General features: G+C 75.3%; 94 protein-coding genes and 3 pseudogenes (2 of these 97 running past the window's edge). 51 read left to right on the top strand and 46 right to left on the bottom strand.

Features of this window, described 5'->3' with window-relative positions:
- The 3 genes from efeO to efeU all read left to right on the top strand — a co-directional run.
- A protein-coding gene (gene efeO, locus ACIQVD_RS19175) for an iron uptake system protein EfeO (RefSeq protein ID WP_400681027.1) crosses the window boundary here: on the top strand, positions 1 to 516 show its final stretch. Its footprint begins 648 nt before the window's first position; the window shows 516 of its 1,164 coding nt (coding positions 649–1,164); its start codon lies off the left edge, out of view; the stop codon is at positions 514 to 516.
- A gap of 149 nt (positions 517 to 665) precedes the next feature.
- On the top strand, positions 666 to 1,958 hold the full coding sequence (efeB, locus tag ACIQVD_RS19170; protein WP_402290535.1) for an iron uptake transporter deferrochelatase/peroxidase subunit: 1,293 nt from the start codon (positions 666 to 668) through the stop codon (positions 1,956 to 1,958).
- A 34-nt stretch (positions 1,959 to 1,992) separates the two neighbouring features.
- Positions 1,993 to 2,838, top strand: a complete 846-nt coding sequence (gene efeU, locus ACIQVD_RS19165; protein ID WP_402290532.1) for an iron uptake transporter permease EfeU — start codon at positions 1,993 to 1,995, stop codon at positions 2,836 to 2,838.
- A 111-nt stretch (positions 2,839 to 2,949) separates the two neighbouring features.
- Here the strand turns inward: efeU and ACIQVD_RS19160 are convergent, their stop codons facing one another.
- The 3 genes from ACIQVD_RS19160 to ACIQVD_RS19150 form a co-directional block, all read right to left on the bottom strand.
- Positions 2,950 to 3,513, bottom strand: a complete 564-nt coding sequence (locus tag ACIQVD_RS19160; protein WP_400681033.1) for an EF-hand domain-containing protein — start codon at positions 3,511 to 3,513, stop codon at positions 2,950 to 2,952.
- A 32-nt stretch (positions 3,514 to 3,545) separates the two neighbouring features.
- A complete protein-coding gene (locus ACIQVD_RS19155) occupies positions 3,546 to 5,150 on the bottom strand; it encodes an aldehyde dehydrogenase family protein (RefSeq protein ID WP_402290529.1) in 1,605 nt (534 codons plus the stop codon).
- A gap of 265 nt (positions 5,151 to 5,415) precedes the next feature.
- On the bottom strand, positions 5,416 to 5,841 hold the full coding sequence (locus ACIQVD_RS19150; protein WP_400681036.1) for a cupin domain-containing protein: 426 nt from the start codon (positions 5,839 to 5,841) through the stop codon (positions 5,416 to 5,418).
- Positions 5,842 to 5,976: 135 nt separating this feature from the next.
- Between ACIQVD_RS19150 and ACIQVD_RS19145 the strand changes: the two genes are divergently transcribed.
- Positions 5,977 to 6,849 (top strand): helix-turn-helix domain-containing protein, encoded by an 873-nt coding sequence (locus ACIQVD_RS19145; RefSeq protein WP_402290526.1) that lies wholly within the window; start codon positions 5,977 to 5,979, stop codon positions 6,847 to 6,849.
- Between the two features lie 43 nt (positions 6,850 to 6,892).
- On the opposite strand, the gene ACIQVD_RS19140 is transcribed toward ACIQVD_RS19145, so the two are convergent.
- The 4 genes from ACIQVD_RS19140 to ACIQVD_RS19125 all read right to left on the bottom strand — a co-directional run bounded on the left by ACIQVD_RS19140 (position 6,893) and on the right by ACIQVD_RS19125 (position 15,086).
- Positions 6,893 to 7,879, bottom strand: a complete 987-nt coding sequence (locus tag ACIQVD_RS19140) for a sigma-70 family RNA polymerase sigma factor (RefSeq protein WP_402290656.1) — start codon at positions 7,877 to 7,879, stop codon at positions 6,893 to 6,895.
- A gap of 59 nt (positions 7,880 to 7,938) precedes the next feature.
- Positions 7,939 to 8,889: an ABC transporter ATP-binding protein gene (locus tag ACIQVD_RS19135; RefSeq protein ID WP_400681040.1), complete on the bottom strand. Its 951-nt coding sequence runs from the start codon at positions 8,887 to 8,889 to the stop codon at positions 7,939 to 7,941.
- 43 nt (positions 8,890 to 8,932) lie between these two features.
- Entirely contained in the window at positions 8,933 to 11,671 is a 2,739-nt protein-coding gene (locus ACIQVD_RS19130) for a hypothetical protein (protein ID WP_402290524.1), read from the bottom strand.
- A gap of 142 nt (positions 11,672 to 11,813) precedes the next feature.
- Entirely contained in the window at positions 11,814 to 15,086 is a 3,273-nt protein-coding gene (locus tag ACIQVD_RS19125) for an FtsX-like permease family protein (protein WP_402290521.1), read from the bottom strand.
- 407 nt (positions 15,087 to 15,493) lie between these two features.
- Here ACIQVD_RS19125 and ACIQVD_RS19120 point away from each other — a divergent pair, with 407 nt between their 5' ends.
- Genes ACIQVD_RS19120 through ACIQVD_RS19110 form a run of 3 tightly spaced genes read left to right on the top strand, consistent with a single transcriptional unit; the run spans position 15,494 to position 19,078 of the window.
- A complete protein-coding gene (locus ACIQVD_RS19120) occupies positions 15,494 to 16,783 on the top strand; it encodes a cytochrome P450 (protein ID WP_402290519.1) in 1,290 nt (429 codons plus the stop codon).
- A gap of 53 nt (positions 16,784 to 16,836) precedes the next feature.
- Positions 16,837 to 18,597: an MFS transporter gene (locus tag ACIQVD_RS19115; RefSeq protein WP_402290517.1), complete on the top strand. Its 1,761-nt coding sequence runs from the start codon at positions 16,837 to 16,839 to the stop codon at positions 18,595 to 18,597.
- Position 18,598: 1 nt separating this feature from the next.
- Positions 18,599 to 19,078 carry a MarR family winged helix-turn-helix transcriptional regulator gene (locus tag ACIQVD_RS19110; protein WP_400681052.1) on the top strand — a complete coding sequence of 160 codons (480 nt, stop codon included), beginning with the start codon at positions 18,599 to 18,601 and terminating at the stop codon, positions 19,076 to 19,078.
- Between the two features lie 217 nt (positions 19,079 to 19,295).
- Here ACIQVD_RS19110 and ACIQVD_RS19105 read toward each other — a convergent pair whose 3' ends face one another.
- Positions 19,296 to 20,081: a TetR/AcrR family transcriptional regulator gene (locus tag ACIQVD_RS19105; RefSeq protein ID WP_402290514.1), complete on the bottom strand. Its 786-nt coding sequence runs from the start codon at positions 20,079 to 20,081 to the stop codon at positions 19,296 to 19,298.
- Positions 20,082 to 20,237: 156 nt separating this feature from the next.
- Between ACIQVD_RS19105 and ACIQVD_RS19100 the strand changes: the two genes are divergently transcribed.
- On the top strand, positions 20,238 to 21,431 hold the full coding sequence (locus tag ACIQVD_RS19100; RefSeq protein ID WP_402290512.1) for an FAD-dependent oxidoreductase: 1,194 nt from the start codon (positions 20,238 to 20,240) through the stop codon (positions 21,429 to 21,431).
- 55 nt (positions 21,432 to 21,486) lie between these two features.
- Here the strand turns inward: ACIQVD_RS19100 and ACIQVD_RS19095 are convergent, their stop codons facing one another.
- On the bottom strand, positions 21,487 to 22,875 hold the full coding sequence (locus ACIQVD_RS19095; RefSeq protein ID WP_402290509.1) for a serine hydrolase domain-containing protein: 1,389 nt from the start codon (positions 22,873 to 22,875) through the stop codon (positions 21,487 to 21,489).
- Between the two features lie 148 nt (positions 22,876 to 23,023).
- Entirely contained in the window at positions 23,024 to 24,496 is a 1,473-nt protein-coding gene (locus tag ACIQVD_RS19090; protein ID WP_402290506.1) for an MFS transporter, read from the bottom strand.
- Positions 24,497 to 24,629: 133 nt separating this feature from the next.
- Here ACIQVD_RS19090 and ACIQVD_RS19085 point away from each other — a divergent pair, with 133 nt between their 5' ends.
- Positions 24,630 to 25,109 carry a winged helix-turn-helix transcriptional regulator gene (locus ACIQVD_RS19085; RefSeq protein ID WP_402290505.1) on the top strand — a complete coding sequence of 160 codons (480 nt, stop codon included), beginning with the start codon at positions 24,630 to 24,632 and terminating at the stop codon, positions 25,107 to 25,109.
- Between the two features lie 102 nt (positions 25,110 to 25,211).
- Here ACIQVD_RS19085 and ACIQVD_RS19080 read toward each other — a convergent pair whose 3' ends face one another.
- Complete coding sequence (locus ACIQVD_RS19080; RefSeq protein WP_402290503.1) at positions 25,212 to 26,222, bottom strand: helix-turn-helix domain-containing protein; 1,011 nt, start codon at positions 26,220 to 26,222, stop codon at positions 25,212 to 25,214.
- A gap of 638 nt (positions 26,223 to 26,860) precedes the next feature.
- Between ACIQVD_RS19080 and ACIQVD_RS19075 the strand changes: the two genes are divergently transcribed.
- The 5 genes from ACIQVD_RS19075 (at position 26,861) to ACIQVD_RS19055 (ending at position 32,624) form a co-directional block, all read left to right on the top strand.
- Entirely contained in the window at positions 26,861 to 27,805 is a 945-nt protein-coding gene (locus ACIQVD_RS19075) for an esterase/lipase family protein (RefSeq protein WP_402290501.1), read from the top strand.
- Positions 27,806 to 28,321: 516 nt separating this feature from the next.
- Positions 28,322 to 29,728: a family 2B encapsulin nanocompartment shell protein gene (locus tag ACIQVD_RS19070; RefSeq protein ID WP_400681069.1), complete on the top strand. Its 1,407-nt coding sequence runs from the start codon at positions 28,322 to 28,324 to the stop codon at positions 29,726 to 29,728.
- A 259-nt stretch (positions 29,729 to 29,987) separates the two neighbouring features.
- Positions 29,988 to 30,893, top strand: coding sequence for a hypothetical protein (locus tag ACIQVD_RS19065; RefSeq protein WP_402290498.1), 906 nt, complete (start codon positions 29,988 to 29,990; stop codon positions 30,891 to 30,893).
- A gap of 163 nt (positions 30,894 to 31,056) precedes the next feature.
- Positions 31,057 to 31,821 carry a hypothetical protein gene (locus tag ACIQVD_RS19060; protein WP_402290496.1) on the top strand — a complete coding sequence of 255 codons (765 nt, stop codon included), beginning with the start codon at positions 31,057 to 31,059 and terminating at the stop codon, positions 31,819 to 31,821.
- Between the two features lie 188 nt (positions 31,822 to 32,009).
- Positions 32,010 to 32,624 carry a hypothetical protein gene (locus tag ACIQVD_RS19055; protein WP_400681076.1) on the top strand — a complete coding sequence of 205 codons (615 nt, stop codon included), beginning with the start codon at positions 32,010 to 32,012 and terminating at the stop codon, positions 32,622 to 32,624.
- Between the two features lie 48 nt (positions 32,625 to 32,672).
- On the opposite strand, the gene ACIQVD_RS19050 is transcribed toward ACIQVD_RS19055, so the two are convergent.
- Entirely contained in the window at positions 32,673 to 33,428 is a 756-nt protein-coding gene (locus tag ACIQVD_RS19050) for an alpha/beta hydrolase (RefSeq protein WP_400681079.1), read from the bottom strand.
- Between the two features lie 270 nt (positions 33,429 to 33,698).
- Between ACIQVD_RS19050 and ACIQVD_RS19045 the strand changes: the two genes are divergently transcribed.
- The 7 genes from ACIQVD_RS19045 to ACIQVD_RS19015 all read left to right on the top strand — a co-directional run bounded on the left by ACIQVD_RS19045 (position 33,699) and on the right by ACIQVD_RS19015 (position 40,853).
- On the top strand, positions 33,699 to 34,247 hold the full coding sequence (locus ACIQVD_RS19045) for a MarR family winged helix-turn-helix transcriptional regulator (RefSeq protein WP_402290493.1): 549 nt from the start codon (positions 33,699 to 33,701) through the stop codon (positions 34,245 to 34,247).
- Positions 34,248 to 34,373: 126 nt separating this feature from the next.
- Positions 34,374 to 35,807, top strand: coding sequence for an MFS transporter (locus tag ACIQVD_RS19040; RefSeq protein WP_402290491.1), 1,434 nt, complete (start codon positions 34,374 to 34,376; stop codon positions 35,805 to 35,807).
- 203 nt (positions 35,808 to 36,010) lie between these two features.
- The gene (locus ACIQVD_RS19035; protein WP_400681086.1) at positions 36,011 to 36,550 is read left to right on the top strand and encodes a GNAT family N-acetyltransferase; all 540 of its coding nucleotides are present in this window, start codon (positions 36,011 to 36,013) and stop codon (positions 36,548 to 36,550) included.
- A 590-nt stretch (positions 36,551 to 37,140) separates the two neighbouring features.
- Positions 37,141 to 38,397, top strand: coding sequence for a cytochrome P450 (locus tag ACIQVD_RS19030; protein WP_400681575.1), 1,257 nt, complete (start codon positions 37,141 to 37,143; stop codon positions 38,395 to 38,397).
- 216 nt (positions 38,398 to 38,613) lie between these two features.
- Entirely contained in the window at positions 38,614 to 38,961 is a 348-nt protein-coding gene (locus ACIQVD_RS19025) for a PRC-barrel domain containing protein (protein WP_402290489.1), read from the top strand.
- 178 nt (positions 38,962 to 39,139) lie between these two features.
- A complete protein-coding gene (locus ACIQVD_RS19020; protein ID WP_402290487.1) occupies positions 39,140 to 39,844 on the top strand; it encodes an HAD-IA family hydrolase in 705 nt (234 codons plus the stop codon).
- A gap of 70 nt (positions 39,845 to 39,914) precedes the next feature.
- Positions 39,915 to 40,853, top strand: coding sequence for a GNAT family N-acetyltransferase (locus ACIQVD_RS19015; RefSeq protein WP_400681104.1), 939 nt, complete (start codon positions 39,915 to 39,917; stop codon positions 40,851 to 40,853).
- Positions 40,854 to 40,886: 33 nt separating this feature from the next.
- On the opposite strand, the gene ACIQVD_RS19010 is transcribed toward ACIQVD_RS19015, so the two are convergent.
- From ACIQVD_RS19010 to ACIQVD_RS19000, 3 genes are all read right to left on the bottom strand, one after another.
- Complete coding sequence (locus ACIQVD_RS19010) at positions 40,887 to 41,741, bottom strand: phosphotransferase (RefSeq protein WP_402290485.1); 855 nt, start codon at positions 41,739 to 41,741, stop codon at positions 40,887 to 40,889.
- A 43-nt stretch (positions 41,742 to 41,784) separates the two neighbouring features.
- Positions 41,785 to 42,834, bottom strand: a complete 1,050-nt coding sequence (locus tag ACIQVD_RS19005; protein ID WP_402290483.1) for a 2-dehydropantoate 2-reductase — start codon at positions 42,832 to 42,834, stop codon at positions 41,785 to 41,787.
- 241 nt (positions 42,835 to 43,075) lie between these two features.
- Positions 43,076 to 44,212 carry a PP2C family protein-serine/threonine phosphatase gene (locus ACIQVD_RS19000; RefSeq protein ID WP_402290481.1) on the bottom strand — a complete coding sequence of 379 codons (1,137 nt, stop codon included), beginning with the start codon at positions 44,210 to 44,212 and terminating at the stop codon, positions 43,076 to 43,078.
- 227 nt (positions 44,213 to 44,439) lie between these two features.
- Here ACIQVD_RS19000 and ACIQVD_RS18995 point away from each other — a divergent pair, with 227 nt between their 5' ends.
- From ACIQVD_RS18995 to ACIQVD_RS18980, 4 genes are all read left to right on the top strand, one after another.
- Positions 44,440 to 45,768 carry an alpha/beta hydrolase family esterase gene (locus ACIQVD_RS18995; RefSeq protein WP_402290479.1) on the top strand — a complete coding sequence of 443 codons (1,329 nt, stop codon included), beginning with the start codon at positions 44,440 to 44,442 and terminating at the stop codon, positions 45,766 to 45,768.
- A 200-nt stretch (positions 45,769 to 45,968) separates the two neighbouring features.
- Positions 45,969 to 47,507: an APC family permease gene (locus ACIQVD_RS18990; protein ID WP_402290477.1), complete on the top strand. Its 1,539-nt coding sequence runs from the start codon at positions 45,969 to 45,971 to the stop codon at positions 47,505 to 47,507.
- Positions 47,504 to 47,878: a cupin domain-containing protein gene (locus tag ACIQVD_RS18985; RefSeq protein ID WP_402290475.1), complete on the top strand. Its 375-nt coding sequence runs from the start codon at positions 47,504 to 47,506 to the stop codon at positions 47,876 to 47,878. Before ACIQVD_RS18990 ends, ACIQVD_RS18985 begins: the two co-directional genes overlap by 4 nt.
- A gap of 70 nt (positions 47,879 to 47,948) precedes the next feature.
- Complete coding sequence (locus tag ACIQVD_RS18980; RefSeq protein ID WP_400681116.1) at positions 47,949 to 49,340, top strand: NAD(P)/FAD-dependent oxidoreductase; 1,392 nt, start codon at positions 47,949 to 47,951, stop codon at positions 49,338 to 49,340.
- A gap of 93 nt (positions 49,341 to 49,433) precedes the next feature.
- Here ACIQVD_RS18980 and ACIQVD_RS18975 read toward each other — a convergent pair whose 3' ends face one another.
- The 3 genes from ACIQVD_RS18975 to ACIQVD_RS18965 all read right to left on the bottom strand — a co-directional run bounded on the left by ACIQVD_RS18975 (position 49,434) and on the right by ACIQVD_RS18965 (position 51,563).
- A complete protein-coding gene (locus ACIQVD_RS18975) occupies positions 49,434 to 50,057 on the bottom strand; it encodes a hypothetical protein (protein ID WP_402290472.1) in 624 nt (207 codons plus the stop codon).
- A gap of 84 nt (positions 50,058 to 50,141) precedes the next feature.
- The gene (locus ACIQVD_RS18970) at positions 50,142 to 50,834 is read right to left on the bottom strand and encodes an IMP cyclohydrolase (RefSeq protein WP_402290470.1); all 693 of its coding nucleotides are present in this window, start codon (positions 50,832 to 50,834) and stop codon (positions 50,142 to 50,144) included.
- A 105-nt stretch (positions 50,835 to 50,939) separates the two neighbouring features.
- Positions 50,940 to 51,563, bottom strand: a complete 624-nt coding sequence (locus tag ACIQVD_RS18965; RefSeq protein ID WP_400681123.1) for a DinB family protein — start codon at positions 51,561 to 51,563, stop codon at positions 50,940 to 50,942.
- A 78-nt stretch (positions 51,564 to 51,641) separates the two neighbouring features.
- Here ACIQVD_RS18965 and ACIQVD_RS18960 point away from each other — a divergent pair, with 78 nt between their 5' ends.
- A complete protein-coding gene (locus ACIQVD_RS18960; RefSeq protein WP_402290468.1) occupies positions 51,642 to 52,094 on the top strand; it encodes a cytidine deaminase in 453 nt (150 codons plus the stop codon).
- A 225-nt stretch (positions 52,095 to 52,319) separates the two neighbouring features.
- Here the strand turns inward: ACIQVD_RS18960 and ACIQVD_RS18955 are convergent, their stop codons facing one another.
- Together ACIQVD_RS18955 and ACIQVD_RS18950 are read right to left on the bottom strand one after the other, a co-directional pair.
- On the bottom strand, positions 52,320 to 52,751 hold the full coding sequence (locus tag ACIQVD_RS18955) for a hypothetical protein (RefSeq protein WP_402290465.1): 432 nt from the start codon (positions 52,749 to 52,751) through the stop codon (positions 52,320 to 52,322).
- A 34-nt stretch (positions 52,752 to 52,785) separates the two neighbouring features.
- Positions 52,786 to 55,301: pseudogene (locus ACIQVD_RS18950) on the bottom strand (lectin).
- Positions 55,302 to 56,156: 855 nt separating this feature from the next.
- Here ACIQVD_RS18950 and ACIQVD_RS18945 point away from each other — a divergent pair.
- From ACIQVD_RS18945 to ACIQVD_RS18930, 4 genes are all read left to right on the top strand, one after another.
- Positions 56,157 to 58,556 carry a ricin-type beta-trefoil lectin domain protein gene (locus ACIQVD_RS18945; protein ID WP_402290463.1) on the top strand — a complete coding sequence of 800 codons (2,400 nt, stop codon included), beginning with the start codon at positions 56,157 to 56,159 and terminating at the stop codon, positions 58,554 to 58,556.
- Positions 58,557 to 58,846: 290 nt separating this feature from the next.
- Positions 58,847 to 59,203: a ricin-type beta-trefoil lectin domain protein gene (locus tag ACIQVD_RS18940; RefSeq protein WP_402290460.1), complete on the top strand. Its 357-nt coding sequence runs from the start codon at positions 58,847 to 58,849 to the stop codon at positions 59,201 to 59,203.
- 169 nt (positions 59,204 to 59,372) lie between these two features.
- Positions 59,373 to 60,557, top strand: coding sequence for a ricin-type beta-trefoil lectin domain protein (locus ACIQVD_RS18935; RefSeq protein ID WP_402290457.1), 1,185 nt, complete (start codon positions 59,373 to 59,375; stop codon positions 60,555 to 60,557).
- Between the two features lie 252 nt (positions 60,558 to 60,809).
- Entirely contained in the window at positions 60,810 to 61,859 is a 1,050-nt protein-coding gene (locus ACIQVD_RS18930; RefSeq protein ID WP_402290455.1) for a substrate-binding domain-containing protein, read from the top strand.
- A 130-nt stretch (positions 61,860 to 61,989) separates the two neighbouring features.
- On the opposite strand, the gene ACIQVD_RS18925 is transcribed toward ACIQVD_RS18930, so the two are convergent.
- The 3 genes from ACIQVD_RS18925 to ACIQVD_RS18915 all read right to left on the bottom strand — a co-directional run bounded on the left by ACIQVD_RS18925 (position 61,990) and on the right by ACIQVD_RS18915 (position 64,366).
- On the bottom strand, positions 61,990 to 62,259 hold the full coding sequence (locus tag ACIQVD_RS18925) for an acylphosphatase (RefSeq protein ID WP_402290452.1): 270 nt from the start codon (positions 62,257 to 62,259) through the stop codon (positions 61,990 to 61,992).
- Positions 62,260 to 62,361: 102 nt separating this feature from the next.
- Complete coding sequence (locus tag ACIQVD_RS18920) at positions 62,362 to 63,642, bottom strand: MFS transporter (protein ID WP_402290450.1); 1,281 nt, start codon at positions 63,640 to 63,642, stop codon at positions 62,362 to 62,364.
- Between the two features lie 118 nt (positions 63,643 to 63,760).
- Complete coding sequence (locus ACIQVD_RS18915; protein ID WP_402290447.1) at positions 63,761 to 64,366, bottom strand: GNAT family N-acetyltransferase; 606 nt, start codon at positions 64,364 to 64,366, stop codon at positions 63,761 to 63,763.
- Between the two features lie 138 nt (positions 64,367 to 64,504).
- Between ACIQVD_RS18915 and ACIQVD_RS18910 the strand changes: the two genes are divergently transcribed.
- The 3 genes from ACIQVD_RS18910 to ACIQVD_RS18900 all read left to right on the top strand — a co-directional run bounded on the left by ACIQVD_RS18910 (position 64,505) and on the right by ACIQVD_RS18900 (position 69,074).
- Positions 64,505 to 66,469, top strand: a complete 1,965-nt coding sequence (locus tag ACIQVD_RS18910) for an FUSC family protein (protein WP_402290443.1) — start codon at positions 64,505 to 64,507, stop codon at positions 66,467 to 66,469.
- 280 nt (positions 66,470 to 66,749) lie between these two features.
- A complete protein-coding gene (locus tag ACIQVD_RS18905; protein ID WP_402290440.1) occupies positions 66,750 to 67,964 on the top strand; it encodes an MFS transporter in 1,215 nt (404 codons plus the stop codon).
- A 120-nt stretch (positions 67,965 to 68,084) separates the two neighbouring features.
- A complete protein-coding gene (locus ACIQVD_RS18900) occupies positions 68,085 to 69,074 on the top strand; it encodes an LLM class flavin-dependent oxidoreductase (protein WP_402290437.1) in 990 nt (329 codons plus the stop codon).
- Positions 69,075 to 69,170: 96 nt separating this feature from the next.
- Here the strand turns inward: ACIQVD_RS18900 and ACIQVD_RS18895 are convergent, their stop codons facing one another.
- Genes ACIQVD_RS18895 through ACIQVD_RS18880 form a run of 4 tightly spaced genes read right to left on the bottom strand, consistent with a single transcriptional unit; the run spans position 69,171 to position 74,632 of the window.
- Positions 69,171 to 70,487 (bottom strand): MFS transporter, encoded by a 1,317-nt coding sequence (locus ACIQVD_RS18895; RefSeq protein WP_402290435.1) that lies wholly within the window; start codon positions 70,485 to 70,487, stop codon positions 69,171 to 69,173.
- Positions 70,484 to 72,208 carry a condensation domain-containing protein gene (locus ACIQVD_RS18890; RefSeq protein WP_402290432.1) on the bottom strand — a complete coding sequence of 575 codons (1,725 nt, stop codon included), beginning with the start codon at positions 72,206 to 72,208 and terminating at the stop codon, positions 70,484 to 70,486. Before ACIQVD_RS18890 ends, ACIQVD_RS18895 begins: the two co-directional genes overlap by 4 nt.
- Positions 72,209 to 72,242: 34 nt before the next feature.
- Positions 72,243 to 73,562, bottom strand: coding sequence for a DUF6271 family protein (locus ACIQVD_RS18885; RefSeq protein WP_402290429.1), 1,320 nt, complete (start codon positions 73,560 to 73,562; stop codon positions 72,243 to 72,245).
- Entirely contained in the window at positions 73,544 to 74,632 is a 1,089-nt protein-coding gene (locus ACIQVD_RS18880; RefSeq protein ID WP_400681154.1) for a phytanoyl-CoA dioxygenase family protein, read from the bottom strand. The genes ACIQVD_RS18885 and ACIQVD_RS18880 overlap by 19 nt, the downstream gene beginning before the upstream one ends.
- Positions 74,633 to 75,238: 606 nt before the next feature.
- On the opposite strand from ACIQVD_RS18880, the gene ACIQVD_RS18875 reads away from it, so the two are divergent.
- Positions 75,239 to 76,087, top strand: coding sequence for a hypothetical protein (locus ACIQVD_RS18875; protein WP_402290426.1), 849 nt, complete (start codon positions 75,239 to 75,241; stop codon positions 76,085 to 76,087).
- 84 nt (positions 76,088 to 76,171) lie between these two features.
- The gene (locus ACIQVD_RS18870; protein ID WP_400681158.1) at positions 76,172 to 76,399 is read left to right on the top strand and encodes a phosphopantetheine-binding protein; all 228 of its coding nucleotides are present in this window, start codon (positions 76,172 to 76,174) and stop codon (positions 76,397 to 76,399) included.
- On the opposite strand, the gene ACIQVD_RS18865 is transcribed toward ACIQVD_RS18870, so the two are convergent.
- Together ACIQVD_RS18865 and ACIQVD_RS18860 are read right to left on the bottom strand one after the other, a co-directional pair.
- On the bottom strand, positions 76,362 to 78,716 hold the full coding sequence (locus ACIQVD_RS18865; RefSeq protein WP_402290423.1) for an ATP-binding protein: 2,355 nt from the start codon (positions 78,714 to 78,716) through the stop codon (positions 76,362 to 76,364). The genes ACIQVD_RS18870 and ACIQVD_RS18865 overlap by 38 nt on opposite strands.
- Before the next feature lie 305 nt (positions 78,717 to 79,021).
- Entirely contained in the window at positions 79,022 to 80,221 is a 1,200-nt protein-coding gene (locus ACIQVD_RS18860; RefSeq protein WP_402290420.1) for a hypothetical protein, read from the bottom strand.
- Between the two features lie 134 nt (positions 80,222 to 80,355).
- Between ACIQVD_RS18860 and ACIQVD_RS18855 the strand changes: the two genes are divergently transcribed.
- Positions 80,356 to 80,856, top strand: coding sequence for a peptidylprolyl isomerase (locus tag ACIQVD_RS18855; protein ID WP_100834482.1), 501 nt, complete (start codon positions 80,356 to 80,358; stop codon positions 80,854 to 80,856).
- Positions 80,857 to 80,941: 85 nt separating this feature from the next.
- Here ACIQVD_RS18855 and ACIQVD_RS18850 read toward each other — a convergent pair whose 3' ends face one another.
- The 4 genes from ACIQVD_RS18850 to ACIQVD_RS18835 all read right to left on the bottom strand — a co-directional run bounded on the left by ACIQVD_RS18850 (position 80,942) and on the right by ACIQVD_RS18835 (position 86,872).
- Positions 80,942 to 83,422, bottom strand: coding sequence for a glycoside hydrolase family 3 C-terminal domain-containing protein (locus ACIQVD_RS18850; RefSeq protein WP_400681168.1), 2,481 nt, complete (start codon positions 83,420 to 83,422; stop codon positions 80,942 to 80,944).
- Entirely contained in the window at positions 83,419 to 84,324 is a 906-nt protein-coding gene (locus ACIQVD_RS18845; RefSeq protein ID WP_400681170.1) for a carbohydrate ABC transporter permease, read from the bottom strand. The genes ACIQVD_RS18850 and ACIQVD_RS18845 overlap by 4 nt, the downstream gene beginning before the upstream one ends.
- On the bottom strand, positions 84,321 to 85,283 hold the full coding sequence (locus ACIQVD_RS18840) for a carbohydrate ABC transporter permease (RefSeq protein ID WP_400681172.1): 963 nt from the start codon (positions 85,281 to 85,283) through the stop codon (positions 84,321 to 84,323). The genes ACIQVD_RS18845 and ACIQVD_RS18840 overlap by 4 nt, the downstream gene beginning before the upstream one ends.
- Positions 85,284 to 85,558: 275 nt before the next feature.
- Positions 85,559 to 86,872, bottom strand: coding sequence for an extracellular solute-binding protein (locus tag ACIQVD_RS18835; RefSeq protein ID WP_400681175.1), 1,314 nt, complete (start codon positions 86,870 to 86,872; stop codon positions 85,559 to 85,561).
- Positions 86,873 to 87,174: 302 nt separating this feature from the next.
- Here ACIQVD_RS18835 and ACIQVD_RS18830 point away from each other — a divergent pair, with 302 nt between their 5' ends.
- The 5 genes and pseudogenes from ACIQVD_RS18830 to ACIQVD_RS18810 all read left to right on the top strand — a co-directional run bounded on the left by ACIQVD_RS18830 (position 87,175) and on the right by ACIQVD_RS18810 (position 94,103).
- A complete protein-coding gene (locus ACIQVD_RS18830) occupies positions 87,175 to 90,666 on the top strand; it encodes a discoidin domain-containing protein (protein WP_402290414.1) in 3,492 nt (1,163 codons plus the stop codon).
- A 138-nt stretch (positions 90,667 to 90,804) separates the two neighbouring features.
- Positions 90,805 to 91,227 (top strand): annotated as a pseudogene (locus ACIQVD_RS18825) (discoidin domain-containing protein); the annotation flags it as partial.
- 96 nt (positions 91,228 to 91,323) lie between these two features.
- Positions 91,324 to 92,202 (top strand): annotated as a pseudogene (locus ACIQVD_RS18820) (DUF1996 domain-containing protein); the annotation flags it as partial.
- A gap of 102 nt (positions 92,203 to 92,304) precedes the next feature.
- Positions 92,305 to 92,898 (top strand): hypothetical protein, encoded by a 594-nt coding sequence (locus ACIQVD_RS18815; protein WP_402290412.1) that lies wholly within the window; start codon positions 92,305 to 92,307, stop codon positions 92,896 to 92,898.
- 155 nt (positions 92,899 to 93,053) lie between these two features.
- Entirely contained in the window at positions 93,054 to 94,103 is a 1,050-nt protein-coding gene (locus ACIQVD_RS18810) for a LacI family DNA-binding transcriptional regulator (RefSeq protein ID WP_100834475.1), read from the top strand.
- Positions 94,104 to 94,122: 19 nt separating this feature from the next.
- Here the strand turns inward: ACIQVD_RS18810 and ACIQVD_RS18805 are convergent, their stop codons facing one another.
- Positions 94,123 to 94,392 carry a hypothetical protein gene (locus ACIQVD_RS18805; RefSeq protein ID WP_400681184.1) on the bottom strand — a complete coding sequence of 90 codons (270 nt, stop codon included), beginning with the start codon at positions 94,390 to 94,392 and terminating at the stop codon, positions 94,123 to 94,125.
- Positions 94,393 to 94,576: 184 nt separating this feature from the next.
- Here ACIQVD_RS18805 and ACIQVD_RS18800 point away from each other — a divergent pair, with 184 nt between their 5' ends.
- A complete protein-coding gene (locus ACIQVD_RS18800; RefSeq protein WP_402290408.1) occupies positions 94,577 to 95,065 on the top strand; it encodes a GNAT family N-acetyltransferase in 489 nt (162 codons plus the stop codon).
- Positions 95,066 to 95,176: 111 nt separating this feature from the next.
- On the opposite strand, the gene ACIQVD_RS18795 is transcribed toward ACIQVD_RS18800, so the two are convergent.
- From ACIQVD_RS18795 to ACIQVD_RS18775, 5 genes are all read right to left on the bottom strand, one after another.
- A complete protein-coding gene (locus ACIQVD_RS18795; RefSeq protein ID WP_111554634.1) occupies positions 95,177 to 95,413 on the bottom strand; it encodes a ferredoxin in 237 nt (78 codons plus the stop codon).
- Positions 95,410 to 96,660 (bottom strand): cytochrome P450, encoded by a 1,251-nt coding sequence (locus tag ACIQVD_RS18790; protein ID WP_400681190.1) that lies wholly within the window; start codon positions 96,658 to 96,660, stop codon positions 95,410 to 95,412. The genes ACIQVD_RS18795 and ACIQVD_RS18790 overlap by 4 nt, the downstream gene beginning before the upstream one ends.
- Before the next feature lie 267 nt (positions 96,661 to 96,927).
- Positions 96,928 to 97,350 (bottom strand): RidA family protein, encoded by a 423-nt coding sequence (locus tag ACIQVD_RS18785; protein ID WP_400681193.1) that lies wholly within the window; start codon positions 97,348 to 97,350, stop codon positions 96,928 to 96,930.
- Between the two features lie 80 nt (positions 97,351 to 97,430).
- On the bottom strand, positions 97,431 to 97,937 hold the full coding sequence (locus ACIQVD_RS18780; protein ID WP_400681199.1) for a GNAT family N-acetyltransferase: 507 nt from the start codon (positions 97,935 to 97,937) through the stop codon (positions 97,431 to 97,433).
- 57 nt (positions 97,938 to 97,994) lie between these two features.
- Positions 97,995 to 99,470 carry a DUF2252 domain-containing protein gene (locus ACIQVD_RS18775; protein WP_402290653.1) on the bottom strand — a complete coding sequence of 492 codons (1,476 nt, stop codon included), beginning with the start codon at positions 99,468 to 99,470 and terminating at the stop codon, positions 97,995 to 97,997.
- A gap of 232 nt (positions 99,471 to 99,702) precedes the next feature.
- Between ACIQVD_RS18775 and ACIQVD_RS18770 the strand changes: the two genes are divergently transcribed.
- The 3 genes from ACIQVD_RS18770 (at position 99,703) to ACIQVD_RS18760 (ending at position 101,411) form a co-directional block, all read left to right on the top strand.
- Positions 99,703 to 100,104 (top strand): TIGR03618 family F420-dependent PPOX class oxidoreductase, encoded by a 402-nt coding sequence (locus ACIQVD_RS18770; protein ID WP_100834468.1) that lies wholly within the window; start codon positions 99,703 to 99,705, stop codon positions 100,102 to 100,104.
- A gap of 153 nt (positions 100,105 to 100,257) precedes the next feature.
- Positions 100,258 to 100,998: a hypothetical protein gene (locus tag ACIQVD_RS18765; protein ID WP_402290402.1), complete on the top strand. Its 741-nt coding sequence runs from the start codon at positions 100,258 to 100,260 to the stop codon at positions 100,996 to 100,998.
- The gene (locus ACIQVD_RS18760; RefSeq protein WP_402290399.1) at positions 100,995 to 101,411 is read left to right on the top strand and encodes a winged helix-turn-helix domain-containing protein; all 417 of its coding nucleotides are present in this window, start codon (positions 100,995 to 100,997) and stop codon (positions 101,409 to 101,411) included. Before ACIQVD_RS18765 ends, ACIQVD_RS18760 begins: the two co-directional genes overlap by 4 nt.
- A gap of 80 nt (positions 101,412 to 101,491) precedes the next feature.
- Here the strand turns inward: ACIQVD_RS18760 and ACIQVD_RS18755 are convergent, their stop codons facing one another.
- Both ACIQVD_RS18755 and ACIQVD_RS18750 read right to left on the bottom strand, forming a co-directional pair.
- Entirely contained in the window at positions 101,492 to 102,268 is a 777-nt protein-coding gene (locus tag ACIQVD_RS18755) for a methyltransferase domain-containing protein (RefSeq protein ID WP_400681206.1), read from the bottom strand.
- Between the two features lie 178 nt (positions 102,269 to 102,446).
- Positions 102,447 to 104,078, bottom strand: a complete 1,632-nt coding sequence (locus ACIQVD_RS18750; protein WP_402290396.1) for an ADP-ribosyltransferase domain-containing protein — start codon at positions 104,076 to 104,078, stop codon at positions 102,447 to 102,449.
- 164 nt (positions 104,079 to 104,242) lie between these two features.
- Between ACIQVD_RS18750 and ACIQVD_RS18745 the strand changes: the two genes are divergently transcribed.
- On the top strand, positions 104,243 to 104,920 hold the full coding sequence (locus tag ACIQVD_RS18745; RefSeq protein ID WP_400681212.1) for a macro domain-containing protein: 678 nt from the start codon (positions 104,243 to 104,245) through the stop codon (positions 104,918 to 104,920).
- 91 nt (positions 104,921 to 105,011) lie between these two features.
- Here the strand turns inward: ACIQVD_RS18745 and ACIQVD_RS18740 are convergent, their stop codons facing one another.
- A complete protein-coding gene (locus ACIQVD_RS18740; protein WP_400681215.1) occupies positions 105,012 to 105,485 on the bottom strand; it encodes a MarR family winged helix-turn-helix transcriptional regulator in 474 nt (157 codons plus the stop codon).
- 127 nt (positions 105,486 to 105,612) lie between these two features.
- Here ACIQVD_RS18740 and ACIQVD_RS18735 point away from each other — a divergent pair, with 127 nt between their 5' ends.
- Positions 105,613 to 106,704, top strand: coding sequence for an epoxide hydrolase family protein (locus ACIQVD_RS18735; RefSeq protein ID WP_402290392.1), 1,092 nt, complete (start codon positions 105,613 to 105,615; stop codon positions 106,702 to 106,704).
- A gap of 44 nt (positions 106,705 to 106,748) precedes the next feature.
- On the opposite strand, the gene ACIQVD_RS18730 is transcribed toward ACIQVD_RS18735, so the two are convergent.
- The gene (locus ACIQVD_RS18730) at positions 106,749 to 107,273 is read right to left on the bottom strand and encodes a 2'-5' RNA ligase family protein (protein ID WP_402290390.1); all 525 of its coding nucleotides are present in this window, start codon (positions 107,271 to 107,273) and stop codon (positions 106,749 to 106,751) included.
- Between the two features lie 131 nt (positions 107,274 to 107,404).
- Between ACIQVD_RS18730 and ACIQVD_RS18725 the strand changes: the two genes are divergently transcribed.
- A complete protein-coding gene (locus ACIQVD_RS18725) occupies positions 107,405 to 107,860 on the top strand; it encodes a DUF2809 domain-containing protein (RefSeq protein WP_402290388.1) in 456 nt (151 codons plus the stop codon).
- A 195-nt stretch (positions 107,861 to 108,055) separates the two neighbouring features.
- On the top strand, positions 108,056 to 109,153 hold the full coding sequence (locus ACIQVD_RS18720; protein ID WP_400681222.1) for a chemotaxis protein: 1,098 nt from the start codon (positions 108,056 to 108,058) through the stop codon (positions 109,151 to 109,153).
- Positions 109,154 to 109,295: 142 nt separating this feature from the next.
- Here ACIQVD_RS18720 and ACIQVD_RS18715 read toward each other — a convergent pair whose 3' ends face one another.
- The 3 genes from ACIQVD_RS18715 to ACIQVD_RS18705 form a co-directional block, all read right to left on the bottom strand.
- A complete protein-coding gene (locus ACIQVD_RS18715) occupies positions 109,296 to 110,039 on the bottom strand; it encodes a VIT family protein (protein WP_402290386.1) in 744 nt (247 codons plus the stop codon).
- A gap of 114 nt (positions 110,040 to 110,153) precedes the next feature.
- A complete protein-coding gene (locus ACIQVD_RS18710) occupies positions 110,154 to 110,732 on the bottom strand; it encodes an EF-hand domain-containing protein (protein WP_400681226.1) in 579 nt (192 codons plus the stop codon).
- A gap of 73 nt (positions 110,733 to 110,805) precedes the next feature.
- On the bottom strand, positions 110,806 to 111,498 hold the full coding sequence (locus tag ACIQVD_RS18705) for a lytic transglycosylase domain-containing protein (protein ID WP_400681228.1): 693 nt from the start codon (positions 111,496 to 111,498) through the stop codon (positions 110,806 to 110,808).
- 624 nt (positions 111,499 to 112,122) lie between these two features.
- Here ACIQVD_RS18705 and ACIQVD_RS18700 point away from each other — a divergent pair.
- Both ACIQVD_RS18700 and ACIQVD_RS18695 read left to right on the top strand, forming a co-directional pair.
- On the top strand, positions 112,123 to 112,485 hold the full coding sequence (locus tag ACIQVD_RS18700; RefSeq protein WP_402290383.1) for a DUF6542 domain-containing protein: 363 nt from the start codon (positions 112,123 to 112,125) through the stop codon (positions 112,483 to 112,485).
- A protein-coding gene (locus tag ACIQVD_RS18695) for an LCP family protein (protein ID WP_402290381.1) crosses the window boundary here: on the top strand, positions 112,478 to 113,041 show its start. 1,074 nt of this gene lie beyond the right edge of the window; 564 of the gene's 1,638 nt are visible here — the first part of the coding sequence; it begins with the start codon at positions 112,478 to 112,480; its stop codon lies off the right edge, out of view. Before ACIQVD_RS18700 ends, ACIQVD_RS18695 begins: the two co-directional genes overlap by 8 nt.

The following is a 113,041-nucleotide window of genomic DNA, read 5'->3' as shown; positions in this document are numbered from 1 at the left end:
CTGGAGGAGGGCCAGGCGTGGACCGGCTGGCACCGCCTGGAGAAGTCGCTCTGGGAGGACGGAAAGATCGGCGACGAGGAGAAGACCCTCGCCACCCAGCTGGTCACCGACCTGAAGGACTGGCAGACCCGCATCCCCAGCGCCGAGATCACCCCCACCGGCATGGCCAACGGCGCCAAGGAGCTGCTGGACGAGGTCTCCAAGAACAAGATCACCGGTGAGGAGGACCGCTACAGCCACACCGACCTCTCCGACTTCGCCGCCAACGTCGAGGGCGCCCGCCAGGCGTACGAGCTGCTCAAGCCGGTCGCCTCCGAGAACGACCCGGAGCTGTCCAAGACCCTGGACGGCGAGTTCGAGAAGATCACCGCGCTGCTCGGCAAGTACCGCAACGCCGACGGCACCTACACCACGTACGACAAGGTCACCGAGGACGAGCGCAAGACCTTCTCGGATGCGGTCAACTCGCTCGGCGAGCCGCTGTCCAAGCTGGCCGCCGCCGTGGTGGTCAAGTAGCCGCGTCCGCCCGGTCAAGTCCAGGTCAAACGGGGTGCCCGGGGGCCGGACGCGAGGTAAGGGCAGCGTAAGCTAAGCCTCCGTCAGGGTGCTGTCGCAGCAGCGGCAGCACCCGCACCCGGTTTCACGTCCGAGAGGGAACGCCAGAGATGGACGCCGAGAACGAGCAGCAGGCGCCCCCCGCCGAGAGCGGCGGGCCCGCGCCGCGCGCCGGGCTCAGCCGGCGCGCCGTCATAGGCTGGGCGGGAGCCGGCGTCGCGCTCGGCGCGGCCGCGGTGGGCACGGTGGCCGCCGCGACCATGTCGGACGGGGACGGCGGCCCCGCCCCGCAGGCCCCCGACGTCCCGTTCTACGGGGAGCACCAGGCGGGCATCTCCACCCCGGTCCAGGACCGGCTGCACTTCGCCGCGTTCGACGTCATCACCGACGACCGCGACGCCCTGGTGAAGATGCTCAAGGAGTGGACGAAGGCGGCCGCCTCGCTCACCGGCGGGCGCGAGGTCGGCGGCGGCGCGGTCGGCGTCGTCCCCGAGTCCCCGCCGGACGACACCGGCGAGGCGCTGGGCCTGCCCCCCTCCCGCCTCACCCTGACCATCGGCTTCGGGCCGACGCTGTTCGAGAAGGACGGCGCCGACCGCTTCGGACTCAGGGCCAGGCGCCCGGAGGCGCTGGTCGACCTGCCGAAGTTCAGGGGCGACCGGCTCGATCCGGCCCGCAGCGGCGGCGACCTGTGCGTCCAGGCCTGCGCCGACGACCCGCAGGTCGCCGTGCACGCGATCCGCAACCTGGCCCGGATCGGCATGGGCGTGGTCAACGTCCGCTGGTCGCAGCTCGGCTTCGGCAAGACCTCCTCCACCACGCCCGACAGCCAGACCCCGCGCAACCTGATGGGCTTCAAGGACGGCACCCACAACATCGCCGGGACCGACGCCGACGCGCTCGCCCAGCACGTGTGGGCCGCCCCCGGCGACGGCGCCGACTGGATGACCGGCGGCTCCTACCTGGTCGCCCGCCGCATCCGGATGACCATCGAGACCTGGGACCGCGCCTCGCTCAAGGACCAGGAGGACACCTTCGGCCGCACCAAGATCGAGGGCGCCCCCTACGGCAAGCAGAAGGAACGCGACACCCCCGACCTGTCCGCGATGCCCGCCGACTCGCACGTCCGCCTGGCGCACCCCGACAGCAACGACGGGCTGATGATCCTGCGCCGCGGCTACTCCTTCACCGACGGCACCGACGGCCTCGGCCGCCTGGACGCCGGCCTGTTCTTCCTGGCCTACCAGCGCGACACCCGCAAGGCGTTCGTCCCGCTGCAGACCAAGCTCGCGGCCAACGACGCGCTCAACGAGTACATCACCCACGTCGCCTCCGCCCACTTCGCCTGCCCGCCCGGTGTCCGCAAGCCCGGCGAGTGGTGGGGCCAGACCCTCTTCGGCTGACCCCCGCCCCCCACTTCACCCTGGAGAGAACGCCGTGTTCGCCAACTACCTGATCGGCCTGCGCGAGGGCCTCGAAGCCAGCCTGGTGGTCTGCATCCTGATCGCCTACCTGGTCAAGACCGACCGCAGGGACCGCCTCGGCCCGGTGTGGACCGGCGTCGGCAGCGCCGTCGTGCTGGCGATGGCCTTCGGCGCGCTGCTCCAGTTCGGCTCCAACCAGCTGTCCTTCGAGGCCCAGGAGGCGCTCGGCGGCAGCCTGTCGATCATCGCGGTCGGCCTGGTGACCTGGATGGTCTTCTGGATGCGCCGCACCGCGCGCCACCTGAAGAGCGAACTCCAGGGCAAGCTGGACGCCGCGCTCGCCATGGGCACCGTCGCCCTGGTCGTCACCGCGTTCCTGGCCGTCGGCCGGGAGGGCCTGGAGACCGCGCTGTTCATCTGGACCGCCGTCCAGGCCACCGGCGACGGCTGGAACCCGCTGGTCGGCGCGACCCTCGGCCTGCTCACCTCGGTGGTGCTCGGCTGGCTGTTCTACCGCGGCGCGCTGAAGATCAACCTGGCGAAGTTCTTCACCTGGACCGGCGGCATGCTGGTCGTCGTCGCCGCGGGCGTCCTCGCCTACGGCGTGCACGACCTCCAGGAGGCCGACTGGATCCCCGGCCTGAGCGCGCTGGCCTTCGACATCTCCTCCACCATCCCGGCCGACAGCTGGTACGGGACGCTGCTCAAGGGCGTCTTCAACTTCCAGCCGAACCCGACCAAGGTCCAGGTCTGGGTCTGGGCGCTCTACCTGGTGCCGACGCTCTACTTCTTCTTCCGCAAGCCCGCGGGCTCCCCGCCCGAGCCCGCGCAGGTCTCGGCGGAGGCGAAGGCCGCCTGAGGGACGGGCCCGGGGGACGAGCCCGAGGAACGACGGGGACGGGAACCGCCCGGGTGCCGCGACGCGCGGCACCCGGGCGGTTCCCGTTCTCCGGCCCGGAGGCCGGGCCGGTCAGGTGAGCGGGCCGTAGAGCCAGTTGCCCGGGGCGTCGGGGTCGGGGCTGAGGTAGAACTCCTGGAGGGCGGTGAGCAGTTCGTCCACGCTGAGCCTGCCGCTGGCGTCGGTGTCGAGGTGCCGGAAGGCGGCGGCGCGGTGTTCGGGGGCGGTGCGGAAGACCTGCTGCCAGGACTGGAACTCCCGCTCGTCGACCTCGCCGTCGCCGTCGGTGTCGAGCAGGGCGACGACCGCCTCGGTGAGCGGGCGCAGGGCGGTGCGGAAGCCGTCGGGGGAGGTGAGGAAGGCGCCGGTCATGCCCGCGCGGTACTCCTCGGGGGTCAGCCGCCGGTCGCCGTCGGCGTCGGCGGCCGCGGCGAGGGCCTCCCAGTAGCGGGCCATGCCCGCCATCAGGGCGGTGCCCTTGGGGGAGGTCGGCGGCTCGCCGAACTCGGAGAGCAGCCGGGCGCCCAGGGTGAGCAGGTCCTCGCGGTCGACGGTGCCGTTGCCGTCGGCGTCGAGGTGGCCGAAGCAGAGGGCGATCTTGCGGTCGAGCAGCGGCGTGCCGGAAAGCGCGGTCATGGGGGGTGCCTCTCTCTCGCGGGTGGTGCGGATCACGCGTCGGACGGTTCGGGGGAGCGGGGGCCGATGCTGATGCCCTGTAGGCGGGTGGTGCGCAGGATCGGGATGTTGGCCTCGCCGTGCGCGCCGCCGGAGAGCCCGGTGCCGCCGATGACGGGCAGGACGGGGAGGGTGCCGATGTGGCTGTCGTTGACCTTCAGCACGCCGCCGTTGACGACCTCGTCGGTGAACCGGTCGACGACGTCCGGGTCGCGGGCCCACAGCGAGTTGCGCAGGCCGTAGGGGTTGGCGTTGACGAAGGAGATCAGCGCGTCGAGCAGGGCGCCGTCCGGCTCCGGCCCGGTCGGCACGACCAGGCACATCAGCGGGAAGAAGGTCTCCTCGGCGACCGCCCGCATCGTCGCGGCCACGGCCAGCCCGTGGGCCCGCAGCAGGACGGGGCGGACGAACGGGCCCCGGGCCGTCGGGACGCCGTCCACGTCGACGCTCTCGCCGCCGCAGAGGAGTTCGGCGCCCTTGGCCACGGCGTCGGCCAGCACGTCCGCGCACTGGGCGCGCTTGACCACGGGGGTCAGCACGACGTCCGGGTCCTCGGGCGGGCCGATCCGCAGCGCGGCCACCCGCTCCTGGAGCAGGGCGGTGAAGCGGTCGGCCACGGCCGGGTGGACCAGGGCGAACTTCGGGGCGAAGCAGAGCTGGCCCGAGCCGTGGTAGCGCTCCGCCGCGGCGTCGGCGGCCCGGGGCAGGTCGGCGTCTCGCCACACCACCAGGGCGTCGTTGCCGGCCAGTTCCAGGACGGGCTTCTTGCCCTGCTCCAGGCAGCCGCGGGCGAGTTCCGCGCCCTGCTTCGGGCCGCCGAAGAAGAACACGTCGTCGCAGTCGGGCGAGGCCAGCCAGGTGCGCAGGGTGGGCCGGTCGGGGGCGCAGAGCACGCTGAGCGCGCCGGGCGGGGCGCCGTGCGCGGCCAGCAGCGGGGCGACCAGCTCGTGGAAGACGAACGCGGTGCTCAGCGGCGCCGTGGGCGGGGCGTTGACCACCACCGCGTTGCCGCCGGCCAGCACCGGGACGGCGGCCGTCGCGGTGAGCATCGGGGCGTTGCGGGCCGGGCTGAGGCCGACCACCCCGTCCGGTTTGCGCACCAGCCGCACCAGGCGGCCGTCCTGCTCGCCCTCCCAGCGCATGGCGGCCCGGGTGTGGGCCAGCGTGTCGGGGTGGGTGAGGTCCAGCGCCGCGGCCAGCGACCAGCGGGCCACCCGCACCGGGTACCCCTCGGACACCAGTGCCCCGACCACCTCCTCGGCGCGCTCCCGCAGCAGGCGGTGGAAGGCCGCGACGAACTCCAGCCGCCGCTCCAGCGGCACCCGGGCCCAGAGCGGCTGGGCCGCGCGGGCCCGGGCCAGCGCGGTGGCGGCCTGCTCCGGGGTCGAGCGGGCCACCCGGCCGACCAGCCGCGGGTCCGCGTGGTCGGCCGGGTCGGCGCGGCCGTGGTCGAGCCGGGCCTTCAGCGCGAGCACCTCGTACGGCTCGCGGAGCATCGCGCTGCTGCGGGGCCAGTGCACCCAGCCGTCGCCAGCGGCGGGGACGCCGCCGACCAGGACCGGGTAGGCGGACTGCGGTGGGGCGGGAGCGAGTTCCACGTCCCCGATGATGGGGGGCGCGGGGCGCGCGGGCCGGGGGAGAGGACGGGCTTCCCCTCCAACGGGTGATTCTCCGATCGGCTGGAAAGCGTCTTGTCGTGCGGACGCGGTGGGGGAGGGCGGGGCGGGGTCGGCGCTGCGGGGCGTGGGCGGCGGTCCGGTGCGGCTGCTCCGGGCAGGCGGCGAGGGCGGCCGGGGCGGTGCCCGGTGGGAACTCGCCGTCCCGGGCGGCCGGTTCGAAGCGGGCGCGGCACGGCCCCGGACGTCACCGCGCGGCCGGATCGCTCCGGTGCCGGGGCGCGCCGTACTGCTCGGGGGTGACGGGCTCGGCCCAGACGGTCTCGGGCGTGCCGTCGGCAGTGGCCTCCCAGAGCGCCAGGTGGGCCGTGAAACGGTCGGGGGCGGCGCCGTGCCAGTGCGTCTCGCCCGGCGGGCAGACCACGCTCTCGCCCGGGTGGGCCTCCAGCACGGTGCCGTCCCGGGTGCCGACCAGGGCGGTGCCGGAGACCACGTGCAGGGTCTGGCCGAGCGCGTGGGTGTGCCAGTGCGTCCGCGCGCCCGGCGCGAAGCGGACCAGGTTGGCGCGCAGCCGGGACGGCTCCGCGCCGGCCGCGAGGACGTCCCACCAGACGTCGCCGGTGAACCACTCGGCCGGGCCCCGGCCGGTGGGCTGCTGCGGGAGGAATTCCATCGGGTGCTCCTGAGGAAGGGGTGGGAAGTGCGTCCCCTCCAGCCAAGCGCGCCGCCCGGCGCGGGGCCAGGCACCGCGGAGGGGTGCACCGGTGGTGCACCCCTCCAAGCGGCGCGGGCGCGTACTGTCGGAGGGGTGGACAACAGCCAGGAGGTCCGCGAGTTCCTGACCTCGCGGCGCGCCAAGATCACCCCCGACCTGGTCGGACTGCCCGCCGGGCCGCGCCGCCGGGTGCCCGGGCTGCGGCGCAGCGAGGTCGCCGCGCTCGCGGACCTCAGCGTCGAGTACTACGCCCGGCTGGAGCGCGGCCACCTGGCCGGTGCCTCCCCGGCCGTGCTGGAGGCCGTCGCCCGGGCCCTGCGGCTCGACGACGCCGAACGCAGCCACCTGCTGCACCTGGCCCGGGCCGCCGACGGCTCCGACGCGCTGACCCGCCCGCGCCGCCGCGCGGACCGGACCCCGGCCCCGCACCGCAGCCTCCAGTGGACGCTGGACGCGATCACCGGCGGCCCGGCGTTCGTCCGCAACGGCCGGACCGACCTGGTCGCCGCCAACCCGCTCGCCCGCGCCTTCTACGCCGACGTCTACGCGGGCGCCGGGCCGCACCCGCCGAACTTCGCCCGCTTCCAGTTCCTCGACCCCGCCGCCCGCCGCTTCCACCCCGGGTGGGACGGGCACGCCGACATCACCGTCGCCCTCCTGCGCACCGAGGCCGGCCGCAACCCCCACGACCGCCGGCTGCACGACCTGGTCGGCGAACTCTCCACCCGCAGCGACGAGTTCCGCACCCGCTGGGGCGCGCACGACGTCCGGCACCACGGCACCGGCACCAAGCACTTCCACCACCCGGCGGTCGGCGACCTCACCCTCGCCTACGAGGGGATGCGGCTGACCGCCGACCCCGACCTCGTCCTCACCGTCTACACCGCCGAACCCGGCTCCCCGTCCGAGGAGCGCCTGCGGCTGCTCGCCTCCTGGGGCGCCACCCGCGAGACCGCCCGGGCCTGACGGCGCGTCAGGCTGCGGCGGGGCGTCAGACCCCGGCGGTGCGTCAGGCGTCGGCGGTGTGCGGGTCGGTGGTCAGGCGCATCGGCAGGCCCCAGAGCGGGAACAGCCGCTCCACGTCCATGTGATTGGTCATGGTGGCGATCCGGCCGTCGACGATCTCCAGCAGGGTGATGCCCCACGGCGTCCACCCCGCGCCGTCCTCCGCCGGGCGGTACTGGGCGAACGCCGGCGTGCCGTTCGCCTCCACCGGCAGCAGCCGCGACCCCGCGCAGCCGCAGCCCGCGCCCTGCCACCACTCGCCGAGCTCGGTCACGCCCCGCACCCACATCTGGAACGGCGGCATGTTCAGCACCGCGTCCTCGTGCAGCAGCCGCTTTAGGGCCTCGATGTCGAACGACTCGAAGGCCCGCACGTACCGGGCAAGCAGGGAGCGCTGGGTCTCGTCCAGCGGGTCGAAGGCGTCACCGGCCGGGCCCTGCGCGGCCATCGTGGCCCGGGCCCGCTGCAGCGCGCTGTTCACCGAGGCCACCGAGGTCTCCAGCAGCTCCGCCGTCTCCGCCGCCGACCAGGCCAGCACCTCCCGCAGGATCAGCACCGCCCGCTGCCGGGCCGGCAGCTTCTGGAGCGCCGAGACGAACGCCAGCCGGATCGACTCCCGGCCCACCGCGACCTCCGCCGGATCCCCCGACAGCACCCGCGCGTCCGGCACCGGGCCCACCCAGACGTTCTCCTCCAGCTGCGCCAAGTCCGGCGCGGCGGCCGGGCAGGGCGAGCTGAGGTCCATCGGGCGGGCCCGCCGCTGCGGGGCCGGGGCCATGTCCAGGCAGACGTTGGTGGCGATCCGGTACAGCCACGTCCGCAGCGCGGCGCGGCCCTCGAAGCCGTCGAACTTCGACCAGGCGCGGACCAGCGTCTCCTGCACCGCGTCCTCCGCCTCGAAGGCCGAGCCCAGCATCCGGTAGCAGTACGCCGTCAGCTCCCGCCGGAACGGCTCCAGCCGCTCCGCCACCCCGTCACGATCCATGATCATTGGCACGGGGCCAGCCTAGTGCGCGGGTCCGACAGCCGGGAGGGGCGCCGGAGCGCCGGTCAGCGGGTGTCGTCCGGGCGCAGCTCGATGTGGTCGGCCGCCAGGTCCGCCGCCACCCGGTGCTCCATGCCCAGGGCGGCCAGGAAGGCGGCGGGCAGCTGGACGCGGCCGGTGCGGTCGAGCATCACGTACTCGCGCTCGGAGACGGTCTCGGTGCCGTGCTCGTCGACCTCGGTGCGGCGCAGGACCTCGCTGCTGGTGCGGCCGTCGCGGATCGCCACCGTGCGGCGGACCTCGCCGGCGACCATCGGGTCGTGGGTGACGATGACGACGGTGCTGCCCAGCTCGCGGTTGACGGTGCGGAAGGCCTCGAAGATGCCGGCGGCGGTGTCGGTGTCCAGCTCGCCGGTGGGTTCGTCGGCGAGCAGGACGGCGGGCTCGTTGGCGAGGGCGACCGCGATGGCCACCCGCTGCTGCTGGCCGCCGGAGAGTTCGGCCGGGCGGCGGTGGGCGAGTTCGGGGACGCCGAGGGCCTCCAGCAGCTCGGTGGTGCGGGCGCGCTGCCGCCGGGCGGCCCGGTGCCCGGAGCGCAGCTGCATCGGCAGGGCCACGTTCTGGGCGGCGGTCAGGAAGGGCAGCAGGTTGCGCGCGGTCTGCTGCCAGATGAAGCCGACCGTCTCGCGGCGGTAGCGCAGCCGGTCCTTCGCGGTCATCGCCAGCAGGTCGTGGCCGTCGACGGTGGCGGTGCCGGCGGTGGGGGTGTCCAGGCCCGCCAGCACGTTCAGCAGCGTCGACTTGCCACTGCCGGACGCGCCGACCAGGGCCACCAGGTCGCCCCGGTCCACCGTCAGGTCCAGGCCCTGCAACGCCTGCACCTCGATCCCGTCGGCGCTGAAGATCCGCACCAACCGCTCGCAGCTGATCGCCAGTTCGGCGCCGACGGTGCGCGGCGCGGCGGCGGCCAGCGCCCTGCGCCGCAGCTCGTCCAGGCTCGGTGCCGGAGTGCTCATCGGGTGGTCCCTCCTGCGGGGGGCTCGGTGGTGGACGTGCGGTTCATCGGGCGTCCCCCGCCCGCAGCTCGGTGGTGATCTGCCGGCGGGCGGTCACCGCGGCCTCGGCCAGCACCGCGAGCACCGCCAACAGGGCCAGCCCGACGGCCTGTTCGGCGATCGGGGCGGCCAGCGGCCGCAGCCCCGCCGCGACACCCGAGCCGACCAGCGGGGAGAGGTCGACGGCCGGGCCCAGCAGCAGCACGCAGCACACCGCCGTCAGCGCCCCGCCCAGGGCCGCCACCAGCGACTGCGGCAGCACCTCGGCCAGGATCAGCGCCAGCCCCTGCCGGGGCCGCAGCCCCATGGTGCGCAGCCGGGCCAGCACCGCCGCCCGCTCCGGCCCGGCCCGCAGCAGCGTCAGCAGCACCGACAGCAGCGCGGACAGCGCCGTCGCGCCGACCGAGACCCAGAACAGCCGGACGGCCGACGCCTGCAACGGGTCGGCACCGAGCGCCGCGACCTCCGAGGCGACCGTCCGCACCCGGTGGCCCGTCCCGGCCCCGGCCGCCGGCGGGCCGAGCAGCCGCCCGGCCAGCGCGCGCAGGGCGGCGTCGTCGGGCCGCCCGGCCGCCAGCCACTTGGCCGGGCCCCCGATCCGGGCCACCAGGTCGGCGGCCGGACCGGCGGGCAGCACCACGGTCGGACCGGCCGAGCCGACCAGCGCCGGCGTGCCGTCCGCGTGCCCCACCACGCGGATCCGGGCCGCGTCGCCGCCCGCCAGCCGCAGGCTGAACTCGCCCTCCGGGACACCGCCGCCGGCCAGCGCGGGCAGCGGCCCGCCGCCCGGGTCGCCGGCCAGCAGCGCCGGATCGAACCGGCCCCGCCCGGCCGCCTCGGCCAGCCTCGCGTACGGGACCGGATCGGCCACCACCACGTTCACCCGGACCGAGGCGCCGCCGCCGAGCGAGAGCACCACGTCCTCGTCGATCCACACCGGCAGCGCGGCCGTCACCCCCGGCAGCCGGCCGGCCTCCGTGACGAACGACTGCGGCAGCGAGGTGTTCGACCCGGCGCTGACCACGGCGTCCCCGCCCAGGGCGTACCGGGCCACCTCGGCCCGATCGGCGGCCACCGACGCCAGTACCGTCGCCCCGACCGCGCCGCACGCCACCGCCAGCACCAGGGCCAGCAGCGGCAGCACCGAGGGCCGCGACCGCCCGCCCCCGCCGCCCCGGGCCGCCCGGGCCAGCCCGAGGAAACCCACCACCCCCGGACGCCGCCCGGCCCGGCGGGCCAGCAGCCCGATCAGCGGCGGCTGCAACCGGGCCAGCAGCAGCGCGCCCGTCAACGACAGCAGCAGCGGCGCCGCCACCAGCAGCGGGTCCACCCCCTCGCCCAGCGGTGCCACCCCGCGCCGGACCACCTGCGCCACCGCCGCCGCGGTCACCGCCAGCACCGCGAACTCGCCCACCAGCCGCCGCCGCCCGCGCCCCGCCCCCGCGGCCGCACCGCGCAGCAGCAGCGCCGCCCGCACCGGGAAGGCCAGCAGCGCCAGCAGCGCCACCGCACCGGCCGCGCCCGCCGCCGGCAGCCGGCGCGGGGTCGGCAGCAGCGCGAAGGCCAGCAGCGCGCCCAGGGCCGCCGCGGGCAGCACGGTCGCCGCGCCCTCGCCCAGCAGCCGCCGGAAGACCCCGCCGATCCCGGCCCCGCGCGCCCGCAGCAGCAGCAGCTCCGCCGTCCGCCGCTCGGCGGCCAGCGCCGCCGCCAGGCACAGCACCACGGCGGACACCCCCGCCGCCCCGGCCGGGCCGACCGCGGTCAGCGAGTCGATCGCGCTCTGCCGCTGCCGGGCGGTGTCGATCGCGGACCGCAGCCCGGAGTCGATCCGCACGTCGGGCCGCCCGCTGCCGGACACCACCTCGACCGCGAGCGGCCCCGAGGTGACCGCCGCCAGGCCGAAGGAGGTCTGCCGCAGCCGGTCCGCCCGCAGCGCCTCCACCCGCACCGGCAGCCGCCAGTAGTCCAGCGCCCCGTCGCTCCAGACGCCCAGCCGGGACACCGACTCCGGGCCGGTCAGCGCGACGGCGTACCAGTACGCCACCGGGGGGTCCCCCGGACCGTGCGAGGGCGTCATGTTCCGGCACGCCCCGATCGCGCACCCCAGCTCGGCCCAGAACGGGTCGGCCGGGTCGTCGACGGCGTACAGGCCCACCACCTCGACCTGCTGCGGGCTCAGCCGCGCGGTGGGGGACAGCACCGAGGCACCGCCGTCCAGCACCGCGCCCGGCCGCACCTTCATCGCCTCGGCCGCCGCCGCCGACAGCACGACCGGCACCGGCCCCCCGGCCGCCCCGGCGTCCGGCCACCGACCGGCCGTCAGGTGGACGTGCTCGCGCGCCCCGTGCTGGTACACCAGGGCCAGCTCGGGCGCGACGGACTCCGGCCGGTCCAGCCCCGGGTCGGGCAGCGAACGCGCGGCCAGACCCCGGCGCCCGTACACCGGGCCGCCCGGCTCCAGCGGCAGCACCGGCCCGATCAGGTCGGTCAGCCGGGCCGCGGTCGCGTCCAGCTTCCGCTCCGGCTCGCCGCCCGCGGGCGGGCCGGACGTCACCACCACACTGGTCGCCACCGGGCCGGACCCGCGCAGGAAAGCGTGCAGCGCGCCGTCCGCCCCCCGGTCCAGCGCCCGGGGCAGCGCGGCCGCCAGGAAGACCAGGACCAGCGTCAGGGCGGCGGTGAGCAGGGCGGCGAGCGGCGCGGTGCGCAGCCGGGTGCGGACCCAGGGGGCGGGGGTGCTCATCTCTCCTCCGCGGGGCGCGGCGCGACGGCGCGGGGTCCGGTGGCGGCCGGCGCGGGGGCGGGCCGGACGGTCGGGTGGGCTGCGGCGGGCCGGACGGCGGTGCACGGCCGGGCGGGGGTGCGGGCCCAGGGGGCCGGGGTGCTCATTTCTCCTCCGCGGACCGGAGTCGGGCGGCCAGGTTCCGGCGGTTGCCGCCGAACAGGAAGGCGGACAGCAGGGGCAGGGCGGCGGTTCCGGCGGCCAGGGCCAGGACCTGGGCCGGGGGCAGGCCGACCAGGACGTCGGGGACCGGGGGCCGGGCGGCCGGGGTGAGCACCACCAGCGGCACCACCAGGTGGACCAGGACGGTGCCGAGCAGCAGCCCCGTACCGGTGCCGATGCCGACCAGCACCAGCCGTTCGGCGGCGGCGCTGCGGGTCAGCAGCCGCCGGGGCGCGCCGAGCGCCAGCAGCACCGCGGACTCACCGGCCCGTTCGCTCGCCGAGGCGGCCGAGGCGGCGGTGAAGCCGATCGCGGCCAGCACCGCCGCGGCCACCGCCAGCGCGGCCAGCGCGCTCTGCGGGGCGGCGCTCAGCGGGTCGCCGAGCCGGGCCGCGGCGTCCTCCTCGCGCAGCGTCAGCTGCTGGGCGGTCGGCCCCGCGCGCAGCGCCGCCGCCGCCTCGGCCGGGGTGCGGTCGCCGGGTCCGGCGGCGGGCAGCCACCACTCGGAGACGGCCGGGGCGTCGAAGCCCCGGTCGCTCAGCCACCGGTCGGCGGCGGCCAGGTCGAGCAGCAGCGCGCTGGTGCCGTACACCGGCAGCGCCTCGACCGCGCCGGTGATCCGGACCGGCACCGAGGTGCCGGCGAGCTGCACCTTGACCAGGTCGCCGACCCGGGCGCCGACGGCCGCCAGGTACGCGCGGGTGGCCAGGCCCCCGACCTCGCCGCCGGAGCGGACGGCGCCCGGGGCCAGCACCAGGGCCCGGGCCCCGTCGTGGTCCGCCGCGCCGGGGGTGTACTCGACGGTCGGCAGCCGGTCCGGTCCCGCACCGTCGGCCACCCGCACCGGGACGCCGTCCCCGGCCTGCACGCTCCAGGCGCCCGCGGGCACCGGGACGGGCACCGCCGCCCCGCCCGCGCCGTCGGCCACCGCCACCCGGCGCACCGTCAGCTCGGTGCGGCTCTCGCCCCAGCCCGCCGGGTACGTCAGCCCGAGACCGGTCAGGGACAGCGGCGCGGCCACCGAGCCCAGCGGGGCGGCGGCCAGCGCGCCCAGGTCCACCGGGACGGTCAGCTCGCCCCGGACCGGCAGCTGCGGCACCAGGACCCGGTGCACCGCCCCGAAGCCGTCGCGCAGCTGGAGCCACAGGTCGGGCGCCTGGAGCGGGCTGCCGTCCTCCCCGGGACGGTCGTCCACCTGCACCGCGACGGTCAGCTCGATCCGGGCCGGGCTCCCCGGCAGCGGCACCCCGGGCGACTGCGGCTCGGCCAGCGGCGCCAGCAGCTCCCCGGGCGGCCGGTGGTCGAACAGGTCGGGCCGCACCCGCAGTTCGGCGCCCGCCCGGGCGGTGGCGGTCAGCAGGACGCGGCCCTGCCGGTCGCCCGGCAGCGACAGGTCGGCCCGGGCCACCGGCAGCAGCCGGTCGCCGCCCGGCAGCGCCGCGTACCGGCCGCCCTGGCCCAGCGCGGGCAGCGCCGAACCCTGGATCCGCAGACCGCCCGCGGCGGCGAAGTCGGCCTGGTCGCGCTGCGAGTCGCGCCACGCGGCGTGCTGGCCGATCGCCAGCACGCCGGTGGCCACCGCCAGCACCAGCAGCAGCACCGGGCCGTTCGCCCGGCCCGGGCGGCGGGCCAGCTGCCAGCCGCCCAGCGCCGCGCCCAGCCCGCGCCCCCGGGCGGCCAGCCGGGCCCCCAGCCGGGCCGCCAGCGGCAGCACCCGCAGCACCAGCAGCGTCCCCGCGCACAGCGCCAGGGTGGGCGCCGCGACCAGCACCGGATCGATGCCCAGCCGGCCGTCGGAGGCCACCGACAGGCCGCCGGACCGGGCGGAGAGCTGCCGGTAGGCGACCACGGCCAGCGCCAGCAGGGTCAGGTCGGCGCCGGAGCGCACCACCGTGCCGACCACCGCCTGACGGCGCGCCACCAGCTGCCCGCCGCGCCGCAGGACCGCGGGCAGCGCCGAGAGCAGCACGCACACCAGCGCGCACAGCGCCGCCGCCGGCCAGCGCACGGCCGTGTCGGTGTGCTCCAGCGGCAGCCCGGCCAGCGGGCCGTAGCCGGTCAGCAGCCGCAGCAGCGGCCCGGCCAGCAGCGGGGCCAGCAGCGCGGCGGGCAGCGCCAGCAGCAGCGCCTCCAGGCAGGCCCAGGCGGCCAGTCGGCGCCGGGTCGCGCCCCGGGCGGTGAGCAGCGCGTCCTCCCGGGCCTGCCGCTCCGCGACCAGGTGCACCACCAGCAGCAGGGCCGCGCCCGCGAGCACCGACAGCTGGAGCGCCCCGATCAGCAGACTGGACTCGGTGACCAGCGTCGCCGAGTGCAACTCGGCCAGCAGGGCGGGCAGTTCGGTCTGCGACTGGAAGCCCGGGCTGTCCTGCTTGAGCAGCTCGGGCAGCCGGGCCGCCAGCTCCCCGACCCGCTCGACCCGGGCCCGGTCGGCGGTGGTGAAGTCGGCGGTCAGCAGCGCGCCCCGGCTGCCCTGCGGCAGCAGGCCGGAGGTGAAGGCGCCGTCGTCCACCAGCATCGGCCCGTACGTGGTGAAGCCCTGGACCTGGATCTCCCGGCCGCCCAGCGGGTCCAGCCGCCAGTACGGGGCGTCCCGGTCCAGGGCCCGGTAGACGCCGGTGACCCGGACGGTCAGCGGCAGGCCGCCGTACCGGTCGGAGAGCACCAGCTGCGCGGGCAGCGCGTCCGCGGTCAGGCCCAGCCGGGACAGCGCGCCGCCCGGCACCGCGACCTGCACCGTCCCGGCCGTCCCCGGGCCCGCGGCGGCGCCCTCGGCGGTGGGCCAGTGGCCGGCCGTCAGGCGGACCCGGTCGTGGTCCAGCGCGGCCAGCACGGTCAGGTCCACCTCGTGGGCCGGCGCCTTGGCCGGGGCCGGGGTCGAAGGCGGGGCCGTGGTCGGGGCCGTCGAGCCGGGCAGCCCGTACGCCCGGCTGCGGGCCAGCGTCCGGGTGTCGACCGGCAGTCCGTCGAACAGCCGGGCGCCCAGCGCGGCCGTCCCGGCGTCGTCCGCGGACCTGCCGTCCAGCCCGTGGTCGGCGTTCAGCAGCACCGTCACCCGGCCGCCGCCGGCCAGGTCGCGCCGCAGGCCCGCCTCGGCGACGGTGCGGTCGAAGGCCACCAGCGCGGTCAGCACCGTGGTGGCGGTCAGCACCGTGAACAGCACCGCAGCCGCCAGCGGCAGCCGTCCGCGCAACCGGCGCAGCACAAAGCCCAGCATGATCAGGTCCCCCCGTTCCGGCCCCGTGCACCGGATATCGGACGACTCTGGCAGAGTCGAACAGGAATCGGAAGTGGTCGGCGCGAATCGTGCGCGGTCTGCGCGCCGCCCGGGCGCGGTGGGGCTCCGGCCGCGCCGCCGGCGGACCGCGGTGGGCGGTGGAGGGGTGTCCGGCCGGTCGTCCGGCCGGATCGTTCGGTGGCGGAGCGGGGCCGGGCGGCGCGGGCCGTTCGACGGCGGAGCGGGAGGACACGGCAGAACCGGAGGGAGGCGGGGGAGGTCGGAAAACCCGGCCCGGCGAAGGAAACTGACAGGTACAGTCCGAAACGATCACGCGATCGGGCCGTCCGGACGGGCGGCCCGATCGGCCTGCCCAGGACCGACACCCGTACCGGAGAAGCCCCCTGATGGACACTCAGCGCTGCCCGTACCGACTCGACCCCGCCGGCGCCGACCTGCACGCCGAGACCGCCGCCCTGCGCGCCGCCGGACCGGCCGCGCCGATCGAACTCCCCGGCGGCGTCCCCGCTTGGTCCGTCACCGACCCCGCCCTGATCAAACGCCTGCTCACCGACCCCCGGATCTCCAAGGACGCCCGCCGGCACTGGAGCGCCGACCTGGCCGGCGAGATCCCCGCCGACTGGCCGCTGCGGATGTGGACCGACGTCCGCAACGCGCTCACCGCCTACGGCGACGAGCACGGCCGACTGCGCCGCCTGATCGGCCCCGCCTTCACCGCCCGCCGCATCCGCGCCCTCACCCCCCGGATCGAGGCCATCGCCGCCGACCTGCTCGACCGCCTCGCCGCCCACCCGCCCGGCCGGGTCGTCGACCTGCGCGCCGAGTTCACCTGGGTCCTGCCGCTGATGGTGGTCAACACCCTGCTCGGGGTGCCCGATTCGATGCACGACGCGTTCCGCTCCACGATCGGCCGGCTCTTCGAGACCGCCACCGGCCCCGAGGAGGCGCTGCGCAACGCCGAGGCCGTCTACGCCCAACTCGCCCTGCTGGTCGAGGCCAAGCGCGCGGAACCCGGCGAGGACGTCACCACCGCGCTGATCCAGGCCCGCGACGAGGAGACCGGCACCGGTCTGGACGAGCGCGAACTCCTCGACAGCCTGCTGCTGCTCATCGGCGCCGGCCACGAGACCACCGTCAACCTGCTCGGCAGCGCCGTCGTCCAGCTCCTCACCCACGCCGGGCAGCTCGACGCGCTCCGCACCGACCCGGCCCGCTGGCCCGACGCCGTCGAGGAGACCCTGCGGCTCCAGCCGCCCGTGGCCAACATCCTCCCGCGCTTCGCCGTCGAGGACGTCCACGACGAGGCCACCGGCCTGACCTTCGCCCGCGGTGACCTGCTGGTGGTCAACTTCCTCGCCACCGGCCGCGACACCGCCCTGCACGGCGAGGACGCCGCCCGCTACGACCACACCCGGGCCACCCGGCGCGACCACCTCTCCTTCGGCCACGGCGTCCACTACTGCCTGGGCGCCGAACTCGCCCGCCTGGAGTCCCGGATCGCGCTCGCCGCCCTCTTCGACCGCTTCCCCCGCCTCACCCTGGCCGTCCCCGCCGACGGACTGCGCCCGCTGGAGTCCTTCATCTCCAACGGCCCCCGCGAACTCCCGGTCCTGCTGCACGGCGGCCCCGGGTCCACCATCCGGGACGGGTGGCGGGGGGAGGCGGTCGCGCAGTAATTTAGTTCACATCAGCTAACTATCATCACGGCTTCCCAGGGGGCGGGCAGGAGATGGCGGACGTGGACACGAAGAAACGGTGGATCGGCGCGGAACACCCGCGCTACAAGTGGGTGGCGCTCTCGAACACCACCCTCGGCATGCTGATCGCCACGATCAACTCCTCGATCGTGCTGATCTCGCTGCCGGCGATCTTCAACGGCATCCACCTCAACCCGCTGGAGCCGGGCAACGTCAGCTACCTGCTCTGGATGCTGATGGGCTACATGCTGGTCACCGCCGTCCTGGTGGTGACGCTCGGCCGGCTGGGCGACATCTGGGGGCGGGTGCGGATCTACAACGCCGGCTTCCTGATCTTCACGGTCACCTCGGTGATCCTCTCGCTCGACCCGATGGGCGGCGGCGGTGGCGCGCTGTGGCTGATCGGCTGGCGGGTGGTGCAGGCGGTCGGCGGCGCGATGCTGATGGCGAACTCCGCGGCCATCATCACCGACGCCTTCCCGGCCCGGCAGCGCGGCATGGCGCTCGGCGTCAACATGGTCGCCGCGATCGCCGGCTCGTTCATCGGCCTGGTCCTCGGCGGCGTCCTCGCCGAGTGGAACTGGCGGTCGATCTTCTGGGTGAACGTCCCGATCGGCATCATCGGCACCGTCTGGGCCTACCGCTCGCTGCACGAGACCGGCGTCCGCCGCCCCGGGAAGATCGACTGGTGGGGCAACGTCAGCTTCGCCGTCGGCCTCACCGCGCTGCTCGCCGCGATCACCTACGGCATCCAGCCGTACGGCGGCCACACCATGGGCTGGACCAACCCCTGGGTGCTGACCGGCCTGATCGGCGGCGCGGCCGTGCTGGTCGCGTTCTGCGCGATCGAGGCGAAGGTCGCCGAGCCGATGTTCCCGCTGCGCCTGTTCCGCGACCCGGTGTTCGCGGGCGGCAACCTGGCGACGCTGCTCGGCTCGATCGCCCGCGGCGGCCTCCAATTCATGCTGATCGTCTGGCTGCAGGGCATCTGGCTGCCGCTGCACGGCTACGAGTACGAGCAGACCCCGCTCTGGGCGGGCATCTACCTGGTGCCGCTGACCATCGGCTTCCTGGCCGCCGGCCCGATCGCCGGCTACCTCTCGGACCGCTTCGGGGCCCGCCTGTTCGCGGCCGGCGGCCTGGTCGTGATGGCCGCCTCGTTCGCCGGGCTGCTGGTCCTCCCCACCGACTTCGGGTACGTGTGGTTTGCTCTGCTGGTGTTCCTCAACGGCCTCGGCGGCGGACTGTTCGCCGCACCCAACACCGCCCTGGTGATGTCCAGCGTGCCGGCCGCCGACCGCGGCGCCGCCTCCGGCATGCGGGCGACCTTCCAGAACGCCGGCATGGTGCTCTCCATCGGCGTGTTCTTCTCGCTGATGGTGGCCGGCCTGGCCGGCTCGCTCCCGCAGACCCTCAGCGACGGGCTCACCGGCCAGGGCGTCTCCCCGGCGGACGCCCACGCGGTGGCCCAACTGCCGCCCGTCGGAACGCTGTTCGCGGCCTTCCTCGGCTACAACCCGATCCACGAACTGCTCGGCCCGCAGGTTCTCTCCGGCCTGCCCGCCGCCAACGCGCAGACCCTCACCGGCCGGGAGTTCTTCCCGCACCTGATCTCCGGCCCGTTCCACGACGGCCTGATGGTGGTCTTCTCGCTCGCCATCGCGATGTCCCTGGTCGCCGCGGCGGCCTCGCTGCTGCGCGGCCGCAAGGCCGTCCCGGCCGCCCCCGCGCCCGAGGACGGCGCCGCCGCCGCGCCGGACGGGGACACCGCGGTGTCCCGGCGAACGGCCTGACGTGAACGAGACGGCGCGGCAGGGGAGTGCGGGCGTGGGGCAGGGCGGCGAGGGCGGGCTCGACCCGGCCGAGGTGGTGCGGCTGCGGCTGGTGATCTCCCGGCTGCACCGGCAACTGGTGCAGGCCTCCGACCGGCAGGAGTTCACCTTCGCCCAGCAGTCCGCGCTGGCCCGGATCGAACAGCACGGCCCGATCCGGCTCGGCGAACTCGCCGCGCTGGAAGGGGTCGCCGCCCCGTCGATGACCCGCACCGTCGCCCCCCTGGTCGAGTCCCGGCTGGTCAGCCGGGTACCCGACCCCAACGACGGCCGCTCCGTCCTGGTCGAACTCTCCCCGGAGGGAACCGAACTGCTGGCCCGCATCCGCCGCCAGCGCTCCGAGGTGCTGGCCCGCCGCACCGCCGAACTCACCGACGGGGAGCGGCGGACGCTGATGGCGGCGCTGCCCGTGCTGGAACACCTGGTGTCGTTCGACCTCTGACCGCTGCCGACCGCCGCCGATCGCTGCCGCCCGCTGCCGATCGCTGCCGCCCGCCCCCGGAGGCCCCGGTGGTCTCCCGAGCGGGCGGGGCGGCGGGCGGCGGCGGGGAGCGGAGGCGGGGAGCGGCCGGAGCGCGACCGTTCCGGGGGCACGGTGGCCGGGGGCGTTCGCGGGTCCGCTCGGACCGCGTCTCGCGTCTCGCGTCTCGCGTCCCGGATCAGGACGCCCGGGCGGCGATCCCGTCCAGCACCAGCTCCAGCCCCGCCGCGAACTCCTCGCCCGGGGCCAGGTGGTCGGCCGCCGCCATCACCTCCGCCATCACCGGGTGCCGTCCCGCCGCCAGCACCCGCATCACGTACGGCCCCATCGCCCGCTGCCACTCGTCGTCCGACTGCCCGTGCGCCCGCTCCGCCCGGCGCTGCGCCACCTCCACCCGCAGTCGGCCCGCCAGGTAGGCGTGGAACGCACCCGACGCCTGCTGCACCTCGGTCGGCCGCCCGGCGAAGCCCGGCGCGCTCCACACCACGGCCAGCGCCGCCTCCCGCGCGGCCAGCGCGTTCGGGCCCAGGTGCGGCCGTCCGCCCAGCAGGTCGATGAACCACTCGTGCCGCAGCGCGGCCGCCCGGTACCGTCCGGCGATCGCCCGCAGCTCCTCCCGCCACTCCCCGGAACGGGTCGACCGGACGGGACGGGCGGGCCGCCCGGTCCGGCCAGGCCGGTCGTCGGCCGGGTCCGGGGCGATCTCCGCGTACACCGCGTCCACCATCAGTTCCAGCAGCTCGGCCTTGGTCTCCACGTACCCGTACAGCCGCATCGGGCCGACCTCCAGCGCCGCCGCGACCCGGCGGATCGACACCCCCTCCAGCCCGTCCGCGTCGGCCAGTTCGAGCGCCGCCGCGACGATCAGCGCCCGGCTCAGCGGCCCCGGCGTCCGCCGCGCCGGCGGCTCCGGGCGCTCCCAGACCAGTCCGGCTCCGGCGGCGTCGTCGTGACGGGAGGGCATGGGGCGGTCTCCGATCGGAAGGAGCGGGGGCGGGGCAGGGAGGGGAGGGGACGGGACGGCGGTGATCACGATACGGCGAACGCTGGTGATACACCGTATCGACACGATACGGTGTATCGGACGGACGAGCGGACACGTGAACGGGGAGAGCTGGACATGGCGGGTACGGCAGGCGGGGTGGACGTGGCGATCGTCGGAGGCGGGCCGGGCGGGCTGACGCTGGCCCGGCTGCTCGCCGTGCGCGGCATCCGGACCACGGTCTACGAACGCGACGCCGGACCGGCGGCCCGCACCCAGGGCGGCACGCTCGACCTGCACGCCGACACCGGCCAACTCGCCCTGCGCGCGGCCGGCCTGACGCGGGCGTTCCGCCGGTACGCCCGCCCGGAGGGCGAGGACATGCGGCTGCTCGACCACACCGGCACCCTGCTGCACCGCGACGACACCCCCGACGGCGCACCCGCGCTCCGCCCCGAGATCGACCGCGCCGACCTGCGCGACCTGCTGCTCGACTCCCTCCCGTCCGGAACGGTCGCCTGGGGCCGCGCCCTGCGCACCGCCACCCCGGTCCAAGAGGGCTCCGGCGGCTGGCAGTTGGAGTTCACCGACGGCAGCCGGGCCGACTGCGACCTGCTGATCGGCGCGGACGGCGCCCGCTCCCGGGTCCGGCCGCTGCTCACCCCGGCCGTGCCGGACCACCTCGGCGTCAACACGGTGGAGGGTGCCGTCCCCGCCATCGACCTGACCCACCCCGAGCTGGCCGCCGTCGTCGGCCGCGGCAGCTACTGGGTGATCGGCCAGGGCCGCTCGCTCGCCGCCCAGCGCTGCGGCGACGGCTCCGTCCGGGTCGGCCTGTCCTTCTACGGCCCCGCCGACGGTGCCGCTGACTGGCTCACCACCTGCGGCATCCCGTTCGACCGCCCCGACGCCGCCCGGGCCGCGCTGCTCCCGCTGTTCGCGGACTGGACGCCCGAGTGCCGCGCCCTGATCGCCGCCTGCACCGGCCCGCTCACCCCCCGCCCGCTGACCGCCCTCCCGGTCGGCCTGCGCTGGCCGCACCGCCCCGGCCTCACCCTGCTCGGCGACGCCGCCCACCTGATGCCCCCCGTCGGCGTCGGCGCCAACGCCGCGATGCGCGACGCGCTGGAACTGGCCACCGCGCTCACCGGCGAGACCGGTGACGCCGGCGACACCGGTGGCGCCGAGGACGCCGACGCCGCGCTGCGCGCCTACGAGGAGGAGATGTTCACCCGGACGGCCCGGGCCGCCGACGGGGCGGCCCGGATCCTGGCGATGATGACCGCTCCGGGGGGAGCGCAGGCCGTCGCCGCGTTCTTCCGCGGGGAGTGAGGTGCGGGGAGCACGGGGGAGCGCGGGCAGTTCGGGCAGTTCGGGGAGTGAAGTGTCAGGCCGCGCGGCGCAGTTCGCAGGGGTGGGGGAGGTAGGGGCCGAGGAAGCCCTCCCGGTCGCCGCCCTTGAAGGCGGTCGCCCGGCCGGTCAGGTCGCCGTCCCGCAGCCGTAGTTCGAGCCCGGTGGCGGGGCTGTTGAACAGGGCGTCGGGGGTGGGGAGTTGGAGCGGGGTGACGAGGCGGACGTCCCAGCGGGCGGAGGCCACGGCCGGGACGGTCACCGGCGGGTGGTCGGCCAGCCGGACCTCGACCCGCCCTTCCGGCAGCACGGCGACCGTCAGCGGGACGGTGGCGCCTGGAGCGCTGACCTGCCCGGACCAGGTGCCCGGGGCCAGGGTGAGGGGCAGGTCCGGTTCGACGCCCGGGGCGCAGTGGCGGGGATCGAACTCGGGGGCCAGCGCGCCCATCAGGTACGCGACCACGGCGTCCCGGGCGGACTTGTCGGTCGAGTTGGCGAGGACGGCCACCGAGAGCCCCCGCCCGGGCAGGTCGATCATCATCGACGCGACACCGCCCATCCCGCCGCCGTGGCTGCTGATCACCGCCCCGTCCGCCGTCCGCTGGACGACCCGCCCCAGCCCGTACCCGAGGCTCCCGGCACCGAGGATCGCGGGCGCGTCGTGCACCGCCGCGGCCGTCCCGGGCGCCGGCAGCCCGAGCGAGCGACGGGCGAACAGCGCGACGTCAGCGGCGGTCGCCCAGCCGGCGGTCGCCGCCGGATGCCCGGTGTGGCAGGTCGGGTAGACCCGCCCGTCCGGGGTGTACCGCACCGCGGCCGGCCCCGGCCCGGGGTGGGCGGCGCCGAAGGCGAAGCCGTCCAGCCCGAGCGGCTCGGCGATCCACTCCCGCAGCAGCGCGCCCACCTCCCGCCCGGTGACGGCCGTCAGCAGCCGGCCCAGCTCGTGGTAGCCGAGGTTGGCGTACTCGAACTCGCCGCCCGGCTCGTGCAGTTGCCTGCGGTAGCGGTCGATGTCGATCGGCCCGTACCCGGGGGCGGGCGCGGCGTCGGGGGAGCCGGGGGTGTAGCGGAAGTCGTAGTAGGCGGGGAAACCGCCGCGGTGCCGGAGCAGTTGACGGGCGGTCGGGGCCGTGCGCTCGAACCGGCCCGGCAGCGGCGCGTCCAGGTCGAGCAGGCCCCGGTCCGCGGCCAGGCAGACCGCGAGCGCCGTGAACGCCTTGGTCGTCGAGGCCAGCCCGTACGCCGTCCCGGGCGTCGCCGCCCGCCCCGCCGCCACGTCCGCCCACCCGTACGCCCGGGCGAGCACCAGCTCCTCGCCCGCCGCGACGGCCACGCTCACCGACGGGCAGCCGGTCTCCGCCAGCACCCGCCCGCACACCTCGTCCAGCGAATCCAGCGACTCCAGCGACTCCAGCCCGTTCAGCATCCTGTGGCCCCTCCCGCCGTGCCGGTCGGCCCGATGGTAGTGCTGCGCCGACGAACGGTCGGCGGCGGGGGCGGGTCGGCCGCCTGCGCGCGGCTCGGGCACCCGACCTGACGGCAGGTCGGGTGCCCGACCGGGCGTCGGACCCGGGTCAGCGGGTGTCGGTCGGTCCGGACGCCGTCGCTGCCCGCGGGCCGCCCGCGTCCGACGCGGCGCGCGCGTCCCCGCTGGTGTCCTGGCCCGTGCCCCCACCCGCCTCCGTGCCGGCGCGGGCGGTGGCACGGGCGAGTTGCAGACCGATGCCGGCCGTGACGAGGGCGAGGGCCGCGGCGACGAGCCAGGCGAGGCGGAAGTCCTGGCGCTGGGCGGGGCCGGTCTCGGCTCCGACGACGGCGACCAGCAGGGCGACGCCGACGGTCGCGGATATCTGCCGCACCGAGTTGACCAGGGCGGACCCGGTGGCCGCCCGGTGGGCGGGCAGCGAGGCGACACCGGCGGCCACCAGCGTGCCCAGGGCCAGCCCCACCCCGATCCCGCTCAGGACCATGCTCGGCAGCAGGTCCCTGCCGTAGTCGGGGGTCAGCGAGGCGAAGGCGGCGCGCCAGAGCATGGCGGCGGCGAAGAGCACGCCGCCGGCGGCGACCAGCGGGCCGTGGCCCAGGCGCTGCGCGGCGCGGGCGGTGAGCAGGGTGACGACGGGCACCAGGGCGGGGCCGGGCACCATGGCCACGCCGGTGCGCAGCGCGCTCCAGTGCCAGACCTCCTGGCACCACAGCACGTTGGACAGCAGCATGACGGCGAAGGCGACGCCGAAGACGAAGGTGCCGGCGCCGGCCGTCCCGAAGCGGGGCAGCCGGAGCAGGTGGAGTTCGAACAGCGGGTGGCTGTGGCGCAGCGAGCGGTGGGCGAACGCGGCCCCGGCGGCCAGCGCGGCGGCGGCGAGCAGCAGGGTCCTCGCGTTCGTCCAGCCCCAGTCGGGGCCCTGGACGAGGGCGCCGGACAGGGCGGCGACGGCGAGGGTGACCAGCAGCGCGCCCAGCAGGTCGGGCAGGCGTCCCTCCTCCCGGCGGGTGGCGGCCGGCAGGGCGCGCAGGCCGGCCAGGGCGGTGGCGACGCCGATGGGGACGTTGATCACGAAGATCCAGCGCCAGTCGACCTGGACCAGCAGTCCCCCGGCCACCGGCCCGGCGGCCGCCGCGAGGCCGCCGATGGCGGCCCAGTTGCGGGTGGCGCGGGTGCGCCGCTCGGCCGGGACGGTGGCCAGCAGCAGGGCCAGCGAGGTGGGCAGTTGGGCGGCGGCGCCGACCGCCTGCAGGACGCGGGCCGCGACCAGCCAGCCGAGGCTCGGCGCGAGGGCGCAGGCCAGCGAGGCGAGGGTGAAGACGGCGACCCCGGCGAGGAACACCGGCCGCTGGCCCAGCCGGTCCCCGAGCCGCCCGGCGACGACCAGGAGCGCCGCGAGGACGATGGCGTAGGCGTTGAGGACCCAGGACAGGGAGCCCAGGGTGACGGCCTGGCCCTGGGCCGTGCTGAACGAGGTGCCCATGGCGGGCAGGGCCACGTTGACGATCCACAGGTCCAGGTTGGTCATGAAGACCGCCAGCAGGACCACCGTCGACGCCACATGGCGCTTTGAAAACCAAACCGACCGAGTCATGGGGCTCAGGTAAGCACGAGTCGGTTTGATATTCAAACCGCAATGGTCGGGCCGCCGCCTAGACTTTGATTGTCAAACCGATCCGAGGGAGGCTGGTCCCATGACCACACCGCACGTCGACCCCTACGGCGTACCCGGCCGCCCCTGCTCGATCGCCGCCTCCCTCCAGGTCGTCGGCGACCGCTGGTCGCTGCTCGCCGTCCGCGAGGTCTCCCTCGGCAACCACCGCTTCCGCCAGATCGCCAAGAACACCGCCGCCCCCACCGACCGCCTCTCCGCCCGGCTGAAGAGCCTGGTCGCCGACGGCATCCTCGAACGCCGCCCGCTGCCCGACGACCCCCGGCACGACGGCTACTACCTCACCGAAGCCGGCCGCGACCTGCTCGGCGTCATCCGCGAACTGCTGCGCTGGGGCGACCGCTGGCTCACCACCGAGCCGCCCATGCGGCTGCGCCACCACGAGCACGACTTCGCCCTGCGCCGGGTCTGCGACCACTGCGGCGAAACCGTCGACCCCGACGACATCCACCCCGAGGTCGCCGCCGCGGGCTGGACCCTCCAGGGGCCCGCCGCCGACTGACCGCCGCGTCCCGGGCCGGAGCCGGGGGGCGGCCCTGGGCCAAGGGGCGGCCCGGGGCCAAGCGGCCCGGGGCCAAGGGACGGGCCGTCAAGGAGCGGGCCGTCAAGGGGTGGTGGCGGTGGCGCGGAGGGCGATCTCCAGTTCGAGGCGGGTGTCGGGGGAGGCGAGGGCGGGCCCGAAGAGCTGGTGGACCCGGTGCAGCCGCTGCCGGGCGGTCTGCGGGTGGATGCCCAGGCGGGCGGCGACCTCGGGGGCGGTGCCCCGGCCGGTCTGGAGCCAGGCCAGCAGGGTGGCGGCGAGCCGGTCGCGCTGCTTGGGGGTGAGCGGGGCGAGCGGGGCCAGCCGGCGTTCGGCGATCAGGCGGACCAGCGCGGGGTCGGTGAGCAGCAGCAGGTCCGCGTAGCGCTCGCGGCAGTCGACCGGGCGCTGCGGCGGCTCCGGCAGGGAGGCCCGGACCAGCCGGGCCCAGCGCAGCGACTGCGCGGCGAGGGCGGGCGGCACCGCCGGGCCGATCACCGCGCCGCGCCCGTGCAGCGCCGCCGCGAGCTGCGGGTCGGCGAGCGGGGCGGCCGGATCGGGCAGCAGCAGGTGCGGCTGCGGGACGTCCAGCCCGGCCAGCACGTACTCGGGCAGCCGGGCCGGCGGCGCGGACGGCTGCCGGTGCACCGGGCCCGGGTCGAGCGAGACGGCGGCGACCTGCGCGGGCAGCGGCCAGTCCGCGAGCCGGGCGGCGGCGGCGAGTTCGGCCGGGTCGGCGCCCGCCAGCAGCAGGTCGTGCAGGCGGTGGCGGGCCCGGCCGAGCGCACCGGCCCGGTCGGTGCGGGCGTCCACGTAGCCCTGGACGCTGGCCGCGGCGACCTCGTCGATGTGCGCGAACACCGCCTCGGCGAGGGTGACCAGCTGCTCCGCGGCCAGCCCGCGGCGTCGGGCCACCCGGGCGTACCGGCGCCAGGCGATCCGGGCCCCGAGCCGGAACGCGGCCTGCAGGGCGTCCAGGCTGCGGCCCTCGGAGAGTTCGCCGCGCCCGAGCGAGCGGTACACCCGCAACTGGCGCGGACCGGGCGCGGGCAGCCCGGCGACCCGGTCGGTGAACTCGGCCAGCGCGGTCTCCACGCCCTGCTGGATTCCGGTGCCGAATTTCCCGGAGAGCGGTCGGGAGAATTCCGGGACGGCGGATCTGATCTCCCGGATGATCTCGGTCGCGAGGGATTGCTGTTCGGCTCTGAGTTCGGTGGAGAAATCGCGTGGCAGCCCCTCCCACGGTCCGCCCAATTCCGCTCCTCGGGGTAGCGATAATCCGTCCGTCCGGCGTCCGTCCGGCGTCCGTCCGGCGTCCGTCCGGCGTCCGTCCGTTGGTGTTCCGGCGGCGTTCCGGCGGAGGCGCGGCCGGTTCCGCCGGGACAGGGGGAGTATGCGGCGGGGTTACCGGCCGGTCAATAGGTTCGGCACAAGCTTGCGTCCCCGTACGGCACCCGGCGCGCGCGGAAACACTGACCCGGATGACAGTTCCGCCGGAGGGGGGACGGAATTCCTGGCACCTTCGGATGGACTTTCCGGGAACGCGTGCGTCGTGTGTTGACGACGCGTCAAGCCGCTCCTAGCTTCATGGCGACCCGGGAAAGCCCGGGGGCGGCCGACCGAATTCCGGCACCGAAACGGACGGCGGCGCGCACCGGAGCCGGCCGGAGCGAACCGCGGTGCGGACGGCGGGGCGGGCGACCGAGCGGACGACCAGGCGGAGGGTGTACGGAATGCGGAGAAAGAGCGTACGGGCGGCCGTGCTCGCGGCACTCGCGGCGACGGCACTGCTGGCCGCCGGAGCCCCGCCCGCGGCGGCGAGCGGCAACCGGCCGGTGGAGACCCACTTCTCGATCGGCTTCGTCAAGGGCTTCCTCTTCCCCGGCGCGAGCCCGGACGGCGCCAACGACTGGTCCTGCCGGCCGTCCGCGGCCCACCCGGACCCGGTGGTGCTGGTGCACGGCACGCTGGAGAACCAGAACGACAACTGGGGCGGCGCGGCCCCGCTGCTGGCCAACCAGGGGTACTGCGTCTACGCCTTCAACTACGGTGGCCCGTCGGCCGGTTCACCGGTCCAGGGCACCGGCTCGATCGCCGACGGGGCCCGGACGATGGCCGCCTTCGTGGACCGGGTGCTGGCCGCGACCGGCGCCGCCAAGGTCGACGTGGTCGGCCACTCGCAGGGCGGGATGCTCCCGCGCTACTACCTGAAGAACCTCGGCGGCGCGGCGAAGGTCGGCAAGCTGGTCGCCCTGGCCCCCAGCAACTACGGCACCACCCTGGACGGCCTCACCGAACTCGGCCGCCAGCTGCGCATCCTGGAGCCCGCCAACGACTTCCTGTCCGGCCCCTGCCCGGCCTGCGTGGAGCAGGAGATCGGCTCGCCGTTCCTCACCGCGCTGAACGCCGGCGGCGGGACCGTCCCCGGCGTCGAGTACACGGTGATCGCCACCAGGTACGACGAGGTGGTCACCCCGTACACCAACTCCTTCCTGCCGCCCGGCCCGCACGTCACCAACATCCTGGTCCAGGACCAGTGCGCGCTGGACGCCACCGAGCACCTGGAGATCGGCTACGACCCGGTCGCGCTGACGGACGTGCTGAACGCGCTGGACCCGGCGCACCCGCGGCCGGTGCCGTGCCAGGTGGTGCTGCCGGTGACGGGGCCGCTGCTCTAGGCCGGACCGCTGCCCCGCAGCCGCAGCCGCAGCGGTAAGCGGTAAACGGCGGCGACAGCGGTAGGCGGTGGCGGTGACGGTGGGGCCCGGCGGCTCGGAAGCCGGGCCCCACCGCGCGCCCGGCGGGCGGTGGTGAACGCCGCCGCCGTCGTGCGCCCTCCCGAGCCCCCGGCACCCCCGCCCGCCGGGGGCGTTCGCGCGTCCGGCCCCGCGGGCGGGCAGCGGCGCAGGCCGGAGCCGGTCCGGACCCGGGCGCGCGGCCTGACGCAGTGTCAGCTCGGCCAACCCTCCGCGGGCCAAGGTTCACCTAATCGGGTGCACGATGGGCCGCACGGGCGATCCGCGGGCCGGAACGATCTAGTGTTCCGGAGGCGGCGGTGAGCGCGCTGGACAGCGCGGTTCCGAACCCCGCCGACACTTTCCGCTTTCTCTGCCCATACCCCGCCCATGCCCCAGCACACTCACGGATCTGACGGACCGTCAGTTTCCGTGCGAGACGAAGGAGAGCCCGGCCCGATGTCCGTGGACAGCAGCCCGGAGACTCAGCAGGCGCAGCGCCAGCAGACCAGCCTCACCACCGCCGCGGCCCGCAACCTGGCCACCACGACCAAGTCCGCGCCCCAGATGCAGGAGATCACCTCCCGCTGGCTGCTGCGGATGCTCCCGTGGACGCAGACCTCCGGTGGCACCTACCGGGTCAACCGCCGACTGACCTACACGGTCGGCGACGGCCGGGTCGAATTCATCCAGACCGGCGGCGACGTCCGGGTCATCCCCCGGGAGCTCGGCGAACTCGCCCTGCTGCGCGGCTACGAGGACGACGAGGTGCTCACCGCCCTGGCCGACCGCTGCCAGCAGCGCGACTTCCGGGCCGGCGAGGTGCTGGTCGAGCGCGGCGCCGCGTCCGACAAGATCCACCTGGTCGCGCACGGCAAGATCAACCAGGTCTCCACCGGCAAGTACGGCGACGACGCCGTGGTCGGCGTCCTCGGCGACGGCGACCGGTTCGGCGAGAACGCCCTGCTCGACGCCGACGCCACCTGGGACTACACCGCCACCGCCAAGACCGCCGGCACCCTGCTGACCCTCAGCCGGGCCGACTTCGAGGCCGTCCTCGCCCAGTCCGACACCCTCCAGGCCCACATCCGGGACTTCGCCAGCCTCCCGCTCCAGCGGCAGAACGAGCTGGGCGAGGCCGAGATCGCGATGTCGGCCGGGCACGAGGGCGAGCACCTGCTGCCCACCGCGTTCGTCGACTACGAGCTCAAGCCGCGCGAGTACGAGCTCTCCATCGCGCAGACCGTGCTCCGCGTCCACTCCCGGGTCGCGGACCTGTACAACCAGCCGATGAACCAGATCGAGCAGCAGCTCAAGCTCACCGTGGAGGCGCTGCGCGAGCGCCAGGAGCACGAGCTGATCAACAACCGCGAGTTCGGCCTGCTCTCCAACTGCGCCTTCAACCAGCGCATCCAGACCCACTCCGGCCCGGCCACCCCCGACGACCTCGACGAGCTGCTCAGCCGCCGCCGCGACTCCGAGTTCTTCCTCGCCCACCCCAAGGCCATCGCCGCCCTCGGCCGCGAGTTCAACGCCCGCGGCCTGTACCCCGACACCGTCGACCTCCAGGGCCACAAGGTCCCGGCCTGGCGCGGCGTCCCGATCCTGCCCTGCAACAAGATCCCGATCACCCCGGAGAACACCAGCTCCATCCTGGTGCTGCGCACCGGCGAGGACAACCAGGGCGTCATCGGCCTGCACCAGACCGGCATCCCGGACGAGTACCAGCCCAGCCTGTCGGTCCGCTTCATGGGCATCGACGAGAAGGCCGTGATCAACTACCTGGTCACCGCGTACTACTCGGCGGCCATCCTGGTCCCGGACGCGCTCGGCGTGCTGGAGAACGTGGAGATCGCGCACCGCTGAGCGGCCGCCCGACCACGGCTGCCGCCGGCCGTAACCAAACGGCGGCGCACCACGTTGAGGGTGCGTCGGATTGATCATGCCGATCCGTTTCTGCACAAGCAGCGCACGCTGCCGCCGCAGCCGGAACGGTCCGGTCCTCCGACGCGCCCTCGACTGCGCTCCGGCCGGACCGGCCGTTCCGCGACGGGGCGCGACGCACCGGAACCCCGCAGTTCAGACGCCCATCGCGCACAGCCACTCGGAAGGTTGGACCACGCCCATGCAGCGCAACGACCGGCCGCCCGCGGACGGCGGAACGGAGGCGGCGGCCTTACGCACCCGGGCGGCTACCGGCGCTCGGGCCGGGGCCGACGCCCGGGCGGGCACCGGCAACCCGCGGGCGCACCGGCAGCGGCACCCCCGCCCGCAGATGCGGCGCGGCGCGCGCACCGCCGCGGCCCTGGCGGGCGTCGCCGTGGTCTGCGCGGTGCTCACCGGCGCCACCCAGGCCGCGTCCGCCGCCCGCGGCCCCGGCGGGCACGGGGACGGTCGGCTCGACATCTGCATCAAGGTGCACACCTCGGTCGACGCCGCCGGTGTGCACGTCGAGGTGAACGTCGGTGCCGGGGTCGACGTCCCGCTCCACCCGCAGGGCGGGAACGGCCAGGGCCACGGCGGGGGAGGCGACCACTGGGAGGACGGGCACGGGCACCACTGCCACCCCAAGCCCACGCCCACCCCGACGCCGAAACCCACCCCGACACCTACGCCGACGCCGACGCCCAGCCCGAAGCCCACGCCCACGCCGACGCCGACCCCCACGCCGAAGCCGAAGCCCACCCCCGCGCCCACCCCGAAGCCGGTGCCGACGCCCACGCCGACCCCGCCCCGGGCGGTGGTCCCCGTGAAGCCCGCGCCCGTCCCGGTCCGGCCCACCCCCGAGGTGCCACCGCCGCCCGCGCCGCCGCCGAGCCCCGCGCCGACACCGCCCGCCCCGAGCCCGGCACCCGCCCGGCCCGCGCCGGTCGTGCACCTGCCGCCGCCACTGGCCGCCGAGGCGCCCAAGCGCCGCGGCACCCCGACCACCACCCGGATGCTGGTGGTCACCGTCCCCGCCGTGCTCGCGGCGGCCGCGCTGCGCCCGCGCGGGAAGTCCGGCGGCGCCGGACGCCGCGGCCGTTCCTGACGCACCGCCAGGGCGGCGGGCGGACAGCTCCCGTCGATCCCCGTCGGCCCGCGCCGACCACCGTCGGCCCGCGCCGACCACCGTCGGCCCGCGCCGACCCCGTTCACCCTCCGGACCGGACCTGCCGGGCCGGACGGTCCAACTGTTCAGGAGAGGACCCGTCATGTCCGAATGGCTGGCACTCGCCCTCGCGATGGCCGGGGCGTGCCTGGTCGTCGTCGCGGTCGTGCTGGTGAGACACCGCAAGGCCGACCAGGACGAGGACACCTCGGAGACGCCGGACGTCATCGAGTACATCACCATGATGATCGGCGTGGTCTACGCGATCGTGCTGGGCCTGGCGATCGCCGGCGTCTGGGAGTCCCGTTCCGCCGCGCAGGACGACGTGCAGACCGAGGCCCAGTCGCTGCACGAGGTCAGCGCCCGGGCCGAGGTGTTCCCCGCCGACTACCGCGCCGTGGTCCGGAAGGACGTCGACGCCTACGTCTCGTTCGTGGTGGACACCGAGTGGCACTACATGCGCACCCACGGGGAGATCAGCCCCCAGGGCACCGAGCTGCTGGGCAAGCTGCGCACCGACGTCGCCGAGCGGGAGCCGCAGAACGACATCGAGGCGCAGGCGTACCAGGCGATGATGGACAAGATCGCGGTCGCCGACGAGGCCCGCACCTCGCGGGGCGGCAACGTCGGCCCGACCATGCCGGGGGTGGTCTGGTTCGGCCTCGGCGTCGGCGGGCTGGTCACCGTCGGGATGCTGTTCGCGCTCCAGATCCGCCGCTCGCGGCGCGAGTTGGTCCTGGCCGGCACGTTCAGCGCGCTGATCGGGTTCCTGCTGTTCCTGATCTGGGACTTCGACGACCCGTTCGGACGCGGGGTGTCCGTGACCACGGACCCCTTCGTCAACCTGTTCCCGTTCCTGGGCAACTGACCGGTCGGTGTCCGGTTCGGTGCGTCAACCGTCCGTCCGGTGAACGGAACCGACCGGAGCCCGGGAACACCGGGTGGCGCGCGCCGTACCGGAGCGGCACGCGCACTACGCTGGAGACGACCGCCCGCGACGCCGACGGGGGCCTGGTGCGGGCGATCGACGGGGAGAGCCCGAGGGGGAAGCACGACATGGGGAAGCACAGCGCGACGAGCACGCCGACGGCGGCGGACGGGCGTGGCGGGGCCGTTCCGGACGGGTGCGGCGGTGCGGCGGCGGGGAAGTACGCCAGGGTCGAGCGGGAGCGCCGCTTCCTGCTCGCCCGGGTGCCCGCCCCCGGCGCCGTCACCGTCGCCCGCCGGATCACCGACCGGTACGTCGAGGGCACCCGGCTGCGGCTGCGCCGGGTCGAACGGCTCGACACCGGCGAGTGCACGTACAGGCTCACCCAGAAGGTCCCCGTCCCCCCGGGCGAACCCGGCGCGGTCCAGGGCCTGATCACCAACCTGTACCTCTCCGAGCAGGAGTACGCCCGACTGCGGGCGGCCCTGCCCGGCCCCGAGCTGACCAAGACCCGGCTGAGCGTCCCCCCGCTCGGGGTCGACGTCTTCGAGGGACCGCTGCTCGGACTGGTGCTGGCCGAGGCGGAGTTCGACACCGCCGAGGATGCAGAAACGTTCGTCCCGCCGCCCGGCTGCGTCGCCGAACTCACCGACGACCGCCACTTCACCGGCGGCCGGCTGGTCCGCACCGACCGCGAGGAACTCCGCGACGGCCTCGCCGGATACGGCGTGGCCCTCCCCTGAGGCCCGGGGAGGGGCGGCGCCCCGGCGGCCGGGGCGCCGCAGTGCGGGCTACCTCAGGTGGCGGGCGAAGAAGCGGGCCCCGGCGTCGAGTTCGAACGCGGGGACGCCGGTGTGGCCGCCCAGGTTGGCGTGCAGGGTCTTCTCCCGGGAGCCGAAGGCGTCGAACAGGTCGAGCGCGGCCTGCCGGTCGTTGCCCTCGTCGTCCCACTGGAGCAGCACCTGGAGCGGGACGGTGACCCGGCGGGCCTCCTCGAACACGGCGGCGGGGACGAAACTCCCGGCGAACAGGACGGCCGCCGCGATCCGCGGGTCGGCCAGGGCGAGCCGGATGCCGACGGAGATCACCCCGCCCTCGTACCCGACCGGCCCGTCGATGCCGGGCAGGGCGAGCAGGGCGTCCAGCGCGGCCCGCCACTCCGGGACGGCCCGCTCGACCAGCGGGAGGACCAGCGCGTCGACGATCTCGCCGCTGACGGGCTCGCCGGCCTCCAGCACCCGGCGCAGCTCGGCGCGGGCCTGCTCGACGGCCTCCCAGCGGGGCCGCTCGCCGCTGCCGGGGAGTTCGAGGGTGGCGGAGGCGAAGCCGTGCCGCGCCGCGTAGTACCGGGCCCGGCCCGCCAGGCGCGGGTGCATCCGGCGCAGCCCGAGCGGCGGGTGGCCGATCAGGATCAGCGGGGTGGTGCCGTCGGCGGACGGCGCGGACCCGGGGGTCCACAGCAGGCCGGGGACGTCGCCGAGGGTGAAGGCGCGCTCCAGGACGCCGTCCTCGAGACGCCGTTCGGAGGTGAAGCGGAGGGTGCTCATGGCGGTGGTGCCTTTCGGGAGTGCTCAGGTAACGGCGCTCCCGGACGACCTACTGACGCCCGACCGTGGCCCCGGAGGGGAGCACCCATGTCGATACTGCGTTCACGGGTACCACCTCCTCGGTCTCTCGCACGGCCTCCGGCAACCTAGCAGCGGCCGTGGCGGCCTGCCAAACGGCCCCGCGCGGGGGCCGGGGGCCGGGGTCGGGGACCGGCCGGAAACCTACAGGGAAACTGTACATTCGGCGGGCGGAAACCTAGGGTGGGAAGCATGAGCGAAGCCCCCGAGCCGGACGCCGCGCCCGACTCCGACCCCGCGCCCGACTCTGACCCCCCGCCCGCGCCCGCGCCCGCGCCCGCGCCCGCGCCCGCGCCTTCGCCCGGGCCCGAGCCGTCCGCCGTGCGCGCCTCGCAGCAGGTGCGGTCGGTGATCGGGAAGCTCCGCCGCCGGCTCCGGGCCGCCGCCGGCACCGGGGACTTCACCCTCACCCAGGCGTCCACCGTGGGACGGCTGCTGGACAGCGCGGGCGCCGGCCTCACCACCAGCGACCTCGCCGCCGCCGAGGGGATGCGGCACCAGTCGATGGCCACCACCATCGCCGCCCTGGCGGCCGAGGGCCTGGTCGAACGGCGGCGCGACCCCGAGGACGGCCGCCGGCTGCTGATCGCCCTCACCGCCGAGGGCCGGCGCCGCGGCGAGGAGGGCCGCCGGGCCCGCAGCGAGTGGCTGGCCGCCGAACTCCAGCGCAAGTGCACCGAGGAGGAGCGGCAGACCGTGATCGCGGCCATGGCCGTCCTCGAACGGCTGGTGCACGACTGACCCGACCGCGCCGACCCGATCGCGCCGACCCGGCCGCGCCGACCCGGCCGGAAGGCACGCCTCCCCGCGTCCCTACTCACCTCCCCCTCCCCCCACACTCCACCCCCAGCGAGCGGCAGAAGCACCATGACCGACCACAAGACCGTCGCGAGCACCCCCGCCGTACCGGCCGAGGCGCCCGCGATCGACCGCCGGCTCGTCCCCCCGATGGTGCTCGGCTCCGTCCTCAACCCGATCAACTCCACCATCATCGCCGTCGCCCTCGTCCCGATCGGGGCCGCCCTCGGGGCCTCGCCCGCCCAGACGGCCTGGCTGGTGTCCGCGCTGTACCTGGCCACCGCGCTCGGGCAGCCCGTGGTGGGACGGCTGATCGACCTGTTCGGGCCGCGCCGGCTGTTCCTCGCCAGCACCAGCCTGGTCGGCGTCGCCGGGGTGGTCGGCACCCTCGCCCCCAACCTCGGGACGCTGATCGCCGCCCGGGTGGTCCTCGGCTTCGGCACCTGCGCCGGCTACCCCGCCGCGATGGCCCTGCTGCGCGCCGAGGCCCGGCGCACCGGACGCGACAGCCCCGCCGGGGTGCTCACGCTGCTCGCCGTCGCCAACCAGACCGTCGCCGTGGTCGGCCCGCTGCTCGGCGGACTGCTCACCGGCCTCGGCGGCTGGCGCAGCACCTTCGCGCTGAACATCCCGCTGTCGCTGCTCGCCGTCACCCTCGGCGCGCTCCGGCTGCCCCGGCAGGAACCGCAGGAGCGGCCGGAGCGGCGACCCGGCGACCCGGGCCCGCTGCGGCGGATCGACCTGCCCGGGATGGCGCTGTTCGCGGTCCTGCTGCTCTCGCTGCTGCTGTTCCTGATGCACCCGCACACCGACCGCTGGTACCTGCCGCTGCTCACCCTGGCCGCCGCCGTCGCCTTCACCGTCCGCGAACGCCGCGCCGAACACCCGTTCATCGACGTCAAGGTGCTCGGCGGCAACACCCCGCTGCTCACCACCTACGCCCGCGCCCTCGCCGCGTACGTCGTCGCGTACGCCTTCCTGTACGGCTTCGCGCAGTGGACCGAGGAGGGCTTCGGCCTCTCCCCGATCCAGGCCGGGCTGGTGCAGGCGCCGACCTTCCTGGTCGGCATCGGGGTCTCGGTCCTGGCCGGGCGGCGCGGCGGCATCCGGGCCATGCTGCTGACCGGCGCCGTCGGCCAGATCGCCGCCTGCCTGCTGATGCTCGCCCTCGGCGTGCACAGCCCGCTGTGGGCGCTGCTGCTGCTGGCCGTGGTCTTCGGCATCCCGCAGGGCGCCAACGGGCTCGCCCTGCAGAACTCCGTCTTCCTGCAGTCCGACCCCGCCCGCACCGGCTCCTCCGCCGGGCTGCTGCGCACCTTCGCCTACCTCGGCTCGATGGTCGCCTCCGCCGGGACCGCCGCCGCGTACGGCCCGCACGCGGGCACCGCGGGCATGCACCAGCTGGCCTGGATCATGCTGGTCGCCGCCGTGCTCTTCCTGCTCCTCACCGCCTTCGACCGCACCCTGCGCACCCTGCGCACCCCCGCGTCCGCCGCCCGCTGACTCCCCGCCGTGGCGGCGGTCCCACTCGGGCGGGCGGGCGGCGGAGCGGGCCTGGCCGTCCCGCACGCTGGTGTCGGACGGGGCGGAGACGGTCGCGGCGGACTCCCGGGCGGATGGGACGGTCGGTGTGCGGACGAGCCCGGTGCGGGAACGGGCCCGGGCGGACGGGAACCGTGGACCTCCGGTGCGGCAGGATGGCGGGCATGGAACTGCCCCGGACGATGCCCGACCTCCCGGCCGCGCACGGGTTCCGGCTGCGCCGCTGGAGCCGGGACGACACCGGCCTGATCCGGGAGGCGTCCACCGACCCGTACATCCCGCTGATCACCACCGTCCCGGCGCCGTACACCGAGTCGGGCGCGGCGGCGTTCGTGGAACGCCAGTGGCGGCGCACCGAGATCGGGACGGGCTACCCGTTCGTGATCGTCGACCCGGCGGGCCGGGCGGTCGGCCACGTCGGCCTCTGGGTCGGCGAACTGCCGCTGCGCGGCTGGGCGACGGTCGGCTACTGGGTGGCCGCCCCGGCCCGCGGCCGGGGCACCGCCAAGGTGGCGCTGGACGCCGTCGTCGGCTGGGCGCTCGACGAACTGGGCGTGCCAGGGCTGGAGTTGTCCGTGGAACCGTGGAACACCGCATCGATCCGCACCGCCGAACGCGCCGGCTTCCGGTGCACCGGCCTACGACCCGCCCACCAGGTGGTGGACGGGCGCCCGCGCGACATGTGGCGCTACGTCAGGCCGTAGCCGGGCCGACACCGGGTCCGCCCGGCGCCCGCGGTCCGTCGGCGGCCGGCGAGCTGCCCGCCCCGCTCGCCGGCTCGCTACGTCCGCGCGGTCGAGAGCGCCCGGGGACCCGGAACCGCGCGAGATCCTCTTCCCCCGCGAGAACGCCGGCCGCCGGGCGGGCCGCCGCTTCCCCGCCCAGCACGGGGCCACCGCCCCGGACGACCGCACCCACGCCCTGCCGACCCGCTTCGACGGGCTGGTCGCCGCCGCCCCGCGCCGGCGCCGCCCGCGCCCCCCGTTCCTGCCCCTGTCTCTGCCTCGCTCTGCCCCTCGTCCCTCACGAGGCCGTGGCCGGGGTTCGGAGGCGGGCGCGAGTACCGGCGGGCGCCGGGGCGGCGCTCCTGGTCGGGCACGTACGAGGTAGTCGGGGTACGTCGGAGCGCCGGATCGTTGGCCGAGGTGCGTCGCCGACCACTGTCGCGTACGTGTTCGTGTCCCGTCGCTTCGGCCCGCGTGAAGGAGCCCTCGTGGAAAGCCAGTCGGAGAACCGCTCGGAGAGCCAGCCGACCCCGTCGGACCACCCGTCGGACCACTCGTCGAACCGTCCGCTGAACCGGCCGTTGAAGTGCCCGGTCGACCACTCCGTGCTCGTCCTGGACCCCACCGGGCGGGCCCGGGACGCCGAGACCGCCGAGCTGATCGCGCGCGGGCCCGCCACGCCCGCCGACATCCTCGGGGTGCAGGCGTGGGCGGTGTCCGACCCCGACCTGCTGGAGGAGCTGCTCAAGGACCCGAGGGTCGCCAAGAACGGCCCGCAGCACTGGCCCGACTACCCGCAGGTGGCGGCCGGTTGGCCGCTGGCCCTATGGGTGACGGCCCGCAACATGTCGACGACGGACGTCGAGCACCACCGCCGGCTGCGCCGCCTGGTGAGCGCGGCCCTCACCCCCCGTCAGGTCGCCGCCCTGGCCGACCGGATCGAGCGGATGACGGCCGGGCTGCTCGACGCGGTCGCCGCCGAAGGCGCCGGCGGGGTGCCGGTCGACCTGCGGCAGCACCTGGCCCGCGCGCTGCCGATCCTGGTCATCTCCCACCTGCTCGGCCTGCCCGACGAGCTGCGCGACGGCTTCTGCCGGTACGCCGAGGGGGTCTTCGACACCACACTCACCCCGGAGCAGTCCCAGGCCAACAACGCCGCCCTGTACGCGGTGATCGCGACGCTGGTCGCCGCCAAGCGCGAACGGCCCGGCGAGGACATGACCTCCCTGCTGATCGCCGCCCGCGACACCGAGGGCGACGGCGGCGCCCTCACCGAGGACGAACTGCTCGACACCCTCATGCTGGTGATCGCCGCGGGCTACGAGACCACCGTCAACCTGATCGACAACTCCGTCGCCCTGCTGCTCACCCACCCCGACCAGCTCGGCCTGGTGCGCGCGGGCAGGGCGGGCTGGGACGACGTGGTCGAGGAGTCGCTGCGCCGGGAGGCACCCCTGGCGCACCTCCCGATGCGCTACGCCCTGGAGGACATCGCGCTGCCGGGCGGGCTGACCGTCCACCGCGGCGAGGCGATCCTGGCCTCCTACGCCGCCGCCGGCCGCCACCCCGCCCGGCACGGCGACAGCGGCGCGGAGTTCGACGTCACCCGGCAGGCCAAGGACCACCTCGCCTTCGGCCACGGCCCGCACTTCTGCCTCGGCGCCCCCCTGGCCCGCCTGGAGGCCCGCACCGCCCTGCGCGCCCTGTTCGAGCGCTTCCCGCGCCTGGCCCTCGCCCCGGGCACCGCGCTGGAGCCGGTCGAATCGCTGATCTCCAACGGCCACCGCACCCTGCCGGTCCTCCTGGAGGGCCCGGCCGAGGTCTAGGAGATGCCCGTGCGACCGGGGCTGCCGCCCGGGCGGCAGCCCCGGTCCGCCGACGGTGCCGCGCGGTGGGGGAGTCCGAGGTCGGCCGGGGCGCGGAGGGCGCGTGCCGCACTCGCCCGATCGGGGGGAACGAGGACGGGACGGGCATCGCGGCAGCGGCCGGGGGTAGCCGGTGGCAGCAGGAAACGGAACCACCGACGAGGGAGGAAGGCCGTCATGGCCGAGGGGATCTGGGACTGGGAGAACGCCGAAGGGTACGCCACCGGCGTCGACCTGACGGACTACCGGGTGGAGGCGGCGGACGGCCGCATCGGCAAGGTCGACAAGCACAGCGAGGACGTGGGCGACGCCTACCTGTTGGTCGACACCGGCCCGTGGATCTTCGGCCGCGTGGTGCTCGTCCCGGCGGGCACCGTCACCCGGATCGACCACGACGACAGGTCGGTCTGGCTGAGCCGGATGACGGACGAGATCAAGAACTCACCCGACTTCGCCCCGGGCGCACCGGCCGACGACCACGACCACCGCCGCAGCGTCGGCGCCTACTACCTCGGCACCGCCTGACCGCCCCCGGGCGTCGCGGACGGCTGCCCGGGCGCTTCGCGCCGGGCAGTACTACCGCGCCGCAGCGGTGGTACCGCATCGCAGCGGTGGCGGATCGAGAACCGGTCCGCCTTCATCCGTGGCCCGTTCCGCACCGGGCGGCGGTCCGGGCCGGGCGGGCACGCACTAGGCTGCCGGGATGGGGAGCGTGCACAGGGCGGGGAAGCCCGTCGAGCCGGTGGTGTTCGACTGCTACGGGATGCCGGTGGACAGCGGGCGGATCGCGGTGCGGGTGCAGGTGGAGGTCGGGGCGCAGCTCGGGTGGGCGCTCGGGGCGGGGGAGGTGGTGGAGCGGTTCATCGGGCGCAGCCACGCGGCGATCCGGGCCCAGGTCGGCGAGCGGCTGGGGCCCGTCGCCGCCGCCGAGTGGGAGCGCCGGTTCGAGCGGCGCCACCGGGAGCCGGTGGACGCCGAACCGGAGCCGGTGGACGGCGTCGTGGCGGCGCTGGACGCGTTGGACGCGCGCGGCCTGCCGTACTGCGTGGCCTCCAGCGGCAGCCACGGGAAGACGCGGCACACGCCGGGGCGCACCGGGCTGTACGAGCGGTGCGCCGGACGGATCTTCAGCGCCACCGAGGTCGCCCGCGGCAAGCCCTTCCCCGACGTCTTCCAGCATGCCGCCGCCCGGACGGGGTACGCCCCGGAGGTCTGCGGCGTCGTCGAGGACAGCCCCGCCGGGCTGCGCGCCGCCCGCGCGGCGGGCATGCGCCGCTTCGGCTACACCGGCGGGCCCACCGGCGACGCGCTCACCGGCGGGGAGTTCCGGGACGGGGCGGACGACACCGTGCCGTTCGCGGACATCCGGCAGCTGCCCGCCCTGCTGGACCCGCCCGCCACCGGCTGACCGCGCACCGCGCACCGCGTCCCGGTCCGTCGCCCTCCGCCCGCCGTCCACCAGGAAGGACCCTCCGCCGATGGCCCAGCCCCTCGTCCTGCCCGCCGGCTACACCGCCCGGGCGCTCGATCCTGAGCGCGACCTGCTCGACGTCCTCGACCTGCTGACCACCTGTGAGTGGGCCCTGCACGGCGCCGGGGCGACCGAGGCCGACCGCGGCGAGGTCGCGGCGGTGTTGGCCCGCCCCGGCTTCGACCCCGCCGCCGACACGCTGCTGGTGCACGCCCCGGACGGGCGGCTGGCCGCCTGGGCGTGGAGCGACCGGCGCTGCGAGTGCCGGGTGCACCCCGCGCACCGCGGCCGCCGGATCGGCACCGCGCTGCTGGGCTGGATGGAGAGCCGGGCCGTCGAACAGGGCGTGGGCAAGCTCGTCCAGGTCGTCGCCGACCTCGACCCGGTCGGCCTGACCATGCTGCGCACCTACGGCTACCGGCCCAAGGGCGCCAGCTGGCTGCTGGAGATCCCCCTCGCCGACCTGCCCGAACCCGGGCCCGCCCCCGCGGGCATCGCCGTCCGCCCGTTCCGCCCCGACGACCCGCGGGACGCGCGCGCGGCGCACCGGGTCGTCGAGGACGCCTTCGCGGACTGGAAGGCGCGCCGGATGGACTTCGCGGAGTGGGCCCAACACACCGTCCACCGCGAGACGTTCACCCCCGAGCGCTCCCCGCTCGCGGTCGCGGAGGCCGACGGCCGGGTGGTCGGCGCGGCCCTGTCGCTGGACCAGCCCGGCAGCGGGGACGGGTACGTGGAGAGCCTCGCCGTCGACCGCGACCACCGCAACCGCGGCATCGCCCGCCACCTGCTGCAGCACGCCTTCCGGGCCTGCCGGGAGGCCGGGCTGAGCCACTGCACGCTGTGGACGCACTCCGGCACGGGCGCGCTCGACCTGTACCTCAAGGTCGGCATGACGGTCCGTTACACCTCGGTGGTGCTGGAGAAGACCCTCCCGCTGTCGTGAGGCGGGGAGGCGGGCAGACCGGGAGGGTCCCGTTCAGCCGGACGGCTCGGCGGCGTCCAGCAGGGCGAGCAGGCGCCGCGCCTGGCGGGCGGGCGTGTCCGGCGGGTCGCGGAGCGTGGTGGCGGGGTCGCCGGCGAGGAAGACCAGCCAGAGCAGGGCCAGCAGGCGGCGGCACTCCAGCAGGCGGCGGTCCTCGGCGGGGGAGAGGTCGAAGCGGGACAGGAAGGCCGCCGCGTCCAGGTCGGTGTCCACCCAGGACGAGACGTGCTCGACCACCTCGGCCAGCTCGTACGGGTGGTCGGAGCGCCCGGAGTCCTCGAAGTCGACCAGCCGGACGCCGGTGCCGTCCCAGAGGAAGTTGGCCAGGTTGCCGTCGGCCTGCCCCAGTACGGGCGCCGCCGCCGGGCCGTCCGCGCACAGCCCGGCCTGCGCGCGGTCCAGCCAGCGCAGGCCCGCCGTCAGGGCCCGCAGCACTTCGGGGGCGTCGCCGCCCACCGCCGCGGCCCCGGCGGCCCGGTCCCGGATCGTCTCGGCGGACTGCCGGACGTCCCAGCGCCGGTTCGGCAGCCGGGCGACCAGCTCGGCGGGCACCGCCCGGTGCAGCCGCCGCACCGCGCGGGCCAGCGCGTCCAGGTGCTCGTCCGTCAGCACGGTGCCGCGCAGCGCGCGGCCCGGCAGCCGCGACATGGTGAGCGTGCCGTCCTCGCGGGCCAGCGGCCGGGGCGCCAGCCCGGGGGCGTACCGGTCGAGCAGCGTCAGCGCCCGCCACTCCCGTTCCGGTTCGCAGCCCGGGTCGCCGGGCGGGGCGCCGGGCGGGGCGGTCCGGAAGCGTTTGCGCACGGAGCCGGGCAGCAGGTCGACGCCGTGGGTGGTCCACCGGGTGGTCATGGCGGCGGGTCAACTCCCTCGGGTGGGAAGGGGGGAGACGAGACTACGGCAGCGCGTCCAGGGCCGCGAGCAGTTCGGCACCGGACCATGCGGGCGGCGTACCGGCGGCCTCGGCCGCGTGGACCAGGTCGAGCAGGCACCGGTTGGCGGGGGCCGGCAGCCGGTGGCGCCCGGCCAGCGCGACGACCTCGCCCTGGAGCTCGTCCACCTCGGTGGGACGGCCGCGTTGGAGGTCCTCCCACATCGAGGAGCGGGCCCGCGCGTCCACCCGCAGACTCGCCGCCGCGACCCGGCGGAACACCGCGTCCGGCAGGCCCAGGACGGACGGCATCCACTCCGGCGGGACGGGCGTCAACCGGGCCGGGGACAGCCCCGCCGCCGCGAACACCGCCAGCGCCTCGCGCTGGCAGCGGGCCAGCACCAGCCGGTACGGGCGGCTGCCGAGCTGCTCGCGCAGCGGCCGGCCGGAGAGCGCGTTGACGGCGTTGTTGAGGTTCATCAGCAGCTTCGCGGCCTGCACCCGCGGCATGTCCGCGCGCAGCCCCACCGGCAGCCCGGCCGACCCCGCCACCGCCGCGAACCGCCGGGCGGCGTCCGCCCGTTCGAGCACCAGCTGGCCGCCGGTGCCCTGGTGGAACGAGGCCGGACCGGTCCGCACCACGTTGTACGGCACCATCCCGGCCAGCACCGTCCGGCCGGGCAGCGCCTCGCGCAGCACCCGCGCGTTGTGCAGGCCGTTCTGGAAGCTGACCACGGTGGTCCGGCCGTCCAGGTGCGGGTCGAGCAGCCGGGCCGCGGCCGCGGTGTCCGCGGACTTGACGGTCACCAGCACGTAGTCGGCGCCCGCCGCGGCCGAGGCGTCGGTGGCGGTGCGCGGCCGGGCGTGCAGCCGGCGGTCGCCCGGCCCGGTCAGGGTCAGCCCCGCCCGGTCCAGCTCGGCCATCGCGGCGGGCCGCCCGATCAGCGTCACGTCGGCCCGGGCGGCCAGCGCCCCGCCCAGCCGGCAGCCGATGCTGCCGGCCCCGAACACGGCGATCCGCAGCGGCAGCGCGGGATTCACGGAATTCGCGGGATTCACGGGATTCTCGGACACCGGCGGCTCCTTCGACAACGGCGTCAGCGACAGAGCCCAGAGGGTACCGCCCGCCGACTGCGGACCGGACCGGGGGGACGGCCCGGGGCCCGGCAGGTGGTCGGGTGTCGAGGGATGGGGGGAAGACTGCGGAACCTGACGGATGATCGGGTGTCGGTGTCGGTGTCGGTGTCGGCGTCGGCCCGGGGCACCGGCAGGCGCTCGGGCGTCGACGGCGGTCGCGGGCCCCGACGGGCGGCGGTCAGGCGTCCGGGACGGCCGTGCCGGTGGGCGGGGGCAGGCGGGTGGCCAGCAGGGCGGCCACGTCGTCGTCGGCGGGGCCGCCCGCGTAGCGGCGCAGGTCGCCGCGGAGGTGTTCCAGCAGCACCGTGCCCGGTTCGGCGCTCCAGCGGGCCAGCCGTTCGGTCAGCGGGTAGAACTCGCCGCGCCGGTCCCGGCTCTCGCTGACGCCGTCGGTGTACAGCAGCACCCGGTCGCCCGGCCCGAACGGCAGGGTGCGGGCCCGGTAGTCGCTGGCCAGCAGCGCCGACAGGTTCAGCGGCGGCAGCGGCACCTCCGGCTCGACCGGCAGCACCGCGCCGTCCGCCCGCAGCAGCACCGGCGGCGGGTGGCCGCAGTTCAGCAGGTGCGCCTCCGGCCGGTCGGCCGGGATCTCCAGCAGCAGGGCGGTGGCGAACCGCTCCGCCGCGTCCGGCGAGGAGGCCCGTTCGGCGTACCGTTGCAGGCCGGTCTCCAGCCGGCGGGCCAGCGCGGGCAGGTCCTTCGCGTCGTACGCGGCCTCCCGGAACGAGCCGAGCAGCGCCGCCGCCATCTCCACCGCGGGCAGGCCCTTGCCCTGCACGTCGCCCAGGATGATCCGCACCCCGAACGGCGTGCGCACCGCCTCGTACAGGTCGCCGCCGATCTGCGCCTGCTCCGCCGCCGCGCTGTAGTACAGCGCCAGGTCGACGTCGTTCAGCCGGTCCGGCAGCGGGCGCAGCACCACCTGCTGGGCGGTCCGCGCCACCGAGCGCACCAGCGCCAGGTCGCGTTCGCGCCGCACCCGCATCCCGGAGGTGTACGAGGCGGCCAGGGTGACCGTGACGGTGGCGGCGATCACCGAGGCCGCCGCCGCGCCGACCTGGTCGTCCCGGATCAGCGCCAGCACCACCTCGGCGACCACCGCGAGCAGGCCGATCAGCAGCGTCCCCAGCGGGCCCCAGGTCGCCGCCGCGAGGGCGGGCGCCGCCACCACGAACCGGTCGTAGCGCTGCCCGGCCGGGGTCTCGGCGTCCGCCGCCGCCGACAGCGCGATCAGCAGGAACGGCGACAGCCGGACGACCGTGCCGAGCATCGGACGGGACCGGTGGGAGTCGGAGTCGTCGGTGATGGTGGGCATGACCAGGTGCACGCTACCCGCGCGGGCCGCCCCGGTGTGGGAGGCGCGGGCGGGTGCGTGATCATCGTCGGGCGCCCGTTCAATGGTCGCCGCCGCCATGCCCCGGGCCCCGCCGGTGGTGCACCGCCCCATGGGCCGTCGCCGGACCCGCGCCGATGATTCACCGCGAACGGTGCTCGGCCACCCCCACCCGGCACGCGAGCACCCGAAGAGAGCGGAGCCCCCACATGGCACTGGCAGGACTGACAGGACTGGTACGGGCAGGACGGCGGACGGCGGCGGACCCCGGGCGGCCCGGGCGGCGCGCGGGCCTCGGACGCCGGGCGGGCGCGGCGCTGGCGGGCGCGCTGATCGCCGGCGGGCTGCTCACCGGGGCGCCGCAGGCGTCCGCGGCCGGGCTCGGGCAGGTCACCGGCTTCGGCACCAACCCCGGCAACCTGGCGATGTACAGCTACGTCCCGACCGCGCTGCCCACCGGGAAGCCGCTGGTGGTGGCGCTGCACGGCTGCACCCAGACCGCCACCGACTACTACAACAACTCCGGCTGGGCGCAGCTCGCCGACCGCTGGGGCTTCGCGGTGGTCTTCCCGCAGACCAGCTCCTCCAACAACGCGCTGTCCTGCTTCTCCTGGTTCGACAGCGGCAAGGACACCCGCGGCAAGGGCGAGGCGCTGTCGGTCAAGCAGATGGTCGACAAGGCCGTCGCGCTGTACGGCAGCAACCCGTCCCGGGTGTACGTGACCGGCCTGTCCGCGGGCGCCGGCATGGCTGCCGACCTGCTCGCCGACTACCCGGACGTGTTCGCGGGCGGCTCGATCGCCTCCGGCCTGCCCGCGCAGTGCGCCACCACCCAGGCCGCCGCCTCCGGCTGCCAGAACTCCCACCAGAACCTGACGCCCGCCCAGTGGGGCGACAAGGTGCGCGCCTCCTACCCCGGCTACACCGGCCCGTGGCCGCGGGTGGCGATCTGGCACGGCAGCTCCGACACCACCGTCGCCCCGGTCAACGCCACCGAGCTGCGCGACCAGTGGACCAACGTGTGGGGCATCGGGCAGAGCGCCTCCGCGACCCAGTCGCTGCCCGGCAACACCACGCTCAGCGTCTACAACGACAGCGCGGGCAGGCCCGCCGTCCAGCTGTACAGCGTCTCCGGCATGGGCCACGGCCTGCCGGTCAGCCCCGGCAGCGGCACCGCGAACTGCGGGCAGAGCGGGGCGTACTTCCTGAACACCATCTGCTCCTCGTACTACACCGGCCTGTTCTGGGGCCTGGACGGCTCCTCCGCGTCCCCGTCCCCGTCCGGTTCCCCGTCGCCGTCCCCGTCCCCGTCCTCCTCGCCCTCGCCCTCCGCCTCCCCGTCGACCCGGCCGCTGGGGTGCTGGACGGACAACAACTACAACCAGGTCGCCGCGGGCCGGGCGCACCAGAGCGGCGGGTACGCGTACGCGAACGGGTCGAACCAGAACATGGGGCTGTGGAACCTGTTCGTCACGCACACGCTGAAGGAGACCTCGGCCGGTTACTACGTGGTCGCCGACACCGGTTGCAGCACCTGAAACCCGCCCGGCAACGGGTGAGAACCGTCTGACCTGGCACGATGTGGGCCCCGCCGATCCGTCGGCGGGGCCTGCACTGTGTCAGAGGGGCAACAAGACGGCTGACAGATTGAATGATTGCCCTACGTCAACGGGACGACAAGACTCGTGCACCTCAACCCCCGACGCATCCGTGCCGACACCCGATTGTCAAGGTGAAAATGACCGCCATCCCCGTGGCCCCGCCGGAGAACCGGTGGGCGACGCCCAAGCGCGTGAGCCTGGTCCCGCTGGTCGCGCTGATCTTCTTCAGCGTCTCCGGCGGCGCCTACGGCATCGAGCCGCTGTTCTCGACCTCGGGCCCCGGCATGGGCATCCTGCTGATCCTGGTCGCCCCGCTGATCTACAGCGTGCCGCACGCCCTGGTCTGCGCCGAGCTCGGCACCGCCATCCCCGTCGAGGGCGGCTACTACCACTGGGTCAAGCGCGGTCTCGGCCGGTTCTGGGCCTTCCAGCAGGGCGTGCTCCAGTGGGTGTGCAGCTTCGTGGACATGGCGCTGTACCCGGTGATGTTCACCTCGTACCTGTCGAGCCTGATCAGCGCCGTCGCCCCCGGCAAGCACGTGCTGTTCGAGCTCCTGGGCGTCCAGGTCGACCTGAACTGGGTGATCTGCGTCGGCGTCATCGTGCTGTTCACGCTGCTGAACCTGATGGGCGCGGGCTGGGTCGGCGACTCCTCGGTGGCGTTCGCGGTCATCTGTCTGACCCCGATGCTGATCCTCACCGCCATCGGCGGCTGGCACCTGATCACCGACGGCACCAACCCGGTCTCCTCGATGACCGCCGAGCAGGGCCAGTCCACCTGGAACGCCTTCGGCTCCGGCCTGTTCATCGTGATGTGGAACTACTCGGGCTGGGACTCGGTCTCCACCGTGGCCGGCGAGATGGAGAACCCGAAGAAGCACCTGCCCAAGGCGCTGTTCTGGTCCGTCCTGCTGATCATCGTCGGCTACCTGCTGCCCTCGCTGGCCGCCCTCGCGGTCGGCGCGGACGGCGACAACGGCTGGCGGAAGTGGGAGGACGGCTCGTTCTCCGACATCGCCGGCGAACTGGCCGGCCCCTGGCTCCAGTACACCGTCACCATCGGCGGCCTGTTCGCCTCGGTCGCGATGTTCTCCGCGCTGCTCGCCTCCTACTCGCGGCTGCCCTCCTCGCTCTCGCACGACGGCTACCTGCCCAAGTGGGTCTCCAAGGAGAGCAAGCGCTACAAGATGCCGATCGCCTCGATCATCGGCTCCTCCGTCATCTACGCGCTGTTCTGCTTCTCCAGCTTCGCCAACCTGGTGATCTTCGACGTCTTCCTCACCAACATCGGCATCCTGCTGGAGGTCGCCGCGCTGATCGCGCTGCGGGTCCGCGAACCCGAGCTGGAGCGCCCCTACAAGATCCCCGGCGGCTGGTGGAGCATCAGCCTGATCACCGTCTGCCTGACCGCCGTCAGCGCCTGGGCCGCCATCGAGCAGTACAACGAGGAGGGGACCAAGGCAGTCGTCTACTGCCTGATCGTGGTCGGCGCCTCCCTGCTGCTCTACCCGCTGCTCGCCGCCCGCAAGGCCGCCCGGGAGAAGGCCGACGCCGAACGGGCCGTCGCGATCGCCGCGGCCGGGACCAAGGCGTACGGGCTGTCAGAGTGGCGGCCGGACTCGGCACACAGTGACAGGGCCGCCACCGGCACCGGAACGGATAGCGTCGAGGCATGATCAACAGCTTCGCCCTGCACGTCCCGGACGCCGAACTGGAGCCCGAGCCGCTCGACCCCGGGCAGATCGTCTCCGGCACGCCCGAGGTCACCGGCAAGGTGGTCTGGGAGTCCGCCGACGGGCGCCAGATCCGGGGGATCTGGCAGATCACCCCCGGCGTGGTCACCGACACCGAGGCCGACGAGATGTTCGTCGTGCTCAGCGGCCGGGCCACCGTCGCCTTCCAGGACGGGCCCGTCCTGGAGCTCGGCCCCGGCGACCTCGCCGTGCTCCGCGAGGGCGACCGCACCACCTGGACCGTCCACGAGACGCTCCGCAAGGTCTACACCATCAACCTCGGCCCGGAGGCGGCCGAGGGCGAGGACCGATAACCCGGACACACCCGACGGCCCGGCCGCCCCCACGGCCGGGCCGCACCCCCCGAGGCAAGGAACCGAGAGCATGGACCCCGTACACGCCCTGCGGGACGCCAAACCCACCCCGTTCTGGCTGGAGGACCCGGGCCGACCCGCCGCCAACTCCGCCCTCACCGGCGACGTCCGCTGCGACCTGCTGGTCGTCGGCGGCGGCTACAGCGGCCTGTGGACGGCCCTGATCGCCAAGGAGCGGGACCCCGGGCGCGACGTGGTCCTGATCGAGGCCGAGCAGACCGGCTGGGCCGCCTCCGGCCGCAACGGCGGCTTCTGCGCCGCCAGCCTCACCCACGGTCTCGGCAACGGCCTGGAGCGCTGGCCCGACGAGCTGGCCGCGCTCGAACAGCTCGGCGCCCGCAACCTGAGCTCCATCGAGGACGCGGTGTCGACGTACGGGATCGACTGCGACTGGGAGCGCACCGGCGAACTCGACGTCGCCACCGAGCCGCACCAGGTCGAGGAACTCGCCGAACTGTACGAACTCGCCAAGGAGTACGGCGACTACGAACTCCTGGACGCCGACGCCGTCCGCGCCCAGGTCGACTCGCCGACCTACCTCGGCGCGCTCTGGGACAAGGACGGCGTGGCGATGCTCCACCCCGCCAAGCTCGCCTGGGGCCTCAAGCGGGCCTGCGAGCAGCTCGGCGTGCGGGTCTTCGAGCACACCAAGGCACTCGACATCGCCGAGTCCGGCTCCGGCATGGCCGTGCGCACCCCCTACGGCCGGGTCTTCGCCCGCCAGGTCGCCCTCGGCACCAACGTCTTCCCCTCGCTGGTCAAGCGGATCCGCCCCTACACCGTGCCGGTGTACGACTACGCGCTGATGACCGAACCGCTCGACGACGAGCAGCTCGCCGCGATCGGCTGGCAGGGCCGGCAGGGCATCGGCGACAGCGCCAACCAGTTCCACTACTACCGGCTGTCCGCCGACAACCGGATCCTGTGGGGCGGCTACGACGCGATCTACCACTACGGGGCCAAGGTCCGCGCCGAGTACGACCAGCGGCCGCAGACCTACCAGACCCTCGCCCGGCACTTCTTCCAGACCTTCCCCCAGCTGGAGGGCCTGCGCTTCACCCACGCCTGGGGCGGTGCGATCGACACCTGCACCCGGTTCTCCGCCTTCTTCGACACCGCCTACCACGGCAAGGTCGCCCTCGCCGCGGGCTACACCGGCCTCGGCGTCGGCGCCACCCGCTTCGGCGCCGAGGTGATGCTCGACCTGCTGGCCGGGAAGCCCACCGAGCGCACCGCGCTGGAGATGGTCCGCCGCAAGCCGCTGCCCTTCCCGCCCGAGCCGGTCCGCTGGGCCGGCATCGGCATCACCAAGTGGTCCCTGGACCGCGCCGACCGCAACGCCGGCCGCCGCAACCTGTGGCTCAAGACCATGGACAAGCTCGGCCTCGGCTTCGACAGCTGACCCCGGCCGACCGGCCGCCGCTGCCGCTCGCCCGCACGGTGTGCGGACGGGCGGCAGCGGCGCGTGGTCGTCGGTGGCGTCGGTGGCCGGGGGTCAGGAGCCGCCCGCGCACTGCCGGTCCAGGACCGGCAGGTCGGCGTTGATGTCGGCGACCACCTCGTTCGGGTCCGCCAGCACCATGCCGCTCAGCCGGAAGCCCAACTCCTGGAACTCCTGCGCCAGCCGCACGATCGTCGGCCGCACCGGCGGGTCCGCGTCGGCGCCCGCCCGCATCAGCCCCTGGTAGGCGAGGTTCGCCGCGTCCGCCTGGGCGCCCCGGGTCGACCCCTGGTCACGCCGGTACCCGGCCACCGCCGCCGACGCCTCCCGGCACCCCGCCGGCACCACCGCGGGCAGCGGGGCCGGAACGTCGGCCGTCCGCGAGGACCCCGGCGCGGGATCGGGCTCCGGTTCCGGTTCCGGTTCCGATGACTCGGTCGGCGTCGGCGTCGGCGCGGGGCTGTGCGGACGCGCCGACGTCCGCTCCGGCGAGGACTCCGCCACCGGAACGGGCAGCGGGCTCGGCGCGGGACGGGGCGCGTCCGGCGGCAACAGGTACGCCACCAGCGCCACCAGCGCCGCCACCACCCCCGACAGGGCCGCCACCGCCCCCCAGTCGAGCGCCCGGCGCCCGCTCCCCGCCTCCGGCGGCTCTTCTGTCCGACCACTCTCCGACATACCGCCATCGTGAGCGGCCGACTCGCCGTTCGTCCAGCGTTCCTCCGGTGAACAGCCGTGCGGTGCGCCGGAGTTCCCCTCGGCTCAGTCCGCGGCGTGCCGCAGCAGCACCTCCGGGAAGGCGGCCGGGTCGAAGACCGCGGCGGCCACCCGGTACGCGGGCGGCAGGGCGGACCAGAGGCGGTCGAGCAGGGCGGCGGCGTCCGGGTACGGAGTGGACACCTCCAGGTAGGGGGCGCCGGTGGCGGGGGCGGACGGGGCGCCCCGGTAGGTCGTCAGGAGGACGCCCTCGCCGGGCGGCAGGGCGTCCAGCCGCAGGAAGAGGCGATCGGTGGCGGTACGGGCGGCGGCACCGCGCCGGGCCGCGCCGAACCAGGTCGGGCCGTCCGGGCGGACGTCCGCGACCACCGTCAGGCGCGGGGTGAAGACCGGCGGGTCCGGCTCGTAGTCCAGCCCGTCCAGCGCCTCCAGCGGAGACAGCCCCGCGTCCAACCGGTCCGCGACCGTGGCCACCTGCTCGCCGTTGCCGTACACCACCCGTCCGCCGCCGCGCCGCACCGCCGGATAGTGCCGCAGGTCGTCGTGGGCGCGGACGTCGGTGGGGACGACGGCCAGGGTGCCGTCCGCGCCCGGGCGCAGCGCGCGGGCCCGGGAGGCGGGGCTGCGGCCGGTCAGGAAATAGGCGGCCGCCGACGCGCCGTCGGCGGTGCGGCAGCGCAGCACGCCCCGGCCCGGGTACGGGTGGGCGGCCAGGGCCTCGGCGAGGTCGATCGACACGGAGACGGATTCCCTTCGGCGGGGTGGGCGTCCGGGGGACGGTCACCGACCCCCGGAAGATCATTCCAGAGGCGGTGGCCGTCCGGCACGGCGGCCGTCGTCCGGTCAGCCGGGGACGGACTCGCCGGCGGCGGTGGCCGCCGTGCGGGCGGCCCGTTCGACCCGGGCGCGGTGGGCCGACCACCAGGAGGCGTCGCCCTCCGGGAGGACCGCGCCGGTCGGGCGCAGGCCGGTGGCGCCGTCGAGCAGTTCGCGGACCAGGTCGGCGTGGCCCGCGTGGCGCTGGGTCTCCGCGACCACGTGCAGCAGGACCCGGCCCAGCGTCAGTTCGCCGTGCGGGGGCCACGGGACCTTCCCGGGCGCGTCCAGCGGCAGCGCGTCGACGGTGGCGTCCGCGTGCGCCCAGACCCGGCGGTACTCGGCGAGCAGGAACTCCCGGCCCTCCTCCGGCCGGGCCCACAGGTCGGCGTTCGGCTCGGCCGCGCCCGCCACCCACAGCCCCGGACCGCCCTCGAACGGCCGGCCGAAGGTGGCGCCGAAGTACGCCGCCTCCGCGCCCGTCAGGTGTTTGACCAGCCCCAGCAGGTTCGTCCCGGTCGGGGTCAGCGGGCGCCGGACGTCGTACTCCGACAGGCCCTCCAGCTTCCACACCACCGCGTCCCGCGCGTCCTGCAGGTACAGCTTCAACTCCCGCTTGGTCGCGGCGAGCCGGTCGTCCGTCTCCGTCATGCGCGGAGTCTGGCCGCCGTCCGGGCCGGTCCGCAAACCGTTTTCGCCGCCCCGGCCCGGGCCGGTAGCGTCCCGGCCATGGCCATCGACCCCGCCCTCGTGGACGCCGCGATCGAACTGACCCGCCGCCGCTTCCCCGGCCGGGACTGGGCGGGCGCGGCCGCCCTGCGGCTGGACGACGGCACCGTCCTCACCAGTACCGCGCCCGAAGCCCCCAACGGCGCCGTCCGGCTGTGCCACGAGACCGGCGCGATCTGCGAGGCGCACAAGCTCGGCCGCCGTGTCGTCGCCTCGGTCTGCGTCACCGCTGCCGACGGCGACCGCGGCTTCTGGGTGCTCGCCCCCTGCGGCGTCTGCCAGGAACGGCTGTTCGCGCACGGACCCGACGTCGAGGTCGGCGTCCCGCTCCCCGAGGACCCGCGCCGCTGGCGCACCCTGCGCCTGCGCGACGTCCAACCGCACTGGTTCGCCCGGGTGTTCGCGGACGACGTGTGGCCGTACGGGGACGGAGCCGGCGGGCGGCTCGGCTGACGGCCCGTCGGGCGCCCGGCGCGGCGATCCGGTCGGCCTGTCCGGCGGTCACGGCCCGGCGCAGGCGCGTCAGGTCCTGGCGCTCCTCGGGCCGGTCGAGCGGCAGGAACACGTCGGTGCGGCCGATCGCCCGACCGCCCCGGCCCGCGGCGACGAGGCCGCGCCGGGCCCGGCCGGCACCACGGGTGTCGGCCGGTCGCCGGGCGGAGGGGGCTCAGTGGTGGCTCACGTCCGGCTCCCTTTCCGGTGGGGGCCGCCGTGGCAGGTCCGGATCTCCAGCGGGGTGCCGTGGGCGGTGGCGTCCAGGCACTCGCCGGAGGCGGGGTTGACGACGGTGCCGTCGGTGCGCAGGCTCCACTGCTGGGCACCGGTGCCGTTGCCGTCCCCGTAGCCGTGCATGTGGTCGGTCGCGGTCCTGGTCGTGTCCGGGTAGGCGGTGTCGCCGGTGAGGTCGTAGGTCTGGAGCCACGCCAGGGCCCACCAGCCGGTGTCGTCGATGTGCTCGTTGGTGAAGTTGCCGTTCTTGGCGAACGCGCCGGAGGCCGCGTAGTCGTACTGTCGGTCGCCGGTGGCCTGTTCGTGCGTCAGCACCGTGCTCGGCGAGACCGCGGCGGCCACCGCCCGCGCCGGCCGCCGTTCGGGCGTGGAGGTGCTCATCGGTCCTCCCGCCTCTCGCGGGGGAGGGGAACGGTCAGGAGGGGAGGTTCCAGCGCTGGGCGTTGGTGTTGTTGCAGTCGAAGATCTGCAGCTGGGTGCCGTCGGTGGTACTGGAGTTCGGGACGTCGAGGCAGCGGCCGGACTGCGGGTTGACCAGGGCCTTGGTGGCGCGGTCGTAGGTCCACTGCTGGCTGCCGGTGCCGTCGCAGCCCCACAGCTGCACCAGGGTGTTGTTGCCGGTGCCGCCGAAGCTGACGTCCACGCACTTGCCGACGATCCGCAGGGTGCCGTCGCCGCCCGCGGTGACCTGCTGGGCGGCAGAGTTGTTGCACGACCAGATCTGGATGCGGGTGCCGTCGGCGGTCGAGCCGGTGTTGTCGTCCAGGCACTTGCCGCCGTTGTCGGAGGTGACCGGGCCGGTGGAGTTCACCGGTGGGCCGGGCGGCTTGGCGCCGCCGTCGCCGTTGTAGGAGGGCGGGGCGGCCGAGGCGGCGGTGGCCCAGCCGGTGTTGGCGGCGGTGCCCAGGACCAGGTCGAGGGTGCCGCCGCCGGTGGCGAAGGACGCGGGCAGGTAGGCGTTGTTCCAGGCGGCGCCGTTGAGCCTGGCGCTCTGCACGTAAGGGGCGCTGTCGGCGGCGGCCGGGGCGTTGACGACCAGGTGGCCGCCGCTGCCGAGGGTCACGTCGACGGAGGTGAACAGCGGGCTGCCCAGGGCGAGGTCGGCGGTGCCGGGGGTCTCGGGGTAGAAGCCCATGGCCGACCAGACGTACCAGGCGCTCATCGTGCCCAGGTCGTCGTTGCCGACGCCCCAGCGGGCCGGGTCGTTCGGCCACAGCTGGTCCTGGACCTGGCGGACCAGCTTCTGGGTCTTCCAGGGCTGCCCGACGTAGTCGTACTCCCAGGGCAGTTCGATGGAGGGCTCGTTGCCGAGGTCGGCGTGCGCGCCGCCGGAGCCGTGGAAGTCCGACAGCACGCTGTCCAGGTAGGCCGCGTACCTGGCGTTGCCGCCCATGGCGTCGGCCAGGCCGCGGATGTTGTGCGGCACCGCGCCGGTGTACTGCCAGGAGGTGCCCTCGACGAACTGGTCGCTGCTGGTCGGGTCGAAGCCGCCCTTCCAGGCGCCGTTGGCCTGCTTGGGCTGGATGAAGCCGCTGGCGGGGTTGAAGACGTTCCTCCAGTCCTGCGCCCGGTTGGCGAACTGCGCGGCGGTCGTGGTGTCGCCGAGCGCCTTGGCGAACGCGGAGGTGGCGAAGTCCTGGGCGCTGTACTCCAGCAGGGTGGCCGCCGAGCCGTAGAAGTCCCGGGGGTAGCTGCCGTCGGAGGGCAGGTAGCCGTACTTGGTCTGCAGGTCCAGGCCCATCCGGATCGGGTTGGACGTGGTGCCCTCCTTGACCATGTCGGCCTTGGCGGCGGCGGTGTCGAAGTTCCGGGCACCGAAGGCGTAGTAGTCCGCGACGATCGCCGGGCCCGGGTCGCCGTTCATCACCTGCGTCTCGGCCGAGTTCAGCGACCACTTGGGGAAGAAGCCGGCCTGGGCGTAGTCGTTGACCAGCGACTGCGCGCTGTCGGAGGCCTGCTGAGGGGCGACCAGCGCTTCCAGCTGCGCCTGGGTGCGGTAGATGTCCCAGCCGGAGTACGTGCCGTACTGGGCCCGCTGGCCGCCGGAGACGGTGTGCACCTGGTGGTCGAAGCCCCGGTAGCGGCCGTCGGAGTCGCTGAGCAGGTTGGGGTGCAGCAGGGAGTGGTAGAGCGAGGTGTAGAAGACCTTCTGCTGGTCGGACGTGCCGCCGGCCACGGCGATCCGGCCGAGCACGGAGTTCCAGGCGTCGTGCGCGGCGGTGCGGGTGCCGTTGAAGTCCCAACCGCCGTTCTCGGCGGCGCGGTTGGCGGCGGCCCCGGCGATCGAGACGTAGGACAGGCCGACCTTGGCCTGCACCACCTGGTTGCCGGTGGTGTCGAAGGTGACCGAACCGCCGCCGTTGAAGGTGCCGCTGGAGGTCATCGGCCGGTCGAAGACCATGTCGAAGTAGGCGGTGTACGAGGGCGCCGAGGCGCAGAACAGGCCGGCGTCGACCGAGCCGCTGACCTCGGTGCTGCTGACCCGGTTGAAGTGCAGGTTGGTGGCCTTGTCCGCGTTCAGCTTGAACAGCAGGTTGGCCTGGGTGGTGGCGGGGAAGGTGAAGCGCGCCATGCCGGAGCGGGCGGTGGCGGTCAGCTCGGTCCGCACTCCGTTGCCGAGGGTCACCGCGTACGAACCGGCGCCCGCCGACTCGTTCCCGTGGCTGAACGTCTGGGTGGCGCCGCCGTCGACGCCGCCGAGCGTCGGCAGGACGGGGATGTCGCCCATGCCCCGCAGCCGGGCCCGGAGAGGTGGTTGAGGCTGAATCCCGTGACGACGTTGTCGGAGTAGGCGTAGTTGCCGCCGGGCGGTCGGGACGAGGTGTCGGGGCTCCACGACACCATGCCGAACGGGGTGACCGCGCCGGGGAAGGTGTTGCCGCCGTTGGAGGTGCCCAGCAGCGGGTTGACCAGGCCGGCGGGGTCGGACACCGCGGCCGGTGCGGCGGCCTCAGCGGTGGTCGTGGGGGCGGCGAACCCGAGCAGGAGGAGGCAGCTCGCCAGGGGGATGCGCCATCGTTTCACGTGCGGCTCCCGATGCGGGCGGCGCGGCTGTCGCGGCGCCGGTGGGGGGTGGGGTGGCAAGTCCCGCACAGCAAAAGGCAGTTGCGGAAGACCTGTCAACGCTCCGGGCCGAAATCGCAACAACAATCAACAGGCGCGGCCAGGATGCTGTTCGAGTGTGGTGGTGCGCCCGCGGGAAGTGGTCAAGCGGCACCGAAGGGCGGGGCGTGGTGCGCGCCGTGGCGGCCGTCCCACTCATGACCGCAGGTCGGGACGGGTGCGGTGGGCTGCTGGAGACGGCGTGGAATCGGATGGGAGGGCCGGATCCGGGCTCTGGTCAAGTCACCTGGAGGGCGCGGCCATCGGGCGCCAGCCCCGGCGTGGGCGGGGGTGGGGCGCGATCGCCGGTCCAGGCCATTGACGCGGTCATGGTTGCTGGCTAGTTTCGGGCTGCTTCCTCCCTTGTCCAGACCATTGACGCGACCGTAGCTGCTGGTTAACTTCGGAGAGCGCTCTCTCCTGTCAAGCGCCCCCTCACCGCGACGCTCCGGCGGGCAGCCCCCCTGCCTGTCGGCCGTTCAGGCTGCCGATGCTTGACAACGTTGTCTCATCTGCTTCCCCGACGGGAGCCGCAGGGAATGGCGGCGGGATGGACCCTGCTGCGGCCCTGCGCAAGCCGACCGGCGCGGCATGTTCGGTCATGCCTGCTTTTTGCGCGATCTGATGAGCAATCGCACATGAATGAACGCTAGGCGATAATCCCTCCGGCGAAGGATGTCACTCATGTCACGACTATGGAGACTCGCCCCGCTGTGGGTGCTCACGTTGCTGGCGGCCGTGCTCGCCGTCGGCACCGTCCCCGCGCAGGCGGCCACCACGTCCGTCACCGTTGACGGCACGCAGGGCGGCCGGACGTTCGACGGGATCGGCGCGATCAGCGGCGGCGGCGGCAACTCCCGCCTGCTGACCGACTATCCCGCGGCCCAGCAGGCCCAGATCCTGGACTACCTGTTCAAGCCCGGGTACGGCGCGAACCTGCAGTTGCTGAAGCTGGAGATCGGCGGCGACGCCAACTCCACCGACGGCTCCGAACCGTCCGTCGAGCACTCCCGCGGAGTGATCAACTGCAACGCCGGGTACGAGTTCTGGCTCGCCGAGCAGGCCAAGGCCCGCAACCCCGACATCGGCCTGTACGGCCTGGCCTGGGCGGCGCCGGGGTGGATCAACGGCGGCTTCTGGTCCACCGACACCATCAACTACCTGATCTCCTGGCTGGGCTGCGCCAAGCAGCACGGTCTGACGATCAGCTACCTCGGCGGCTGGAACGAGCGCGGCCACGACGCCAACTGGTTCGTGCAGCTGCGTTCGGCGCTGAACAACGCCGGCTACTCCGGCGTCAAGCTGGTGGCCGACGACAGCGGCTGGGGCGTGGCCGACGACATGGCCAACAACGCGGCGTTCAACAACGCGGTGTCGATCATCGGCGCGCACTACTCCTGCGAGGGCGGCGACGGCGGCAACGCCGACTCCTGCTCCAGCAGCACCGCGGCGAAGAACAACGGCAAGCCGCTGTGGGACAGCGAGAACGGCTCACAGGACATGAACACCGGCGCGCCGGCGCTGATCCGGGCCATCACGCGCGGCTACGTCGACGCGAAGATGGTCAGCTACTTCAACTGGCCGCTGCTCGCGGCGATCTACCCGAACCTGCCCTACAACACGGTGGGCCTGGCGACCGCGAACTCGCCCTGGTCGGGCACCTACTCGATCGGCGCGAGCACCTGGGCCACCGCGCAGGTCACCCAGTTCACCAAGCCGGGCTGGAGGTTCATCGACTCCGCCTCCGGCTACCTCGGCGGGGCCGAGTCCAACGGCACCTACGTCACCGTCAGATCGAACACCTCCGCGGACTACTCGACGATCCTGGAGACCACCACGGCCGGCGCCGCGCAGACGGTCAACCTCGCGGTCAAGGGCGGCCTGTCCACCGGGACGGTGCACGTGTGGGCGACCAACGTCAACAACCCGAGCAGCGCGACCTCGTTCGTCCACACCCAGGACATCACGCCGAACAACGGCGCGTACTCACTGACCCTGCAGCCCGGCTACGTCTACACCGCCACCACCGTCGCCGGGGGCGGCAAGGGCACCGCCACGCCACCCGCCGCGCACGCCCTCGCACTGCCGTACTCCGACACCTTCGACGGCTACGGCAACGGCGCGGAGGCGAAGTACCTCTCCGACATGCAGGGCTCCTTCGAGGTCCAGCCCTGCACCGGCCGCTCCGGCAAGTGCGTGCAGCAGATGGCGCCGGTCAAACCGATCGAGTGGCAGGACGACTCCGACACCTACGCGCTGATCGGCGACACCACCTGGGCGAACTACACCGTCAGCGCCGACGTGTACCTGCGCGGCGCCGGGACCACCGAACTGCTCGGCCGCGCCAACACCCAGCAGCGCCCGCAGTCGCACATGAACGCGTACTACCTGCGCATCCGCGACACCGGGCAGTGGTGGATCGAGAAGATGTACACCGACGGCTCCAACCACACCCTGGCCACCGGCACCACCACCGCGCTGGGCACCGGCACCTGGCACAACCTCTCCCTCACCTTCCAGGACACCACGATCAGCGCCCGGCTCGACGGCAACCAGTTCGGCTCCGTCACCGACGGCTCCTTCGCCAGCGGGCAGGCCGGCCTGGGCATCCAGGGCTACCGCACCGACCAGTTCGACGACCTGGCGATCACCCCCGGCACCGGCGGCGGCACCGGCGGCACGCCGGGCGGGACCGGGCCGGTGGTGTCGGCCAACGGCGGCAAGTGCCTGGACGACAACACGGCTTCGACCGCCAACGGCACCAAGGTCCAGATCTGGACGTGCAACAACTCCGCCGCCCAGCAGGTGACCGTCGCCTCCGACGGCACGCTGCGGGTGCTGGGCAAGTGCGTGGAGGTCACCGGCAACGGCGGCACCGCCAACGGCACCCTGGTCGAGATCTGGGACTGCAACGGCGGCAACAACCAGCAGTGGAGCTACAACGCCTCCACCGGCGCCCTGGTCAACCCGCAGTCCGGCCGCTGCCTGGACGTGCCCGGCTTCAGCACCACCGACGGCACCCAGCTGGAGATCTGGGACTGCAACACCGGCACCAACCAGCGCTGGACCGTCCCCACCACGTGACGCCCCCTCCACCACGTGACGCCCTCCCCGCCGGCCGTGGCCGCCCCGGCCGGCGGGGAGCCCCACCCCACCGGAACGAGGTTCACGATGAGAAGAATCGGAGCGGCCACCGTGACGGCCCTGCCGACGGCGGGCACCCCGGCCGGGAGCGCGGGCACCCCGGCGACGCCGGCTACCGGAAGGTGGCCGACGCCTTCAACGCGGCCCCGGTGGCCGCCGACGAGGCGGGCTGGATCAAACCCCCCGCACCGAACGGGCGGCCCGGTCCGGCCGGGCGTCGGCGGCGGGAAGTGCCTGGACGTCAACGGCGTCGGCAGCGCCAGCGGCACCGCGGCGCAGCTCCGGGCTGCACCGCGGGCGACGCGCAGTGGTGGACGCTCCGCGCGGACGGCGCGCTGCGCGCGCCGGGCACGTGCCCCGACGTGACCGGCTTCGGCACGGCCGACGGCACCGAGGTCGAGCTGTGGGACTGCACCGGCGGCGCCAACCAGCGCTGGCAGCCGTACAACGGCGGTCACCGCAACCCGCTGTCCGGCCGCTGCCCGGACGACCCCGGCTTCGCCACTGCCGACGGCACCCGGCTGGCCCTGTGGACCTGCAACGCCGGCGTCAACCCGCGCTGGACGACGCTGCCGACCGTGGCGTGACCCCGGCGGTCCACCGCACCACCACCGCGAAGCCGCCGCGGCCCGCGCACCTCCCCGCCGGCGGGCGGCGGCCGGTGTGACCGGCGGCCGTACCGGCCGCCGAACCCGAGGTCCGCCAAGTCGCTTCCGCCGGAACCGGCTTGATCCCCCCACTCCGTGAGGACCGCTCATGAAGACGCGCACGGCGACCACCGCCACCGCACTCACCCCGCTGATCGCCGCCCTGGCCCTGGCCCTGGGCACCGCGCTGCCGGCCGCGGCGAGCGATGGGCCGACGGCCACGGCCACGGCCACGGCCACGGCCACGGCCACTGCGACGAGCCGGGCCGCTGCGGCGCCCGCCACCCTCCGCCTGCTGCCGCTGGGCGACTCGATCACCTGGGGCGTCGGCACCAGCAGCGGCAACAGCTACCGCGCCGCGCTGTGGGACCAGTTGGCCGCCGAGGGCCACCCCGAGGACTTCGTCGGCTCGGTCCGAAACGGCACGTTGTCCGACCCGGACAACGAGGGCCACTCCGGCTGGCGCATCGACCAGATCGCCGGCATCGCCGACTCCGTGCTGGCCCGCTACCGGCCCAACGTGGTCACGCTGGAGATCGGCACCAACGACCTCAACCAGAACTACCAGGTCGCCACCGCCGCCGACCGTCTCTCCGCGCTCATCGACCAGATCAACCGGGACGCCCCCGACGCGACCGTGCTGGTCGGCACCCTGATCGTCTCCACCAGCTCCACCGAGGAACCCAACCGCCCGGCCTTCAACGCCAAGCTCCCCGGCATCGTCCAGGCCAAGCAGGCCGCAGGCAGGCACGTCCGCCTGGTCGACCTGGGCACTCTGACCACCGCCGACCTCTCCGACGCGCTGCACCCCAACGACAGCGGCTTCGCCAAGATGGCCACCGCCTTCAACAGCGGCGTCCAGGCCGCCGACGGCGCCGGCTGGATCGGCGCCCCGGTCACGGTGGGCGGCCCGGTGCGGTCCGGCATCGCCGGCAAGTGCCTCGACGTCAACGCCGGCAGCAGCGCCAACGGCACCGCCGTGCAGATCTGGTCCTGCAACAACACACCGGCCCAGAACTGGAGCGCGAACCCCGACGGCACCCTGAACGCCCTCGGCAAGTGCCTGGACGCCACCGCCGGCGGCACCGCCGACGGCACCAAGGTCGAGCTGTGGGACTGCACCGGTGGCGCCAACCAGCAGTGGCAGCCGTACAACGGCGGCTACCGCAACCCGGTCTCCGGCCGCTGCCTGGACGACCCCGGCTTCTCCAGCACCGACGGTACCCAGCTGGTCCTGTGGACCTGCAACGGCGGTGTCAACCAGCGCTGGACGCCGTCGTCGGCCGTGGCCTGAGCCCCCTGCGCCCGCACCCGGCGGCACCCGCCGTCCGGGGCGCGGGCCGGTGGTCGCAAGGGGAGACGGGCCTGTCCTCCCCCTTGACGGAAGTGCATGACAAGAGTGTCATGTGTTGCATCTCGTTGGAAGATGTCCGTTGTTGGTGGCGCGAGTCGCCGAAGCCCGCGAAGCCCCCGGACCGGTCCCACCCGCTGCCACCGCTGTCCCCGCACCCCCTTGCCGACCCCGGCACATGCTCAAGGAGCCACCATGTTCCGCACCACCGCCGGCCGGGCCGCCGCCGCCACCGGCCTGCTGCTCGCCCTCGGCCTGGCCACCGGCTGTTCCACCGGCAAGGAGTCGGTGAAGTCCGACGGCGCGTCCGCGGCCCCGGTCAGCGGGAAGATCTCGTTGACGTACCTGCAGAAGCAGGGTGATCAGGAGTACTTCATCGGTGAGGCGGACGGTGCGAAGGCGAAGGCCGCGGAGTTGGGGATCGACCTGAAGGTCGTGAACCTGGGCAACGACGCGAACAAGACGGTCAGTGAGGTGCAGTCGGCCGTCGCGCAGAAGAGCAACGGTCTGATCATCGTGGTGCCGGACCCGGCGGTGGGCCCGCAGGTGGTGCAGACCGCGAAGGACGGCAAGGTGGCGCTGCTGACCTCGGACGACCAGATCTGCGCGACCGGCCCGGACCCGTCCTCCTGCGCCAAGGACGACCTCGTCGCCCGGATCGGCTTCTCCGGTGCCCAGATGGGCGGCGAAGTCGGCAAGCGGGCCGCCGAAGAGTTCAAGAAGACCGGCTGGAACCCCGCCGACACCCGGATCGTCTCCGCCTGGAAGCAGGACGTCACCGTCTGCGGCGACCGGGTGAAAGCCGCGAAGGAGGCGTTCGCGGCCGGATCGGGTGCCCAGATCCAGAGCATCGACGTGGCGACCGACAACACCCCGACCGGCGCCCAGGACAAGATCGCCGCGACCGTCACCGCCAACGCGAACGTCAAGCACTGGGTGGTGTGGGGCTGCAACGACGAGAACGTCCAGGGCGGCGTGACCGCGCTGGAGAACGCCGGCATCGGTGCCGACGACGTGATCGGCGTCGGCCTGGGCGCCTACCTCGCCTGCAAGGACTGGAGCGGCAGCAAGCCGTCGGGCATGAAGGCGGCGCTGTTCATCAACGGCAAGGACGTGGGCGCGCTGGCCGTCCAGACCATGTACGACAAGCTCAAGAACGGCAAGGACTTCCCGAAGGAGGCCTTCGCCCCCACCACCATGGTCGACGCCACCACCTGGAAGTCCGCCGGCGTCACCTGCAACTGACCCCGGCCGCCCGCACGGCCCGAAGGCGACCGGCGCGAGCACAGCGCACGACCGAACGCCCCCTCCGCCTCCGACCGGCCCTCCGCCGTCGTTCCGGTGACGGCGGGGCCCGACCGACCGGACAGCGGGCTCAGGTGGTGACGGCGAAGACCAGCAGGCCCTCCGGCTGCTCCTCGGCCACCTCGACGTGCTCGACCACCGCGCGGGACGGGCCGTGCCGCATCCAGGCGACCAGCTGTTCCACCGCCGCCGGATCGCCCTCGAAGACCGCCTCCACCCGGCCGTCCGGCAGGTTGCGCACCCAGCCCGCCACGCCCGCCCCGGCGGCCGTCCGGCGGCAGGAGTCGCGGAAGAAGACGCCCTGCACCGTGCCCGAGACCAGCACCCGCCGCCGGATCACCCGCCACCCGCCTCTCGTCGCCGTTGCCAGCAGGTATACCGCAGGCGGGAGGACGGGGGAGCGGAGGGCGCGCCGGAGCAGCGGATGGCGGGTGGCGGACGGTCAGGTGGCGGTGGGGACGGCCGTGGCGGGGACGGGGGCGGTGGCGGGGGCCGGGGGCGCGGTGTCGATGCGGCGGCCGAAGGGGCGCCAGGCGAAGGCGGTCAGGACGGTCATCACGGCGGCGGAGAACCAGAACGGGCCGGTGAGGCCGAAGGCGCGGGCGAGCGGGCCGCCGATCAGGGCGCCGAGGGCGGAGCCGCCGACCGCCAGGGCCATGAAGACGCTGTTGACCCGGCCGCGCAGCCCGTCCGGGACGGCGCGCTGCACCAGCGTCCGGTCGACGCCGATCCAGATCGCCCCGTGCACGCCGAACAGGCCGAGCACCGCGCCCGCGACCCACGGGGAACCCGCCAGGGCCAGACCGAGGTGGGTGAGCGTCTCCAGCACCAGGCCCACCCGCAGCAGCAGCGAGGCGGAGAACCGGGCCTGCAGGCGCGGGGCGACCAGCGCCCCGGCCAGGCCGCCGACCGCCGAGGCCGTCAGCAGCACGCCGTAGCCGAACTCCGACAGGCCCAGGTGCTCGCGGGCGTACAGCACCATCACCGAGAAGCCCGCCACCAGCGTCACGTTCATCAGGCACAGCGCCAGCGTCAGCGTGCGCAGCGCAGGCTGCGCCCACAGCCAGCGGACGCTCGCGGCGAACTGACGGCGCATCGGCTCCCGCTCCGCCGGGGCGGGCGTCGGGGCCCCGGCGCGGGGCAGCAGGCGCAGCGTCGAGAGCAGGGCGGCGGCGCCGGTGAAGCTCAGCGCGTCGACCGTCAGCGGCAGGCCCGCCGCGACCCCGAACAGGGCCGCGCCGAGCGGCGGGCCGCAGAGCCGGTTGAGCACCGACTCGGCCCCGAACATGCGGGAGTTGGCGCGCGGCAGGTCCGCCGAGCCGACCACGGCGGGCAGCAGCGCCGCGGACGCGTTGTCACCGAGCGCCGCGCAACCGCCCAGCAGCAGGCCCACCGCGTAGACCAGCGGCAGCGACACCGTGTCCGCGTACACCGCCAGCGCCAGCACCGCCGTCAGCGCGGCCCGCGCCGCGTTCGCCGCCACCGCGAGCCGCCGGCGGTCCACCCGGTCCACCAGCACCCCGCTGACCGGGGCCAGCAGCAGCCACGGCACCTGCTGGACGAACACCGCCAGGCCGACCAGGACCGGATCCCTGGTCAGCGACGTCACCAGCAGCGGGGCCGCCGCCGCCACGATCCCGTCCCCCAGCGCGGACACCGCCGCCGCCGACCACAGCGAGGCGAAGCCGCGCCCCAGCCCACGGCCACCACCCTTGCCCCCCACGGCCTTCCACCCCTCGCACCCGGTCTCCGCCCAAACCGCGAGGCTAACCGGCGGCCGATCCCCCGCGCACACGGTTTTCCCGCCAGTGCCCGCCAGTGCCCGCCAGTGCCCGCCGCGCTCAGGCGGCGGGGCGGCCCGGGCAGTCCCACACCCAGACCATGCCGCGGCCCGACTCCGCCGGGGCCCGCACGCCAGCCGCCTCGACCCGGTCCAGCCGGTAGCCGAGCCGACGGGCCACCGCGGCGCTGCGCAGGTTCGCCTCGTCGCAGTGGATCTCGACCCGGTCGACGGTCGGGAGCCCCGCCAGCAGGGCCGTCAGCGCCCGGGCGGCCCGGGTGGCCACGCCCCGGCCGAGGTGGTCGACGTGGCACCAGTACCCGATCTCCACCGCGCCGCCGCCCGACCGGTCGTGCAGGCCCGCCATGCCGAGCGCCGTCCGGTCGTCGGCCGCGAAGATCCCGAAGGAGTAGCTGCCCCCGGCATTCGGCCAGGCCAGCGAACGGGCGAACCGCTCCGCGTGCTCCCGCTCGGTCGGCAGCCGCTCCGCCCAGCCCGCCCAGGGGTTCAGGTGCGCGAAGGAGGCCGCGATCGCCGCGTAGCGCACCCCTTCCTCCGCCGCCCGCCAGCGCCGCAGGACCAGCCCCTCGGCCTCGAGGCGCTCGGGGACGTCGCCCGGGCGCAGGACGAGGAAGGGGGCTGCCGGTGCGGAGGACGGATCGCTCATCCGGCGGATGATGCCCGCCTCCGGCGGCCGGGGCAACCGGGTTCCCGCAGGCCCGCCGCCACCGGTGTCATCCCGGCGTAACGCGGGTGCAGCGGGCGTGACAAGAGGCGGGCCTAGGCTGCGGGGGCAGGCTCATCGGTGGAGGGAGTTCCCACGAACAGGCGACAGGCGCGACCGGACTGGCTGACCCATCCGCTGCGCTGGCAGCGCGGCCCGGTGCCCTGGGCGGCGACGGTGCGGGGCGCGGCCGGGATGGCGGTGCCGCTGGGGGTCGCGCTGGCTGCCGGGCGGCCCGCCGAAGGGGTGCTGGCCGGACTCGGGGCGATGTTCGCGGGGGTGAACGACCGGCCCGCCGGGCGGCGGACCGGGGCCGTGCAGCAGGCCGTTCCCGCGTTCGCCGGGGCGCTGGGCCTGCTGGTCGGTGCCGCCGGGGGGTGGTGGGCGGTGCCGCTGCTCGGCGCGGTCGGGGTGCTCTGCGGGGCGATCAGCGTCGCCGGGCCGGTCGCCTCCGCCGCCGCCGTGCAGCTGATGGTGCTCACCGTGCTCGGCTGCGGCCTGCCCGTCCCGCTGCCGGGCTGGGCCCGGGCCGGCTGCTACCTGGCCGGGGCCGCCTGGCTCCTGCTGCTGCGTCAACTCACCAGCCACCCGAGGCCGTTGCACGCCGAACGGCAGGCCGTCGCCGCGGTCTTCGACGCACTCGCCGAAGCCCTGGACGCCGCCGGGACCGACCGCGCCGAGAACGCCCGCCGCCGGCTGACCGCCGCCCTCGACCGGGCCGGCGAACAGCTGCGCACCGGCCACGACCACGCCCTGCGCACCCGGCTCGCCGCCGCGTCCGCCCTGTGCGAGGCGAGCGTCGCCCTGCTGCGCGCCGCCCGCCCGCTGCCCGCCCGCCTCGCCGCCGGCCCGCGCCGCCTGGCCACCGCCGTCCGCACCGACCGCCTCCCCGGCCCGCTGCCCGTCCCCGCCGCCGAGACCCCGGCCACCGCCGCCTTCGACCGCGCCGTCCTGCACGCGGCCCTCGCCTTCGGCGGGACGCCGGGACCGGCCGGACCCGGCACCGCCCGCGGCCGGACGCGCGGGCACGGGCTGCGACGGGCGCTGGCCGCGCTGGTGCTGGGCGCGCCGGCGGGGGAGCGGCGCGGCCCGGTGCCGGGCGTGCGGCCGTGGGGCCGGGCCGGTCGGGCGTACGGGGTGCGGGTCGGGGTGTGCGTCGCGGCGAGCACCGCGCTGGCGCTCGCGCTGCGCACCGGGCACTGGTACTGGCTGCCCGTCACCGCCGCGTTCCTGGTCAAACCGGACCTGGGGCCGCTGTTCTCCCGGGTCGTCAACCGCTTCGCCGGGACGGTCGCCGGCGTGCTGCTGGTCGCGCTGCTCGGGCCGGTGCTGTCCGGCCCGTGGTGGCCGGTCGCCGCGGTGGCCGCCACCGGCGCGCTGATACCCGTGGCCCAGCGGCACTTCGCCGCGCAGACCGCCGTCATCACCGTCACCGTGCTGGCCTTCACCACCACCGGCGGCGACCACGGCGCCGCCCCCGCCCGGCTCGCCGACACCGCGCTCGCCTGCGCCCTGGTCCTGCTGGTCGGCCACCTCCCCGGCCTGGCCGACACCCGGGCCCGGGTCGGCCAGCGCGCCGCGCACGCGCTCCGGCACACCCAGCGCTACCTCGACCACGTCCTGCTGGCCGGTCCGGCGGACCGGCACGGCGAGCGGGCCCCGGCCGCCGACCGGGCCGAACTGCGCCGCACCGCCTACCGCACCCTCGCCCAGGCCCGCGCCGCCGCCGAGACCGCCGCCGCCGAACTCCGCCCCGGCGGACCGGCCGGGCCGGACTGGCTGCGCCTGACCGTGCACGCCGAACGGCTCGCCGACGCCGCCACCGCGTACGCCGTCGAACGCGACCACGGCGCCCCCGCCCCGGCCGCCCCCGCCGTCCGCACCCTCACCCGGGACCTCGCCGCCGCCGCCGACGCCCTCGACCGCCCCGGCCCGACCGCCGCCCCCGCCCGGACGCCCGCCGTCGCGCTGCCGGCCGAACTGCCCTCCGAACTCGCGGGCGTGGCCGCCGAGGTGCGCCGCATCCGGGCCCTGGCGACCGGCTGAGACCGCGCCCGGCGGGCCGGTCCGGCCGGCCGCGTCGGACGGGCTGTTCCCCGGCAGCGCGCACCCGCTGGGCGTGCACCGTCGGCGCGAGCGACCTGCTGCCGACCGTCCGACCGTGCGGACGGCGGGACCGCGCGGACCGGGCGGACCGGGCAGACCGGGCGGACCGCGGGGCGGGTAGGATCGGGGGGCACTGACAACGTTGACATCGGGGTTGGCGGCCCGGTCGGTGCGTCGTTCCGGACGGTTCCCGTCCCCTGTCGTTGGCTGGAGCACCCGCATGCCCCTGGCGCTCGTCGCCCTCGCCGTGACCGCGTTCGCGATCGGCACCACCGAGTTCTCCGCGATGGGGCTGCTGCCGCAGATCGCCGACGGCCTGGACCGGACCATCCCGCAGGCGGGTTGGCTGATCTCGCTGTACGCGCTGGGCGTGGTGATCGGGGCGCCGCTGCTGACCGCGGTGGCCGCGAAGCTGCCGCGCAAGACGGTGCTGATCGGCCTGGCGGGGCTGTTCACGTTCGGGAACCTGCTGTGCGCGATCGCGCCGAACTTCGCCTTCCTGGCGGCGGCCCGGCTGATCACCGGGCTGCCGCACGGCGCGTTCTTCGGGGCCGGCGCGGTGGCCGCCGCCGAACTGGTCGCCCCGCACCTGCGGGCCCGGGCGGTGTCGGTGATGTTCTCCGGGCTGACGGTGGCGAACATCCTCGGCGTGCCCGCCGCCACCCTGCTCGGCCAGCACCTCGGCTGGCGGGCCGCGATGCTCGTCGTGGTGGCGATCGGCCTGCTCGGCGCCGCCGCCATCGCCCGCCTCGTCCCGCACCTGCCCAGCCACCCCGGCGCGGGCCTGCGCAGCGAACTCGCCACCTTCCGCAGCGGACAGCTCTGGCTGGCGCTGACCACCGTGGTGTTCGGCTGCGCCGGACTGTTCGCCTGCTACACCTACATCACCCCCGCCCTCACCGACGTCGCCGGGTTCGCCGAGGGCTCGGTCACCCTGGTGCTGGCCCTGTTCGGCGTCGGCATGACGCTCGGCAACGTGATCGGCGGCTACGCGGCCGACCGGGCGCTGCGCCCGTCGATCTGCGCGGCCTTCCTGGCGATGGCCGGCGCGCTCGCCCTGTTCGCGCTGACCGCGCACGCCCGCTGGTCGGCCGCCGCGACGGTGGTGCTGATCGGCACGGCGGGCTTCGCGACCGTCCCGACCGTGCAGACCCTGGTGATCCGGAAGGCGCGCACCGCGCCGACGCTGGCCTCCGCCACCGTGCAGGGCGCGTTCAACCTGGCCAACGCGATGGGCGCCTGGCTCGGCGGACTGGCGCTCGACGCCGGGTACGGCCTGACCTCGCCGTCGCTGGTCGGCGCGGGCCTGTCGCTGCTCGGGTTCGCGATCGCGGCGGTGTCCTGGGCGGCGGACCGGCGCGGGCCGGCGGCCGTCGCCGTCGCGGACCGGCCGGTGGCGGCGGAGCCGTCGGAACCGGCGGCCGCGGTGGGCTGACGCGGTGACCGCCCCGGTGGTCCCGGGGACGTCCTCGACGCGGACCGGCGGTCGATGATCTGATGAGGCGCTCGGGGGCCCCTCGTGCGGGAGTCCCCGCGCACCCCGAAGGAGCACCCGATGACGGACACCGACCGCCCGCGCGCCCGGGTCGGCGTGATGCTGCCCCGCGACCTGCCGGTCCGCCAGATCCTGCCGTACGCCCGCCGCGCCGAGGAACTCGGCTTCGACGAGCTGTGGGTGGTCGAGGACCTCGGCTGGCGCGGCGGCACCGCCCAGGCCGCCACCGTGCTCGCCGCCACCCGCCGGATCACCGTCGGCATCGGCATCCTGCCCGCCGGCGCCCGCAACGTCTGCTTCGCCGCGATGGAGCTCGCCACCCTCGCCCAGCTCCACCCCGGCCGCCTCACCGCGGGCGTCGGCCACGGCATGCGCGCCTGGATGGAGCAGTCCGGCGGCGCCTGGCCCGCCAGCCCGCTCACCCTGCTGCGCGAGTACACCACCGCGCTGCGCGCCCTGCTGCGCGGCGAGTCCGGCCCGGCCGACGGGCGGTACGTGCGCTGCCGGGACGTGCGGCTGACCGAGACCCCCGACGTGGTGCCGCCCGTGGTGCTGGGCGTGCGCGGCCCCAGGTCGCAGGCGCTCGCCGGGGAGACGGCCGACGGGCTGCTGCTCGCCGAGCCCGCCGCGCCCGCCTACGTCGCCGCCTCGCTGGCGCACCTGGGCCGCCGCGACGCCGAGGTGATCACCTACGACGTCGCGGCCGTGGACGGGGACGGGCAGGGGGACGGGGAGGCCGCCGTCGAGCGGGTCCGGGACGGGCTGGCCGCGATCGGCGAACCCGACTGGGCGCCGCACATCGACCCGCTCCCGTTCGCCGCCGAGTTCCGCGCCCACCGGGCCGCCGCCGCCGACGGCGCCCGGTTCGCCCGCACCATGCCCGCCGCGTGGGTCCGCGCGCTCACCGTCACCGGCACGCCCGCGCAGGCCCGGGCCGCGATCGCCGCCCGGCACGCGGCCGGGGCCACCTGCGTGGTCCTCACCCCGGCCGGGCCGGACCCGCTGGCCGCACTGGAGTCGCTGGCCCCGGCCCTGCCCGGCCGCGGCTGAACGCAAGGGCGGAGCGCGGAGGGACGGACGGGGGCCCGACCGCGCGGCGGCGCGGCCGGACCCCCGCCCGCCGGTCGGTGTCCCGGGCCCCGCGGGTCAGTCGGCGGCGGCCACCGGCGTCCGGCCCAGGCCGCGGACCGCGGGCAGCGCGATCATCAGCCCCAGCAGCAACAGGCCCACCAGCGCGGCGAACAGCAGCACCCGGTCGATGCCGAACGCGGCGGCCACCGGCCCGGACAGCGCCCGGCCGACCGGGATCACCATGATCGAACCGGCCACGTCGTACGCCGACACCCGGCTCAGCACGTTCAGCGGGATGTGGGTCTGCACGCTGGTCGACCACATCACGCCCCAGAACGCGAAGCCGCAGCCCGCGACCAGCCCGGTGGCCGCCGTCAGCGCGAACGACCAGTGCAGCGCCGGGGCCAGCGGGTTGAGCGAGAAGAACAGCATCGCGCAGGCCCCCGCCACCAGCGGGCGCGCCGGGCGCACCCGCATGCCCAGCAGGCCGCCGACGATGGTGCCCGCGCCGTCCGCCGAGGCGATCCAGCCGTAGCCGGAGCTGCCGTGCTGGTCGGTCAGCGCGACCGCGCCCAGCGGCACCGACGGGCCGAACACCAGCAGCCCGTACACCGACCACACCGCGATCACGCCCCACAGCCACGGCCGGGAGCTGAACTCCCGCCAGCCGACCGCCAACCGCTGCCAGATCGGCGCGGCGGGCTCCTCTGCGCCCTTGTCCGCGCCCAGGTTGCGCAGCGGCAGCAGGCCCAGCGCGCTGAGCGCGAACGCCGCCGCGATGACGGTGAACGAGCCGGCCACGTTCCAGTAGCCGACCACCAGGCCCGCCAGGCCCGGGCCCAGCAGCGTGCAGACCGCCTCGGAGATCCGCAGCAGCGCGTTGGCCCGCTGGACGTCCTCGGCGACCCGCGGCACCAGGCCCGCCAGACCCGGCTGGAACATCGCCGTCGCCGCGCCGGAGAGCGCCATCAGCGCCATGATCTGCCACAGCGTCACGTCGGTGGTGGTCAGCAGCAGCGCCAGCGCCAGCATGGCCAGCATCCGGACGGCGTCCGCGCCGACCATCATCAGCTGCGGGGTGAAGCGGTCCGCCAGCACGCCGCCGAACAGCACCAGCAGCACGATCGGAGCCATCCACGCGGCCAGCGCGTAGCCGACCCCGCTCTCGCCGTAGCCCGTCCGCAGCACGGCCGCGGTCAGCGACACCATCAGCATGCCGTCCGCCAGCAGCGAGGAGCTGCGGGCCACGAACAGCATCCGGAACCGGTGCGAGCGCCAGGGGCTCGGCGGGGTGCCGGACCCGGCGCCGGACGGCGGCTCGGAGGGGGAGTCGGACGGCTCGGAGGGGGAGTCGGACGGGGGACGCGCCGTCAGGTCATCGTCAAGGGTCATCGCGGGTCGGCCGCCGGGCGGCCGCTTCCTTCCAGGAGTGTCGGCTGCTGCTGCCAGGCCAGGGGGAGGCCGGGCTCGGCCGGGGCGTCCGGCACGATCAGGTAGCGGCGCGGGGCGAGCACGCCCGGCCGCTCGGGGAGGTGCCGCAGCAGGGCGGCGTGCGCCAGCTCGGGCGTCAACTCGCCCGCCGCGTCCGGGAGGTACGCGGTCAGGTCGGCGTCGACGTGCACCGGGCGGCCGTCCAGGGCGGCGGACAGCGCGGCGGCGACCGCCGCGGGGGAGACCCAGCAGCCGTCCAGCAGGCGCCAGTCGCCGCCGCGCTCGGGCGGGCGGACGCCGGTGACCTCGCCCAGCGCGGCCAGCGGGACGTCGCCCTCGGCCGCCGCCTCCAGCAGCCGGACCAGACCGGCCAGGAAGCCCGCCGCCTCGTCCCGGTCGAGCAGCTGCGGGTCCGGCCACAGCGCCAGCTCCAGCACCGGCTCCAGGCGGTGGACGAAGCAGAGCAGCGCGGTCGGCAGCACCTGCTCCGGGCCCCAGGTCAGCTCGAACCCGGGCTCCGGGTCGGCCGTCCCGGCGGCCGGGCGCAGCGCCCCCGGCAGGCCGGACACGTCGTTGAACACCACGTCCCGCCCGAACCGGCTGCCGCGCTCGGCGGTCACCCGGTCGATCATCGCCCACAGCTCCAGCGCGTCGAACCGGCTGTGCCGGTAGGCGTTCAGCGCCGCCGCCCACGCGGACTTCAGCAGCGCGTCGAAGCCGGCCGCCCGCGCCACCTCCAGGTGGAGCAGCGCGTCCTGCGACAGCGGGGTGACGGTGCGGGCCAGCGCGGACTTGTAGCGGTTGGCGGTCGGGGCCGCGCCGACGTAGGCGTCCTGCCCCGCCCGGTGCGCCACCAGCGCGCACCACGCGGTCAGCAGCACCGTCGAACCCGGCACCCCCAGCCGGGCCGCGGCCCGGGCCAGCGCCGCGCCGCCGCGCGCCGAGCGCAGCGTCAACCGCGGCGCCGGGCCGCCCGCGACCAGCGCCCGCGGCTCGGCGAACATCGCCTGCGGGCCGGTGCGCAGCACCCGCTCCCAGTACCGCAGCGAAGCCTCCGCCTTGCGCCGCCCGACCGGGGCGGCCTCCTCGGCGGCCAGCTCCAGCGGCGTCAGGGTGTCCTCCAGGGGCGGCAGTCCACGGCCGTGCAGCAGGTCGAGCCACTCCTCGCGCAGCACCGAGAGCGCGCTGCCGTCGGCGGCGGCGTGCCCGGCCACCAGCCCCAGCTGCACGGGCACCCCGCCGCCGGTCAGCAGCACGGCCCGCAGCGGGTGGTCGCGGCCCAGGTCGAACGGCGCCAGCCGGACCTCCCGGGCCAGCGCGTCGGCGACGGCCGCCGGGTCCTCGGGCAGCGGGTCGTGGTCGACCACCCGGACGGTGAACTCACCCTCGGAGCACACGAGTTGCTCCTCGGGGAGGGCGCCCTCGGGGTGCGGGAACACCGTCCGCAGCGCCTCGTGCCGCAGCGTCAGCGCCCGCAGCGCGTCGAGCACCGCCGCGACGGACACCCCGGCCGGGACGGCCCACACGTCGTGGATGTCCACGTCCGCGGCGCCGTCCCGCAGGATGCACCGCACCATGTTCGCCTGACCGAGGGTCAGCGGTCCGCGCCGCACGTCACCGCCCGCCCAGCGGACGGTGACGACCCGGGAGGGGGAGGGAGACACGAGGGCACCTACATTCATGGAGAGGCGTTCGGGGCGGCGTTCGGGGCGGCGTTCATCGGGAGGTGGGCGCCGGGGCGGGCGTCCGCGGGGCGCTCCCCGCCGCGTCCAGCAGGGCGGGCCAGGCGTCCAGGAGGGTCGCGAAGTCCTCCAGGTCGGTGCGGGCGCGGTGCAGGAGCCGGGTGCGTCGGGCGGCCAGGGCGTCGGCGACCGGGGCCCAGGCGGGGCCCAGGCGGCGGTAGGCGTGCTCGACGGTGGTGAGGCGGTGCGGGTCGTCGGGGGCGGGGTCGGCCGCCGCCGCGCGGACCAGGGCGGCCAGCCGTCCGGGCTCGGCGAGCAGGGCCGGTCCGGTCGCGGCCATCGCGGCGTAGAGGTCGCCGAGCCGCCCCGACAGCAGCAGGAACTTCGCCAGCCGCAGGTGGTAGGCGAGCCGGCCGGAGTCGGTGCGGCGCTCGCCGGTGTGGAAGTTGACGATGTGCCGGTTGTGCAGCACGCCGGGCAGGGCGGCGTGCTGGGCCACGTGCAGCAGGAAGTAGTCGGTGCCGATGGTCTCGGTCGCGGGCGGCAGCGGGACGCGGCCGTACAGCTCGCGGGAGAGCGCCAGGTTGCACATGTCGATCCGGTTCGGGGCGACCGCGCCGAGCTGGGCCCGGTCGGCGCGGAACGGCTCCGTCCCGGCGCCGCGGAACGCCTCCCGGATCGCCTGCTCGCGCCAGAGCGCGGGCGTGGACGGCGGCAGCGCCAGGCCGACGAGTTCGCCGTGCGCCCGGGGGTCGAGCGCCAGGATCTCCGCGAGGTCGACCGAGAGCTCGCCGACGAAGGAGGCGCCGACCACCGCGACGGGCAGCTCGGCGGCGTCCGGGCCGAGCCGGGCCAGGCGGCCCCGGCCGATCCGCCCGGCGACCTCCCCGGCCGGGAGGCCGATCGTGGCCAGCTCCTGGTGGATCGGGAACACCGGTGCGCCGTCCAGGAGTTGGTAGCGGCTGTCGGAGTCGCGGCGGTGCACGGAGGTGCAGCCCAGGGCCTCGGCGAGCAGGAACGCCCGGTCGGTGCAGGCCCCGTACGAGACGGCGTCCGGCAGCAGCAGCCCCAGGAGGCGGTCCGGGTCGGGGACCCCGGCCCGGGCCGCCGCCCGGGCCAGGACGGCGCGCTGGGCGTCCTCGTCCAGGTGGTGGACGTTCACCCCCGGCGCGGCCGGCCGGCCGCCGAGCACCCGGCGGTGCTCGGCGACCACCGGCGCGGAGGCGGAGTCCAGCACCAGGACCTCCACCTCGACGCCGAACTCCCGTGCGCCGTAGGCCGCTTCGTCGAGCAGACCGAGCAGGGCGGGGGCGCAGGCGCGGTTGGTGGGCAGGGTCAGGCAGACGCGGCGCACTGGTCCGCCCCGGGAACGGCGGCGGCCTCGGCGGACCGCTCGGCCGGCTCGTGCCAGGAGCTGAGGCCGAGCAGCCTGCTGCCCAGCTCGGTCAGCTGCGCGGTCGGGTAGCGCTTGGACTCGTGCAGGACCGGGTCGCCGACCAGGGTGCGGTTCCAGCGCGGGGTGCGCAGGTGGCGCCAGGAGTCGACGCGGGACTTGCGCAGCCGCTCGTGCTCCTCCAGGGCGGGCATCATCGACAGGTACTGCACGGCGCGCACGCCCCGCTCGGACAGGTTGCGGGCGACGCCGTGCGCCAGCAGGCCGTTCCAGATCAGCAGGTCGCCGGGGTGCAGTTCGGGGCGGACCACGGGCAGTTCGGCGCGGTCGATGTCCGGGCGGATCGGGTCCCGGTCGGCCGGCTGGGCGAGCTTCCACGACTCGAACCGCCGGAACAGCTCCGGGTTGCACTGGAAGCCGCCGGTCTCCGGCGTGGTGTCGTTGAGCGCGATGATGCCCTGCACCCGCTGCGGCGGCACGCCCAGCGTGGTGTCGATGTCCCAGTGCAGCTCGATGTCGAAGCCGCGGTCGGTGGGGTCGATCAGCGCCCGGTCGCGGTTGCCGCGGTTGGGCGGGTTGAGGTTGAGCCGGTCCAGGGTGACCCACAGCTCCTCGCAGTCCCAGACGTCCACGAACGCGTCGTAGACCCGCTGGTTCTGCCGGCTGTCCCAGAGCAGCTGGTGGTGGTACGCCTCGACGAAGCCGTAGATGTGCAGCTGCTGGTCCAGGTCGGAGCGGAACGGCCGGTCGGCGAACCAGCTGGCCGGGTCCTGCGGGTCCAGGCCCTGGAACTCCCAGGCGAAGTCGAGCATCCGGCGGGCGTGCTCGGCGGGCACCGCCTCGCGGACGATCACGTAGCCGTAGGTCTGCCAGTGCGCGAAGTCCTCCTCGGACAGCACGCGCAGCGGACGGGACTTGGACAGCTCGCGCAGGGTGTGCTGGGCGAGGTAGGACTCGCCGTCGTTGCTGAAGTACGGGCGGTCGCTCGCGGCCCGGAACAGGTGGGCGCGGCGGGACGGTGCGGACGTCATGATGGGACAGCCCCTCCTGAGGAGAAAGCGGGAGGCGGGTGGACGGCCGCCCCGCCCGTCGGCGGCGCGGGCCCGGAGGGGCCCGGCGGACGGGGGTGCGGCAGCGGGACAGGGACGCGCCCCGGGCCGGGAAGGCGGCCGGGCGCGGACGGCCCCCGCAGCGGGGCCGGCACAAGAGGCGGGGGCGACGGGGAAGGGCGGCGCCGAAGAGGGCGCCGCGGTCGCTCCGGTCGCCACATTGGTCCAGACCACAAATGTTGTCAAGTTCCTGATCGGTAACCCGGGCCGGCAGCGGGCCGACCACGGGCCGACGGCGGTCCGGCGGCGGTCCGGACCCGCCGTGACCGCGGGTCGGGTCCGGTGCGGCGGCGATCTGGTCTAGACAATTGGCGCGGGGCTGTCCTAATCTCCCAATCGGCTCCGGTCCCTGACGGAGCGTTGGCCCGCGCCGCCCCTCCCGTTGCGCCGCGCCCCCGCCGACGCCGTCCCGCACCCGCGCCGCCCCGCACGCTCCCCGCGGCCCCGCACCCGACGGGACGCCCACGTCCCGCGCCGTGCTGTCCGCCGCCGCACCCCGACCGCTCCCGCCGAGAGGGAACCTCCGCCATGAGCACCACCGCCGAGCCCGGCATCCGCCTCGCCAACCCCGGACCCGGACTGGTCACCCTCGACCCCGTCCACACCGCGCTCTTCCGCGGCCTCGACCAGCTCCTCACCGGCCTCGCCGCGCGGCTCGCCGCCCCCGAGGTGCTCGGCCCGCCGCTGCTGGCCGCCGACGGCCTCGCCAAGCTCGACTACTTCCGCAACTTCCCGCACCTCGGCGTCAGCGCCGGCCGCTTCACCCCCGAGACCCACGCCGGGCTCGCCGCCGGCCAGGCCCCCGCCGGACAGCCCCTCGAACCCACCGGCCACCTGCTGCCCTCCGCCACCTGCTACGGCCTGCTGCTCTCCCTGGAGGGCCAGGACGTCGGCGACGGCGCCCGGCTGTCCGCCGTCGGCCGCTGCTTCCGCAACGAGACCCACTACGACGGGCTGCGCCGGCTGTGGGGCTTCCACATGCGCGAGGTGCTCTACCTCGGCACCCACCAGGGCGCCGTCGACCACCTCGACCAGGGCGCCCGGTTCATCACCGCCACCGCCGAGCAGCTCGGCCTGGAACTGACCCGGGCCGCCGCCGACGACCCGTTCTACGACAAGGGCGGCTCGCGCGCCAAGCTGATGAAGCTCGACCCCGTCAAGCACGAGTTCAGCGCCCCCGACGGCACCGCCATCGCCTCCGTCAACCGGCACCGCAACTTCTTCGGCGAGCGCCTCGACATCCGGGCCGGCGAGCACGGCCCCGCCCACAGCGCGTGCGTCGCCTTCGGCCTGGAGCGCTGGGTGCACGCGATGAAGCTCGCCCACGGCAGCGCCGAGGCCGCCCTCGACGTGCTCCACACCGCCACCCGGGCCTGAGCGCCTGACCTGCCTGGTGCCCGGGCGCCCGAGCCCGGCCGCCCGCCACGTCCACCCCCCCTTCCGCAGAGGAGAACCACGCGCATGGACCGCATCGCCGCCTGGCTGCACGAGAAGAACCCCGACCTCGACGGCCCGATCGGCCCCGACGAGGACCTCATCGAGGCCCGCCTGATCGACTCGATGGACTTCCTGGAGTTCATCGACCTCCTGGAGGACCTCACCGGCGAGAACATCGACCTCCAGGACGTCACCATCGACGACTTCCGTACCCTCAACCGCGTCCAGGAGCGCTTCCTCGCCAACGCCTGAGGCCCGGCGCCCCCGGCGGCAGCTCCCGTCCGCCCCGGGCGCCGGCCAGTTGGGCGGTGAGGGTGGCGGCCCGCGGGTCCCCGGTCTCGGTCATCAGGTCGAGCGCCTCCTGCCACAGCGGCAGCGCGTCCGCGGGCCGCTCCAGGGCGGCGAAGGCGTGGCCGAGCTGCTCCAGGGTGCGGCCCTGCGCCCACCGGTCGCCCGCGGCGCGGTGCAGCTCCAGGGCCCGACGCAGGCAGCCGACGGCCTGCGGCAGCCGCCCCAGCGCCCGGTGCACGGTGCCCAGGTGGAGCAGCGCCAGGCCCTCGGTGCGGTGGTCGGTGCCGGTGGGACGCAGCGAGAGCGCCTCCAGCAGCAGCCGCTCCGCGTCGGCCAGCCGGCCCAGCCGCAGCGAGGCGTCGCCCAGGTTGGTCAGGGTGACCCGCTCCGCCCAGCGGTGGCCGATCGTCCGGCCCAGCGGCAGGGCCGGCTCCAGCAGCTCCAGGGCCTCCGCGGCCCGGCCCTGGCGGAGCATCAGCTCCGCCAGGTGGTTGCGGGCCGCGCACTCGCTCTCCGGGTCGCTCCGGTCGGCGGCGCAGCGCTCCAGCGCCCGCCGCAGGTGGATCTCCGCCTCCACCGGCCGCCCGGCGTGCACCTGGGCGGTGCCCAGCAGGACCAGCGAGACCGTCAGGGCCCGCGGGTCGGGGCTGTCGGCCGCCGCCGCGACGGCGATCCGGGCCGCGTTCAGCCACTCCGCCCGGTGGTGGCGCCGGTGGAAGAACGACCAGAGCGCGAACGGCAGCTGCCAGGCGGCGGGCGGACGGCCGGCCAGCGCCGCGTACCGGATCACCGACAGCAGGTCCGCCAGGTGCGCCTCGCACCAGGCCACCGCGTCCGGGACGCCCCCGAAGACCGGCGGACGCACCCCCGGCAGCGGCGCCGCCCCCGCCGGGCGGGCCCCCGGCTCCAGCAGCCGGCCCGCCGCGTCCGCGCCCTGCCGGTACCAGTCGTACAGCCGGTCCAGCGCCGCCGCCCGGTCCCGCGGCGGGTCCTGGCTCTCCGCCAGCTCCCGGCCGTACACCTGGAGCAGCGAGTGGAAGCGGAACCGCTCCGGGGCCTCCAGCTCCAGCAGGTGGACGTCGGCCAGCAGGTCCAGCAGCTCGCCCGCGTTGCCCGCCGTGGTGCCCAGCAGCGCGGCGGCGCTCTCCGCGGTCAGCGCGGCCCCCGGGTGCAGGGCCAGCAGGCGGAACGCCCGGGCCGGCTCCGGGGCCAGCGCCCGGTACGACCAGGAGAACACCACCCGCAGCGCCGAGTCGCCGTCGGCCGCGGCGGCCAGCACGTGCAGCCGGGTGCGGTCCGAACGCAGCTCCTCGTTGACCCGGGTCAGCGTCAGGCCCGGCCGGGACAGCGCCCGCTCGGCCGCCACCAGCAGCGCCAGCGGCAGCCGCCCGCAGCGCCGCACCAGCTCGCGGGCCGCCGCCGGATCGGCGTCCACCCGCTCCGGGCCCAGCGTGCGGCGCAGCAGCTCCACGGCCTGCTCCTCCGGCAGCGGGTCGAGCGTCACCCGCCGGGCCCCGTCCCGCACCACCAGGCCCGCCATCCTGGTCCGGCTGGTCACCAGCACCACGCAGCCCGGCGCCCCCGGCAGCAGCGGGCGGACCTGGGCGGGCGCCGCCGCGTTGTCCAGCACCAGCAGCACCCGGCGCTCGGCCAGCAGGGTGCGCAGCAGCGCGCTGCGGTCGGCCACCCCGGGCGGGATCAGGCCGGTGTCGGTGCCCAGCGCCCGCAGGAAACCGTCCAGCACCTCGCCGGGCTCCCGGGGCGCGCCCGCGCTGCCGTGGCCCGCCAGGTCGCTGAACAGCACCCCGTCCGGGAAGCGGTCCCGGGCCCGGTGCGCCCACCGCACGGCCAGCGCGGTCTTCCCGATCCCGCCCATCCCGTCGATCACCCACACCCGGGGCCCGCCCTCGCCCCACCGGGCCCGGGCCGAGGACAGCGCCCCGTCCAGCTCGGCGAGCGCGGCCTCGCGCCCCGCGAAGACGCCCGGCGCGGGCGGCAGCTGCACCGGGACGGCCGGGGGCGGCGGGACGGCGGACCCGGCGGCGACGGTGTTGCCAGGGCCGGCAACACCGGTGCCGGCGGCGTCCGGCGGGCCGAGCCGGTCGGGGTCGACGCCCAGCGCCCGGGCGCAGGCCGCGGCCAGCGCCGCGTTGCCGGGCCGCCGACCGGTCTCCACCCGGCTCAGGTAGCTCTTGCTGTAACTGGTGGCCCGGGCCAGCTCCGCGAGGGAGATCCCGCGCTCCTCCCGCAACCCCCGCAGCCGCTCGCCGAACGTCACCGGCCCCGGCCCCCCACTTCCTGATGTGCTGTCACTGCCCGGCGGCGCGCGGAGCCCGGAGGTGTTGACACCCGGCGCTGGCAACAGGCAACACCTTGTCGCCGCCCCGCACGAACCCGAAGGATGAGGACGGTGCCCGGCTCCGCAGACACGCCGTCGCGCCACCCTATCCGCCGCCGGGGAAGCGACGGACAGGCCGCCCACCGGAACCGACCAGGCCAGCGGAGTGCGATGCCCCGAGACCGACCCCACCGAACGCCCCGCCCCGGGCCCCGACCCGCCGGCGCCCCCGCGCCGCCGGACGCTCAGCCCCGGCGGCGGAACACCCGCGGGGCCCCGTGCCCGGCCACCGGCCACAGCCGGACCCGCAGCCGTTCCGCAGCACCCCGCCCCGCCGCCGGCGCGGCACGGGAGGCGCGGACCCGGACCGGGCCGGGCGGGAGGTCGAAGAACTCCGCGTCGGGCAGGTGCCCGGTGGGCGAGAGCACGGCGACCCGGCCCGAGGTGGCCTCGATCGTCGCCTCCACCACCTGCTCGAACGCCCCGTGATCCGCCGCGGGCTCCGCCACGAAGACCTCCACCGTCACCTCGACGTCCCCCTCGCCCACCGTGCCGACGCCCAGCCCCCGCCGGGCCGGGACCAGGCCGTCCGCCCGGGCCTGCGCCGTCCACGCGCCGAGCAGGTCCTCGTCCGAGTCCCCGTCGCGCACGTGCAGTTGGAAGAAGTCCGCGAACAGCTCCAGCTCCGCCGTCGCCAGCAGCCCGTCCAGCCCCCGGCCCCGGTGCGGGCCCGGCAGGTGGCCCTCCGGCGGGGACGGCAGCGCGGCCAGGCACTCCCTGGAGCAGGCGTTCACCAGCAGCGGCAGCACGTCCCGCCCCGAGGTGCGCAGCGAGATCCACGCCTGGTGCAGCCCCGCGGCCCCCGCCACCGGACCGTCGCACACCGAGCACGCCCCGACCGACTTCGCCCCCCACACCCCCGGGTCCAGCGCCCGCGGGTCCGCCCCCGCCGACGGCTCGGCCAGCACCGGGAACGGCGGCCGCGTCTTCGGGTTCCCGAACACCGCCCGGGTGCTGACCGTGCTGCGCCGCAGCAGCGGCAGCCGCGCCAGCTCGTACGGGAACCAGTGCAGCCGGTACGAGGTGTACGGGGTGAACTCCTCCAGCGCCCGCATCCCGCCGATCTCCGGCGGGAGGCGCACCAGGTTCGACCGGTACAGGTGCAGGTGGCGCACCTGCGTCAGCCGCCCGATGCTCGCCGGCAGCGTCACCACCTGGCGGCGCTGCTCGTCCGTCAGCTCCCTCAGCGGCGCGAACTCCTCCCGCCCGTCCGCCGCCGCCTCCTCCACCAGCTCCAGCAACCGCAGCCAGCCCGGCGCCGAGACGTCCTGCCGCTCCCCGTGGAACCGCGCCCGCCGCGCCCGCACGCAGTCGCAGGAGTCGATCGGGCCGACCCGCTCGGTGAAGCGGTTCTCGAACAGCCGGGGCACGGGTGCGTCGTCCATCCGCCCAGCCTAGGCACCCTGCGCGGGCGGCCCGCCGTCCGGGGCCGGGGTGGCGGGGCCGGGGGGCGGGGACGGGCTGCGACAATGGGGGTGACGATCTTCGTCCCCACCAGCAGACAGACAGTGAGGTTGCCTTGTCCAAGGTCAAGTTGAGCACCAACCACGGCGACGTCGTGATCCGGCTGGACGCCGAGAAGGCCCCGGCCACGGTCGCGAACTTCCTGCAGTACGTGCAGGACGGGTTCTACGACGGCACCGTCTTCCACCGGGTCATCGACGGCTTCATGGTGCAGGGCGGCGGCATGGAGCCGGGCCTGCGCCGCAAGGAGACCCGGGCGCCGATCCAGAACGAGGCCGACAACGGGCTGAAGAACACCCGCTACACGGTGGCGATGGCCCGCACCGCGGACCCGCACTCGGCCACCGCGCAGTTCTTCGTCAACGTCGCGGACAACGCCTTCCTCGACCACACCGCCAAGAACGGCCCGGGCTGGGGCTACACGGTGTTCGGCGAGGTGGTCGAGGGACAGGACGTGGTGGACGCGATCAAGTCGGTGCCCACCACCTCCAAGGGCGGCCACGCGGACGTCCCGAAGGAGGACGTGGTGCTGGTCAGCGCCGAGGTCGTCGAGTAGCCGGGGCCGGAAGGCGTACTGCCCCGACCCCGGGGGAGCGGGGTCGGGGCAGGGCTCGCGGGGCGCGAGGGCCGGGGCGTGAGGGTCAGGGCCCGACGGTCAGGGCCGCCGTCAGCGGGAGTTCGCCGCAGTGCGGGCCGACCCGCAGGACGAAGGCGCCCGGCTCGGTCTCCCAGCCGGTCCCGTCCGCCGACCAGTGCTCCAACGCCCTTGCCGGAAGCGTCAGTTCGACGTCGACCTGCTCGCCCGGGCCCGCCTCGGCGGCGGTGAACCCGGCCAGCCAGCGCACCGGCCGGTCCACCGCCGAGCCCGGCCGGGACAGGTACAGCTGCACCGTCTCCCGGGAGCGGCGCGGCCCCTCGTTGCGCAGCGTCACCCGCACCGTGCGCGAGCCGTCCGCCGCCGGGGCCGAGGGCGCGCCGAGCGCGAGGTAGCGCCACTCGCCCCAGCCCAGGCCGTGCCCGAACCAGTACGCGGGGGCGCGCCCGGCGCGCAGCCAGCCGCGGTGGCCCAGGTGCAGGCCCTCCGCGTAGTCGAGCCGCCCGTCGGTCGGGGCGGTCGCGTAGACCGGGCAGTCCTCGGCGGCGTCCGGCCAGGTGGTGGGCAGCCGCCCGCCCGGCTCGGCCCGGCCCAGCAGCACCTCGGCCAGCGCGTCGCCGCCCTCCTGGCCCGGGAACCAGCAGGTCAGCACCGCGCCGACCCGCTCGCGCCAGGGCAGCAGCACCGGGCTGCCGGTGTTCACCACGACCACCGTGCGCGGGTTGGCGGCGGCGACCGCCGCCACCAGCTCGTCCTGGCGGCCCGGCAGCCGCAGCGAGGAGCGGTCGAAGCCCTCGCTCTCGTGCTCGTCCGTGGTGCCGACCACCACCACCGCCACGTCCGCCGCCGCGGCCAGCTCCACCGCGTGCGCGAACTCCCGCTCCAGCTCCGCCTCCGGCGGGTCGGCGGCCAGCACCAGCACCCGCCCGTGCGCGGACTCCACCGTCCGCCGGGCCAGCAGCGCCACCTGCTGGCCGGCCGCCAGCTCCAGCTCCACCTGCCGGAACGAGGGCGTCACGTGCAGGTACGTCGGGTCGTCCGAGAGCGGCTCGACGTACTCCGCCAGCAGCTCCTCGCCGTCCGCCTCCAGCCGCAGCGCGCCCAGGCCCACCACGCCCAGCCGCCAGCGGCCCGGGGTCGGCGCGGTGAACCGGGTCGCCACCTCGATGGTGCGCACCGGCGCCAGGTCGACCTCCGCCGAGGGCTCCAGCACCCGCCCCGTCGACCGGGGCTCGGCGTGCACCAGCGAGCCGTCGGCGGCCAGGTAGCGCACCAGCACCCCCGGCGCCGAGCCGTCCGGGAGCACGCAGTCGGCCGCCGTCAGCGGCGTCGGGCGCAGGCCGGTGCGCACCCCCGGCGCGTGGGTGACCGCCACGGCCGGGCCGAGCGCCGCCCGCAGCCCGTCCAGCGGCGAGACCGGCGCGGCCGGGAACACCGAGGCGCTGCCGCCGCCCTGCACCCGGGCGGTCGCCGCGTTCGGGCCCAGCACCGCGACCCGGCGCAGCGCCGGGGCGTCCAGCGGCAGCAGCCGGTCCGGGTTGTGCAGCAGCACGGTGCCCGCCACGGCCGCCGCCCGCAGCGCGCCCCGGGTCGCCGGGTCCACCGGCACCGGCGCCGGGCCGCCCGCCGCCGGCGGGTCGAACGCGCCGACCCGGCCCGCCAGCCGCAGCAGCCGCTCCACCTTGTCGTCCAGCACCGCGGCCGGGACCCGCCCGGCCCGCACCGCCGCCGCCAGCGCCGGACCCCAGGCCGGGTTCGGCCCCGGCATCGCCAGGTCGCAGCCCCCCGCGCCCGGCCCGTCCGCCTCGTGCACCGCCCCCCAGTCGGAGACCACCAGCCCGTCGAAGCCCCACTCGCCCTTCAACGGCTCGGCCAGCAGCGGGTGTTCGACCATCGAGGTGCCGTTGACCCGGTTGTACGCCGACATCACCGCCCACACCCCGGCCCGCACCGCCGCCTCGAACGGCGCCAGGTACACCTCGCGCAGGGTGCGCCCGTCCACCCGGGCGTCCACCGTCAGCCGCTCGGTCTCCGAGTCGTTCGCCACGTAGTGCTTCGCGGTCGCCGCGACCCCGCCGCCCTGCACGCCCGCGATGTACGCCGCCCCGATCCGGGCGGTCAGCAGCGGGTCCTCCGAGAAGCACTCGAAGTTGCGCCCGCCCAGCGGCGAGCGGTGCAGGTTCAGCGTCGGCGCCAGCACCACGTGCACGCCCTTGCGCCGGGCCTCGGCCGCCAGCAACCCGCCCATCCGGGACACCAGTTCCTCGTCCCAGGACGCCGCCAGCGCGGTCGCGCACGGCAGCAGCAGCGCGGTGTCCGCCTCGTCCCAGCGCTCGCCGCGCACCCCGACCGGCCCGTCCGAGCAGACGATCGGGTGCATCCCGACGGCCGGCTCCCCGCTGGTCCGGAAGGTGTCCCCGCCGGAGACCAGCCGGGCCTTGCGCTCCAGGTCGAGCACGTGGTGCGCCGGGGGCGCCGACTGGGCCGCGGGCGAAGTGAGTTGAGGTGGCATGGAGAGCTGGGTCATCCTTTCGTGGCTCCTTGCATGATGCCGTCGATGATCTGGCGGCCCATCAGGAGGAATGCGACCAGGACGGGCGCGCTGGCGACCAGGGCGCCGGTGAGGACCAGCGAGTAGTCCTTGATGTAGCCGCTGGCCAGCTCGGAGAGGGTGAGCTGGACGGTGGGGTTCTGCTGGGTCATGACGACCTTGGGCCAGTAGAAGTCGTTCCAGGCGGCCATGAAGGTGAGCATGCCCAGGACGCTCATCGCGGGGCGGGCGGCGGGCAGCACGACGTGCCAGACCAGGCCGCGGGTGGTGCAGCCGTCCATCCGGCCGGCGTCCAGGAGTTCGTCGGGCACGGCGCCGATCAGGTACTGGCGCATGAAGAACAGGCCGAAGGCGTTGGCGGCGGCCGGCACGATCAGGGCCTGGAGGTGGTCGGCCCAGTGGAACCAGTTGGCCATCATGATGTAGAGCGGGATGATGCCGAGCTGGGTGGGGACCATCATGGTGGCGACCACCGAGGCGAGCAGCGGGCCGCGGCCGGGGAAGCGCAGCTTGGCGAAGGCGAAGCCGCCCAGGGTGCTGGTCAGGACCACGCTGACGGTGACGGTGCCGGCCACGATCAGCGAGTTGACCATGGCCAGGCGCAGGTCGGTCTGGGCGAACACCTGGGTGAGGTTGTGCCAGAGCCGGCCGCCGGGCAGCAGCACCGGGGGCATCCGGTGGATCTCGGTGTTGGTGCGGGAGGCCGCGACCAGCGTCCAGTACAGCGGGAAGAGCGAGAGCAGGACGGCGACGCCGAGGACGACGTAGACGCCGCGCCCGGCGGTCAGCTGCCGGTTGCTCCGCTGTCGGCGGCGCCGGGGCGCCGGGGAGGCCGGGGCCGGGACCGGGGGGACCGGAGCCGGGGCGGTGGTGGTCATTCGGCACCTCGCATCCGGCGCGCGGCCAGGAAGTTGACGGCGGCCACCAGCACGATCAGCAGGAACATCGCCCAGGAGATGGCCGCGCCGTAGCCGTACTTGAAGCGGCCCCAGAACTGGTTGTAGGAGTACAGCGCCAGGGTCTGGAACTGGTGCTGGGAGCCGCCGGTGGTCGGGTCCTGCTGCTGGCTGAACAGCATCGGCTCGCCGAAGAGCTGGAGCGCGCCGATGGTGGAGACGATGACGGTGAACAGGATCGTCGGCCGCAGCATCGGGACGGTGATGGAGCGGAACTGCCGCCAGCGGCCGGCCCCGTCCAGCGCCGCCGCCTCGTACAGCTCGAACGGGACGGACTGCATCGCGGCCAGGTAGAGCAGCGCGTTGTAGCCCGTCCAGCGCCAGGTCACGATCGAGGCGATGGCCGTCCAGGAGGAGAGGGTGCCGGCCTGCCAGTCGACGTGGTCGACGCCGAACAGCGAGAGGAACCAGTTGATCATGCCGAAGTCGCGGCCGAACAGCTGGACGAAGATCAGCGTGACGGCGGCCACCGAGGTGACGTTCGGCAGCAGGACGCCCAGCCGCAGCAGGGTGCGCCCGCGCATCCGGTAGTTCAGCAGGTGGGCCAGGCCCAGCGCGAGCAGCAGCTGCGGGACGGTGGCCAGCACGCCGATGCCCAGGGTGTTCTTGACGGCGTTCCAGAAGAACGGGTCGTCCAGCAGCTTGCGGTAGTTCTCGAACCCCACCCAGTCGCCCGAGCTGCCGGGGCGGTCGGCGCGCCAGCCGGTGAACGAGACGTAGCCGGTGTACAGCATCGGGAACAGGCCGAAGACGCCGAAGACCAGGAAGAACGGGGAGAGGTACAGGTAGGGCGAGACGGTGCGGTCCAGCCGGTGCCAGCGGTGGCCGGCGGTGCGGGCGGGGGCGCGGGCGCCGGGCGCGGCGGCGGTCGATGCGGCCAAGGGGAGCTCCCAGGGGCAGAAGCGGCGGGGCGGGGGAGAAGGGGTGATCGCGGTGGCGGGGGGGGGGCAGGTCCGCCCCCGCCCCCCCGCGACGGGGGGGGGGGCGGCCCTTTGAGCTTTTTTGGACGTACCCGCGGGCCGTCATACAGGCGCCCGGGGGGGGGGCCGGGGGGCCGCCGGGGCGGGGGGGGGGGGGGGGGGGGGGGGGGGGGGGGGGGGGGGGGGGGGGGGGGCCCCCCCCCCCCCCCCCCCCCGCGGCTACGGGGGGCGGAGCGTCAGTTGACGATGTTGTCGACGTCCGCGAGGGCCTTCTTCCAGGCGCCCTCCGGGTCGGCCTGGCCCTGCTCGACCGAGGTCAGCGCGTTGCCCAGGGCGGTGCCGATCTCCGCGCCGTGCGCGCCGAGCGGCTGCGGGTTCAGGTCCCGGGCCGACTGGGAGAAGATCTTGCCGGTGGGCGCGTTGTTGAACAGCGGGTCGGTGTGCTCGGCGATGTCGGGCTGGGTCCACAGCGCCTGGTCGGAGGGGAAGTAGCCCTTCTCCTTGAAGAGCCGGGCCTCCTGCTCGGGCGCGGTCAGCCACTTGGCCAGCTCGGCGGCGGCCTTGGTGTGCTTGCCGGACTTCGGCACCGACAGGTACGAGCCGCCCCAGTTGCCGCCGCCGCCGGGAATCCGGGCCAGGTCCCAGGTGCCGCCGTCGGTGGGCGGGTTGGCCTTGAACTCGTAGCTCATCCAGGCCGGGCAGGCGACGGTGGCGAACTGGCTCTTCTGGAAGCCGGTGTCCCAGGCGGGGGTGAACGCCTGGATGCCCGCCGACTCGCCGTCCTTGATCGCGCCGGCCACCAGGTCGAAGGACTGCTTGACGGCCGGGTTGGAGGTCACCACGACCTTGCCCTCGGCGTCGTAGACGCCCTGCGGGGCCTGGGCCAGGATCGCGCTGAACAGGTTGCCGCCGCTGTCGAACCAGCGGGCGTCCTTGTTCGGGCTGTTGGCCAGGAACTGCTTGCCCGCGGCCAGGTAGGACGGCCAGTCCTTCATCAGCGCCGCGACCTGCTCGCGGTCGGTGGGCAGCCCGGCGGCCTTGAACAGGTCGCTGCGGTAGCACAGCGCCATGCCGCCCATGTCGGTGCCCAGGCCGAACAGCACCTTCCCGTCCGGGCTGGAGGCGGGCGCGGTCTTGGACGGCACCCACTGGTCCTTGCTGACGCCGTTGTCCAGGAAGTTGAGGAACTTCCCGGCCTCCGGCTGGAAGCCGGCCACCTGCCCGATCTCGATCGCCTCGATGTCGGCGGTGCCGGAACCGGCCATCAGGTGGGCGTGCAGGTTCTGGTGGTGCGCGCCCATGTCGGCGCGGTTCTCCTTGATGGTGATGTTCGGGTGGGCCTGCTCGTACTCCTTGTACAGGTCCGCGTAGCCGAAGTCGGAGAACAGGTTCACCGTGAGGGTGATCCTGGCGTTGGGGTCCTCGTCCGCCGACGAGCCGCCGCCGCTGCTGGAGCAGGAGGTCACGGCGGTCAGGGCCAGCACCAGCAGCGCCGAGCCGGCGAGCAGGCGGCGGCTTCTGGGGCCGGTGCGGGGCAGGGAAACGGGCATGGAACGGCTCCTCGCGGGGGATGGCTGAGTGAGCCCCGGGACGCTCGGGTGGGAGAGCGCTCTCCCGGGGTGGCAACCGGAGCTTGGCCGCTCCACCCCGGTCCCGTCAAGGGGTCCGGACGTAGAACATCACTGGCGGACTAGGGGTTTGGCAGAGTTTCGCCAGCGAACCAATGGTCGCCGCCCTTGACACGGATGAAACAACGGGGCAACCATCACTGGCGTAGTGAGAGAGCGCTCTCCCTGATCCGGGCACCGGCCCTCGACGGTGCCGCCCCCACCCCACCCGATCGGGAGCCCCGATGCCCGCCCCGCCCCTGCGCACCCCACGGCCCACCGGGCCGGTCCGCACCGCACCCCCGACCCGCACCCTGGCGGCCGCCCTGGCCGCCGCGCTGGTCGCGGCCCTGGTCCTGCTGCTGCCCGCCACCCGCGCCCAGGCCGCACCCGTCCTGCTCTCGCAGGGCAAGACCGCCACCGCCTCCAGCACCGAGAACTACGGCACCCCCGCGTCCAACGCCGTCGACGGCAACACCGGAACCCGCTGGTCCTCGGCGAATTCCGACCCGCAGTGGCTCCAGGTCGACCTCGGCGCGCCCGCCGCGCTCAGCTCCGTCACCCTCCAGTGGGAGGCGGCGTACGCGAAGGGCTACCAGATCCAGCTGTCCAACGACGGCACCACCTGGACCACCGCGTACACCACCGCCAACGGCGCCGGCGGCACCGAGACCGTCCCGGTCACCGGCACCGCCCGCTACGTCCGGCTGTACGGCACCGCCCGGGCCACCGGCTACGGCTACTCGCTCTGGGAGTTCCAGGTCTACGGCGCCGACGGCGGCGGCACCCAGGGCTGCGGCACCGCCAACGCCGCCCAGGGCAAGGCCGCCACCGCCTCCAGCACCGAGAACTACGGCACCCCCGCGTCCAACGCCGTCGACGGCGACGCGAACACCCGCTGGTCCTCGGCGAACTCCGACCCGCAGTGGCTCCAGGTCGACCTCGGCTCCGCGCAGAACGTCTGCGGCACCGCGGTGAAGTGGGAGAGCGCCTACGCCAAGGCGTACCGCATCCAGCTGTCCACCGACGGCACCACCTGGACCGACGCGTACACCACCGCCAACGGCGCCGGCGGCACCGAGACCCAGAACGTCTCCGGCACCGCCCGCTACGTCCGGCTGTACGGCACCGCCCGGGCCACCGGCTACGGCTACTCCGTCTGGGAGTTCCAGGTCTTCACCGCCGGCGGCGGCTCCACCGGCACGCCCAGCAACCCGCCGACCAGCAACCCGCCGACCAGCCCGCCGCCGACCGGCACCACCCCGCCCGGCAACTGGACCACCGTGTTCAGCGACGACTTCGCGGGCGGCAGCGGCGGCGCCCCCTCCGCCGCCAACTGGACGGTGCGCACCGGCACCTCCGAGCCCGGCGGCGCCGCCCACTGGGGCACCGGCGAGGTCCAGACCGACACCGCCAACCCCGCCAACGTCGCGCTCGACGGCAACCACCACCTCAACCTGACCGCCGTGCGCGACGGCGCGGGCAACTGGACCTCCGGCCGGGTGGAGAGCAAGCGCGGCGACTTCGCCGCCCCCGCCGGCGGACAGCTGCTGATCTCCGCGCAGATCAAGCAGCCCGGCGTCGCCGACGCCACCGGCTACTGGCCGTCCTTCCGCGCCATCGGCGCCAACGACCGCAGCGGCGGCTGGCCCGCCACCGGCGAGACCGACATCCTCGAGGACGTCAACGGCCGCAGCCAGACCTCCGCCACCCTGCACTGCGGCACCGCCCCCGGCGGCAACTGCAACGAGTACAACGGCATGACCAGCGGACTCGCCTCCTGCCCCGGCTGCCAGAGCGACTACCACACCTACAGCCAGGTCATCGACCGCACCGTCAGCGACGAGCAGATCCGCTGGTACCTCGACGGCAAGCAGATCTGGCAGGTCAACGAGTCCCAGGTCGGCACCACCGACTGGAAGAACGCCGTCGACCACGGCTTCAAGCTGGTCTTCAACCTCGCCATCGGCGGCTCCTTCCCGGACAGCGTCTGCGGCTGCACCACGCCCAGCGCCACCACCACCTCCGGCGGCGCGCTCTCCATCGGCGCCGTCACCGTCGCCACCACCACCGGCACCGCCCCCGCCCCGCTCGCCGACCCGCCCGCGGCCACCGGCAAGAGCACCGTCAAGGTCACCGGCGGCCAGGGCAACTGGGCGCTCAGCGTCAACGGCCAGCCCTACCAGCTCAAGGGCGTCACCTGGGGCCCGGCCCAGTCCACCGCCGACGCGCACATGCGCGACCTCAAGGCGCTGGGCGTCAACACCGTCCGCACCTGGGGCACCGACGCCAGCAGCAAGCCGCTGCTGGACGCCGCCGCCGCGTACGGCCTCAAGGTGGTCAACGGCTTCTGGCTCAACCAGGGCGCCGACTACGTCAACGACACCGCCTACAAGAACAGCACCCTCGACTCGATCAAGCAGTGGGTGACCACCTACAAGGACCACCCCGGCACCCTGATGTGGGACGTCGGCAACGAGGTCATCCTCACCACCCAGGACCACGCCTACAACGGCGCCACGGTGGAGCAGGAGCGGGTCGCCTACGCCAAGTTCGTCGAGCAGGTCACCCAGGCCATCCACGCCATCGACCCCGACCACCCGGTCACCTCCACCGACGCCTACACCGGCGCCTGGACGTACTACAAGCAGTACGCCCCCAGCCTCGACCTGCTGGCCGTCAACTCCTACGGCGCGGTCTGCAACGTCAAGCAGGACTGGATCAACGGCGGCTACACCAAGCCGTACATCGTCACCGAGACCGGCGACGCCGGCGAGTGGGAGGTCCCCAACGACGCCAACGGCGTCCCGACCCAGCCCACCGACACCCAGAAGCGCGACGGCTACACCAGCGCCTGGAACTGCATCGCCGGCCACACCGGCGTCGCGCTCGGCGCCACCATCTTCAACTACGGCACCGAGAACGACTTCGGCGGCACCTGGTTCAACCTGATCCCCGGCGGCTGGAAGCAGCCCGCGTACTACTCCGTCGCCAAGTCCTACGGCGGCAGCGCCAAGAACGGCAACACCCCGCCGGTGATGAACAGCGTCACCCTGAGCCGGACCACCGACGTCCCGGCCGGCGGCACCTTCACGCTCGGCTCGCCCGCCACCGACCCCGACGGCGACCTGGTCCGCTACCAGCTGTACTACAGCTCCAAGTACGTGGACGGCGGCACCGGCTTCAGCCAGGTCCGCTTCACCCAGACCGGCGACGGCCAGTTCACCGTCACCGCGCCCAGGACGCTCGGCGTCTGGAAGGTCTACGTCTACGCCTACGACGGCCACGGCAACGTCGGCATCGAGTCGAAGTCCTTCCGCACCGTCGCCCCGACCCCGAGCGGCACCAACGTCGCCAAGGGCAAGGCCACCACCGCCTCCACCTACCAGGCCGTCGGCAACGGCGCCCCCTACCCGCCGTCCAACGCCACCGACGGCAACTGGTCCACCCGGTGGGCCAGCGAGTGGGCCGACCCGCAGTGGATCCAGGTCGACCTGGGCCAGACCACCTCGTTCAAGCACGTGCAGCTCGGCTGGGAGTCCGCCTACGGCAAGGCGTACCAGGTGCAGACCTCCAACGACGGCACCAACTGGACCACGGTGTACACCCAGGCCAACGGCACCGGCGGCATCGACGACTTCGACGTCAACGGCAGCGGGCGCTACGTCCGGGTGAACATCACCCAGCGCGGCACCGCCTACGGCGACTCGCTGTACGAGTTCGGCGTCTACGCCTGACCCGGCACCGGCGAGCAGGGGGCGTCCGGCCCGTGCCACCGGAACGGACGCCCCCCCGATGAGCCCCCGGTGCCGCGCGGCAGGGAGCGCCGCGCGGCACCGGGTCCCCCCACCCACCGTTCCTCATCCGGAGGTCCGATGAAACACCGCACGTCCCGCGGCGCGCCCCACCGCACCGCACTCGCCGGGACCGTCGCCGCGATCCTCGCGGCCGGCGCCCTCACCGGCGGCGTCCTCACCCAGTCGGCCGCCGCGGCGTCCGACCCGCTGATCAGCCAGTCCAAGCCGGTCACCGCCTCGTCCGTGGAGAGCGCCAGCTTCCCCGCCGCGGCCGTCGCCGACAACAACCTCGCCACCCGCTGGGCCAGCGCCTGGACCGACTCCCAGTGGGTCCAGATCGACCTCGGCGGCACGGCCACCATCAGCCACGTCGAACTGGACTGGGAGGCCGCGTACGCCAGCGGCTACCAGGTGCAGACCAGCAGCGACGCCACCAGCTGGAACACCGTCTACACCAAGGCGGGCGGCACCGGCGGCACCGAGCAGATCGACCTCAACGCCGGCGGGCGCTACATCCGGCTCAACCTCACCAAGCGCGGCACCCAGTACGGGTACTCGCTGGAGGAGTTCAAGGTCTACGGGCAGGTCACCACGCCCGGCAACGGCTACGTCCTGGCCAACCCCCAGGTCACCGGCGCCACCCCGGCCACCGGGAACCCGCCGCACGCCTACTTCCACGAGTTCCAGGCGAACTGCACCGCCAACCACGACCTGCCGGACGACCCGATCGTCTTCCCCGGCCAGTCCGGTGCCTCGCACATGCACACCTTCATGGGCAACACCACCACCAACGCCAACTCCACGCTCGCCTCGCTGCAGGCCGGCGGCACCACCTGCATCGCCCCCGGCGACAAGTCCGGCTACTGGATGCCCACCATGTACGACGGGAACACCCCCGTCGACCCGGTCGGCCTCCAGACCATCTACTACAAGAGCGCGATCAACGACTACACCGCCGTCCGGCCGTTCCCGCCCGGCCTGCGGTTCCTGGTCGCCAGCCCCAACGACAGCGCCACCGACTTCACCACCCACCCCGGGTACGTGGCCGGCTGGGAGTGCGGCACCAGCTACCACACCTCCGACCTGCCCACCAGCTGCCCCGGCGGCGGCGCGCTCAACATCCGCTTCCAGGCGCCCAGTTGCTGGAACGGCCTGTACCTCGACACGCCCGACCACAAGAGCCACATGGCCTACCCGATCGACGGGGTCTGCCCCGCCGACCACCCGGTCGCGCTGCCGATGATCGAGTTCAAGATGGCCTTCCCGGCCAACCTGAACAACCTCGCCCAGCTCCACCTCTCCAGCGGACGGGGCTTCTCCTTCCACTACGACTTCTTCAACGCCTGGGACGCGCCGACCCTGGCCGCACTGGTCAACCACTGCATCGTCGGCGGTCTCCAGTGCAACGCCCGCGGCTACGACGAGAACCAGCCCGGTAAGGGCGCCGCGCTCAACGAGCAGTACCTTCTGCCGTAGCACCGAGCCGTAGCCCGAACGCGCGACACCGGCCCCGCCGCCACGGACCCCCACGTCCGGCGGCGGGGCCGGCCCGCGCACCACCCCCACGGAGGACCACCGATGAGGCTTCGCCGCACCGCCGCGCTGCTCCTGCTGCTCACCGCCGTCGGCTGTGGAACAGCCGGCAGCCCCGGCTCCGACGCCGCGCCCCCCGCCACGGGCGCGCCCGCGAGCCCGTCCGCGGCCGCCGCCGCGGGAGCCTCCGCCGGGGCCGCCGCGTCCGACCGGCCCTCCGACGCCACCTCGATGATCTGCAACCCGTACTTCCGGCAGGAACTCGCCGGCGCCCTCGGCACCGACATCGACCGGCCGCTCGCCCCCAGCTGGGAGAAGCGCGTCTACAGCTGCGAGTACCACTACCCCGCCGGCAGCATGACGCTCTCGGTCAAGGAACTCCCCGACCCCGCCACCGCGCTCGCCCAGTACGACGGGCTGCGCGGCAGCGCCGGGGCCGTCACCGACCTCAACGGCCTCGGCGAGGCCGCCTACAAGCGCGCCGACGGCACCACCGTGGTCCGCAAGGACGGCTTCGTGCTCACCGTCGACGTCGCCAAGCTGCCCGAGACCTTCGGCACGCCCCCGCGCAGCCGGGCCGACGTCGCCGTGATGACCGCCACCACCGTCATGATCTGCTGGAAGGAGCACAGTTCGTGACCGGACGCGGACGCCCGCTGCCGACCGGACGCGACCGGGGGACCGCCCCCGGCCGCGGGCCGCAGCGCGCGCCGGAGCACCCGGCGGGCCGGGGCGCGGATCACGCTTCGGAACGTGTTGGGAGAGCGCTCTCCGAGCGTGCTATAAAGGGCCTCATGAGCAGCGAAGCCCTCAAGCGCGCCACCACCCTGGAGGACGTGGCGCGGGTCGCGGGCGTCTCCCGTGCCACCGTCTCCCGCGTCATCAACGGCGTCCGCAACGTCGACCCCGCCATCCAGGAAGCCGTCCGCCAGGCCATCGCCCGCACCGGCTACGTCCCCAACAGCGCCGCCCGCTCCCTGGTGACCCGGCGCACCGGCGCCCTCGCCCTGGTGATCTCCGGCAGCGACGCCCCCGAGACCCCCGACCACCACGTCGGCGGCGAGATCTTCTCCGACCCGTTCTTCGGACGCGTCGTCAGCGGCGTCTTCACCGGCCTGCGCCCGCTCGACCTGCACCCCGTCCTGATGCTCGCCGACAGCGGCGAGGCCCGCGACAAGGCGCTCACCTACCTCCGGCAGGGCAACGCCGACGGCGCGATGGTGGTCTCCACCCACAGCCGCGACCCGCTGCCCGCCCAACTGCTCGCCGCCGGCATCCCCACCGTCCTGTTCGGCCGCCCCCCGACGCCGCTCTCGCTCTCCTGCGTCGACCTCGACAACCGCGAGGGCGGCCGGATCGCCGCCGACCACCTCACCGCCCGCGGCCGCCGCCGGGTCGCCGCCATCTCCGGCCCGCTCGGCGTCCGCGCCGCCCGCGACCGGCTGTCCGGCTTCCGGGAGGCGATGGCCGACCACGGCATCCACCAACTCCCGCACGTCGAAGGCGACTTCACCCGCGAGGACGGCGAGCGCGCGATGACCTCGCTGCTGCGCCGCTACCCCGACCTGGACGGCGTCTTCGCCGCCAACGACCTGATGGCCCAGGGCGCGCTGGCCGTCCTGGCCGAGCAGCGCCGCCGCGTCCCCGAGGACATCGCGGTGATCGGCTTCGACGACTCCTCCGCCGCGACGGCCGGCCGCCCCCACCTGACCACCGTGCGCCAGCCGGTCGAGGAGATGGCCGCCGAGATGACCCGCGTCCTGCTCGACCACCTGGCCCGACCCGGCCGCGCCGCCACCACCGTCCTGTTCGAACCGACCCTGATCGAGCGCCAGTCCGCCTGAACGGGAGACTGGCGCGCGGTCAGCCGCCGTCCTGCGCGATCCTGATCATCTGGAAGACGATGAAGGCGACCGCCCCGGCGCTCAGCACCATCAGCAGCGGGCCCATCCGGCGGTTGTTGCCGAGCACCAGGAACGCGCGCGCGTCCTGGCCGTTGCGGGCCATCTCCTCGACGACCGCGCGGTTGCGGGCGGTGTAGTGGGTGGCGACGCCGCGGAAGTCCGTGAACAGGGCGAGGCCGAAGAGGAAGAAACCGAGCGGGAACAGGGCCAGGATGACGAAGATCAGCACGGCGGTGAGGATGGCAGCGGGAAATACCTGCTGTCCAGGGGGTTTGACCAAGGTTTTGCCCGGGCGGCCGGGCGGTTCCGGGCCGAGCCGTTCCGGGCTGGGCGGTTCCGTGCCGTGCCGTGCCGTGCCGTGCCGTTCCGGGGCGGGGCGGGAAATCGGTTGATCGGCTGATGACGGTTTCCGTATGACAAGCACACTCCGGCTGGAAGCGGTCACCGCCGCCAACCTCGACACCGCGCTCGCCCTGAAGGTCCGGCCGGAACAGGAGCACCTGGTGGCGCCGGTGGTGAAGTCGCTCGCCGAGGCGTACGTCCACCCCGGGGTGGCCCGGCCGCGGCTGATCCTGGACGGCGACCGCGCGGTCGGGTTCCTGATGGCCTTCTTCGGCATCGACTTCGCGGGTGACGGCACCGGTGCCGACCTCCGCTCGGGCCTGTGGCGGCTCACCATCGCGGCGGGCGAACAGGGCCGCGACTACGGGCGCTTCGCGGTCGAGGCGGTGGCCGCCGAGATCCGCGAACGCGGCGGCACCCGGCTCACCACCACCTGGCACGTCGGCGAGGACGGCCCCGAGCGCTTCTACCTGCGCCTGGGCTTCCGCCCCACCGGGGAGACCAGCGGCGACCAGCGGGTCGGCGAACTGGCACTCGGACCGCGCCCGGAAGGACGCTGAGGGCCGCCGCCCGGCCCCGCGCGCCGCGTCGGCCCCGCGCGCCGCGTCGGCCCCGCGCGCCGTGCCGACCGTTGGTGCGGCGACCGGTGGTGCGCGGGGGCCGACGGCGGGTCACCAGGCGGGGGCGACCAGGTCTCCGGTGGTGGCGTCGCGGACGGTGATGGCCTCGACCGGGCACATCTCGGCGGCCTCGGTGAGCTGCTCGGAGCCCGCGGTGGACGGCCGGACCGGGGTGGCCCGGCCGTCGGGGGCCAGGGCGAGGTCGGCGGGGGCGGTGCGGGCGCACAGGCCGCTGCCGATGCAGCGGACCCGGTCGACCGTCACGACCAGCTGCGGGGCGTCGCTCACCAGGTCACCTCCAGGCGCAGCGGGCTGCGGGTGAGCAGGCCGGTGCGCCACTCGATCCGGTCGACCGGGGTGGCCAGGCGCAGCTCGGGCAGGGCGCGGGCGAGGTGGTGCAGGCCCAGTTCGAGCTCCATCCGGGCCAGCCAGGCGCCCAGGCAGTGGTGCGGACCGGCGCCGAAGGTCAGCGACGGGGTGCCGAGCGGGGCGAACAGGTCGAGCGGGCCCGGCGGGTAGACCTCCGGGTCGGCGTTGGCGGCCGTGGTGTCGGCGGCGATGATCGCGCCCGCCGGGATGGTCACGCCGCCGATCTCCAGGTCGGCCGTCGCCCGGCGGAGCGCGCCCGGCGCGTTGGTGCGGTCGCCGAGCGGGACGGTGCGCAGGATCTGCTCGGTCGCGGCGACCGCCGCCGCCGGGTCGGTGCCGATCCGCCGCCAGGCCCCGGCGTGCTCCGGCTGCTCGGCGCGCTCGGGGTCGAGCAGGTAGACCAGGGCGTTGCCGAAACTGGTCATGGTGGTCTCGTGCCCGGCGATCACCAGCCCGATGGTGAGCGAGGTGATCTGCCGCTCGGTCATGCCGCCGGTCCGGTCGGCGGCCAGCACCAGCGAGCTGACCAGGTCCTCGCCCGGGTTCTCGCGCCGCTCCTGCACCAACTGCTGCCCGAACGCGCCGAACTCCTCGATCGCGGCCCGGATCTCCTCGGCGCCGTACGCCGTGGTGGACAGCGCGTGGTCGCTCCAGTAGCCGAGCCGCTCGGTGTCCAGCCCCTCCAGCTCCATCAGCCGGCTGATCACCCGTACCGGCAGCGGCTTGGTGAGCGCCCCGATCACCTCGACCGGCGACCCCGAGGCGACCAGGCCGTCCACCAGCTCCCGCACCACCCCGTCCACCCAGGGCCGCCAGCGCTCGATCGCCCGCGGCGTGAACGCGCGCTGCACGGTGCGGCGGATCGCCTGGTGGTCGGGCCCGTCGCTGTTCAGGATCGAGGACGGGTCGTCCAGGATGTTCGGCGTCAGGGTGGTCGGCGGCGCGTCCGGCGCGTACAGCGTGGCCCGGCCCAGGTCCGGGTGGGCGAGGGCCTGCCGGACGTCCGCGTGCCGGGTCAGCACCCACACCGGCGTCCCGGTCGGCAGCGCGGCCAGCCGGGGCGGGCCGGCCTCGGCCCGCAGCAGGCAGTGCAGCGGCACCAGCGGCGGCGTGCCGGGGGCTCCGGTGGTGGCGGCGGTCGCGTCGGTGGTCGCGTCGGTGGTCATCCGTCCTCCTGCAAGGCACCTGCACGGGCCGAGGACGCCACCGGGCGGCGGCTCCTCGTCCCCCGACCGTATGCGGCCGACCCCGCTCGGGAGTAGAACGCAAATCAGCCACCGCCGGACCCGGAGATCCTCCAACTGGTGTTCGAGGAGCGGATGTTGGTGCGGAGCGGGGGCCGGGTCCGGGGGGGGCGGGTCCGGGAGCCGGGAGCCGGGGGTCCCTGTCCCCGGCCCACGGCGGGAGCTGGTGGCTCGGCCGGTGACGGTCGCTCAGCCGGTGGCGGCGGCTCGGTCGGCGACGACGGCCAGGGCCTCGATCTCGATCAGCACCTCCGGCCGGAACAGCGCCGCGACCTGGACGGCCGAACTCGCCGGGGGCCGCGCGGTGTCGACGTACTCGTCCCGGACCTCGCGGATCGCGGGCAGGTACGCCACGTCGGTGACGAACACGGTGAACTTCACGACGTCCGAGAAGTCGGCCCCGGCCGCCGCCAGGCAGCGCCGCAGGTTCTCGAACACCTGCCGGGCCTGCGCCGCCGGATCGCCCGGGCCGACCAGGTCGCCCCGCTCGTCGAACGCGACCTGCCCGGAGACCTGGACCAGCCGGCCCGTCCCGGTGACCACCTGGGTGTAGCCCGTGCCGGGGGCGACGCCCGGCGGCTCGGTGATGTGGGTGAGGTGAGAAGTGCTCATGGCGGTCATCCTCACCCACCCCCGCTCCGGGCGCACCGGAGTTTCCCCGCCCACGGCCGCCGCGCACCCGGGCGGGGGCGTCAGAGGTCGCGGCGCATCACCAGGCGCGGCCACCGGTCCAGGCCGTGGGCCGCCTCGCGGGCCCGGACCTCGCGCAGGCCCGGCCCGAGCGCGTCCGGTGGCACCGGGCGGAAACCGCAGCGGGCGTAGTACGGGGCGTTCCACGGCACCTCGGCGAAGGTGGTGAGGGTCAGCGCCGGGAGCCCCTCGGCGGCGGCCAGCGCGGCCAGGTGCTCCAGCAGGTCGCGCCCGATGCCCCGGCGGGCGTACGCGGGGTGCACCGAGACCTGCTCGACGTGCAGCGCGCCGTCGATCCGCTCGGCGATCAGGTAGCCGACCGGGCGGTCGGCGCCGTCCACCGCGACCAGGGCCGGGCCCGCGTCCAGGAACGCCGTCAACTCCTCGACCGAGAGCGGCTCGTCGTCCGCGATCACGTCCATGCCGACCTCGCGGAAGCAGCGTCCGGCCGCCCGCTCGATCTCCTGGAGCAGCGGCAGTTCCCCGGCCCGGGCCTCACGTATGCGCATGCCTCCATTGTGCGCACACGTGGGACCGCCGTGATCGCCGCCACCCCGGCGGCCGGTTCACGCGCCCGGCGCGGGCTCCGCGGCGAGGCGGCCGGTGCGGATCGCGGCGAGCAGGGCCGCGTGGTCGGCCTCCGACCGGTCGGCGTAGGCGACCGCGAACCGGGCGACGGCGTCGTCCAGGCGGTCGTCCTTGCCGCAGTAACCGGCGATCAGCGCGGCGTCCGCGGTGTGGGCGTGGGCGCGGGCCAGCAGGGCGCCGGTGAGGCGGCCGTAGTCGTCGAGCTGGGCGGGCGACAGCGCGGCCGGGTCGACACTGCCCTTGCGGTTGCGGAACTGCCGTACCTGGTAGGGGAGTCCGGCGACACTGGTCCAGCCCATCAGCGGATCGGACACCACCTGCATCCGCTTCTGCCCGAGCACCACCCGCCGCCCCTCGTGCCCGCCCTCCGGCGGCACCGGGAACCCGGCCCGCACCAGGTGCGGCAGCAGCACCGACGCCCGGGCCTCCTTCACCTGCAGCACCAGCGGCCCGCCCCGGCGGTCGGTGAGCAGCACCACGTACGAGCGGGTGCCGACGCTGCCGGTGCCCACCACCCGGAACGCCACGTCCTGCACCCGGAACCGGGCCAGCAGCGGGTGCAGCTCCGCCGGAACGGTATGCCGGTAGGACGCCAACGACCCCGCCACCAGCTCGGCCTGACTGTCCGTCACCTCGCTGAGGATCGGCGGCGCCGCGACGAACCGCCAACCCCCGTCCCCGGTAAGGACGGTGGAGCGCGCCGCGAACTTCGCCCCGGTGTTGCGCAGCGCCTTCGCCGAGACCGCCGCCAGCAGCTCGCTCAGCTCGTGCGCACCCGCGAACTCCACCAACTGGTGGTCCGCGATGGCGTCCCAGGCGTTCCAGGCGTCCAGCGCCGGGAGCTTCGCCAGCCGCCGCACCGTCCGCCGGTAGGTCGCCGCCGCGTCGAACGCCGCCTGCCGGCAGGCGGACTCGTCCGCCCCGGCCTGCCGGCCCGCGAGCACCAGGCTGGCCGCCAGCCGCTTGAGGTCCCACTCCCACGGGCCGGAGACCGTCTCGTCGAAGTCGTTCAGGTCCAGCGCCAGCCGGCCCCGGGCGTCCCCGTACAGGCCGAAGTTGGCGGCGTGCGCGTCCCCGCACAGCTGCGCGGCCACACCGCTGACCGGCGTGGTCGCCAGGTCGTGCGCCATCAGGCCCGCCGAACCGCGCAGGAACGCGAACGGCGACGCCGCCATCCGGCCCACCCGCAGCGGCACCAGGTGCGCCAGCCGTCCCGCGTTCGCCGACTCCACCGCCGCGACCACCTCCGGCCGGGACGCCGACAGCACCAGCCGCGCGTGCGACTCCAGCGGTACCCGCTCGCGCAGCAGCTTGCCGCGCCGCTTCGGACCCTCCCCGCGCGCGACCGCGTCCAGCTCCAGCAGCACCGCCGACGGGCGGGCGGGCACTGCGGAGGCGTCCCCCGCGAAGCCCTCCACCGCGAACTCCCGGGACCGAGACGGCAGTTCCACCACCGCCACCGGCCCCGCACCTGCCGGGCCCCCGAGCCGGTCCGCCACCCCCGGGGCCCCCGGGGCCTCCGAAGCCGCCGGATCCTCCGCCCACGCCTCCACCGCCGACACCCGCACTCCCCTCCGACCGCGGCGGGGACCGCCCCCACCAGCGGTGACGCTACCCGGCCGGGCCGGTCCGGACGCGGGCGGGTCCGTCCACCGGGCCCGGCGGGGCCGCCCGTAGCATGCCGACATGGCACACGACATCCACCACCTCGACCCGGCCTACCTCGACTTCTGGCGCGAACGCCACCTGTGCACCCTCACCACGCTGCGCCCCGACGGCACCCCGCACGTCGTCCCGGTCGGCGCGACCTTCGACCCGGAGACCGGCACCGCCCGGGTGATCAGCAGCGGGGACAGCCGCAAGGTCCGCAACGTGCTCGCCGCGGGCGAGGCCGGGCAGCGGGTCGCGCTCTGCCAGGTCGACCGGGCCCGCTGGGCCACCCTGGAGGGCCGGGCCGTGATCCGGCAGGACGCCGCCTCCGTCGCCGACGCCGAGCGCCGCTACACCGAGCGCTACCGGCAGCCCCGGGAGAACCCCGAGCGGGTGGTGATCGAGATCGCCGTCGACCGCGCCCTGGGCCGGGCCTGACGGGTCGCGGGTCCTGGCGGTCCTGGCGGTCCTGCCGGGCTTGAGGGGCCGCCGGGCCGCGGGGTCGCCCGGTCGCCCGGTCGCCAAGGACGAGAGGCGGCCGGTCGCGCCGACTCTCTTGCGGCAACAGGTCTGTGATGCAAAGCTTGCTGCATGACAGACGCCTCGGTGCCGCTGCCCGGCACCCCTCGTGAAGTCCTGTCCGGCCTCGGCGAGTTGACCCGCCGGGTGCGGGCGGTCCAGCGCGACGCGTGGATCCCGCTGCTGCTGTTCGGCCTGCTCACCACCGGCGGAATCCTGGTCGACCGGCTCACCTTCCGGCGCGAGACCGTCCCCTGCCCCGGCGGCCCGGCCGCCCCCGGCGGGCTCTGCGCCGCGATGCGACAGGGCTCGCCCCTCTACTGGACGGTCGGCCTGCTGGCCGCCTACGCCGCCACCGCCTGGTGGTACCTGCACCGCTCCCGCCGCCGCGGCGTCGGCACCCCCGTCCGCCCGTACGTGCTGGCCGGGCTGGCCGCCGTCGTCGCGCTGACCGCCACCACCTGGTGGGGCGCCTCCCAGCCCGGGCCGGGCGCCGACCTGGAGCTCTGGGGCCGGCACCTGGCCGCGAACGCGCGCGGCACCCTGCTGCTCCAGCAGTTCCTCGGCGGGGCCGCCGCGATCGGCGTGCCGCTGCTGGTGCTGGCCCGGATCGAACGCAGCCGCGCCCTGCTGCTGTTCGCCCTCGGCTACCTGCTGCTCGAACTCGCCCCCGTCACCTCCGGCTGGTGGGGCCTGGCCGCCGGTCTCTGGTCCGGCGCGTCCCGGCTGGCCCTCCCCGCGCTCTACCTGCTCGCCGGGGCGCTCCTGTTCGGCCTCGCCACCCGCCGCGCCCGCCCGCAGGCCGACGCGTGAGCCCGGCCGGAACCCGTCCCGGAGCCGGAGCCGGAGTCGGTGCCGGGGCCGACACGGGGGCCGACGCGGGGGCCGACGCGGGATCGGGGGAGGCCGCCGACCAGCACCCCGCCAAGGCCCTCGACGACACCGTCCACCAGCGCATCCGCCTCGGCATCCTCACCGTCGCCCACCAGGCCCGGCGCGCCGAGTTCGGCTTCCTGCGCACCACCCTCGACCTGACGGCCGGAAACCTCGGCCAGCACCTCACCGTGCTGGAGAAGGCCGGGCTGGTCGCCATCGAGAAGGGCTACGAGGGCCGCCGCCCCCGGACCTGGGTCACCCTCACCCCCGAGGGCGAACAGGCCCTGCGCGAGGAGGTCGCCCAACTCAAGCGCCTGATCCGGGAGATCGAGGCCGCGGGCGGGAGCTGAGCCCCCGCCGGAGCGGCCCGCCGGAGCGGACCGCCGCGGCGGTCCACAGCCGGACCCCGGGCCCGGGCGGGCCCTCGGTCTCAGGCCCGGGCGGTGACCACGTGGAAGGTGACGGCTGCCAGAAAGGTGCCGGTGGCGAGGTGGGTGAGCCAGCGGTCGGCGTCGTCGGGGGAGAAGTAGCCGGCGGCCACGGCCCGGCGGGTGACGCGTTGCAGGCCCAGGACGCGGTCGGCGGTGGAGACCTCGCGGAAGACCGGGGTGAGCGGGCGGACGTCCACCACGTCGAGGCCGGAGTCGGCGGCCAGGCGCGGGAGCTGGCTGCCGATCCGGGCGTTGCGCACCGCCTGGTCGGTGACGTACCGGGTGTAGGCGGCGGTCAGCGCGGGGTCCGGGTGGTCGACGGTCAGGGTGCCCCAGTCCGGCTCGCCCAGCACCAGCAGGCCGCCCGGCCGCAGCACCCGGCGGGCCTCGCGCAGGGCCAGGCCCGGGTCGGCGACGTGCTGGAGCACCCGATCGGTCCGGGCCCGGTCGCAGCTCGCGTCCGCCAGCGGGAGTTCGTGCAGGTCGCCGAGCCGGACGCCGACCTGGAGCAGGTGGGCGGTCCGCTCGGCGGCGGTGTCCACGGCCGCCAGGTCGTGGTCCACGCCCAGGACGGTGCCCTCCGGCCCGGCGGCCTCGGCCAGCGCGGGCAGGTCGGTGCCCGGGCCGCACCCGAGGTCGACCACCGTCTGCCCGCGCTCCACCGCCAGCGCCGCCAGCATCACCGATTTGTACTCCCGGCCGAGTTCGGAGACGGCCAGCCGGTCCAGGTAGGCGATCGGATCGGGCGGCACGGACTCGAACACACGGGAGGTCATGACGCGCAGTCAATCAAACCTGCCCCCGTCAGGGAAGATCCCGGGGACGGCACGGGGCAGGACAAGGGGCGTACGCCGGGCCGGGGGGCGCACCACGCCGCCCCGGCCGCGACGCCGGGAGCACCGGCCCGCGACGCCGCGGCGGACCCCGGCCCGGCGCACGCCGCGGGCCGCCCGGTCAGGACACCAGCGGCCGCTCCGCCGACTCGGTGAGCGTCACCGTGCACAGCCCGCCGCGCTCCGCGACCACGTCCGTGACGGTCAGCCGGGTGCCGGGCAGCAGGATGAACTCCTCCTCCTCGGTGAACGCCGAGAACTCCCGGATGCCCACCGCCCGGGCCGGACGCACCTCGAACAGCGTGCGCCGGCCCCGGCTGCCCAGGAACGAACGGGCCACCGCCGGACGCGAGGTGCACGAGGACACGCCCCACCAGGTGACCGTCCGCCCCAGCGGGTACTGCGCCCGCAGGTCCAGCGCCACGCCGCGCCACAGCGGCTCCGGGCGGGCCGGCAGCCGGTCCACCGCGTCGAACAGCAGCCGCAGGTACGGCAGGTACGGGGTCAGCCCGGCCCGGTCCGGGTGCCGCAGCGCCGCGTTCAGCTCCCGGTAGAACGACGACTCGCAGGTGTACAGGTGCAGCGCCGCGACCGCCTCCGCGTCCAGCGCGCCCGTGCCCGCGCCCGCCCCGGCCCTCGCGTCCGCGTACCGCTTGCCGAACTCGTGCGCCGTCCCGACGTACCGCTCCAGCCCGCGCAGCAGCGCCGCCACCGGCTCCACCGCCTCCCGGAACCCCATCCGCTCCAGGTCGAACACCCCGGTGACGGGCGGGAGTTCGAGACCCTCGTCCTTCACCGAGGCGAGCCGCTCCAGGTACAGCTGGTGCAGCTCCATGGTGGAGGCGATGAACGCGCCCATCCGGGAGGCGGTGCCCGCGTCGGTGCGGCCCTCGGCCGCCGCCGCGGCCTGCCAGCCGGTGCTCGGCAGCCAGTCCACCGGGTCCGCGCCCAGGCCCTCCAGTGCCGCGTTCACCGCCGCGAAGTGCGCGCCGTCGCAGAAGACGTCGCCCTGCGCGGCGGGGTTCGGGTGGTCGATGTGCTCCACCCGCACGTCCGGGTACTTCCCCTCCAGCCGCCGCACCACCGTCCTCAGCGCCCGCGCGTGCGCCCCCCACCAGGCGAACACCACGCCGCGGTCCTCCTCCGGGCCCTCCTGCTTGGCCCGCAGCACCTCCTCCACGACCTTCTCCACCACCGGCTTCCAGAACCCGGTGTGCGCCGCCGGGCCGGTCGAACCGTCACTGCTCGCGGTCAGCGCCGCGTTCAGCAGCAGCACGCCCTGGGTCAGCATCGCCTGGAACCACTCCGGCGGCTGCACGGTGCCGTGCTGGGCCAGCAGCGCCCGCAGGTCGGCGATCGGGGTCTTCTTCGGGATGCCGTACTTCCACATCGCCGCGGCCTTGATGATGCAGCGGATGCTCACCACCCGGCCGAACTGGCTGTCCTTCCAGTCGTGGAAGGTGTTGTCGAACATCGCGATGCCGGTCGCGCTCTCCGACCGCGGGTACGGGTTCTGCCCGAACACCACGACCTTCCACTTCCCCGGCGGGTTCGGCTTCAGCGCCTGGAACGTCAACTCCCGCACCGGCACCACGTCCTGCGGGCGGCCCGGCCCGATGAACGAGGCCGCGTCCGGGTGCCGCGCGATCACCGGCCCCAGCACCGGCAGCCAGTCCTCGCCGCCGCCCGCGAACAGCTCGGCGAGCGCCAGCGGGTCGTCCGGGGCGGCGGGGGGCGGGGTGGACTCGGCCATGACGGTGCTCCAACGAAGGCGAGGGGGGCGGCAGGGACGCGGGGGACGCGAACGGAAGATCACGTTAGACCGGGCCGCCGACAGACCGTCAGCCCGGGGCTGTCGGTGCCCGCCGATAGGGTCGGAACCGACAACGAGCCCCCGGCCGAACGGAGTTCGCCCGCATGACCGTCAAGCACGCCCCCGAGCCGCTGCGCGTGGTGCTGACCGACCTCAACCCCGACGTGGTGGCCGCCTGGCGCGCCGCGTTCGCCGACACCCCCGGCGTCGAGGTCCGCACCGGCTCGATCCTGGACGTGGACGTCGACGCCTGGGTGACCCCCACCAACTCCCGCGGCCGGATGGACGGCGGGCTGGACGCCGTGATCAAGCGGCACCTCGGCGCGGGCATCCAGCTGCGCGTCCAGCGCGCCGTCCGGGACGGCCACGGCGGCGAGCTGAGGGTCGGCAGCGCGGTGTGCGTGCCCTCCGGCGCGGCCGTGCCCCGCTTCCTGATCTCCACCCCCACCATGCGCACCTCCGGCCAGGACGTCAGCCAGACCCTGAACGTCGCGCTGGCCTGCGCCGCCGCCTTCCAGGCCGTCCACCGGCAGAACGCCGCCACCCCCGGCAGCATCGCCTCGGTCGCCCTGGTCGGCCTCGGCGCGCAGACCGGCCGGGTCCCGGCCCGGATCTGCGCCAACCTGATGTGGACCGGCCACTCGCTCTTCCAGGACCACGAGTTCACCGACGACGACGAACTGCGCGCCACCGTCACCGGCCAGCTGGACGACCTGCTCGCCGCCCCCGTCGAACGGCCGGTCCGCCTCGCCGTCCCGGCCCGGAGCGCGCGCCGGAGCTGACGCACGCCCCCGGCCGCCCCGGCGCGCTGCGGAGCTCCCGGTGCTTCCCGTGCCCCGGCCGCCCCGGCTCTCGGCTCGGAGGGGCGGCGGCTCAGCCGTGGTCGGCCTCGTGCGCGGGGCGGTGGTACGAGGTCAACCGGGCCAGCAGGGCGGTGAGTTCTGCGCGCTGGTGGGGGGTGAGCGGGGCGAGCAGGTCCTGCTGGGCGGCGTCGACCAGGGCGTCCAGCCGGTGCAGCCGGGCCCGGCCGGCCGGGGTGAGCGTGATGACGTTGCGGCGCCGGTCGACCGGGTCGGGGTCGCGGACCAGGAAGCCGGCGTCGGCGAGTTCGTTCAGCACGGCGACCAGGTCGCTGCGGTAGATGCCGGTGCGGCGGCTGAGCTCGGCCTGGCTGACGGGGCCGGTCTCGGCGAGCGCGACCAGGGCCGCGAAGTGCCACTTGCGGGCGCCCTCGGCGGCCAGCCGCTCGGCCACCAGCCGGTCGGCGGCCGCGGCGGCCCCGGCCAGCAGGCGGCTGGGGATGGCGCGCAGCCGTTCGGGGGTGGCTTCCTCGGGGGCGGGGCTCATGGGCGGGTCCTCCACTGTTGCGTTAGTGCCACTAACAGTCTACCTTCGTTAGTGCGACGAACGTTTATGGCGCTAACGAACGCGCCGCCCACCGCACCCGAACCCGCCGCACCCCAGGGGGAACCCGGTGATCGAGCCCTTCCGCATCCACGTCCCGCAGGCCGACCTCGACGACCTCGCCGACCGCCTCGCCCGCACCCGCTGGCCCAACGAGATCGACGGCGCCGGCTGGGACTACGGCTTCCCGCTGGCCCGCCTCCGGCAGCTCGCCGAACACTGGCGCACCCGCTACGACTGGCGCGCCCACGAGGCCCGGATCAACGAACTGCCGCAGTACACCACCGAGATCGACGGCCAGCGGATCCACTTCCTGCACCTGCGCGCCGACCGCCCGGACGCCCTCCCGCTGATCCTCACCCACGGCTGGCCCGGCTCCTTCCTGGAGTTCCTGGACGTCCTCGAACCGCTGCGCCGCGACTTCCACCTGGTGGTCCCGTCCATCCCCGGCTTCGGCTTCTCCGGGCCCACCACCGAACGCGGCTGGGACGTCCCCCGGGTCGCCCGCGCCTGGGCCGCCCTCATGGAGCGCCTCGGCTACCGGCGCTACGGCGCCCAGGGCGGCGACTTCGGCGCGGGCATCTCCACCGCCCTCGGCGCGCACGCCCCCGAGCGGGTGGTCGGCGTGCACGTCACCTACCAGCCGCTGCCGCCCGACCCGGAGGCCGGCCCGCTGTCCGCCGCCGACGAGGCCCGACTCGACCGGGTCCGCCACCTCCAGGCCAACCGGCCCCCGTACCAGGCCCTCCAGGCCGCCACCCCGCAGACCCTCGGCTACGCGCTCACCGACTCCCCGGTCGGCCAACTCGCCTGGATCGCCGAACGGTTCGCCCAGTGGACCGACCCGGCCACCCCCGTGGACGACGAACGCCTGCTCACCGACGTCTCGCTCTACTGGCTGACCGCCACCGCCGCCTCCTCCGCCCGCCTCACCCGGGAGACCCCGCGCGGCGGCACGCCCTGCCCGGTGCCGCTCGGCGTCGCGGTCTTCGCGCACGACATCACCCTGGCCGTGCGCCCGCTGGTCGAACGGCGCTACGACGTCCGGCACTGGTCGGAGTTCGACCGCGGCGGCCACTTCGCCGCGATGGAGGTGCCCGAGCTGTTCGCCCGCGACGTCCGGGAGTTCTTCACCGCGCTGGCGGCGGCCCTGGCGCGGTAGAAGAGAACGGCCATGTGGCCAAAGGGAGTTGACCGCGCGTCGGCTCAGCCGGGCAGCGGCGCGGTCAGCTGGCCCTCGGCGTCGAAGGTGCGGGCCGCGTCGAAGACCCCGGTCAGGTCCGGGTGGCGGCCCAGCAGGCGGTGCGCCAGCGCCAGGCCGTCCGGCTCGACCCGGCGGGTCAGGCCCAGGTGTGGCATCCAACGGCCTGGCAGGTAGAGCGGGTTGGGGTCGGGGGCGTCCGCCAGCAGCCGCCACACCTCGCGGTGCAGGTCGATCAGCGCCGGGCCCGGGACCACGCCCCAGGCCAGCACCCGGCGGCGGCTGCGCGCGCTGAACGACAGCAGACCCGACAGGCGCACCTCCAACGGCAGCGCTCCGCCCAGGAGTTCGCCGATCTCCGCGAGCCGCTCCGGCGCGATCGCGCCGCACGCCGCCAGGGTCAGGTGCGGGCGGTGCGTCGGGTGCGGGTTGTCCGCGAGCGAGTCCACCCCGCCGTCGGCCAACTCCCGCCACACCGTCCGCACCGCCCGGTCGAACGCCGGATCGCAGGTCAACTCGATGGTCCGCATGCCCCCACCGTAGGACCGGCCCCGCCGCCGCCCGCACCCACCCCGTGTGATGGGCTGGGCGGACCCGGGCCACCGCCCCGCACGAGAGGGCCGGGCCGGGACGGGAGCGGAGTCGGGAGGGGGCGGCGGGAGTGGGGACAAGGGAACCGGGGGAGTGGCGGGCCCGGGCCGGGTGGCTGGCGGGGGCGGTCGCGGTGCTGGCGTCCGGCCTGGTCGCGCCCGGCCTGGCACCGGCCCGGGCGGCCGCGCTGCTCGGCGGGGCGCTGTACACCGCGCTGCTGTACATCCTGCTGATGGCCGCCGCGCCCCGCCTCGGCCCGCGGAGCGCCGGCGCCGCCGCGCTCGCCGCGAGCTGGGCGGTGGAACTCTTCCAGCTCACCGGCCTGCCCGCCGACCTCGGACGCCGCAGCCGCCTCGCCCGACTCGTCCTCGGCACCACCTTCGACGCCTCCGACCTGCTCGGCTACGCCCTCGGCGCGGCCGTCGCGCTCGCCGCCCACCTGGCCGTCCGCCGAGCCGTCCGCCGCTCCGCCCGCCCCCTGCCGGGCCGCCGCACGCCGCGCGACCGGGCCCGTCCGGAGCGGTGAAGAGCCCGGGGGACGGGGCGTCAGAACGGCGGGCGGCCGCGGGGCGGGGCGGGGCAGGGGGCTGAACGGGGCGGTGGGCGGTCCGGCGGGTCGCCGCTCGCGCAGGCAAATGAGTACATTTGGGACATTCGGGAGCAGAACCAGGCTTCGCGCGTCCACGCACAGAAGGCCGAGCCGCCTTCGGAAAGGGTCTCCATGCACCCCGCCCTCAGCCCCGCCGTCCTCGCCGAGCTGCGCCGGCCCCGCTCCTATCCGGCGGTGTCCATCCTGATGCCCACGCACCGCCGCGAGCCGGACAACGGGCAGGACCCGGTCCGGCTGCGCAACCTGCTGGCCGAGGCGAAGGAGAAGGTCCAGGCCGACCCCGACGTCTCGCGCGCCGACCGGATCGACGTCCTGGAGCAGCTCGACCGGGCGCTCGCCGAGGTCGACCTGGTGCACGCCGAGGACGGCCTGGCGATCCTCGTCGCGCCCGGCGAGCACCAGGTCTGGTCACTCGGCCGTACCGCCCCCGCCCGGGTGGTCCTCTCCGACACCTTCCTCACCCGCAACCTGGTCGCCTCGCAGATCGCCGAACGCCCCTACTGGGTGCTCGCGGTCGCCGCCGACCGGGTGGTCCTGTGGGGCGGCGACAAGGAGCGCGTCACCGAGGAGACCTCCCACGGCTTCCCGCTGGTCCGGGTCTACGACAACCCCGATCCCGAGCGCCAGGAGCGGATCGGCGACACCCCCAGCACCTTCCAGGACGAGGAGACCAAGACCTTCCTCCGCCAGGCCGACACGGCGATCGGCAAGGTGCTCGCCGCCGACCCCCGCCCGCTGTACGTGGTCGGCGACGCCCCCGCGCTCGCCCTGCTGGACGCCGTCGGCCCGATCGCCAAGGCCACCACCTCGCAGATCCCGCACGGCGGCCTCGCCCAGGGCAACGCCGAGACCGTCCGCCAGGTGGTCGAGCCCGCCCTGCGCGCGCACGCCGACCAGGAGATCACCGAGGCCCTGGCCCGCCTCGACAAGGCCCGCGGCCGGCAGGCGTTCGCCGCCGGGCTCGACGAGGTCTGGCAGACCGCCGCCGAGGGCCGGATCGCCCTGCTGGTGGTCGAGGAGAACTTCCGCACCACCGTCCGCGACGACGGCGACCACCTGGTCCCGGCCGAGGAGGGCGAGCCCGGCTCCCGCGAGGACATCGTCGACGAGGTCATCGAACGCGTCCTCGACACCGGCGCCACCGTCAGCTTCGTCCCCGACGGCACCCTCTCCGACGCCGGACGGATCGCTGCCGACCTGCGCTACTGAGCCGACGGGCACCGCCGCTGACGGACACCGCCGCTGACGGGCACCGCCGACGGACACCGCCACCGGCGGACGCCACCGGGGCCCGCGCCGGGAGAACTCCCCGGCGCGGGCCCCCGCGCGTGCGCACGCCCGTGTCCCCGGCTCAGTCCCCCGCCGCGCCCATCAGCACCCCCACCACGTACGTCACGCCCATCGCGAGGCCGCCGCCCAGCACGTTGCGCAGCACCGCCCGGCGCGGGTCCGCCCCGCCGAGCCGGGCGCTCGACCAGCCCGTCACCACCAGCGCCGCCAGCACCGCCACCACCGTGACCCACACCCGGACGGACTGCGGCGGCAGCACGATCGCCAGCAGCGGCAGCAGCGCCCCCACCGTGAACGCCGCGAAGGACGCCCACGCGGCGTGCCACGGGTTGGTCAACTCGTCCGGATCGATGCCCAGTTCGGTCTCCGCGTGGGCGGCCAGCGCATCGTGCGCGGTCAACTGCGCGGCCACCTGCCGGGCCAGCTCCGGATCGAGGCCCTTCGCCTCGTACATGCCCGCCAGCTCGGCCAGCTCCGCCTCCGGGGTCAGCCGCAGCTCCCGGCGCTCCATCGCCAGGGCCGCCTGCTCGGCGTCCCGCTGGGTGCTCACCGACACGTACTCGCCCGCCGCCATCGACAGCGAGCCCGCCAGCAGCCCGGCCAGACCGGCCGTCAGCAGTTCGTGGGACGAGGAGTTCGCCCCCGCGACGCCCACCACCAGGCCCGCCGTCGACACCACGCCGTCGTTGGCGCCGAGCACCGCGGCGCGCAGCCAGTTCAGCCGCCCGCCCAGCGCGCCGTGGTGCGCCTCGTCGTGGTCCGGTGGCGGGTCGGGCGGCGTGCCCTGGGCGCGGGAAGCGGTCATGCCGCCAGTGTGCCCGCCGGACGGCGCCGCGCCCCGCAGCCCCGTCCGGCGGGGCGCCGGGAAGCGCGCCGCCGCGGGTGGGGCCGCGGGCGGGTGGTTCCGCGCGGCGGGGTGTCAGAGCGTGGTGAGGTCCGGGTCGCCCTGCGGGCTGCCGGTCCACCAGTTGCCCGGGGCGTCCGGGTCGCGGCTGGTCCAGTACTCGATGATCGCGGTCACGAACTCCTCGGCGGACAGCGCGCCGTCGCCGTCGCGGTCCAGGTGCGCGAAGGCGGTGTCGGCGTCGCTGCGCCGCAGCTGCGGGAAGTGGCCGTGCTGGAAGGCGAAGAACTCGTCCGCGTCGACCACGCCGTTGCCGTCCGCGTCCGCCACCGCGAGGAAGGCCCGGCCGAGCGCCCCGAGGACCGCCTCGGCGGCCTCCGGGTCGTCGGCCAGCGAGGCGGTGGAGGCCAGGAAGTCGGCCCGTCCCATCGCCACCGCGCCCGCCGCCAGGTGCGGCAGGTGCAGTTCCCGCCAGATCGCCACGTACGCCCCGACGATCCGCTGCTCCTCGGGCGACCCGGCCGGGTGCCCCAGCGAGCGGGCCACCGACTGGCCCATCAGGACGTGGTCGCGCTCGGTGAGCCGCCCGTCCCCGTCGGCGTCGAGGTGGTCGAACCCGTGGCTGATCTTGGCGATGAGCAGGTCGTCTGACACAGTGACCCTCCGGTGGGCGGCGGTTGACGGAGCGTCAGCCTACCGGGTGCCGCCGCCCGGTTCCGACCGGCCGTCAGTGCGCGGCGAGGGCGTCGGCGGACTCGGCCCAGTTGTCGTGCAGGCGGTCCAGGTAGGAGCGGGCCTCGGCGCCCGGGTTGACGCCGCGGGCGAAGGCGAGCATGTTCCCGGCGCCGGTGTTGTAGCCGAGGGCCATCAGCTCGTCGCGGGTGTAGGAGCCGGACCAGTGGGCGGGCAGCTGGGCGCCCAGGTCGTGCAGGTGCCAGGCGGCGGCGCGGACGGCCAGCGCCGGGTCGTCCGGCAGGTCCTCCCACGGGCGGTCGGCGAACGGGCGGTTGCGGCGGGTCTCGTCGTAGGCCGCCCGGTGCATGTTGGCGATGCCGAAGGAGGCGTCCGGCTTCATCTTCTGCCAGGCCCGCTCGACCTCCGGCCCGTGCGGCTTGTACGCCTCGTTGAACAGGACCGCCATCACCAGCTGCGGGTTCACCCCGGCCTCGGCCGCGTACTTCTCGACCTCGGGCGCGAACCGCGGCGGCGCGTAGTCCTCCGGGCCCCGCGCGGTGGGGGAGGCGGACCCGGACGGCGCGGGCGACCCGGACGGCGCGCCGGAGGAGGCCGGGGCGGTGGCGCGGGCGGACGGGGCGGCGTCGGGCGGCGGGGTGTGGTCGCCGCCGCGCTCGTACAGCCAGATCCCCAGCACGGCCAGGGCCACCGCCACCCACGGCCACTTCGCGCCGCGTTCCGCCACCGGAGGACTCCTTCTGTCGTTTTCCGCCGCTCTCCGCCGCCGCTGTCGCCCCCGCGGGCCCGGCCGCCGGGCCCGAGGACGCCCGGTGGCCGTGTCCTGCCGCCGGGTTGTCGCGTTCTGTCGGATGTCGCCCGGTGCCGGGTGGCGACCTGTGGCGAGCTTACGTACCCGGAGCGGATTTGTATGCTTCGCTCGAACCTCTACAGCCGTGTAGAGGAACCGGGGGGCCGCGCCACGCGTCTGTCAGCCCGGAACGGTCGGACGCCGCAGGCGCGGCGCGGCGGAGGACGAGAGGTGTCGATGACGGGGCGAAGGCCGACGGGCACGCGCGGAGACGCACCGCTGTGGCGGGACGAGCCGGGCGAACAGGGCCGGCCGGGCGAACCGGGCGGGCCGCGCGGACGGACCGGCCAGCGGGAGACGGCCGACCACCCCGTCCCGTCCCAGCGCACCCCGCACCGGGAGCGGCGGCGCACCCCCGGACCGGCCGGCCCGGGGCGCGGGGGCCCGGAGCGCGGCGGACCGGCAGCCGGCGCGTCCGCGCCGGACGGGAGCGCCCCGCGCCGTCGTCCTCCGGCCCGCCGGGAGGGCGCCCGCAACGGGGCCGCCGCCGGGTCGAACCGGATGCCCGCCGTCCTGCCCGCCCTCGGCCTGCCGGTGCTCGGCGCGCTCGCCGACGAACTGCTCGCCCCCGGCCTGGGCCCGGTCTACGCGGCCTGCGCCGTCCTGGGCGCCGCCCTGGCCGCGCTGGTCAGCAGCCGGGCCGGCTGGTGGTGGGTGGTCAGCGGCGCCCCCGTGGTGACGCTGGCCGTCGCCGGCGGGGTCGACTGCCTGGCGCGCGGCGACCGGTACCGGGGCGCCGGGCTGGGCACCGAGGGCCTGAAACTGGTCAGCAGCCAGTTCCCGTGGATGCTGGCCGCGCTCGCGGCCGCCCTGCTGGCCGTCGGCGTGCGCACGCTCCGGGCCCGGAGGCCCCGCCGTGGCTGAACGACGCGGCCCGCGCCGGCTCGGCCGCCGCCCCGCCCCCGGGCTGATCGCCGGCCGGACCGCCGCCTGCGCCCTCTCGCTGGCCGTCCTGGGCGTCAGCGGCTTCGCCTGGTACACCACCGACCAGCTCAACGGCGTCAGCCGCTCGCACGCCCTCGACCAGGCCAGGAAGAACGCCCCCGAGCACCTCGACGCCTCCGTCAACATCCTGCTGATCGGCCTCGACAGCCGGAAGAACATGGACGGCACCGACCTGCCCAAGGAGTTCGTCCAGGACGAACTGCACGCCGGCTCCAGCGAGATCGGCGGCTACAACACCAACTCGCTGATCGTGCTGCACATCCCGCCCAGCGGGAAGGCCCAGGCGGTGTCCGTCCCGCGCGACGACTGGGTGCAGACGTACAACGCCGACGGGACCGAGGGCAGGATGCACAAGGTCAAGGAGGCCTACGGCTACGCCAAGGACGCCGCCGAGCAGAAGCTGCGCGCCAAGGGGCTCAAGGGCGCCGACCTGGAGCAGCAGAGCCGGGAGGCCGGGCGCTCCGCCACCATCCAG

The sequence above is a fragment of the Kitasatospora sp. NPDC090308 genome (assembly GCF_044769485.1).
GTDB lineage: Bacteria > Actinomycetota > Actinomycetes > Streptomycetales > Streptomycetaceae > Kitasatospora > Kitasatospora fiedleri.
This window is presented reverse-complemented; position numbering and strand designations above follow the sequence as displayed.

Coding starts and splice junctions, on each gene's coding strand:
- ACIQVD_RS18955 (WP_402290465.1), bottom strand. CDS start 52,751: ATGAGCACCTCCACGCCCGAACGGCGGCCGGCGCGGGCGGTGGCCGCC.
- ACIQVD_RS18930 (WP_402290455.1), top strand. CDS start 60,810: ATGTTCCGCACCACCGCCGGCCGGGCCGCCGCCGCCACCGGCCTGCTG.
- ACIQVD_RS19050 (WP_400681079.1), bottom strand. CDS start 33,428: ATGAGCACCCTCCGCTTCACCTCCGAACGGCGTCTCGAGGACGGCGTC.
- ACIQVD_RS18730 (WP_402290390.1), bottom strand. CDS start 107,273: ATGCGGACCATCGAGTTGACCTGCGATCCGGCGTTCGACCGGGCGGTG.
- ACIQVD_RS19095 (WP_402290509.1), bottom strand. CDS start 22,875: ATGCTGAACGGGCTGGAGTCGCTGGAGTCGCTGGATTCGCTGGACGAG.
- ACIQVD_RS18875 (WP_402290426.1), top strand. CDS start 75,239: ATGAGCACCACCGCCGAGCCCGGCATCCGCCTCGCCAACCCCGGACCC.
- ACIQVD_RS19015 (WP_400681104.1), top strand. CDS start 39,915: ATGGCCCAGCCCCTCGTCCTGCCCGCCGGCTACACCGCCCGGGCGCTC.
- ACIQVD_RS19120 (WP_402290519.1), top strand. CDS start 15,494: ATGGACACTCAGCGCTGCCCGTACCGACTCGACCCCGCCGGCGCCGAC.
- ACIQVD_RS18960 (WP_402290468.1), top strand. CDS start 51,642: ATGGCCATCGACCCCGCCCTCGTGGACGCCGCGATCGAACTGACCCGC.
- ACIQVD_RS18975 (WP_402290472.1), bottom strand. CDS start 50,057: ATGTCGGAGAGTGGTCGGACAGAAGAGCCGCCGGAGGCGGGGAGCGGG.
- ACIQVD_RS19115 (WP_402290517.1), top strand. CDS start 16,837: ATGGCGGACGTGGACACGAAGAAACGGTGGATCGGCGCGGAACACCCG.
- ACIQVD_RS19085 (WP_402290505.1), top strand. CDS start 24,630: ATGACCACACCGCACGTCGACCCCTACGGCGTACCCGGCCGCCCCTGC.
- ACIQVD_RS18785 (WP_400681193.1), bottom strand. CDS start 97,350: ATGAGCACTTCTCACCTCACCCACATCACCGAGCCGCCGGGCGTCGCC.
- ACIQVD_RS19035 (WP_400681086.1), top strand. CDS start 36,011: ATGGAACTGCCCCGGACGATGCCCGACCTCCCGGCCGCGCACGGGTTC.
- ACIQVD_RS18770 (WP_100834468.1), top strand. CDS start 99,703: ATGGCACACGACATCCACCACCTCGACCCGGCCTACCTCGACTTCTGG.
- ACIQVD_RS19160 (WP_400681033.1), bottom strand. CDS start 3,513: ATGACCGCGCTTTCCGGCACGCCGCTGCTCGACCGCAAGATCGCCCTC.
- ACIQVD_RS18790 (WP_400681190.1), bottom strand. CDS start 96,660: ATGACCACCGACGCGACCACCGACGCGACCGCCGCCACCACCGGAGCC.
- ACIQVD_RS19010 (WP_402290485.1), bottom strand. CDS start 41,741: ATGACCACCCGGTGGACCACCCACGGCGTCGACCTGCTGCCCGGCTCC.
- ACIQVD_RS18720 (WP_400681222.1), top strand. CDS start 108,056: ATGCACCCCGCCCTCAGCCCCGCCGTCCTCGCCGAGCTGCGCCGGCCC.
- ACIQVD_RS19125 (WP_402290521.1), bottom strand. CDS start 15,086: ATGCTGGGCTTTGTGCTGCGCCGGTTGCGCGGACGGCTGCCGCTGGCG.
- ACIQVD_RS19020 (WP_402290487.1), top strand. CDS start 39,140: ATGGGGAGCGTGCACAGGGCGGGGAAGCCCGTCGAGCCGGTGGTGTTC.
- ACIQVD_RS18715 (WP_402290386.1), bottom strand. CDS start 110,039: ATGACCGCTTCCCGCGCCCAGGGCACGCCGCCCGACCCGCCACCGGAC.
- ACIQVD_RS19060 (WP_402290496.1), top strand. CDS start 31,057: ATGTCCGAATGGCTGGCACTCGCCCTCGCGATGGCCGGGGCGTGCCTG.
- ACIQVD_RS18985 (WP_402290475.1), top strand. CDS start 47,504: ATGATCAACAGCTTCGCCCTGCACGTCCCGGACGCCGAACTGGAGCCC.
- ACIQVD_RS19100 (WP_402290512.1), top strand. CDS start 20,238: ATGGCGGGTACGGCAGGCGGGGTGGACGTGGCGATCGTCGGAGGCGGG.
- ACIQVD_RS18880 (WP_400681154.1), bottom strand. CDS start 74,632: ATGACGTCCGCACCGTCCCGCCGCGCCCACCTGTTCCGGGCCGCGAGC.
- ACIQVD_RS19065 (WP_402290498.1), top strand. CDS start 29,988: ATGCAGCGCAACGACCGGCCGCCCGCGGACGGCGGAACGGAGGCGGCG.
- ACIQVD_RS19045 (WP_402290493.1), top strand. CDS start 33,699: ATGAGCGAAGCCCCCGAGCCGGACGCCGCGCCCGACTCCGACCCCGCG.
- ACIQVD_RS19105 (WP_402290514.1), bottom strand. CDS start 20,081: ATGCCCTCCCGTCACGACGACGCCGCCGGAGCCGGACTGGTCTGGGAG.
- ACIQVD_RS19000 (WP_402290481.1), bottom strand. CDS start 44,212: ATGCCCACCATCACCGACGACTCCGACTCCCACCGGTCCCGTCCGATG.
- ACIQVD_RS18860 (WP_402290420.1), bottom strand. CDS start 80,221: ATGGACGACGCACCCGTGCCCCGGCTGTTCGAGAACCGCTTCACCGAG.
- ACIQVD_RS19070 (WP_400681069.1), top strand. CDS start 28,322: ATGTCCGTGGACAGCAGCCCGGAGACTCAGCAGGCGCAGCGCCAGCAG.
- ACIQVD_RS18915 (WP_402290447.1), bottom strand. CDS start 64,366: ATGAGCGATCCGTCCTCCGCACCGGCAGCCCCCTTCCTCGTCCTGCGC.
- ACIQVD_RS19140 (WP_402290656.1), bottom strand. CDS start 7,879: ATGATCATGGATCGTGACGGGGTGGCGGAGCGGCTGGAGCCGTTCCGG.
- ACIQVD_RS18870 (WP_400681158.1), top strand. CDS start 76,172: ATGGACCGCATCGCCGCCTGGCTGCACGAGAAGAACCCCGACCTCGAC.
- ACIQVD_RS18895 (WP_402290435.1), bottom strand. CDS start 70,487: ATGACCCTTGACGATGACCTGACGGCGCGTCCCCCGTCCGACTCCCCC.
- ACIQVD_RS18700 (WP_402290383.1), top strand. CDS start 112,123: ATGCCCGCCGTCCTGCCCGCCCTCGGCCTGCCGGTGCTCGGCGCGCTC.
- ACIQVD_RS18850 (WP_400681168.1), bottom strand. CDS start 83,422: ATGACCCAGCTCTCCATGCCACCTCAACTCACTTCGCCCGCGGCCCAG.
- ACIQVD_RS18965 (WP_400681123.1), bottom strand. CDS start 51,563: ATGACGGAGACGGACGACCGGCTCGCCGCGACCAAGCGGGAGTTGAAG.
- ACIQVD_RS18935 (WP_402290457.1), top strand. CDS start 59,373: ATGAAGACGCGCACGGCGACCACCGCCACCGCACTCACCCCGCTGATC.
- ACIQVD_RS18995 (WP_402290479.1), top strand. CDS start 44,440: ATGGCACTGGCAGGACTGACAGGACTGGTACGGGCAGGACGGCGGACG.
- ACIQVD_RS18945 (WP_402290463.1), top strand. CDS start 56,157: ATGTCACGACTATGGAGACTCGCCCCGCTGTGGGTGCTCACGTTGCTG.
- ACIQVD_RS18750 (WP_402290396.1), bottom strand. CDS start 104,078: ATGGCCGAGTCCACCCCGCCCCCCGCCGCCCCGGACGACCCGCTGGCG.
- ACIQVD_RS18845 (WP_400681170.1), bottom strand. CDS start 84,324: ATGACCACCACCGCCCCGGCTCCGGTCCCCCCGGTCCCGGCCCCGGCC.
- ACIQVD_RS18745 (WP_400681212.1), top strand. CDS start 104,243: ATGACCGTCAAGCACGCCCCCGAGCCGCTGCGCGTGGTGCTGACCGAC.
- ACIQVD_RS18765 (WP_402290402.1), top strand. CDS start 100,258: ATGACAGACGCCTCGGTGCCGCTGCCCGGCACCCCTCGTGAAGTCCTG.
- ACIQVD_RS18810 (WP_100834475.1), top strand. CDS start 93,054: ATGAGCAGCGAAGCCCTCAAGCGCGCCACCACCCTGGAGGACGTGGCG.
- ACIQVD_RS18740 (WP_400681215.1), bottom strand. CDS start 105,485: ATGAGCCCCGCCCCCGAGGAAGCCACCCCCGAACGGCTGCGCGCCATC.
- ACIQVD_RS18890 (WP_402290432.1), bottom strand. CDS start 72,208: ATGAATGTAGGTGCCCTCGTGTCTCCCTCCCCCTCCCGGGTCGTCACC.
- ACIQVD_RS19025 (WP_402290489.1), top strand. CDS start 38,614: ATGGCCGAGGGGATCTGGGACTGGGAGAACGCCGAAGGGTACGCCACC.
- ACIQVD_RS18905 (WP_402290440.1), top strand. CDS start 66,750: ATGCCCCTGGCGCTCGTCGCCCTCGCCGTGACCGCGTTCGCGATCGGC.
- ACIQVD_RS18800 (WP_402290408.1), top strand. CDS start 94,577: ATGACAAGCACACTCCGGCTGGAAGCGGTCACCGCCGCCAACCTCGAC.
- ACIQVD_RS19040 (WP_402290491.1), top strand. CDS start 34,374: ATGACCGACCACAAGACCGTCGCGAGCACCCCCGCCGTACCGGCCGAG.
- efeB (WP_402290535.1), top strand. CDS start 666: ATGGACGCCGAGAACGAGCAGCAGGCGCCCCCCGCCGAGAGCGGCGGG.
- ACIQVD_RS19135 (WP_400681040.1), bottom strand. CDS start 8,889: ATGAGCACTCCGGCACCGAGCCTGGACGAGCTGCGGCGCAGGGCGCTG.
- ACIQVD_RS18815 (WP_402290412.1), top strand. CDS start 92,305: ATGAGGCTTCGCCGCACCGCCGCGCTGCTCCTGCTGCTCACCGCCGTC.
- ACIQVD_RS18900 (WP_402290437.1), top strand. CDS start 68,085: ATGACGGACACCGACCGCCCGCGCGCCCGGGTCGGCGTGATGCTGCCC.
- ACIQVD_RS19130 (WP_402290524.1), bottom strand. CDS start 11,671: ATGAGCACCCCCGCCCCCTGGGTCCGCACCCGGCTGCGCACCGCGCCG.
- ACIQVD_RS19055 (WP_400681076.1), top strand. CDS start 32,010: ATGGGGAAGCACAGCGCGACGAGCACGCCGACGGCGGCGGACGGGCGT.
- ACIQVD_RS18990 (WP_402290477.1), top strand. CDS start 45,969: ATGACCGCCATCCCCGTGGCCCCGCCGGAGAACCGGTGGGCGACGCCC.
- ACIQVD_RS18780 (WP_400681199.1), bottom strand. CDS start 97,937: ATGCGCATACGTGAGGCCCGGGCCGGGGAACTGCCGCTGCTCCAGGAG.
- ACIQVD_RS18755 (WP_400681206.1), bottom strand. CDS start 102,268: ATGACCTCCCGTGTGTTCGAGTCCGTGCCGCCCGATCCGATCGCCTAC.
- ACIQVD_RS19075 (WP_402290501.1), top strand. CDS start 26,861: ATGCGGAGAAAGAGCGTACGGGCGGCCGTGCTCGCGGCACTCGCGGCG.
- ACIQVD_RS18835 (WP_400681175.1), bottom strand. CDS start 86,872: ATGCCCGTTTCCCTGCCCCGCACCGGCCCCAGAAGCCGCCGCCTGCTC.
- ACIQVD_RS19150 (WP_400681036.1), bottom strand. CDS start 5,841: ATGGAATTCCTCCCGCAGCAGCCCACCGGCCGGGGCCCGGCCGAGTGG.
- ACIQVD_RS18830 (WP_402290414.1), top strand. CDS start 87,175: ATGCCCGCCCCGCCCCTGCGCACCCCACGGCCCACCGGGCCGGTCCGC.
- ACIQVD_RS18980 (WP_400681116.1), top strand. CDS start 47,949: ATGGACCCCGTACACGCCCTGCGGGACGCCAAACCCACCCCGTTCTGG.